Source organism: Sphingomonas hengshuiensis, assembly GCF_000935025.1.
In the GTDB taxonomy this organism is placed as follows: Bacteria; Pseudomonadota; Alphaproteobacteria; order Sphingomonadales; family Sphingomonadaceae; genus Sphingomonas; species Sphingomonas hengshuiensis.
On sequence record NZ_CP010836.1, the window covers coordinates 4,749,785 to 4,861,013 of the forward strand.

The 111,229-nt window shown below is 66.3% G+C and carries 112 protein-coding genes (2 of these 112 cut by a window edge); 55 read left to right on the forward strand and 57 right to left on the reverse strand.

The window, feature by feature from the left end; genetic code table 11:
• A protein-coding gene (glpK, locus tag TS85_RS21715) for a glycerol kinase GlpK (protein WP_044335010.1) crosses the window boundary here: on the forward strand, positions 1 to 1,359 show its 3' portion. The gene continues 129 nt to the left of window position 1, outside the view; only the last 1,359 of its 1,488 coding nucleotides appear in the window; its start codon lies off the left edge, out of view; the stop codon is at positions 1,357 to 1,359.
• A gap of 15 nt (positions 1,360 to 1,374) precedes the next feature.
• On the opposite strand, the gene TS85_RS21720 is transcribed toward glpK, so the two are convergent.
• Positions 1,375 to 2,874: a glycerol-3-phosphate dehydrogenase gene (locus TS85_RS21720; protein ID WP_044335012.1), complete on the reverse strand. Its 1,500-nt coding sequence runs from the start codon at positions 2,872 to 2,874 to the stop codon at positions 1,375 to 1,377.
• Positions 2,875 to 2,985: 111 nt separating this feature from the next.
• Between TS85_RS21720 and TS85_RS21725 the strand changes: the two genes are divergently transcribed.
• Positions 2,986 to 3,708, forward strand: a complete 723-nt coding sequence (locus TS85_RS21725) for a phosphatase PAP2 family protein (protein WP_227698569.1) — start codon at positions 2,986 to 2,988, stop codon at positions 3,706 to 3,708.
• Here the strand turns inward: TS85_RS21725 and galE are convergent.
• A complete protein-coding gene (gene galE, locus TS85_RS21730; RefSeq protein WP_044336798.1) occupies positions 3,705 to 4,706 on the reverse strand; it encodes a UDP-glucose 4-epimerase GalE in 1,002 nt (333 codons plus the stop codon). The two genes, TS85_RS21725 and galE, sit on opposite strands and share 4 nt — an antisense overlap.
• A gap of 69 nt (positions 4,707 to 4,775) precedes the next feature.
• Here galE and msrA point away from each other — a divergent pair, with 69 nt between their 5' ends.
• The gene (gene msrA / locus TS85_RS21735) at positions 4,776 to 5,321 is read left to right on the forward strand and encodes a peptide-methionine (S)-S-oxide reductase MsrA (protein ID WP_044335014.1); all 546 of its coding nucleotides are present in this window, start codon (positions 4,776 to 4,778) and stop codon (positions 5,319 to 5,321) included.
• A 43-nt stretch (positions 5,322 to 5,364) separates the two neighbouring features.
• Here the strand turns inward: msrA and TS85_RS21740 are convergent, their stop codons facing one another.
• Positions 5,365 to 6,066 carry a VIT1/CCC1 transporter family protein gene (locus tag TS85_RS21740; RefSeq protein WP_044335016.1) on the reverse strand — a complete coding sequence of 234 codons (702 nt, stop codon included), beginning with the start codon at positions 6,064 to 6,066 and terminating at the stop codon, positions 5,365 to 5,367.
• A gap of 116 nt (positions 6,067 to 6,182) precedes the next feature.
• On the opposite strand from TS85_RS21740, the gene TS85_RS21745 reads away from it, so the two are divergent.
• On the forward strand, positions 6,183 to 6,482 hold the full coding sequence (locus TS85_RS21745; RefSeq protein WP_044335018.1) for a hypothetical protein: 300 nt from the start codon (positions 6,183 to 6,185) through the stop codon (positions 6,480 to 6,482).
• Here the strand turns inward: TS85_RS21745 and aguB are convergent.
• A complete protein-coding gene (aguB, locus tag TS85_RS21750) occupies positions 6,479 to 7,330 on the reverse strand; it encodes an N-carbamoylputrescine amidase (RefSeq protein WP_044335019.1) in 852 nt (283 codons plus the stop codon). The genes TS85_RS21745 and aguB overlap by 4 nt on opposite strands.
• Before the next feature lie 65 nt (positions 7,331 to 7,395).
• Between aguB and TS85_RS24330 the strand changes: the two genes are divergently transcribed.
• A complete protein-coding gene (locus tag TS85_RS24330; RefSeq protein ID WP_155006518.1) occupies positions 7,396 to 7,941 on the forward strand; it encodes a hypothetical protein in 546 nt (181 codons plus the stop codon).
• Here the strand turns inward: TS85_RS24330 and TS85_RS21760 are convergent.
• A complete protein-coding gene (locus tag TS85_RS21760) occupies positions 7,933 to 8,907 on the reverse strand; it encodes an agmatine deiminase family protein (RefSeq protein WP_044335020.1) in 975 nt (324 codons plus the stop codon). The two genes, TS85_RS24330 and TS85_RS21760, sit on opposite strands and share 9 nt — an antisense overlap.
• 10 nt (positions 8,908 to 8,917) lie before the next feature.
• The gene (locus TS85_RS21765; RefSeq protein WP_044335022.1) at positions 8,918 to 10,546 is read right to left on the reverse strand and encodes a M28 family metallopeptidase; all 1,629 of its coding nucleotides are present in this window, start codon (positions 10,544 to 10,546) and stop codon (positions 8,918 to 8,920) included.
• A gap of 127 nt (positions 10,547 to 10,673) precedes the next feature.
• Between TS85_RS21765 and TS85_RS21770 the strand changes: the two genes are divergently transcribed.
• The gene (locus TS85_RS21770) at positions 10,674 to 12,653 is read left to right on the forward strand and encodes an alpha/beta hydrolase family protein (RefSeq protein ID WP_044335024.1); all 1,980 of its coding nucleotides are present in this window, start codon (positions 10,674 to 10,676) and stop codon (positions 12,651 to 12,653) included.
• Positions 12,654 to 12,934: 281 nt separating this feature from the next.
• Positions 12,935 to 13,936: an IS30 family transposase gene (locus tag TS85_RS24910; protein WP_077228416.1), complete on the forward strand. Its 1,002-nt coding sequence runs from the start codon at positions 12,935 to 12,937 to the stop codon at positions 13,934 to 13,936.
• 179 nt (positions 13,937 to 14,115) lie between these two features.
• On the opposite strand, the gene rpsD is transcribed toward TS85_RS24910, so the two are convergent.
• The 5 genes from rpsD to rpiB all read right to left on the reverse strand — a co-directional run bounded on the left by rpsD (position 14,116) and on the right by rpiB (position 17,969).
• Positions 14,116 to 14,730 (reverse strand): 30S ribosomal protein S4, encoded by a 615-nt coding sequence (gene rpsD / locus TS85_RS21780; protein WP_044335026.1) that lies wholly within the window; start codon positions 14,728 to 14,730, stop codon positions 14,116 to 14,118.
• A 155-nt stretch (positions 14,731 to 14,885) separates the two neighbouring features.
• The gene (locus tag TS85_RS21785; RefSeq protein ID WP_044335029.1) at positions 14,886 to 15,635 is read right to left on the reverse strand and encodes an RNA methyltransferase; all 750 of its coding nucleotides are present in this window, start codon (positions 15,633 to 15,635) and stop codon (positions 14,886 to 14,888) included.
• Positions 15,632 to 16,108, reverse strand: coding sequence for a transcriptional regulator NrdR (gene nrdR, locus TS85_RS21790; RefSeq protein ID WP_044335030.1), 477 nt, complete (start codon positions 16,106 to 16,108; stop codon positions 15,632 to 15,634). Before nrdR ends, TS85_RS21785 begins: the two co-directional genes overlap by 4 nt.
• Positions 16,109 to 16,212: 104 nt before the next feature.
• Complete coding sequence (gene glyA, locus TS85_RS21795) at positions 16,213 to 17,520, reverse strand: serine hydroxymethyltransferase (RefSeq protein ID WP_044335032.1); 1,308 nt, start codon at positions 17,518 to 17,520, stop codon at positions 16,213 to 16,215.
• The gene (rpiB, locus tag TS85_RS21800; RefSeq protein WP_044335034.1) at positions 17,517 to 17,969 is read right to left on the reverse strand and encodes a ribose 5-phosphate isomerase B; all 453 of its coding nucleotides are present in this window, start codon (positions 17,967 to 17,969) and stop codon (positions 17,517 to 17,519) included. Before rpiB ends, glyA begins: the two co-directional genes overlap by 4 nt.
• A 65-nt stretch (positions 17,970 to 18,034) precedes the next feature.
• On the opposite strand from rpiB, the gene TS85_RS21805 reads away from it, so the two are divergent.
• The 3 genes from TS85_RS21805 (at position 18,035) to TS85_RS21815 (ending at position 20,371) form a co-directional block, all read left to right on the forward strand.
• Positions 18,035 to 18,304, forward strand: a complete 270-nt coding sequence (locus TS85_RS21805) for a hypothetical protein (RefSeq protein WP_044335036.1) — start codon at positions 18,035 to 18,037, stop codon at positions 18,302 to 18,304.
• 163 nt (positions 18,305 to 18,467) lie between these two features.
• Positions 18,468 to 19,712 (forward strand): DUF3419 family protein, encoded by a 1,245-nt coding sequence (locus TS85_RS21810; RefSeq protein WP_044335037.1) that lies wholly within the window; start codon positions 18,468 to 18,470, stop codon positions 19,710 to 19,712.
• On the forward strand, positions 19,709 to 20,371 hold the full coding sequence (locus tag TS85_RS21815) for a class I SAM-dependent methyltransferase (protein WP_044335038.1): 663 nt from the start codon (positions 19,709 to 19,711) through the stop codon (positions 20,369 to 20,371). Before TS85_RS21810 ends, TS85_RS21815 begins: the two co-directional genes overlap by 4 nt.
• Positions 20,372 to 20,651: 280 nt before the next feature.
• Here the strand turns inward: TS85_RS21815 and hemA are convergent, their stop codons facing one another.
• Positions 20,652 to 21,872: a 5-aminolevulinate synthase gene (gene hemA / locus TS85_RS21820; protein WP_155006616.1), complete on the reverse strand. Its 1,221-nt coding sequence runs from the start codon at positions 21,870 to 21,872 to the stop codon at positions 20,652 to 20,654.
• Between the two features lie 333 nt (positions 21,873 to 22,205).
• On the opposite strand from hemA, the gene TS85_RS25645 reads away from it, so the two are divergent.
• Positions 22,206 to 22,373, forward strand: a complete 168-nt coding sequence (locus tag TS85_RS25645; protein WP_155006519.1) for a hypothetical protein — start codon at positions 22,206 to 22,208, stop codon at positions 22,371 to 22,373.
• Here TS85_RS25645 and murI read toward each other — a convergent pair.
• Positions 22,370 to 23,194 carry a glutamate racemase gene (gene murI / locus TS85_RS21825; protein ID WP_044335040.1) on the reverse strand — a complete coding sequence of 275 codons (825 nt, stop codon included), beginning with the start codon at positions 23,192 to 23,194 and terminating at the stop codon, positions 22,370 to 22,372. The two genes, TS85_RS25645 and murI, sit on opposite strands and share 4 nt — an antisense overlap.
• Positions 23,195 to 23,247: 53 nt before the next feature.
• Between murI and plsY the strand changes: the two genes are divergently transcribed.
• A complete protein-coding gene (gene plsY / locus TS85_RS21830; protein ID WP_227698570.1) occupies positions 23,248 to 23,850 on the forward strand; it encodes a glycerol-3-phosphate 1-O-acyltransferase PlsY in 603 nt (200 codons plus the stop codon).
• Positions 23,843 to 24,922 (forward strand): DNA-processing protein DprA, encoded by a 1,080-nt coding sequence (gene dprA, locus TS85_RS21835; protein WP_044335043.1) that lies wholly within the window; start codon positions 23,843 to 23,845, stop codon positions 24,920 to 24,922. The genes plsY and dprA overlap by 8 nt, the downstream gene beginning before the upstream one ends.
• 68 nt (positions 24,923 to 24,990) lie before the next feature.
• Here dprA and TS85_RS21840 read toward each other — a convergent pair whose 3' ends face one another.
• On the reverse strand, positions 24,991 to 25,290 hold the full coding sequence (locus TS85_RS21840) for a GIY-YIG nuclease family protein (protein ID WP_044335045.1): 300 nt from the start codon (positions 25,288 to 25,290) through the stop codon (positions 24,991 to 24,993).
• 188 nt (positions 25,291 to 25,478) lie between these two features.
• Between TS85_RS21840 and yghU the strand changes: the two genes are divergently transcribed.
• The 4 genes from yghU to TS85_RS21860 all read left to right on the forward strand — a co-directional run bounded on the left by yghU (position 25,479) and on the right by TS85_RS21860 (position 29,908).
• Complete coding sequence (gene yghU / locus TS85_RS21845) at positions 25,479 to 26,378, forward strand: glutathione-dependent disulfide-bond oxidoreductase (protein ID WP_044335047.1); 900 nt, start codon at positions 25,479 to 25,481, stop codon at positions 26,376 to 26,378.
• Between the two features lie 101 nt (positions 26,379 to 26,479).
• Positions 26,480 to 29,050: a type I DNA topoisomerase gene (gene topA, locus TS85_RS21850; RefSeq protein ID WP_044335050.1), complete on the forward strand. Its 2,571-nt coding sequence runs from the start codon at positions 26,480 to 26,482 to the stop codon at positions 29,048 to 29,050.
• A gap of 82 nt (positions 29,051 to 29,132) precedes the next feature.
• A complete protein-coding gene (locus TS85_RS21855) occupies positions 29,133 to 29,585 on the forward strand; it encodes a hypothetical protein (RefSeq protein WP_155006520.1) in 453 nt (150 codons plus the stop codon).
• On the forward strand, positions 29,582 to 29,908 hold the full coding sequence (locus TS85_RS21860; RefSeq protein WP_155006521.1) for a hypothetical protein: 327 nt from the start codon (positions 29,582 to 29,584) through the stop codon (positions 29,906 to 29,908). Before TS85_RS21855 ends, TS85_RS21860 begins: the two co-directional genes overlap by 4 nt.
• A gap of 5 nt (positions 29,909 to 29,913) precedes the next feature.
• Here the strand turns inward: TS85_RS21860 and TS85_RS21865 are convergent, their stop codons facing one another.
• Positions 29,914 to 30,210, reverse strand: coding sequence for an SEL1-like repeat protein (locus tag TS85_RS21865; RefSeq protein WP_044335055.1), 297 nt, complete (start codon positions 30,208 to 30,210; stop codon positions 29,914 to 29,916).
• Between the two features lie 72 nt (positions 30,211 to 30,282).
• Positions 30,283 to 31,131, reverse strand: coding sequence for a pantoate--beta-alanine ligase (gene panC / locus TS85_RS21870; protein ID WP_044335058.1), 849 nt, complete (start codon positions 31,129 to 31,131; stop codon positions 30,283 to 30,285).
• Between the two features lie 80 nt (positions 31,132 to 31,211).
• On the opposite strand from panC, the gene TS85_RS21875 reads away from it, so the two are divergent.
• From TS85_RS21875 to TS85_RS21890, 5 genes are all read left to right on the forward strand, one after another.
• Positions 31,212 to 32,006 carry a division plane positioning ATPase MipZ gene (locus TS85_RS21875; RefSeq protein ID WP_044335060.1) on the forward strand — a complete coding sequence of 265 codons (795 nt, stop codon included), beginning with the start codon at positions 31,212 to 31,214 and terminating at the stop codon, positions 32,004 to 32,006.
• Positions 32,006 to 32,293, forward strand: coding sequence for a DnaJ domain-containing protein (locus tag TS85_RS21880; protein WP_044335062.1), 288 nt, complete (start codon positions 32,006 to 32,008; stop codon positions 32,291 to 32,293). Before TS85_RS21875 ends, TS85_RS21880 begins: the two co-directional genes overlap by 1 nt.
• Positions 32,294 to 32,343: 50 nt before the next feature.
• Positions 32,344 to 33,726, forward strand: a complete 1,383-nt coding sequence (gene pgmG / locus TS85_RS21885; RefSeq protein WP_044335064.1) for a phosphoglucomutase/phosphomannomutase PgmG — start codon at positions 32,344 to 32,346, stop codon at positions 33,724 to 33,726.
• A 97-nt stretch (positions 33,727 to 33,823) separates the two neighbouring features.
• Positions 33,824 to 34,240 (forward strand): hypothetical protein, encoded by a 417-nt coding sequence (locus TS85_RS25650; RefSeq protein WP_155006522.1) that lies wholly within the window; start codon positions 33,824 to 33,826, stop codon positions 34,238 to 34,240.
• 151 nt (positions 34,241 to 34,391) lie between these two features.
• A complete protein-coding gene (locus TS85_RS21890) occupies positions 34,392 to 35,153 on the forward strand; it encodes an exonuclease domain-containing protein (RefSeq protein ID WP_044335066.1) in 762 nt (253 codons plus the stop codon).
• Here the strand turns inward: TS85_RS21890 and TS85_RS21895 are convergent.
• The 5 genes from TS85_RS21895 to TS85_RS21915 are packed head-to-tail and all read right to left on the reverse strand — an operon-like array spanning position 35,150 to position 38,928.
• On the reverse strand, positions 35,150 to 35,629 hold the full coding sequence (locus TS85_RS21895; RefSeq protein ID WP_044335068.1) for a DUF1440 domain-containing protein: 480 nt from the start codon (positions 35,627 to 35,629) through the stop codon (positions 35,150 to 35,152). The genes TS85_RS21890 and TS85_RS21895 overlap by 4 nt on opposite strands.
• Before the next feature lie 37 nt (positions 35,630 to 35,666).
• A complete protein-coding gene (locus tag TS85_RS21900) occupies positions 35,667 to 36,572 on the reverse strand; it encodes a TraB/GumN family protein (protein WP_227698571.1) in 906 nt (301 codons plus the stop codon).
• Positions 36,569 to 37,405: an S-formylglutathione hydrolase gene (gene fghA, locus TS85_RS21905; protein WP_044335069.1), complete on the reverse strand. Its 837-nt coding sequence runs from the start codon at positions 37,403 to 37,405 to the stop codon at positions 36,569 to 36,571. The genes TS85_RS21900 and fghA overlap by 4 nt, the downstream gene beginning before the upstream one ends.
• Complete coding sequence (locus TS85_RS21910; protein ID WP_044335071.1) at positions 37,402 to 37,785, reverse strand: VOC family protein; 384 nt, start codon at positions 37,783 to 37,785, stop codon at positions 37,402 to 37,404. Before TS85_RS21910 ends, fghA begins: the two co-directional genes overlap by 4 nt.
• A gap of 30 nt (positions 37,786 to 37,815) precedes the next feature.
• Positions 37,816 to 38,928 carry an S-(hydroxymethyl)glutathione dehydrogenase/class III alcohol dehydrogenase gene (locus TS85_RS21915; protein ID WP_044335073.1) on the reverse strand — a complete coding sequence of 371 codons (1,113 nt, stop codon included), beginning with the start codon at positions 38,926 to 38,928 and terminating at the stop codon, positions 37,816 to 37,818.
• 289 nt (positions 38,929 to 39,217) lie between these two features.
• Here TS85_RS21915 and TS85_RS21920 point away from each other — a divergent pair, with 289 nt between their 5' ends.
• The 6 genes from TS85_RS21920 to TS85_RS21945 all read left to right on the forward strand — a co-directional run bounded on the left by TS85_RS21920 (position 39,218) and on the right by TS85_RS21945 (position 43,779).
• Positions 39,218 to 39,667, forward strand: a complete 450-nt coding sequence (locus TS85_RS21920; RefSeq protein ID WP_320407133.1) for an ArsI/CadI family heavy metal resistance metalloenzyme — start codon at positions 39,218 to 39,220, stop codon at positions 39,665 to 39,667.
• Positions 39,667 to 40,020, forward strand: a complete 354-nt coding sequence (locus tag TS85_RS21925) for an ArsR/SmtB family transcription factor (RefSeq protein WP_044336806.1) — start codon at positions 39,667 to 39,669, stop codon at positions 40,018 to 40,020. Before TS85_RS21920 ends, TS85_RS21925 begins: the two co-directional genes overlap by 1 nt.
• Positions 40,017 to 41,087, forward strand: coding sequence for an ACR3 family arsenite efflux transporter (arsB, locus tag TS85_RS21930; protein WP_227698572.1), 1,071 nt, complete (start codon positions 40,017 to 40,019; stop codon positions 41,085 to 41,087). Before TS85_RS21925 ends, arsB begins: the two co-directional genes overlap by 4 nt.
• Positions 41,084 to 41,497, forward strand: coding sequence for an arsenate reductase (glutaredoxin) (arsC, locus tag TS85_RS21935; protein ID WP_044335075.1), 414 nt, complete (start codon positions 41,084 to 41,086; stop codon positions 41,495 to 41,497). The genes arsB and arsC overlap by 4 nt, the downstream gene beginning before the upstream one ends.
• A gap of 130 nt (positions 41,498 to 41,627) precedes the next feature.
• Positions 41,628 to 42,638, forward strand: coding sequence for a zinc-binding alcohol dehydrogenase family protein (locus tag TS85_RS21940; protein WP_044335078.1), 1,011 nt, complete (start codon positions 41,628 to 41,630; stop codon positions 42,636 to 42,638).
• 82 nt (positions 42,639 to 42,720) lie between these two features.
• A complete protein-coding gene (locus tag TS85_RS21945) occupies positions 42,721 to 43,779 on the forward strand; it encodes a mechanosensitive ion channel family protein (RefSeq protein WP_044335080.1) in 1,059 nt (352 codons plus the stop codon).
• Here the strand turns inward: TS85_RS21945 and TS85_RS21950 are convergent.
• Both TS85_RS21950 and TS85_RS21955 read right to left on the reverse strand, forming a co-directional pair.
• Complete coding sequence (locus tag TS85_RS21950) at positions 43,776 to 44,366, reverse strand: helix-turn-helix transcriptional regulator (protein ID WP_044335082.1); 591 nt, start codon at positions 44,364 to 44,366, stop codon at positions 43,776 to 43,778. The two genes, TS85_RS21945 and TS85_RS21950, sit on opposite strands and share 4 nt — an antisense overlap.
• 747 nt (positions 44,367 to 45,113) lie before the next feature.
• The gene (locus TS85_RS21955; RefSeq protein WP_044335084.1) at positions 45,114 to 45,395 is read right to left on the reverse strand and encodes a hypothetical protein; all 282 of its coding nucleotides are present in this window, start codon (positions 45,393 to 45,395) and stop codon (positions 45,114 to 45,116) included.
• 741 nt (positions 45,396 to 46,136) lie between these two features.
• On the opposite strand from TS85_RS21955, the gene TS85_RS21960 reads away from it, so the two are divergent.
• The 5 genes from TS85_RS21960 to TS85_RS21975 are packed head-to-tail and all read left to right on the forward strand — an operon-like array spanning position 46,137 to position 50,959.
• Positions 46,137 to 46,790: a polysaccharide biosynthesis/export family protein gene (locus TS85_RS21960; protein WP_077228746.1), complete on the forward strand. Its 654-nt coding sequence runs from the start codon at positions 46,137 to 46,139 to the stop codon at positions 46,788 to 46,790.
• A gap of 17 nt (positions 46,791 to 46,807) precedes the next feature.
• Complete coding sequence (locus TS85_RS21965) at positions 46,808 to 49,051, forward strand: GumC family protein (protein WP_044335089.1); 2,244 nt, start codon at positions 46,808 to 46,810, stop codon at positions 49,049 to 49,051.
• Positions 49,052 to 49,092: 41 nt separating this feature from the next.
• On the forward strand, positions 49,093 to 49,791 hold the full coding sequence (locus tag TS85_RS21970) for a hypothetical protein (RefSeq protein WP_155006523.1): 699 nt from the start codon (positions 49,093 to 49,095) through the stop codon (positions 49,789 to 49,791).
• Entirely contained in the window at positions 49,788 to 49,937 is a 150-nt protein-coding gene (locus tag TS85_RS25655; RefSeq protein WP_227698573.1) for a hypothetical protein, read from the forward strand. Before TS85_RS21970 ends, TS85_RS25655 begins: the two co-directional genes overlap by 4 nt.
• Positions 49,934 to 50,959 carry an NAD-dependent epimerase/dehydratase family protein gene (locus TS85_RS21975; protein WP_044335091.1) on the forward strand — a complete coding sequence of 342 codons (1,026 nt, stop codon included), beginning with the start codon at positions 49,934 to 49,936 and terminating at the stop codon, positions 50,957 to 50,959. Before TS85_RS25655 ends, TS85_RS21975 begins: the two co-directional genes overlap by 4 nt.
• A gap of 33 nt (positions 50,960 to 50,992) precedes the next feature.
• Here the strand turns inward: TS85_RS21975 and TS85_RS21980 are convergent, their stop codons facing one another.
• From TS85_RS21980 to TS85_RS22030, 11 genes are read right to left on the reverse strand one after another with little or no spacing between them, the layout of a single operon-like run.
• Complete coding sequence (locus tag TS85_RS21980; RefSeq protein ID WP_044335093.1) at positions 50,993 to 51,718, reverse strand: glycosyltransferase domain-containing protein; 726 nt, start codon at positions 51,716 to 51,718, stop codon at positions 50,993 to 50,995.
• On the reverse strand, positions 51,715 to 52,320 hold the full coding sequence (locus TS85_RS26195) for an acyltransferase (protein ID WP_227698574.1): 606 nt from the start codon (positions 52,318 to 52,320) through the stop codon (positions 51,715 to 51,717). Before TS85_RS26195 ends, TS85_RS21980 begins: the two co-directional genes overlap by 4 nt.
• A gap of 13 nt (positions 52,321 to 52,333) precedes the next feature.
• Positions 52,334 to 53,164: an FkbM family methyltransferase gene (locus TS85_RS21990; protein ID WP_044335094.1), complete on the reverse strand. Its 831-nt coding sequence runs from the start codon at positions 53,162 to 53,164 to the stop codon at positions 52,334 to 52,336.
• Positions 53,161 to 54,633, reverse strand: a complete 1,473-nt coding sequence (locus tag TS85_RS21995; protein WP_052508059.1) for a flippase — start codon at positions 54,631 to 54,633, stop codon at positions 53,161 to 53,163. Before TS85_RS21995 ends, TS85_RS21990 begins: the two co-directional genes overlap by 4 nt.
• Positions 54,630 to 55,202, reverse strand: coding sequence for an acyltransferase family protein (locus TS85_RS22000; protein WP_044335095.1), 573 nt, complete (start codon positions 55,200 to 55,202; stop codon positions 54,630 to 54,632). The genes TS85_RS21995 and TS85_RS22000 overlap by 4 nt, the downstream gene beginning before the upstream one ends.
• Positions 55,199 to 56,065 carry a glycosyltransferase gene (locus tag TS85_RS22005; RefSeq protein WP_044336814.1) on the reverse strand — a complete coding sequence of 289 codons (867 nt, stop codon included), beginning with the start codon at positions 56,063 to 56,065 and terminating at the stop codon, positions 55,199 to 55,201. Before TS85_RS22005 ends, TS85_RS22000 begins: the two co-directional genes overlap by 4 nt.
• 23 nt (positions 56,066 to 56,088) lie before the next feature.
• Positions 56,089 to 57,096, reverse strand: coding sequence for a glycosyltransferase family 2 protein (locus TS85_RS22010; RefSeq protein WP_044335097.1), 1,008 nt, complete (start codon positions 57,094 to 57,096; stop codon positions 56,089 to 56,091).
• The gene (locus TS85_RS26340) at positions 57,093 to 57,614 is read right to left on the reverse strand and encodes an acyltransferase (RefSeq protein ID WP_044335099.1); all 522 of its coding nucleotides are present in this window, start codon (positions 57,612 to 57,614) and stop codon (positions 57,093 to 57,095) included. The genes TS85_RS22010 and TS85_RS26340 overlap by 4 nt, the downstream gene beginning before the upstream one ends.
• A complete protein-coding gene (locus TS85_RS22020; RefSeq protein WP_077228749.1) occupies positions 57,614 to 58,972 on the reverse strand; it encodes an O-antigen ligase family protein in 1,359 nt (452 codons plus the stop codon). Before TS85_RS22020 ends, TS85_RS26340 begins: the two co-directional genes overlap by 1 nt.
• A gap of 39 nt (positions 58,973 to 59,011) precedes the next feature.
• Positions 59,012 to 60,307, reverse strand: coding sequence for a glycosyltransferase family 4 protein (locus TS85_RS22025; RefSeq protein WP_077228750.1), 1,296 nt, complete (start codon positions 60,305 to 60,307; stop codon positions 59,012 to 59,014).
• On the reverse strand, positions 60,304 to 61,572 hold the full coding sequence (locus TS85_RS22030) for a nucleotide sugar dehydrogenase (RefSeq protein WP_044335104.1): 1,269 nt from the start codon (positions 61,570 to 61,572) through the stop codon (positions 60,304 to 60,306). The genes TS85_RS22025 and TS85_RS22030 overlap by 4 nt, the downstream gene beginning before the upstream one ends.
• Positions 61,573 to 61,802: 230 nt before the next feature.
• On the opposite strand from TS85_RS22030, the gene TS85_RS22035 reads away from it, so the two are divergent.
• On the forward strand, positions 61,803 to 62,711 hold the full coding sequence (locus TS85_RS22035) for an endonuclease/exonuclease/phosphatase family protein (RefSeq protein WP_162184754.1): 909 nt from the start codon (positions 61,803 to 61,805) through the stop codon (positions 62,709 to 62,711).
• Here TS85_RS22035 and rfbA read toward each other — a convergent pair.
• The 4 genes from rfbA to rfbC are packed head-to-tail and all read right to left on the reverse strand — an operon-like array spanning position 62,675 to position 66,101.
• Positions 62,675 to 63,550 carry a glucose-1-phosphate thymidylyltransferase RfbA gene (gene rfbA, locus TS85_RS22040; RefSeq protein WP_044335109.1) on the reverse strand — a complete coding sequence of 292 codons (876 nt, stop codon included), beginning with the start codon at positions 63,548 to 63,550 and terminating at the stop codon, positions 62,675 to 62,677. The two genes, TS85_RS22035 and rfbA, sit on opposite strands and share 37 nt — an antisense overlap.
• The gene (gene rfbD / locus TS85_RS22045) at positions 63,547 to 64,461 is read right to left on the reverse strand and encodes a dTDP-4-dehydrorhamnose reductase (protein WP_044335111.1); all 915 of its coding nucleotides are present in this window, start codon (positions 64,459 to 64,461) and stop codon (positions 63,547 to 63,549) included. Before rfbD ends, rfbA begins: the two co-directional genes overlap by 4 nt.
• A gap of 3 nt (positions 64,462 to 64,464) precedes the next feature.
• Positions 64,465 to 65,523, reverse strand: a complete 1,059-nt coding sequence (rfbB, locus tag TS85_RS22050; protein WP_044335113.1) for a dTDP-glucose 4,6-dehydratase — start codon at positions 65,521 to 65,523, stop codon at positions 64,465 to 64,467.
• Entirely contained in the window at positions 65,520 to 66,101 is a 582-nt protein-coding gene (rfbC, locus tag TS85_RS22055) for a dTDP-4-dehydrorhamnose 3,5-epimerase (protein WP_044335115.1), read from the reverse strand. The genes rfbB and rfbC overlap by 4 nt, the downstream gene beginning before the upstream one ends.
• A gap of 400 nt (positions 66,102 to 66,501) precedes the next feature.
• Here rfbC and TS85_RS22060 point away from each other — a divergent pair, with 400 nt between their 5' ends.
• The 3 genes from TS85_RS22060 to TS85_RS22070 are packed head-to-tail and all read left to right on the forward strand — an operon-like array spanning position 66,502 to position 69,808.
• Complete coding sequence (locus tag TS85_RS22060) at positions 66,502 to 67,950, forward strand: exopolysaccharide biosynthesis polyprenyl glycosylphosphotransferase (RefSeq protein ID WP_162184755.1); 1,449 nt, start codon at positions 66,502 to 66,504, stop codon at positions 67,948 to 67,950.
• Positions 67,951 to 67,953: 3 nt separating this feature from the next.
• The gene (locus tag TS85_RS22065; protein ID WP_044335119.1) at positions 67,954 to 69,366 is read left to right on the forward strand and encodes an O-antigen ligase family protein; all 1,413 of its coding nucleotides are present in this window, start codon (positions 67,954 to 67,956) and stop codon (positions 69,364 to 69,366) included.
• Positions 69,367 to 69,391: 25 nt separating this feature from the next.
• Positions 69,392 to 69,808, forward strand: a complete 417-nt coding sequence (locus TS85_RS22070) for a MucR family transcriptional regulator (RefSeq protein WP_162184756.1) — start codon at positions 69,392 to 69,394, stop codon at positions 69,806 to 69,808.
• An 81-nt stretch (positions 69,809 to 69,889) separates the two neighbouring features.
• Here the strand turns inward: TS85_RS22070 and TS85_RS22075 are convergent, their stop codons facing one another.
• Positions 69,890 to 70,108, reverse strand: a complete 219-nt coding sequence (locus TS85_RS22075) for a hypothetical protein (protein ID WP_044335124.1) — start codon at positions 70,106 to 70,108, stop codon at positions 69,890 to 69,892.
• 590 nt (positions 70,109 to 70,698) lie between these two features.
• Here TS85_RS22075 and TS85_RS22085 point away from each other — a divergent pair.
• Positions 70,699 to 71,961 carry a hypothetical protein gene (locus TS85_RS22085; protein WP_044335128.1) on the forward strand — a complete coding sequence of 421 codons (1,263 nt, stop codon included), beginning with the start codon at positions 70,699 to 70,701 and terminating at the stop codon, positions 71,959 to 71,961.
• Positions 71,962 to 71,982: 21 nt separating this feature from the next.
• Here TS85_RS22085 and TS85_RS25660 read toward each other — a convergent pair whose 3' ends face one another.
• Genes TS85_RS25660 through TS85_RS22095 form a run of 3 tightly spaced genes read right to left on the reverse strand, consistent with a single transcriptional unit; the run spans position 71,983 to position 73,827 of the window.
• Positions 71,983 to 72,147, reverse strand: coding sequence for a hypothetical protein (locus TS85_RS25660; protein ID WP_155006526.1), 165 nt, complete (start codon positions 72,145 to 72,147; stop codon positions 71,983 to 71,985).
• 43 nt (positions 72,148 to 72,190) lie between these two features.
• Positions 72,191 to 72,616, reverse strand: coding sequence for an acyl-CoA thioesterase (locus TS85_RS22090; protein ID WP_044335129.1), 426 nt, complete (start codon positions 72,614 to 72,616; stop codon positions 72,191 to 72,193).
• 2 nt (positions 72,617 to 72,618) lie between these two features.
• Positions 72,619 to 73,827 carry an LL-diaminopimelate aminotransferase gene (locus tag TS85_RS22095; RefSeq protein ID WP_044335131.1) on the reverse strand — a complete coding sequence of 403 codons (1,209 nt, stop codon included), beginning with the start codon at positions 73,825 to 73,827 and terminating at the stop codon, positions 72,619 to 72,621.
• Positions 73,828 to 73,954: 127 nt separating this feature from the next.
• Between TS85_RS22095 and phaC the strand changes: the two genes are divergently transcribed.
• The 4 genes from phaC (at position 73,955) to TS85_RS22115 (ending at position 78,412) form a co-directional block, all read left to right on the forward strand.
• Positions 73,955 to 75,706 carry a class I poly(R)-hydroxyalkanoic acid synthase gene (gene phaC, locus TS85_RS22100; protein WP_044335133.1) on the forward strand — a complete coding sequence of 584 codons (1,752 nt, stop codon included), beginning with the start codon at positions 73,955 to 73,957 and terminating at the stop codon, positions 75,704 to 75,706.
• A 53-nt stretch (positions 75,707 to 75,759) separates the two neighbouring features.
• Entirely contained in the window at positions 75,760 to 76,578 is an 819-nt protein-coding gene (locus tag TS85_RS26290) for a phasin family protein (protein WP_265102103.1), read from the forward strand.
• Positions 76,579 to 76,711: 133 nt separating this feature from the next.
• Positions 76,712 to 77,074 (forward strand): ATP-dependent Clp protease adapter ClpS, encoded by a 363-nt coding sequence (gene clpS, locus TS85_RS22110; protein WP_044335137.1) that lies wholly within the window; start codon positions 76,712 to 76,714, stop codon positions 77,072 to 77,074.
• Positions 77,075 to 77,482: 408 nt separating this feature from the next.
• Positions 77,483 to 78,412: an IS110 family RNA-guided transposase gene (locus tag TS85_RS22115; RefSeq protein WP_044335139.1), complete on the forward strand. Its 930-nt coding sequence runs from the start codon at positions 77,483 to 77,485 to the stop codon at positions 78,410 to 78,412.
• A 339-nt stretch (positions 78,413 to 78,751) separates the two neighbouring features.
• Here the strand turns inward: TS85_RS22115 and TS85_RS22120 are convergent, their stop codons facing one another.
• From TS85_RS22120 to lgt, 6 genes are all read right to left on the reverse strand, one after another.
• Positions 78,752 to 79,777: an IS110 family RNA-guided transposase gene (locus TS85_RS22120; RefSeq protein ID WP_044329648.1), complete on the reverse strand. Its 1,026-nt coding sequence runs from the start codon at positions 79,775 to 79,777 to the stop codon at positions 78,752 to 78,754.
• Between the two features lie 514 nt (positions 79,778 to 80,291).
• On the reverse strand, positions 80,292 to 80,486 hold the full coding sequence (locus tag TS85_RS25665; RefSeq protein ID WP_044335143.1) for a hypothetical protein: 195 nt from the start codon (positions 80,484 to 80,486) through the stop codon (positions 80,292 to 80,294).
• A 72-nt stretch (positions 80,487 to 80,558) separates the two neighbouring features.
• On the reverse strand, positions 80,559 to 81,329 hold the full coding sequence (gene pgeF, locus TS85_RS22135) for a peptidoglycan editing factor PgeF (RefSeq protein ID WP_044335145.1): 771 nt from the start codon (positions 81,327 to 81,329) through the stop codon (positions 80,559 to 80,561).
• On the reverse strand, positions 81,326 to 81,832 hold the full coding sequence (locus TS85_RS22140; protein ID WP_044335147.1) for a GNAT family N-acetyltransferase: 507 nt from the start codon (positions 81,830 to 81,832) through the stop codon (positions 81,326 to 81,328). Before TS85_RS22140 ends, pgeF begins: the two co-directional genes overlap by 4 nt.
• The gene (locus TS85_RS22145; RefSeq protein ID WP_044335149.1) at positions 81,829 to 82,905 is read right to left on the reverse strand and encodes a class I SAM-dependent methyltransferase; all 1,077 of its coding nucleotides are present in this window, start codon (positions 82,903 to 82,905) and stop codon (positions 81,829 to 81,831) included. Before TS85_RS22145 ends, TS85_RS22140 begins: the two co-directional genes overlap by 4 nt.
• Before the next feature lie 52 nt (positions 82,906 to 82,957).
• Entirely contained in the window at positions 82,958 to 83,836 is an 879-nt protein-coding gene (gene lgt / locus TS85_RS22150; protein ID WP_044335152.1) for a prolipoprotein diacylglyceryl transferase, read from the reverse strand.
• A gap of 118 nt (positions 83,837 to 83,954) precedes the next feature.
• Between lgt and TS85_RS22155 the strand changes: the two genes are divergently transcribed.
• The 4 genes from TS85_RS22155 (at position 83,955) to TS85_RS22170 (ending at position 89,124) form a co-directional block, all read left to right on the forward strand.
• Positions 83,955 to 86,198: a xanthine dehydrogenase family protein molybdopterin-binding subunit gene (locus TS85_RS22155; protein ID WP_044335153.1), complete on the forward strand. Its 2,244-nt coding sequence runs from the start codon at positions 83,955 to 83,957 to the stop codon at positions 86,196 to 86,198.
• A complete protein-coding gene (hemH, locus tag TS85_RS22160) occupies positions 86,195 to 87,202 on the forward strand; it encodes a ferrochelatase (protein ID WP_044335154.1) in 1,008 nt (335 codons plus the stop codon). The genes TS85_RS22155 and hemH overlap by 4 nt, the downstream gene beginning before the upstream one ends.
• A 30-nt stretch (positions 87,203 to 87,232) precedes the next feature.
• Positions 87,233 to 87,955, forward strand: a complete 723-nt coding sequence (gene phbB, locus TS85_RS22165; RefSeq protein ID WP_044335155.1) for an acetoacetyl-CoA reductase — start codon at positions 87,233 to 87,235, stop codon at positions 87,953 to 87,955.
• Positions 87,956 to 88,140: 185 nt separating this feature from the next.
• Positions 88,141 to 89,124 carry an esterase-like activity of phytase family protein gene (locus tag TS85_RS22170; RefSeq protein ID WP_052508145.1) on the forward strand — a complete coding sequence of 328 codons (984 nt, stop codon included), beginning with the start codon at positions 88,141 to 88,143 and terminating at the stop codon, positions 89,122 to 89,124.
• Between the two features lie 130 nt (positions 89,125 to 89,254).
• Here TS85_RS22170 and rpmB read toward each other — a convergent pair whose 3' ends face one another.
• On the reverse strand, positions 89,255 to 89,554 hold the full coding sequence (gene rpmB / locus TS85_RS22175; RefSeq protein ID WP_044335157.1) for a 50S ribosomal protein L28: 300 nt from the start codon (positions 89,552 to 89,554) through the stop codon (positions 89,255 to 89,257).
• 166 nt (positions 89,555 to 89,720) lie between these two features.
• Between rpmB and TS85_RS22180 the strand changes: the two genes are divergently transcribed.
• Genes TS85_RS22180 through TS85_RS22190 form a run of 3 tightly spaced genes read left to right on the forward strand, consistent with a single transcriptional unit; the run spans position 89,721 to position 90,687 of the window.
• Positions 89,721 to 90,014 (forward strand): hypothetical protein, encoded by a 294-nt coding sequence (locus tag TS85_RS22180; protein WP_044335159.1) that lies wholly within the window; start codon positions 89,721 to 89,723, stop codon positions 90,012 to 90,014.
• Entirely contained in the window at positions 90,014 to 90,202 is a 189-nt protein-coding gene (locus TS85_RS22185; protein ID WP_044335160.1) for a YqaE/Pmp3 family membrane protein, read from the forward strand. Before TS85_RS22180 ends, TS85_RS22185 begins: the two co-directional genes overlap by 1 nt.
• Positions 90,203 to 90,255: 53 nt before the next feature.
• Positions 90,256 to 90,687, forward strand: a complete 432-nt coding sequence (locus TS85_RS22190) for a nucleoside deaminase (RefSeq protein ID WP_044335161.1) — start codon at positions 90,256 to 90,258, stop codon at positions 90,685 to 90,687.
• A gap of 4 nt (positions 90,688 to 90,691) precedes the next feature.
• Here the strand turns inward: TS85_RS22190 and TS85_RS22195 are convergent, their stop codons facing one another.
• Entirely contained in the window at positions 90,692 to 91,357 is a 666-nt protein-coding gene (locus TS85_RS22195) for an OmpA family protein (protein ID WP_044335163.1), read from the reverse strand.
• Positions 91,358 to 91,487: 130 nt separating this feature from the next.
• Here TS85_RS22195 and TS85_RS22200 point away from each other — a divergent pair, with 130 nt between their 5' ends.
• The 3 genes from TS85_RS22200 to TS85_RS22210 all read left to right on the forward strand — a co-directional run bounded on the left by TS85_RS22200 (position 91,488) and on the right by TS85_RS22210 (position 94,626).
• The gene (locus TS85_RS22200; RefSeq protein ID WP_044335166.1) at positions 91,488 to 92,795 is read left to right on the forward strand and encodes a hemolysin family protein; all 1,308 of its coding nucleotides are present in this window, start codon (positions 91,488 to 91,490) and stop codon (positions 92,793 to 92,795) included.
• Positions 92,796 to 93,070: 275 nt separating this feature from the next.
• Positions 93,071 to 93,556 (forward strand): 5-(carboxyamino)imidazole ribonucleotide mutase, encoded by a 486-nt coding sequence (gene purE / locus TS85_RS22205; protein ID WP_044335167.1) that lies wholly within the window; start codon positions 93,071 to 93,073, stop codon positions 93,554 to 93,556.
• A complete protein-coding gene (locus TS85_RS22210) occupies positions 93,553 to 94,626 on the forward strand; it encodes a 5-(carboxyamino)imidazole ribonucleotide synthase (protein WP_044335169.1) in 1,074 nt (357 codons plus the stop codon). The genes purE and TS85_RS22210 overlap by 4 nt, the downstream gene beginning before the upstream one ends.
• Positions 94,627 to 94,769: 143 nt before the next feature.
• Here TS85_RS22210 and TS85_RS22215 read toward each other — a convergent pair whose 3' ends face one another.
• Together TS85_RS22215 and TS85_RS22220 are read right to left on the reverse strand one after the other, a co-directional pair.
• Entirely contained in the window at positions 94,770 to 95,069 is a 300-nt protein-coding gene (locus TS85_RS22215) for a hypothetical protein (RefSeq protein ID WP_044335171.1), read from the reverse strand.
• Between the two features lie 15 nt (positions 95,070 to 95,084).
• Positions 95,085 to 97,961 (reverse strand): M16 family metallopeptidase, encoded by a 2,877-nt coding sequence (locus tag TS85_RS22220; protein WP_044335172.1) that lies wholly within the window; start codon positions 97,959 to 97,961, stop codon positions 95,085 to 95,087.
• A gap of 132 nt (positions 97,962 to 98,093) precedes the next feature.
• Here TS85_RS22220 and TS85_RS22225 point away from each other — a divergent pair, with 132 nt between their 5' ends.
• Together TS85_RS22225 and TS85_RS24920 are read left to right on the forward strand one after the other, a co-directional pair.
• Complete coding sequence (locus TS85_RS22225) at positions 98,094 to 99,155, forward strand: M20/M25/M40 family metallo-hydrolase (RefSeq protein ID WP_052508061.1); 1,062 nt, start codon at positions 98,094 to 98,096, stop codon at positions 99,153 to 99,155.
• A 92-nt stretch (positions 99,156 to 99,247) separates the two neighbouring features.
• Entirely contained in the window at positions 99,248 to 100,528 is a 1,281-nt protein-coding gene (locus TS85_RS24920; protein WP_227698576.1) for an eCIS core domain-containing protein, read from the forward strand.
• A 60-nt stretch (positions 100,529 to 100,588) separates the two neighbouring features.
• Here the strand turns inward: TS85_RS24920 and TS85_RS22235 are convergent, their stop codons facing one another.
• On the reverse strand, positions 100,589 to 102,895 hold the full coding sequence (locus TS85_RS22235; protein ID WP_044335173.1) for a TonB-dependent receptor domain-containing protein: 2,307 nt from the start codon (positions 102,893 to 102,895) through the stop codon (positions 100,589 to 100,591).
• A gap of 259 nt (positions 102,896 to 103,154) precedes the next feature.
• Between TS85_RS22235 and clpB the strand changes: the two genes are divergently transcribed.
• Complete coding sequence (gene clpB, locus TS85_RS22240; protein ID WP_044335175.1) at positions 103,155 to 105,734, forward strand: ATP-dependent chaperone ClpB; 2,580 nt, start codon at positions 103,155 to 103,157, stop codon at positions 105,732 to 105,734.
• A 147-nt stretch (positions 105,735 to 105,881) separates the two neighbouring features.
• Here clpB and TS85_RS22245 read toward each other — a convergent pair whose 3' ends face one another.
• The 4 genes from TS85_RS22245 to xseA all read right to left on the reverse strand — a co-directional run.
• Positions 105,882 to 108,944: a TonB-dependent receptor plug domain-containing protein gene (locus TS85_RS22245; protein WP_044335177.1), complete on the reverse strand. Its 3,063-nt coding sequence runs from the start codon at positions 108,942 to 108,944 to the stop codon at positions 105,882 to 105,884.
• Positions 108,945 to 109,210: 266 nt separating this feature from the next.
• Positions 109,211 to 110,122: a M23 family metallopeptidase gene (locus tag TS85_RS22250; RefSeq protein WP_044335179.1), complete on the reverse strand. Its 912-nt coding sequence runs from the start codon at positions 110,120 to 110,122 to the stop codon at positions 109,211 to 109,213.
• The gene (locus TS85_RS22255; RefSeq protein ID WP_044335181.1) at positions 110,119 to 110,331 is read right to left on the reverse strand and encodes a DUF2093 domain-containing protein; all 213 of its coding nucleotides are present in this window, start codon (positions 110,329 to 110,331) and stop codon (positions 110,119 to 110,121) included. The genes TS85_RS22250 and TS85_RS22255 overlap by 4 nt, the downstream gene beginning before the upstream one ends.
• Before the next feature lie 49 nt (positions 110,332 to 110,380).
• A protein-coding gene (gene xseA / locus TS85_RS22260) for an exodeoxyribonuclease VII large subunit (RefSeq protein ID WP_044335182.1) crosses the window boundary here: on the reverse strand, positions 110,381 to 111,229 show its 3' portion. It continues 531 nt past the right edge of the window; only the last 849 of its 1,380 coding nucleotides appear in the window; the start codon falls outside the window, past its right edge — the gene reads right to left on this strand; its stop codon occupies positions 110,381 to 110,383.

Genomic DNA, 111,229 nt, shown 5'->3' on the forward strand with positions numbered 1-111,229 from the left:
GGCTGGGTCGAGCATGATCCCGAGGATATCTGGCGCGATACCGTCGCGGTGCTGCGCGAAGTCGTGGCCAAGGCGGAGGTGCAGCTTGCCGACATCGCCGGGCTCGGCATCACCAACCAGCGCGAAACGGTGGTGGTATGGGAACGCGCGACCGGCCGCCCGATCTACAATGCGATCGTGTGGCAGGACCGCCGCACCGCCGACGCCTGTGCGCGGCTGAAGGAATCGGGCGCCGAGGCCATGGTCAGCGGCAAGACCGGCCTCCTGCTCGATCCCTATTTCTCGGGCACCAAGCTCGCCTGGATCCTCGACAATGTCGCAGGCGCGCGCGCCGCCGCCGATCTCGGCGAGCTGGCGTTCGGGACGATCGACAGCTTCCTCCTCTCGCGGCTGACGCGGGGCAAGGTCCATGCGACCGATCCCACCAATGCCGGGCGCACGCTGTTGTTCGACATTTTCGAACAACGCTGGGACGACGAACTGCTCCGCCTGTTCGACATCCCGGCATCGCTGCTGCCCGAGGTGTTCGACAACAGCCATGTCTTCGGCCATCTCGATCCCGACATATTGGGCGCGCCGATCCCGATCGCGGGGATGGCGGGCGACCAGCAGGCGGCGTTGTTCGGCCAGGGATGCGTCCGACCGGGCATGGCCAAATCGACCTATGGCACCGGCTGCTTCCTGCTGATGAACCTCGGCGAGACCCCGGTGCTGTCCACCAACCGGCTGCTCACCACCCCCGCCTGTCGCCTGAACGGCAAGACGCAATACGCGCTGGAGGGATCGATCTTCGTCGCGGGCGCTGCCGTCAAATGGCTGCGCGACGGGCTGAAGATCATCACCCGCGCGTCGGAAACGCACGACATGGCGACGCGCGTCCCCGACAGCCACGGCGTGTACATGGTGCCCGCATTCGTCGGCATGGGCGCGCCCTATTGGGACCCCGCCGCGCGTGGGCTGATCTGCGGGCTGACGCTCAACGCGACCGACGCGCATCTGGCGCGCGCGGCGCTCGAATCGGTGGCTTATCAGACGATGGACCTGATCGACGCGATGGCCGCCGATGCTGGCCCCGCCGCGACGGCGCTGCGCGTCGATGGCGGGATGGCGGCGAACGACTGGCTTTGCCAGTTCCTCGCCGACATGCTGGAGGCGCCGGTCGAGCGCCCCGCGATTGTCGAGACGACTGCATTGGGTGCAGCGTTCCTGGCGGGGATGGCGACGGGGGTATGGGACGGCGTCGGCGCGCTGGAGGGGCTCTGGTCGCTCGATCGGCGCTTCGAGCCCGCCATGGAAGCACCCAAGCGCGAGACGATGGTCGCGGGGTGGCGCAAGGCAGTGGCGCGCGCGCTGCTATAACCCCCCACCAGCGGATCAGCCCGCCGCCAGATACTCCGCCAGCCGCTCCGCAGTGCCGGGGGGTACGTGCAGCCCCAGCTTGCTGCGCCGGAACAAGATGTCCTCGGCGGTGCGCGCCCATTCGCGGTCGCGCAGATACGCGACCTCGGCGGTGGTCAGCCCGCCGCCCAGATCCTCGCCCACCGCCGCGATCGTCTGCGCATCGCCCAGAATGTCCGAAACACGGGTGCCATAGGCGCGCGCCAGCCGCCGCAGCAGCGCCGGGTCGAAACCCGGGCGCTCGGCGATCAGCCCCGCCAGAAAGTCCTCGAAATCGGCCATGTCGCCACCGGGAAGCACCGCGCCCGCGGTCCAGGCGCCGCTCGCTTCGGGAAAGAACGGCGCCAGATGCTCGAGCGCATGCTCCGCCAGCTTGCGATAGGTTGTGATCTTTCCCCCGAATATGTTGAGCAACGGCGCGCCGCCGTCCTCGCCGGATTCGAGATCGAGCACATAGTCGCGCGTCACCGCCGAGGCGCTTCCCGCCTTGTCGTCGTACAGCGGGCGGATGCCGGCATAGCTCCACGCGACGTCGGCCGCGTCGCTCTGCCGCGTGAAGTAGCGGTTCACCGTGTCGAGCAGGTAGCGTGTCTCGCCTGCGCTGATCTCCGCCTTGGCCGGTGCGCCCTGCCATGGCTCGTCGGTGGTGCCGACCAGCGTGAAGTGCCCCTCATAGGGGATGGCGAACACGATCCGCCGATCCGGGTTCTGGAGCATGAAGCAATGATCGCCCTCGTACAGCCGCGGCAGGACGATGTGGCTGCCCTTGACCAGCCGCACGCCGCGGGTCGCATTGGCGCCGGTGACGCGGGCGATCACCTCCTCCACCCAGGGCCCCGCCGCATTGACGAGCGCGCGCGCTTTCACGCTGCGGCTGCCCTCCGCATCTGCGATCGTCGCGATCCAGCCCGGGCTTTCGCGCCGCGCGTCGAGCAGCCGCGTGCGCGTCGCGATCGTCGCGCCGCGATCGGCGGCATCGCGTGCGTTGAGCACCACCAGCCGGCTGTCCTCGACCCAGCAGTCCGAATAGACGAAGCCCTTGCCGCGCCGATCGGAAAGCCCCGCGCCATATGCGGACCGGTCGAGCCGGATCGTCTCGGTCCCCGGCAGCGCCTTTCGCCCGCCGAGATGGTCGTAGAGAAACAGCCCGAGCCGCACCATCCAGGCGGGGCGCGGCGATTGCGTCTGCGGCAGCACGAAGCGCAGCGGCCAGATGATGTGCGGTGCCATGCCCCATAGCCGCTCGCGCTCGATCAGCGCCTCGCGCACCAGCCGGAATTCGCCATATTCGAGGTAGCGCAGCCCGCCATGGATCAGCTTGGTCGACGCCGAGGAGGTGTGCCCCGCCAGATCGTCCTGCTCGACCAGCAGCACCGAAAGCCCGCGCCCGGCGGCATCGCGCGCGATTCCCGCGCCGTTGATTCCGCCGCCGACCACCAATAGATCGAAGCTGGCACCCGTCCCGTCGCTGCCCATGCGTCGTCCACCTGTTCCTGGCTGCCATTCCCCCTTACCCTTTCAAGCGAAACGCGAAAGCACGGAAGCGAGACCGATGAACATTGTGGCGATGGCCCCGCGCGGGGCAGCATGAGCGCCGTGCCCCCCATGGTGCCCGAATCCGAACTGCTGGCGCCGCTCGCGCCCGAGGGTGCGGCGTCACGCCGCATCCCCTGGCTGATGGTTGCGGCAGCAGGCGTCGCGCTGTTGCTCGCGCTGCTCGTCTGGCTGGGGCACGAACTCAACGAAGGCGACGGCGCGGCGTTCGATCGCGCGGTGATGCTGGCGATGCGCGTGCCGGGGGACCCCGGACAGCCGATCGGCCCCGAATGGCTGCCGAGCGCGGTGCGCGACATCACGGCGCTTGGCAGTTCGATCGTGCTGACTTTGGTGGTTGCCGCCACCGCGACGTTCCTCGCACTGCGCCGCCGGATGCGCAGCGCGCTGCTGGTGCTGGCCGCGACGATCCTTGGCGGATGCGGGGTAACGCTGATCAAGGCGCTGGTCGGCCGCGCCCGCCCCGATCTGGTCGACCGGCTGATGACCGAGGCGTCGAACAGCTTCCCCAGCGGGCACGCTGCGAACAGCGCGATCGTCTATCTCACGCTCGCGACGCTGCTGTTCCCCGTGGTGCGCGAGGCCCGGATGCGCGCCTTCGTGCTCGGCGCGGCGCTGGGGCTGACGCTGATGATCGGCGTCAGCCGCGTCTATCTGGGCGTCCATTGGCCCAGCGACGTGCTGGCGGGATGGGCGTTCGGATCGGCCTGGGCGCTGTTGTGGTGGCGGATCGAAGTCGCGGTGATCCGGCGTTAGGAGCCGTCCCGCTCGCCCAAAGCCCGCTCCCACGCCAGCGCATCGCGTACGATGCCGTCGAGATCGTCATGCTTCGGGCGCCACGGCAGCGCCGCCAGGATCGCGCTGTTGTCGGCGACCAGCGCATCGGGATCGCCCGCGCGGCGCCCCTCCAGCCGCCGCTCGATCTTCAGGTTGGTGACGCGATCGACGGCGTCGAGCACCTGGAGCACCGAGAAGCCCTTGCCATAGCCCGCGTTGAGCGTGTGGTTCTCCTCCGGCCGCGCGATCAGCAGGTCGAGCGCGTCGACATGCGCGGCGGCAAGGTCGCTGACATGGATATAGTCGCGCACCCCGGTCCCGTCGGGCGTCGCAAAATCGGTGCCGAACACCGATACATGTCCGCGCTTGCCGGTCGCGGCCTCGGCGGCGATCTTGATCAGATGCGTCGCGCCCGCAGTCGACTGGCCGGACCGGCCCTGCGGATCGGCGCCCGCGACGTTGAAATAGCGTAGCGCGCAGTAATTGATCGGATGCGCCGCCGCGACGTCGCGCAGCATGTGCTCGGTCATCAGCTTGGACATGCCATAGGGATTGATCGGCGATTTCGGACTGTCCTCGCGCACCGGAACCACTTCGGGAATGCCATAGGTCGCGGCGGTGGAGGAGAAGAGGAAGTGCTTCACGCCCTCGGCCACCGCGCTTTCGATCAGCGATCGGCTGGCGGCGGTGTTGTTGCGGTAATATTTGAGCGGATTGGCGACCGATTCGGGCACCACTACCGAACCGGCGAAATGCATCACCGCGGTGACGCCGTGCTCGCGCATCGCCGCGCGCACATTCGCCTCGTCCTCGATATTGGCGACCACCAGCGAGGCGCGCTTGTCCACCGCCCAGTCGAACCCGGTGACGAGATTGTCGACCACCACTACGCGCCAGCCCGCGTCGAGCAGCGCAAGCACTGCATGGCTCCCGATATACCCCGCACCGCCCGTGACCAGCACTGCACCCGAACGCATCGCCATTCCCTCAATCATTGCCGTTTTGCGCCTCAATCCTATCTTTGCGTGACAAGCAAGGAGTTAGGCATGACGATAGAAACGGCCACGCTGGCGGGCGGTTGCTTCTGGTGCACCGAAGCGGTGTTCAACGACGTGATCGGGGTGCAGTCGGTCGAGAGCGGCTATATCGGCGGACATGTCCCCAACCCGACCTATAAACAGGTCTGCGGCGGCGACACCGGCCATGCCGAGGCGATTCGGGTCAGCTTCGATACCGACCAGATCAGCTATGGCGAGATCCTCGATATCTTTCTCGCGACGCACGACCCGACCCAGCTCAATCGCCAGGGCAACGATATCGGCACCCAATATCGCTCGGCGATCTTCCCGCATTCGGCGGAGCAGGAGCGGGAGGCGCTCGACGCAATCGACCGCGCGCGTCCCGACTGGCCCGCGCCGATCGTGACCAGCATCGAAACGCTGGGCGAATGGTATTCCGCCGAGGACTATCACCAGGAATATTGGGAGGGCGAGGGGAAGAGCAATCCCTACTGTCTCGCCGTGATCCCGCCCAAGCTGCGCAAATTGCGCAAAAGCTTCGCCGCGCGCAGCAAGGAGGGCGCCGCGGCGTAAGCAGCGAGGTCGCGTGAAGACGCTAAGGCGCAGGCCTTATTGTCTACGCCGCAACCCCGAACAACGCGCCGACTCCGGCAGTCACTGCCATCGCGACCACGCCCCAGAAGCCGACGCGCAGCACCGCGCGCATCGGCGGGGCGCCACCTGCGCGCGCGCCGATCCAGCCGAGGAGGACGAGGCAGAGCAGCGACACTGCGAACACGCTGGCGATGATCGCGTCTGCGGGAACGAGCAAGGCGATCAGCAGCGGCGCGGCTGCCCCCGCGGAGAAGGTCAGCGCGGAGGCGAAAGCCGCCTGGAGCGGACGCGCGCTGGTCGTGTCGGACAGGCCTAGCTCGTCGCGGGCATGCGCGCCCAGCGCGTCCGCCGCCATCATCTGGTCGGCGACCTGCCGCGCCAGCGCGCGCTCCACGCCGCGCCCGACATAGATTGCCGCCAGTTCGTCGCGCTCGAACGCCGGGTCGGTACGGATTTCCTCAGCCTCGCGCGCCAGGTCGGCGCGCTCGGTATCGGCCTGCGAACTGACCGAGACGAACTCGCCCGCCGCCATCGACAGCGCCCCCGCCAACAGCCCCGCAACCCCCGCGACGAGGATCGCCTGCCGCTCCGGCCCCGCCGCGGCGACGCCGACGATCAGGCTGGCGGTGGAGACGATCCCGTCATTGGCACCAAGCACCGCCGCGCGCAGCCACCCGATCCGGCTGGCGAGGTGGCGTTCGCTGTGTACGGTCGTGCTGCGCATGGTGAGTCCCCTTTGGGGGGCCTTCTGCGCTGCGCCGACGGGGCCGCCAAGCCGGGATTGTCCCAGGGGGCGGAACGCGATAGCTTCGTCGCCACGTTCAGTGTGGGAGACTGCCGATGCGCTTCCTTCTGCTTGCCCTCGCGATGGTCCCCGCGAGCGCCCTCGCCGACGAAACCACGCCCGCAGAGCCGGCGCCCAAACCGCAGGTAGTCGCCAGGGTTGCGCCGTGCCCCGCCGCTCGGGTCCATTATGCGGACAAGGACGCGGCGGCGAATCCCCGCGCGCGGCGGATGGATCGCGAACCTCGCGCCTTTAGCTATCTGCTCGTCGAGCGCGGAATCGTTGGATGCGCGCATCCGGGGATGATCCGTGCCACCATCAATCGCGCACCGACTACGGGGCAACCCGCGCCCTAAATGTCCTGCACCAGCCGCCCGTACAGCTCCGGGCGGCGGTCGCGGAAGAAGCCGAAGGCGGCGCGGTGGCGCTTTACGCGGTCGAGGTCGAGCGTCGCGGTGATGACGCCGGTCTCCGTCCGATCCAGCTCGGCCAGGATGTCGCCGCGCTCGTCGGTGATGAAGCTGGTGCCGTAGAAAGTCTGGCCGTGTTCGGTCCCGACGCGATTTGCCGCGATCACGGGGACGACGTTGGACACCGCATGCCCCACCATCGCTCGGCGCCACAGCCGCGCGGTATCGAGGCTGTCGTCATGCGGCTCGTTGCCGATCGCGGTCGGGTAAAACAGCAGTTCCGCGCCCATCAGCATCATCGCGCGCGCGGTTTCGGGATACCATTGGTCCCAGCACACTCCGACGCCCAATGTGGTCGCGGCGGGGCCTTCCCACACCTTGAACCCGGTATTGCCGGGGCGGAAATAGAATTTCTCCTCATAGCCGGGGCCATCGGGGATGTGGCTCTTGCGATAGACGCCCGCGACCTTGCCGTCGGGGCCGATCATCGCGAGGCTGTTATAATGATGCGGGCCGTCCGCCTCGAAAAAGCTGGTCGGGATGTGGATGCGCAGTTCGGCGGCGAGCGCCTGCATCGCCAGCACCGCCTTGTGCTGGCCGACCGGCTTCGCATTGGCGAACAGCCCCTCATCCTCGACTCGGCAGAAATATTCGCCCTCGAACAATTCGGGGGGCAGCACGACCTGTGCGCCGCGGCCCGCGGCCTCGCGGACGAGTTCGGTGACGGCCGCGATATTCGCATCGATATCGCTGGTGAAGGCGAGCTGGAGCGCTCCGACGGTGATTTCAGTCATGCCGCGCCATGTAGTGCGGAACGCGCTTGTGCGCACCCCCCGGCTGCGCGAAAGCCACCTCCAGCATGACCAGCTTCGAATTCGCCTTTTCGCTCTTCGGGCTGGTGCTCGGGCTGTCGGTCGCCGAAGTGATGAGCGGGTTTGCGCGGGTGATGCGCGCGCGGCGATCGATGCGGCTGGGGTGGCTGACGCCGTTGCTCGGCATCCTGCTGATGGTCGATCTTGTCACCTTCTGGTCCAACGCGTGGGACATGCGCGCGGCGATCCCGCCCAGCTTCTGGGCGTTGCTGTACGGGACGGGGATCGCGGCGGTGTATTTCCTGTCGGCGTCGCTGGTCTTCCCCAATCCGCTGTCCGAATGGCCCGATCTCGACGCCTATTTCCTGCGCCACAAGGGGCAGGTGATGATCGGCGTGCTGATCGCCAACCTGTTGGTGCTGACCGCGCGGGTGCTGCTGTACGGCAACATCTTCACCAGTTGGACGCGAATCGCCGTACCAGTCGTTTATACGGCGATCGGCCTGTGGCTGGTGCGGACGCAGGACAAACGGCTAAGCATCGTGCTGCTGTGTGTCCTGCTCGCGATGTACGCCCGCTTCCGGCTACTTTGACGGGATCTGCTGGCTGATGCAGTGAAAGCTGCCGCCGCCGGTCAGGATATGGTCCGCACGCTGGCCGATAATCGCGCGACCGGGGAAGAGCGCCTCCAGCGCCGTGACCGCCCCATCGTCATTGGGCTGGCCATAAAGCGGAACGACCACTGCCGCGTTGCCGATGTAGAAGTTCATATAGCTGGCGGGGATGATCTCCCCATCCTCGTTCAGCACGCGGCCCGGCGACGGGAAGCGCACCACCTCCACACCGAATCGCGCGGCGCGATCTGCTGCGTCCTGATACACCCGCCAATTGGGATCATTGTCGGTCGCCTCCGGGATCAGCAGCCGGTTGGGGCCTATAAAGCGCGCCAGATTGTCGACATGGCCGTCGGTATGGTCGTTGGCCAGCCCATCGCCCAGCCACAGCACGCGGCCATAGCCAAGGTCCGCCGCCAGCCGCGTCTCGACATCGGCCTTGCTCAAGCCGGGGTTGCGATTGGGGTTGAGCAGGCATTGCTCGGTCGTCACCGCCAGCCCGGTGCCGTCGCCGTCTATCGCGCCGCCTTCGAGCACCCAGTCATGGCTCTCGACCGAAAGCCCGCGCCGCCGCGCCAGCCGGACGCCGATGGTGTCGTCGCCGGGCAAATCATATTTGCCGCCCCAGCCGTTGAACCCGAAATCCTGCCCGGCGCCTGCGCCGTCCACGATCGCGGCAGTGTCGCGCAGCCAGATGTCGCCGAACGGCTCGACCACCACCTCCGCGGTATCGCCCGCGATCGCGCGTGCCGCTTGTGCCGCTGCGTCGTCGGCGGCGACCAGGATCACGCGCTCGCCGCGCCCGCCGGCATGCACCGCCGCCGCGAACGCCGCGACTTCGGCACGCGCGGGCTCAAGGTCCTCCAGCCACAATTCGGGGTGGCTGGGAAAGCCGATCCAGACGGCATCGTGGCGAGCCCATTCGGGCGGGGGGGGCAGAGTCATGCGCGCGCCTTTACTGCGCCGCGCGGCTCTTGTCTCGCACGGCGCGGAATTCGGCGTCGGGATACCAATTGGGCCAGCCCGCGCCGTCGGCCAGCGTGCGGCCGAGTTGATAATAGACCGTCAGGTCCTGCACCGCGCCCGACCAGTCCCAGCGTTCGTCAAATTCGTCCTGCGGCTTGTGATAGCGATGGGCGATATAGTCGTCCGCGGCCTTTTTCCCTGCCGCGGTGCCGCCGGCGACCAGGTCCTGCCCGGCCTTGCCATAGAACATCGGCACGCCGAGCTTGGCGAAGCTGAAATGGTCCGAGCGGTAATAGCTGCCCTTTTCGGGGCTGGGCTCGGCGGCGATCACGCGGCCCTGGGCCTCGACCAGGGGCTTGACCAATACCTCCAGCTCGGACTTGCCCGCGCCGACCACGACGAGGTCACGCGCGGGGCCGAGGACGTTGAGCCCGTCCATATTCACGCCGCCCACGGTCTTGCCGAGCGGATAGACCGGGTTCTCGGCATAATATTTGGAGCCGAGCAGCCCCGATTCCTCTGCAGTGAGCCCGAGGAAGACGATGCTGCGCTTCGCCGGTCCCGCCTTGGCCTGCGCCTCGGCCAGCGCGATGAGCCCGGCAACGCCCGAGGCATTGTCCAGCGCGCCGTTGCAGATATCGTCGCCGTTCACGGCGTCGCACCGGCCGAGATGGTCCCAATGCGCCGAATAAAGGACGATCTCGTCCGGGCGTTCGGTGCCGGGGAGGATGCCGACGACGTTCTTCGATGCCTGGCGGCGGATCGTGTTGGTCCAGCGTGCCGACGCCTTGACGCCCAGCGGTACGGCCTTGAAGCCCTTGTGCTTTGCGGCCTCGACCAGCGCCGCATAGTCCTTGCCCGCGCGGGCGAACAACGCCTGCGCCGCGGACTGCTGGAGCCAGCCGACTGCCTTGGACTGGTCCATATGATCGCCCGGCGTGTCCTGTTGCAGCACGGGCCCGGTCCAGCTCGACTGGACGACGCCCCAGCCATAGGCGGCGGGTTCGGTGTCATGGATGATGATCGCCGCCGCCGCACCCTGTCGCGCCGCTTCCTCGAACTTATACGGCCAGCGCCCGTAATAGGTCATTGCGCGGCCGCCGAAGGGGCCGTCCAGCGTCATGGTCTGCCAATCGGGGTCGTTGATCAGGATGACGACGGTCTTCCCCTTCACATCGACCCCGGCATAGTCGTTCCAGCCGCGTTCGGGTGCATGGATGCCATAGCCGACGAATACCATCTCGCTGTCCTGGATCACGGTGCGCGGCACGACCTGATAGGTGCCGATGACCAGATCCTTGCGGTATTCGAACGCCAGCGGCGTCTTGCCCCCCGTGATCGTCAGCGGCGACACGTCGGTGGCGGTCAGTTCGACCAGCGGTACGTCCTGGTACCAGCTCCCTTTGTTGCCCGGTTTCAGCCCCGCCTGCGCCATGCGCGCGACGATGTAGGCGAGCGTCTTGGTCTCGGCGGGGGTAGTGGGGGCGCGGCCTTCATAGTCGTCGGACGCCAGTGTGCGGGTGACGTCCTTTAGCGTGTCGACCGAGAGCGCGGGGGCAGTCTGCGCAGCGGCGGCGCCACTCGCGAGCAGCAGCAGGGCGGGAAGCAGGATGCGCAAGAAAGAACTCCCGGAATCGAATGATCCGGCAAGTCTGGCAGCGGCGCCGGTTCGCGGCAAGGCAGGATGGAAATCGTTGCTAGCGCACCGAAACGGGATAGGATGTCGGTCCGTACAGGGGGGAATCATGAAGGGCATTATTGCAGCGTTGCTGGCGTCGGTGTGCGTCGCTGGGGTCGCACAGGCGCAGAGCGTCGAGGCGAAACGATTTGGCGCGCGCGAGATCGTGCGCGAAGTCAGCATCTCACCCGATGGCCAGCGGATCGCGATGATCGTCACCAGCGGGACGCGGGGCACGGGACTGGTTGTGGCGACCACCGCCGGCGACATGAAGCCGCTGATGAATTACCCAGGCAGCGACGCGCGGCTGGCAAGCTGTGCTTGGTCGACGAATTCGCGCCTCGTGTGCACGGTGTTCGGAATCGCTGAGCGGAACGCGCATCTCGTCGGAATTTCGCGGATGATCGCGCTCAACGCCGATGGTTCGGGCAGCAAGGAGCTGAGCGCGGCCCAGGCTTCGAGCCAGCTCTATGAGCGCTATTATGGCGGCGGCGTCCTGGACTGGCTGCCCGACGATAGCGGCAGCGCGGTGCTGATGCTGCGCGAGTTCGTGCCCGAATATGGCACCGGCACGCTGGTCGCCCAAACGCGCAAGGGGCTTGGCGTCGAGCGCGTCGACACGATCACGTTGAAGCGCACCACAGTGGAGGCACCCCGCGCGACGGGCGCCGATTTCATCACGGATGGCCATGGGCTGACTCGCGTGATGGCGACGCAGCCGCGGCTGGGCTCCGGCTATTCCAGCAGTGATCTCGTCTACAAATACCGCCGTAAAGACAGCAAGGAATGGGAGCCGCTCAGCACGGTCACGTACACCGGCTATCTGTCGAGCGGGTTCATTCCCTATGCCGTCGATCGCGATCTGGATGTCGTTTACGGGTTCGACAATGCCGATGGCCGCACGGCGCTGTTCAAGATCGCGCTGGACGGCAGCCTGAAGCGCGAGCTGGTGCTGGCGAATCCAGAGGTGGATGTCGATGCTCTCATCCGGATCGGTCGCCAGCAGCGCGTGGTGGGCGCCAGCTTCTCGACCGAGCGGCGGCAGGTCAGCTATTTCGATCCGCAGATCAGGGCGCTGGCGGCGTCGCTGGGCAAGGCGCTGCCCGGACTGCCGATCGTCGGTGTCGGCGATGCCAGCCTCGACGAAAAGAAGCTGGTGATCTTTGCCGGAAGCGACGTCGATCCCGGCCATTATTATCTGCTCGACCGCACCACGAAGAAGATGGCCGAAATCTCCCCGGTCCGGCCGGACCTTGCCGGGGTGCCGCTCGCGACCGTCAAGGCCATCCGCTACAAGGCGGCGGACGGCACGGAGGTCCCGGCCTATCTGACGCTGCCGCCGGGCAGCGACGGCAAGAATATTCCCGCGATCGTGATGCCGCATGGCGGCCCCAGTGCGCGGGACGAATGGGGTTTCGACTGGCTGTCGCAATTCTTCGCGAGCCGCGGCTATGCGGTGCTCCAGCCCAATTATCGCGGGTCGAGCGGCTATGGCGAGGGCTGGTTCAAGCAGAACGGCTTTCGCTCGTGGAAGCTGGCGATGGGCGACGTCAACGATGCCGGACGCTGGATGGTGGCGCAGGGGATTACCTCTGCCGACAAGCTGGCGATCGTCGGCTGGTCCTATGGCGGCTATGCGGCGCTGCAATCGAGCGTACTCGATCCCACGGTGTTCAAGGCGATCGCCGCGGTCGCGCCGGTCACCGACCTGGGCCAGTTGCGCGACGAGCTGAAGCGGTCCTCCAGCGACCAGCAGGTGCAGGACATTATCGGCGACCCGAAACTGTGGGAGGAGGCGTCCCCGGCGCAACATGCCGATCGGATCGCCGCGCCCGTGCTGCTGTTCCACGGCGACCGCGACCTGAACGTGGCGATCGGTCAGTCGCGCACCATGGCGTCCAAGCTGCGCGGCGCGGGGCGCAGCGTCGAGTTCACCGAGTATAAGGGGCTCGACCACCAGCTGGACGACAGCGCAGTCCGCACCGCGATGCTCGACCGGATCGACCAGTTCCTGCGCACCACGATGAAGCTGCCGGCCAAGCCCTGAGAGACGGGATGCAGTGGCGTCTGGACGGAAGTCGGGACCGATCCGGCGCTCTCCAGCGCCGGGCTCTTTGTCGGGGTCTGCACGCGAAGGCGCGAAGAAGAAAGAGGTTCGCGCAGAGGCGCTGAGGCGCGGAGAAGAAGATTGGATGTCGGGCCGGGAGGCCTGCGCTCGCGCGTGCCGGGTCCGTTCCTGCTGCTGTTTATACTCTTGCTGTCGCCGAGCAGCGAATGGGTCCCCCGGACTCACGGAACAAGTGCACCACCTGCTAAGGTGATTGCGCGATGGGACGACATTACAGGCAGCTCAGCCTCGACGAGCGGATCGAGATATGCCGCCTTCATGAAGGCGGTATATCTTGCCGACAGATTGCCACCGCGATCGGGCGTGATCACACGACGGTCGGTCGGGAACTCAGGCGCAATAGCAAGCCGACCAAGGTCTGGCCCGGCGGCTATGCGCCCGGGCGTGCCCATAGGCTCGCGATCAGACGACGACGATGGGACTGCCGTTTCAAGCTGGCGCGCCAGCCGGACCTGCGAGATATCGTGAAGAACGGCCTTGCGATGGGATGCTCTCCCGAACAGATCGCCGGCCGACTGGCGCTTGAGCACGGTCGCACCATGGTCAGCCACGAGTCAATCTATCGATACGTCTATCATCGCTCGGCCCAGAAGGACTACTGGCACCGCCTTCTGCCCCGCTGCAAGGCAAGGCGCGGCCGCTATGGCCGCCAGGGCGGAAGCCCGGCCAGCTTCATCAAACAGCGCAGGCCGATCGGCGAACGCCCCCTCGAAGCCCGGGATCGCGCACAGCCGGGCCATTGGGAAGCCGACTATATGCTGTTCGCCCGATATGGGCACAATGTCCTCGTCCTGCACGAGCGCCACACACGCTACACCATCCTCGACAAGCCACCCCACCGCAGAGCCGAGCTGACCGCACGCCGGATCACCCGCAGACTGCGCCATATCCCCCAGGATCTGCGCAGGACCATCAGCTTCGACAACGGCACCGAGTTCGCCGAACATCACCGCCTTCACGACAGCCTCGGCATCCAGACCTTCTTCTGCGATGTCCGAGCCCCATGGCAAAAGGGCGGTGTCGAAAACACCATCGGCCGACTGCGCCGAAGCCTGCCTCGCAAAACCGACCTCGACACCGTCAGCCACAGACAACTCCGTGCCTGTGCCGACCGGCTCAACAACATCCCCAGAAAATGCCTTGGCTTCCTCACACCCGCCGAGGCATTCTCCAAAATCTCAACCGGTGCACTTCAACCGTGAGTCCACATCCCGGCCTTCGCCGGGATGACGACCGAGAGGGGCTGGGGGCGTCGTCCCAGGCCGTCTCTGCGCCTCCGCGCCTCTGCGCGAACCCCCTTTCTTCTTTTTATTCGTGAACCAAAACGAAAAAGGGCGGCCCCGAAGGACCGCCCCTGCTTCGTTTCCCGAAGGAAGCCGGATCAGCGCGAGTAGAACTCGACGACCAGGTTCGGCTCCATCTTCACCGGATAGGGGACTTCGTCGAGCTGGGGAACGCGCGTGAAGGTGATCTTCGACGCGCCGTCCGGCACCACGTAATCGGGGATGTCGCGCTCGGACAGGCTCTGCGCTTCCATCACCAGCGCCATTTCCTGCGCCTTGGTGCTCAGCGATACTTCCTCGCCAACCTTGATCCGGCGCGAGCCGATGTTGCACTTCTCGCCGTTGACGCGGACATGGCCGTGGTTGACGAGCTGGCGCGCGGCGAAGATCGTCGGGGCGAACTTGGCGCGATAGACGATCATGTCGAGGCGCATTTCGAGCAGGCCGATCAGGTTCTGGCCGGTATCGCCCTTCATCCGCGACGCATCTTCATAGCTGCGCTTGAACTGCTTCTCGGTGATGTCGCCGTAATAGCCCTTGAGCTTCTGCTTCGCGCGAAGCTGGATGCCGAAGTCCGACATCTTGCCCTTGCGGCGCTGGCCGTGCTGGCCCGGGCCGTATTCGCGCTTGTTCACCGGGGACTTCGGACGGCCCCAGATGTTTTCGCCCATCCGGCGATCGAGCTTATGCTTGGCGCTATGGCGCTTCGACATTCAAAATTCCTTGCACTTGCTGACAACGTTATTCCCGGTATCCGCCTGCTGGTTCCTTTATGGGGAGGGCAGGGCCACCGCTTCACCGGGGTGCGGGGCCAATGCGAAGGCGCGCGGTTAGCGGGGGTGGGCGCGCGAGTCAAGCCGGCGGGCGGTCAGGCCTCTTCCGCCCGATGCTGCTTGCGCCCCGCCAGCGCCGACAGCACACCGCGCACGGTGCGGACTTCCTGCGAGGTCCAGGCGGGCTTGGTCAGCAGCGTGCGCAGCGTGCGGCGGCTGGTGGGCGCGCGCTCGGGGGGGAAATAATAGCCGGCGCCGTCGAGCATGCCCTCCAGTTGCTCGATCATCCCCTCCAGCTCCTCCTGCGGGGCGGGCGAGCCGAGGTCGGTGGTCGGCGGGCTGGCGAGCGCGGCGTGCCCGTCTGCATCGCTCGGGGCGTGTTTCGACCATTCATAGGCGACCAGGATCACGGCCTGCGCCAGATTGAGCGACCCGAATTCGGGGTTGATCGGCACCGTCAGGATCGTGCGGGCCAGCGCGACATCGTCGGTGTCGAGCCCCGAACGCTCCGGCCCGAACAGGATCGCCGAACGCTCCGCCCGCGCGCGCACCTCCGCAGCTGCAGCCTCGGGGGTGACCACCGGCTTGGTGACGCCGCGCTTGCGCACCGTGGTCGCATAGACATGCGCGCAGTCGGCGACGGCATCGGCGACGCTGTCGAACAGCTGCGCCCGTTCGAGCACGATGTCCGCGCCGCTTGCCGCCGGGCCCGCGCCCGGATTAGGCCAGCCGTCGCGCGGCGACACCAGTCGCAGCTCGGTCAGCCCGAAATTGAGCATTGCGCGCGCGGCCTTGCCGATATTCTCGCCGAGCTGCGGGCGGACCAGGACGATGACGGGGTTCATGCCTTCCCCGCGTCGCTCACATTGCCGGCGAACTCCTCAAAGTCCTTGGCTTCGCGGAAGTCCTTATAGACGCTGGCAAAGCGGATATAGGCGACCGAATCGAGGCCCTTGAGGCCCTCCATCACCAGCTCGCCGATGCGCTGCGACGGGATTTCGGCGTCGCCCAGCGTCTCCAGCTGGCGCTGGATACCCGACACCATCCGCTCGATCTGTGCCGAGGTCACCGGGCGCTTGCGTGCGGCGAGGGTGACCGATCGGACCAGCTTGTCGCGCTCGAACGGCTCGCGGCGCAGTTCGGAGGAATTGGCCTGGCTCTTGACGACGGTCAGGTCGCGAAGCTGGATGCGCTCGAACGTCGTGAAGCGCGCCGCGCATGCTTCGCACTGGCGGCGGCGACGGATCGCCGCGCCGTCTTCGGTCGGGCGGCTATCCTTGACCTGGCTGTCTTCGTTTCCGCAGAAGGGGCAGCGCATTTTACGACGCCCAGAAGTGGGTTGCCCTCACCCTTCCGCTCCCTCTCCCGTTGGGAGAGGGAAAGAGGCGCGAAGCGCCGAAAGGGTGAGGGTGCGCGGCCCGTTCAGCCGCCATAGATCGGGAACCGCTCGCACAGCGCGCGGACGCGGGCGCCCACTGCCGCTTCGACCTGCGGATCGCCTGCCTCGCCCTTGGCGCGCAAGCCGTCGAGCACGTCTGCGATCATGTTGCCGATCTCGCGGAACTCGCCCGAGCCGAAGCCGCGAGTCGTGCCTGCCGGCGAGCCGACGCGGATGCCGCTGGTCTTCATCGGCGGCAGCGGGTCGTTGGGGATGCCGTTCTTGTTGCAGGTGATGCCGGCACGCTCGAGCGCTTCGTCGGCATCCTTGCCGGTCACGCCCAGCGGGGTGAGGTCGACCAGCGCCAGATGCGTGTCGGTGCCGCCCGACACCAGGTTCGCGCCGCGCTCGTTCAGCGTCGCGGCGAGCACCTTGGCGTTCTCCACCACTGCGGCGATATAGCGTTTGTAATCCGGCTGGAGCGCTTCGCCGAACGCGACCGCCTTGGCGGCGATCACGTGCATCAGCGGCCCGCCCTGGAGCCCGGGGAACACCGCGCTGTTGATCTTCTTGGCGATCGCTTCGTCATTGGTCATCACCATGCCGCCGCGCGGGCCGCGCAGCGTCTTGTGCGTGGTGGTGGTCACGACATGCGCATGCTCGAACGGCGAGGGATGCGCGCCGCCCGCGACGAGCCCGGCGAAATGCGCCATGTCGACCATGAACAGCGCGCCGACTTCATCCGCGATCGCGCGGAACTGGGCGAAATCGATGATGCGCGGATAGGCCGAGCCCCCCGCGATGATCAGCCGCGGGCTGTTGGCCTTGGCCAGCGCGCGGACCTGGTCGAAATCGATCAGATGGGTGTCGGGGTCGACGCCATATTGCACCGCGTTGAACCATTTGCCGCTCATCGCCGCCTTCGCGCCGTGGGTAAGATGGCCGCCGGCATCGAGGCTCAGCCCCATGATCGTGTCGCCCGGCTTGGTCAGCGCGAGCATCACCGCGCCGTTCGCCTGCGCGCCCGAATGCGGCTGGACGTTGGCGAAGCCGCAGCCGAACAACTGCTTGGCCCGCTCGATCGCCAGCGTCTCGACTTCGTCGGAGGGGTGGCAGCCCTGGTAATAGCGCTTGCCGGGATAGCCCTCGGCATATTTGTTGGTGAAGACCGAGCCCTGCGCCTCCAGCACCGCCTTCGACACGATATTCTCGCTCGCGATCAGCTCGATCTGGTGCTGCTCGCGGTCCAGTTCATGGGCGATACCGGCGGCGATCGCAGGATCGGTTTCGGCAAGGCCGCGCGTGAAGAAGCCGTCGGGCTGAAGCCCTGCGCTCTGCGGATTGGTGCTCATACCGGGGTCCTTTGCGTCTGGCTCAGCTTGTCGACGCGACCCGCGTGGCGACCGCCGAGGAAGGGGGTTTCGAGGAAAGCGGTGATGCACGCCTTGGCCATTTCGGTGCCGATCAGCCGCGCGCCGAGCGCGATGACATTGGCATCGTTATGCTGGCGCGCAAGGCTGGCCGAAAGCGGTTCGGACACCAGCGCGCAGCGGGCGGCGGGAATGCGATTGACTGCGATCGAAATGCCGATCCCCGATCCGCATAGCGCGACGCCGATTTCGGCCTCGCCCTGGGCGATCGCGGTGCCGAGTTTATAGCCATAATCGGGGTAATCGACGCTGTCGGGACCATTGGTGCCCAGATCGAGCACGTCATGGCCGAGTCCACGCAACCATTCGGCGAGTTCGGCCTTCATGGCGTAGGCGGCATGATCGGAGGCGAGGGCGATGCGGCGTGACATGGCGCGTCCCCTACGCCGGTCCGGGCGTGCTGGCTAGACCATGAGAACTGTGTGTGGAGACTGAAATGCGCAAAACGACCTTCGCCCTGATGCCTGCGCTTGCCCTCGGCATCGCGCTCGCCGCCTGTTCGGAGAGCAGCCAGGACAATCTGAGCGACTCGCTCGATCGTGCCGGTTCGTCGATCGAGAATGTCGCCGATGGTGCCGGCGAGCGGATCGAAGCGGGGGCCGATCGCGCGGGCAATGCCCTGTCGAACACTGCGGACGATGTTGGCGACGCGCTGTCGGATGGCGCCGACCGCACGGGCGAGGCGATCGATAACACCACGCGTTAAGGTGCCGCGACCGGGGCCGGCGGCGGGCGCAATCCGTGCCGCCGCCCGCCCCGCTGTGCCTGCGAGGGACGGTCCCCTGACAGGATGACAAGAATCTGTCACAACCCCGGACTATTCGCGGTCAACTCCCGCATGTCGTGGGCGTCTTGTCCAGGAGTCTCCCATGCCTAGTATCGCCAAGACGCCGAAAAATGGCGCCGTGCGTGGCGCAGTGCATCGCCACGAGCATCTGACCAAGCAGGGGCTGTTGGAGCGCGCCTTCACCTTTGCGTTCCGCGGGCTGGTCTATGCCCAGATCTGGGAAGACCCCGAGATCGACATGGAGGCGCTGGAGATCACGCCGGACAGCCACGTCGTCACGATCGCGTCGGGCGGATGCAACGTCTATTCGTACCTGACCGCAAACCCGCGCAAGATTACCGCGGTCGACCTCAATCCCGCGCATATCGCGCTCAACAACCTCAAGCAGCAGGCGGCGCTGCACCTTCCCGATTATGCCGCGTTCCGGCGCTTCTTCGGCGAAGCCGACAGCGCGGAGAATATCGCGGCCTACAAGGCGTATATCCGCCCGCATCTCGACGCGACGTCGCGCGCCTATTGGGAGTCGCGCGACCTTACGGGCCGCCGCCGGATCACGGGCTTTGCGCGGGGATTTTATCGCGAGGGGTTGCTGGGCAAGCTGATCGGGTTCGTCCATTTCATGGGGCGGCTGTACCGGATCGACCCGACGCAGATACTGAAGGCGCAGTCGATCGAGGAACAGCGCCAGATCTTCGAGACCAACTATGCGCCGTTCTTCGACAAGAAGGCGCTGCGCTGGCTGGTCGACCAGCCCGCCGCCTTGTTCGGCTTCGGCATCCCGCCTGCGCAATATGACCTGCTCAAGGCCGATGACAGCGCCGGGATCACCGGCGCGCTCAAGAGCCGGCTTCGCAAGCTGTCGTGCGATTTCGACATAAGGGACAATTTCTACGCCTGGCAGGCGTTCGGGCGCGGCTATGGCAAGCATGAGGATGCGCCGCTGCCGCCCTATCTCCAGCGCCGGCATTACGAGACGGTGCGCGCGCGCGCCGATCGCGTCGAGATCCGGCATACCAACTATGCCGATTATCTGGAGAGCATGCCCGCCCAGTCGCTCGACCGCTATATCCTGCTCGATGCGCAGGATTGGATGACCGACGAGCAGCTGACGCGCATTTGGAGCGAGATCACCCGCACCGCAAAGCCCGGCGCGCGCGTGCTATATCGCACCGCGGCGATGCCGGACGTCGTCAAGGGGCACATACCCGCGACGCTGATGGACCAGTGGGACTATGCCCCGCAGGACAAGCTCGACGACTGGACGCGGCGCGATCGGTCGTCGGTGTACGGCGCGACGCACGTCTGGACGCTGAAGCCGCACGCATGAGCATCGCTGCGCAGGCGGGCGACCAGAAATCGCTGATGGACGATGTCTATGCGCTGCATCGGCATTTCTACGACTTCACGCGCAAATTCTATTTGCTGGGCCGAGACCGGCTGATCGGCGAACTGGCGCCGCCGCCGGGGGGAACCGTGCTCGAAGTGGGATGCGGCACGGCGCGCAACCTGATCGTCGCGGCGAAGCGCTGGCCCGAGGCGCGCTTCTATGGCTTCGACATCAGCGAGGCGATGCTCGACACCGCGCGCAAATCGGTGGCGAAGGCGGGGCTGGGCGACCGGATCACGCTGGCGCAGGGCGATGCGGGGGCGTTCGACGTGCGGGCATTGTTCGGGCTGGCACAGGTCGACCGCGTGTTCATGAGCTATACGCTGTCGATGATCCCGCCCTGGATCGAGGCGATCGAGCAGGGCGCGCGGGTGCTGGCGCCGGGCGGGAGCCTGCACATCATCGATTTCGGGCAATATGAGCGGCTGCCCGCGCTGGCCAAGCGGCTGCACTTCAAGTCGCTCAACGACTTCCACGTATTCCCGCGGCGCGAGCTGCCTGCGGTGCTGAAGCGCGTGGCGGAGGCAGAAGGGCTGGCGATGGACTTCACGCCGCTGTGGCGCGGCTATGCGTGGAGCGGGGGGCTGCGGCGCGGGTAGGGGTAGCCTTTACCCGAACCGTTTGCCCTGCTCCGGCCGCTCCGCCGACCCTGCGGGTGACGAGGGGATCGGCGTGGGGGCGGGGACGGCTGCGCCATCCTCTCCGCCCGGCCGCCTGGGCATCCAGGAGGGGCGCGGACTCAGTCCTTCCTGATCCTGCCACGAGGGCGAATCCTGTTTCGGCTTGCGAAGCCGATCCACCGGGGGTGCAGGGTCATGGGCAGGCATTGCGCAGACTCTCCCTATACCGTGAGCGGATCGCGGCAGGCCAGTCGCCGCCTTACGCCGCCAGCCGCAATTCCAGCTCCAACCGGCCCCAGATCTCCACCAGCGCGTCCACCAGCTCGCGCATCATCGCTTCGCTATGCGCAGGGCCGGGGGTGAAGCGCAGGCGTTCGGTGCCGCGCGGGACGGTGGGGTAGTTGATCGGCTGGACGTACACGCCGTACTCGGCGAGCAGCACGTCGCTGATCTTCTTTGCCTTGACCGGATCGCCGACCATCAGCGGGACGATATGCGTCGTCGAGGGCAGCACCGGCAGCCCGGCATCGGCCATCAACGCTTTCAGCGTCGCCGCCGCCGCCTGCTGGCCCTCGCGCTCGACGTTCGAGCTCTTGAGGTGGCGCACGCTCGCCAGCACGCCCGCGACGAGCACCGGCGACAGCGAGGTGGTGAAGATGAAGCCGGGCGCATAGCTGCGGATCACGTCAATGATGACCTGGTCCGCGGCGATATAGCCGCCCATCACCCCGAACGCCTTGCCCAGCGTGCCTTCGATGATGTTGATGCGATCGGCGACGCCGTCGCGCTCCGAAATGCCGCCGCCGCGCGCGCCGTACATGCCGACGGCATGGACTTCGTCGAGATAGGTCAGCGCGTTATACTGGTCGGCCAGGTCGCAGATTTCGGCGATCGGGGCGATGTCTGCGTCCATCGAATAGACGCTTTCGAACGCGATCAGCTTTGGCGCGGCGGGATCGTCGGCGGCGAGCAGCTCTTCGAGATGCGCGAGGTCGTTGTGGCGGAACACGCGCTTCTCGCAGCCGGCATTGCGGATGCCCGCAATCATCGATGCGTGGTTCAACTCGTCCGAATAGACGATGCAGCCCGGCATCAGCTTGCCCAACGTCGCCAGCGTCGCTTCGTTCGACACATAGCCCGAGGTGAAGAGCAGCGCGCCTTCCTTGCCGTGCAGGTCGGCCAGTTCGGCCTCCAGCTCGATATGGTAATGCGTGTTGCCGCCGATATTGCGCGTGCCGCCCGAGCCCGCGCCGACATCGTGCAGCGCCTCTTCCATCGCGGCGATCACCTTGGGATGCTGGCCCATGGCGAGATAGTCGTTCGAGCACCACACCGTGATCGGCTTCGGCCCGTTATGCCCGGCGAAGCAGCGCGCATTGGGATAGGCACCCTTGTTGCGCAGCACGTCGATGAACACGCGGTATCGGCCTTCGGCGTGGAGCCGGTCGATCGCCTGGTTGAAAACCCGCGCATAGTCCATGGCGGGCGCCGCAATGTCCTTCGTATTCATGGGCCTCCCCTACGCGCATCCGGCGAGTAATTCCAGACGGAGCCGCTAAGCAATTATCCCAATAGCATCGTGGCGGCACGCCAAAGCTGCTCCAGTCCGGGCGAAGCAGCGCGAGGACGACGCACCGGTTCGGTGAATCCGTGGCAAAGTCGCGCCAAATGGCGCGCGGACACCGTGGAATATGATCTGGATTAGGGCTTTGTCGGAAAAATGTGGTATGAAGTCAATATCGTAGGCGACTCAGGTTCAAGCGTGCCTGCGGCTGAGAGACCGCGTTCTCCCGCTTGTGGAACGGAGCGGCATATGACCAACCGAGACCTTGAATATTATCAGCGGCGCGAAGTGCAGGAGCGTTCGAACGCGGAACAAGCCGATGATAGCACGGCGCGCCGGGTGCACCAGGAAATGGCCGAACGCTATTCGGCGAAGCTGCGCGACATGGCGCAGTCGATTCCCGAGGCCCGCGCCTAAAGCGACTCCACGCTGGCCAGCCCGTAGCGCGCAAGAGCGGGCGCGAGCGTGGCGGTGCGGGCATCCAGCGCCGTGAACACCGCGCGCCCCGCCGGGCGCACTGCCGGCCAGACCTGGCCCGTCGTGAGATGGGCGATTCGCCGCGCAATCCCGGCCCCGCCATCGACGAACGTCAACGCGCGCGGCGCCGCAGCGGCGAGTTCGGCCTCCAGCAGCGGGAAATGGGTGCAGGCATTGACGACCACGTCGAGCCGCTCACCGCCCTCCTGCCCCAGCAAACCATCGAGTACCGCCGCCAGCCGCCCCGGATCGGGCGCGACGCCGCCGAGCGACGCCTCTGCCAGCGCGACCAGTTCCGCCGAGCCGTGGCGCAGCACGCGGCAGTCGCCCGCAAAGCGCGCTGCCAGATCGTCGACATAAGGCTGGCGCACCGTCGCCTCCGTGCCGAGTACACCAATGACTCGCGTCCGGCTGAGCAGCGCGGCGGGCTTGATCGCGGGCACGGTGCCGACGATCGGAATGTCGAGCGCGGCGCGGACATGCTGGAGCGCGATCGTCGAGGCAGTGTTGCACGCGATGACGATGAGCCGCGGCGCGAATCGCTCGGCCAGCCGCCCGAGCAGCGCGGGCACGCGCGCGGCAATCTCCGCCTCGCTGCGCGTGCCATAGGGAAAACCCGCCGAATCGGCGACATAGACCAAAGGCGCCTGGGGCAGCAGCCGCGCGGTCGGCGCGAGCACCGACAGCCCGCCCATGCCCGAATCGAAAAACAGGATCGGGCGGGCATCGGATGCCGGGGCGGTGGTTTCGGGGATCGGCATTGTTGCACCCGCCTAATCGAGTCCCTAGCTTGCGCGCAACAGGGGGACGGAGCGTGGGCGACATCATCTGGGCCGGGCCGGTAGCGGCGCTTGTCCTGGGCTATCTTTTGGGTTCGATCCCGTTTGGCGTGCTGCTGACCCGCGCCGCCGGGGCGGGCGACCTGCGCCAGATCGGCTCGGGCAATATCGGCGCGACCAATGTGCTGCGCACCGGGCGCAAGGGGCTGGCGGCGGCGACGCTGCTGCTCGACATGGCCAAGGGCGCGGCGGCGGTGCTGATCGCCGAGGCGCTGTTCCCTGGAACTGCCGTGCTGGCCGGGCTCGGGGCGTTTTTCGGCCATTGCTATCCGGTGTGGTTGAAGTTTCGCGGGGGCAAGGGCGTCGCGACGCTGATGGGGATCGTCGTCGCGCTGCACTGGCCGTCGGGGCTGGTCTATGCCGCGGTCTGGCTGGGGGTGCTGGCCGGTCTGCGCATTTCGTCGCTCGCGGGCATGACCGCCGCGATCAGTGCGCCGGTGAGCGCCGCGTTCTTCGGGAAGATCGGGCTGGTGCCGCTGTTGCTCGCGCTCGCGCTGGTCGTGATCTGGAAGCATCGCGAGAATATCGAGCGGCTGCTGAGCGGGACCGAACCGCGCATCGGCAAGAAGCGTGGATGACGCGCGTACGGCGCGGCTGCGGCTGCTCCGTTCGGCCAATGTCGGACCCGTCACCTATGCCCAGCTGATCGCGCGCTTCGGCACGGCGGAGGCGGCGCTGGAGGCCTTGCCGATGCTGGCGGCGCGCGGCGGCGGGCGGGCGCCGCGGATCGCCGATGCGGGCGCGGTCGCGCGCGAGATCGCGGCGGTCGAACGGCTGGGCGCGCGCTATCTGTTCAGCGACGATGCCGATTATCCCGCGTTGCTCGCCGAGACGGAGACTGCGCCGCCGGCGCTGATCGTGCGCGGGCTGATCGACCTGCTGGCGCGCAGTACGGTGGCGATCGTCGGCGCACGCAACGCCTCCGCCGCCGCCTGCCGCTTCGCGCGCCAGCTTGCACTGGGGCTCGGCGATGCGGGGGTGACGGTGGTGTCGGGCCTCGCACGCGGGATCGATACGGCGGCGCATGTCGGATCGCTGGGCAGCGGCACGGTGGGGGTGATCGCGAGCGGGATCGATATCGCTTTCCCGCCGGAAAATGCCGAATTGCAGGAGCGCGTGGCACGCGAGGGGCTGCTGCTCGCCGAACAGCCGCCGGGCACCGAGCCGCTGGCGCGCTTCTTCCCCTCGCGCAACCGGATCATCGCCGGGGTCGCGCTGGGGACCGTGGTGGTCGAGGCGGCACCGCGATCGGGCAGCCTGATCACCGCACGCATCGCCGCCGAGGCGGGGCGCGATGTGATGGCCGTCCCCGGATCGCCGCTCGATCCGCGCGCGCAGGGATGCAATTTGCTGATCCGCGAAGGCGCGACGCTGGTGCAGAATGCCGACGACGTGCTGGAGATGATCCGCCCGCTCGATCCGCGCGCGGTCCGCGCGCCCGGCGCGCGATGGGGCGGCCCCCCGCCGGAGGACGCCAGCGACGCCGATCGCCGCATCGTGACCGGGCTGCTGGGTCCGGTGCCGGTGGGCGTGGACGAGCTGATCCGCCAGTCGCGGCTGGCGCCTGCGGTGGTGCAGACGGTGCTGCTCGAGCTGGAACTGGGCGGGCGGCTGGAGCGGCATGCGGGGGGGCGGGTGAGTTTGGGGTGAGGTGAAAAGCTCGGGCCCCTCCATCGTCACCCCGGGCTTGACCCGGGGCCCCGCTTACCTGCCCGACGTCACCGGATTTGGTCGTACAGGTCGCACCACTCCGGGTTGGCGCGCTCGATCAGCGCGAATTTCCATTCCCGCCGCCAGCGTTTCAGGCGTTTCTCCTGGGCGATGCAGTCTGTGATCGACGGCGCGTGCTCGGCCCAGACAAGGCGGTTCAGGCCATATTGTTTGCAGAATTCGGAACCTTCGTCGCTGCGGTGCTGGTGCATCCGTTCTGCAAGATGCGCGGTGACGCCGGCATACATCGTCCCCCGGTAGCGATTGGCCATGATGTAGACCCAGCCGCCTTGTTCCCCGTTTTCCATGAGCGTCGAGGATGAAGAAGCTGGGCCCCGGGTCAAGCCCGGGGTGACGTTAAAGGCTGTCGTCACCCCGGGCTTGACCCGGGGCCCAGCTTTCTTCTTCGGTGGGCGCCGTCGCCCAATCGTAACCTCCCACTGGCAACGCGCCCCCGGCCCCCTACATCGCGCCGACAGCTTCCCAGGAGACTCCCATGGCCGACGCCCCCGATCCCGCGAACAATCAGCCCGCCGGCTATGTGCCGCCGAAGGTCTGGACCTGGGAGCCCGGCAATGGCGGTCAGTTCGCCAATATCAACCGCCCGACCTCCGGCGCGACGCATGACAAGCCGCTTCCGGTCGGCACGCACCCGCTGCAACTCTATTCGCTGGGCACGCCCAACGGGGTGAAGGTCACCATCCTGCTGGAAGAGCTGCTCGCCGCCGGCCATGCGGGGGCCGAATATGATGCATGGAAGATCAACATCGGCGAGGGCGACCAGTTCGGCAGCGGCTTTGTCGCAATCAATCCGAACTCGAAGATCCCGGCGCTGGTCGATCGCTCGGTCGATCCCGTCCAGCCGGTGTTCGAAAGCGGTGCGATCCTGATCTACCTCGCCGAGAAGTTCGGCGCCTTCCTGCCCACATCCGGGCCGCAGCGCGCTGCGACGCTGAGCTGGCTGATGTGGCAGATGGGCTCGGCGCCGTTCCTGGGCGGCGGCTTCGGCCATTTCTTCGCCTATGCCCCGATCAAGATCCAGTACGCGATCGATCGCTATGCGATGGAAGTGAAGCGCCAGCTCCATGTCCTCGACACGCATCTGGCTGGACACGAATATATGGCGGGCGACACCTACACCATCGCCGACATCGCGATCTGGCCCTGGTATGGCGCAATCGCGCGGGGTGAGGCCTATCCGGGGTCCACCGAGTTCCTGAGTGTCCACGAATACACCCACTTCAATCGCTGGGTCGCGCAGGTCGGCGATCGCGAGGCGGTGCAGCGCGGGCGGCTTGTCAATCGCGGCATGGGGCCGGAGGACCAGCGCGTGCCCGAACGCCATGCGGCGAGCGACATCGATGCGGTGCGGGATCGGATGCGCGCTTCCGCCTGATTGCCCTTTCCCGCTCGTGCTGCCATCCCGCCGCCGCTTGACTAGGGGCGGCGGCGCTCCCCATCCTCGCACGCGTACACGTGAAGGACGATTTTACTTCCATGCAGCTTGTCATCGTCGAATCGCCTGCCAAGGCGAAGACCATCGAGAAATATCTGGGCAAGGATTACCGCGTTCTCGCGTCCTATGGCCATGTCCGCGACCTTCCGGCGCGCGACGGATCGGTGAACCCCGACGAGGGGTTCGCGATGGAGTGGGAGGCCTATGCCGACAAGTCGAAGCAGCTCAAGGCGATCACCGATCTCGCCAAGACCGCCGACCGCCTGATCCTCGCGACCGACCCTGATCGCGAGGGCGAGGCGATCAGTTGGCATGTCCAGGAAGTGCTGCGCAACAAGAAGGCGCTGCCCAAGGAAGTCGAGCGCGTCACCTTCAACGCGATCACCAAGCCCGCGGTGCTGACCGCGATGGCGAACCCGCGCGAGCTCGATACCGACCTGATCGACGCATATCGGGCGCGGCGTGCTCTGGATTATCTGGTGGGGTTCACCCTTTCGCCGGTGCTGTGGCGCAAGCTGCCCGGCGCCAAGTCGGCGGGGCGCGTTCAGTCGGTCGCGCTGCGGATTATCGTCGATCGCGAGCGCGAGATCGAAGGCTTCACCGCGCAGGAATATTGGTCGGTCACCGCCGACATGGAACAGGACGGCACGCCGTTCCAGGCGCGGCTGGTCAAGTATAAGGGCGACAAGATCGATCGCCTGACGATCGGCGACGGCAAGACCGCCGAGGCCGCGAAAAAGGCCGTCGAGGAGGGCCGCTTCTCGGTCGCGTCGGTCGAGACCAAGCCCGCGACGCGCAATCCGCCGCCGCCCTTCACCACTTCGACGCTGCAACAGGAAGCGGCGCGCAAGCTGGGCTTCTCGGCCAGCCACACGATGCGGATCGCGCAGGGGCTCTACGAGGACGGCGCGATCACCTATATGCGGACCGACGGCGTCCAGATGGACCCGGACGCGATCCAGGAAGCGCGCAAGGCCGTCGTGACGCGCTATGACGGCGGCTATGTGCCGGATAAGCCGCGCATCTACACCACCAAGGCGAAGAATGCGCAGGAAGCGCATGAGGCGATCCGCCCCACCGATTTCTCGAAGGATCGCGCAGGCTCTGGCGACCATGGCCGGCTGTACGAGCTGATCTGGAAGCGCGCGCTGGCCAGCCAGATGGCGTCGGCGCGGATGGAGCGCACCACGATCGACCTGGAGGATGGCAGCGGCCAGCACGGGCTGCGCGCCAGCGGGCAAGTGGTGTTGTTTCCCGGCTATCTCGCGCTCTACGAAGAAGGCAAGGATGACGAGGGCGACGAGGATAGCCGCCGCCTGCCGCGCATGTCGGCCGGCGACGCACCCGCCAAGAAGGCGGTCCATGCCGAGCAGCATTTCACCCAGCCGCCGCCGCGCTTCTCCGAAGCGTCGCTGGTCAAGCGGCTGGAGGAACTGGGGATCGGGCGTCCGTCGACCTATGCCTCGATCATTCAGGTGCTCAAGGATCGCGCCTATGTCCGCGTCGAGAAGAACCGCTTCTTCGCCGAGGAGAGCGGGCGGCTGCTGACGGCGTTCCTCGAACGCTTCTTCGAGAAATATGTCAGCTACGATTTTACCGCCGGGCTGGAAGAAGAGCTGGACGACGTCTCGGGCGGGCGTGCCGCGTGGCAGGCGGTGCTCGAGGCATTCTGGAGGGACTTCAAGCCGCGCACGTCCGAAGTGATGGAGCAGAAGCCGTCGGACATTACGGCGGCGCTCGATGTCTTCCTCGAATCCTACCTGTTCCCGGCCAAGGCGGACGGCACCGATCCGCGGCTATGCCCCAATTGCGGCACCGGGCGGCTGGCGCTGCGCGGTGGGCGGTTCGGCGCGTTCGTGGCGTGCTCCAACTATCCCGAATGCAAGTTCACCCGCCGCTTCGCGCAGCCGGGTGGCGAGGGCGAGGAGTCGACCGGCCCCGAGATGCTGGGCAATGATCCCGAGAGCGGGCTGCCGGTCGAGCGCAAATCGGGGCGGTTCGGCCCCTATATCCAGTTGGGCGAGGGCAAGGAGGCGGCGCGCGCCTCGATCCCCAAGGATGTCGAGCTGGACCTCGAAATGGCGCTCAAGCTGCTCAAGCTGCCGCGCACGGTGGGGACGCATCCGGAGACGGGCAACCCGATCACCGCGTCGATCGGCCGCTATGGCCCCTATCTGGCGCATGACGGCAAATATGCGCGGCTCCAGTCGACGATGGAGGTGTTCGAGACGGGGATGAACGCCGCCGTGGTCAAGCTGGCCGAGGCGGCGGCGGGTGGCGGGCGTCCGGCGCGCGGCGCTGCGCGCGAACCGCTCAAGATACTGGGCGCGCATCCGCGGACCGAGGCCGAGATCAAGCTGATGGAGGGCCGCTACGGCGCCTATGTCACCGATGGCGAGACCAATGCGACGCTGCCCAAGTCGATCGACAAGGATCAGTTGACGCTGGAGGAAGCCGCGCAACTGATCGACGCGCGCGCCGCGGCTGCACCCGCAAAGGGCAAGGGCAAGAAGAAGGCGGCTCCGAAAAAGGCGGCGGCGAAAAAGGCTCCCGCAAAGAAAGCGGCGCCCAAAAAGGCCGCGACCAAGAAGACGGCGGCAAGCGAGGCGTAGCCGCCCCGCGGAACCCGTTGGGGCGACACGCGATTATTCCTCCGGGCCGGGCTTGCGAGCCCGTGTCCGGAGGATAAGGCCGATGATTGCCAGACCACTCGCCCTGTTGTCCGCGCTGAGCCTCGCGCCGCTCGCCATGGCGCAGCATGCGGACAGTCTTTGGAGCTACAGCTACCAGAACGGGATCGGCGAATATGCCGCCGGCGAATGGGATCGCCCGACCGGGGCGGCGCTGCTGCTGTCGTGCCGCGCGGACGGGACGATCGCGCTGGGGACGCAGATCAAGGGGAAGGCGCCCCCGCCAGGAACCGCGCTGCAACTTGCCGCCTCGACGCGCGAAGAGACGCGCGAATCGGCCTTCGCGACCGACGACACCCGCCGCGCCACTGCCGCCGCCCAGAGCGCGGAGGTGCGCGCGCTGTGGACCAACCTGCGCTGGGGCGACGTCGTGACGCTGCGCTATGCCGACGGGCGCAGCGCGGTGCTGTCGCTCGCCGGCGCGGCGAAGACGCTGCCCGCGACGCCCTGCGCGTGACATTGGGGTTTCTGCTCGGATCGGTGCTCGCGGCGTTCGCGCTGACGACGCTCGCGGCGTGGCTCCTCGTGTCGCGCTGGCCGCGGGGCAGCGCGCACGCGCAGGCGATGGGGGCCGCACTCAGCTTTCCGGTGTGCGCCGTGGCGCTGTTCGCCGTGGCTACTGCCGTCACCCTGGGCGGTGGCGGCGATGCGGCGGCACGGCAGGGCGCCGGGATGGTCGTGTTCGCCCTGGTGTTCTTCCTGGTCTATGCTCTCGTCATCGGCGTCGTCGTGGGGCTGCCGACTGCATTCCTGATGGTGCGCCGGTTTCGCCGGGGTTGAGCCGGTCAGGCCGCGCGGAGTGTCGTAGCGCGCAGCCATGCGCGCGCCGCCTTTTGCGCCGCGATGATCTCTCGCGCAGTCATGTCCTCGGCGATTTCGGCGCGGCACATATGCGCGCTCTCGCTGCCCGATGCTGCGGCGATGTTGAACCATTTATGCGCTTCGATCAGGTCGACGCCGACGCCCTCGGCGCCGCTCGAATAGACGACGCCGAGATCGAAGCACGCATTGGCGTCGCCGCGTGCCGCTTGCCGAAGCCGGCTCTCGATCAGGAAAGGCGTGCTTCCAAGGCCGTTGGCCATATCATTACCCCTGTTCTTTTCCCTCGTGCCTGCCAGGCTAGGCGAGGAAATCAGAATAAAGGGTTAACAGCGTTAACCGTCTTCGTTCAGGTTTACCGGGATATTGTCGATAAGGCGCGTGCCGCCGATCCGCGCCGCGGCGAGCAGGCGGAGCGGGCGGCCTGGCTCCGGCGCGCCCAGCGTCTCGGCATCGGCCAGCGCGACATAGTCTACCTCGAACCCCGCCGCCGCCAGCGAATCGCGCGCCTGCGCCAGCGCCGAATCGGCATCGCCGCCACGGGCAATCGCGCGTTCGGCGACGCCCAGCGCGCGCGGCAGCGCGACGGCGCGCGTCCGTTCCTCGGGCAGCAGATAGGCGTTGCGCGACGACAGCGCGAGGCCGTCATCCCCGCGCTGCGTCGGCACGCCGAGCACGTCGATGGCGAGGTCGAGATCGATCGCCATGCGCCGAATCACCGCCAGTTGCTGCCAGTCCTTCTCGCCGAACAGCGCGACATCGGGGCGGACCTGGTTGAACAGCTTGAGCACCACCGTCGCGACCCCGGCGAAATGCGTCGGGCGCGAAGTCCCGTCGAGCACGTCGCTGACGCCGCCGACAGCGATGGTGGTCGCGAACCCCGCTGGATACATCGCCTCGACCGGGGGGAGCCACAACAGGTCGGCGCCGGCACCCGCCAGCATCCGCGAATCCTGAAGCTCCTTGCGGGGATAGCGGCTGAAATCCTCGCTCGGCGCGAACTGGGTCGGGTTGACGAAGATCGACACGACCACCCGGTCGGCCGCGCGCCGGGCGGCATCGACCAGCGCCATATGCCCGTCATGCAGCGCGCCCATGGTCGGCACCAGCGCCACGCGCTCGCCCGCCTTTCGAAACGCCGATACGGCTTCGCGAAGCGCTTCGAGGCTACGGACGGTTTGCACGCATTAACACTTTCGATAAGACGTCAGGGGCGGCCTTCTATGGGGGGCGTGCGAAACGATCAACAAAGGAAGTATGTGGCGTGAGCGATGGACCGAAGCGGCTGCACGTCCTCGTGTTCGCGAACGAGAAGGGCGGGACGGGCAAATCCACCACCGCGGTCCATGCGGCGATCGCGCTCGCCGCGCGCGGATCGAAGGTAGCGTGCTTCGACCTGGATCACCGCCAGCGCACGATGGGCCGCTATCTCGACAATCGCGCAGAGACGATGCGGCGCAAGGGCCGCCCGCTGCCCATGCCGGTCTATGAGACGCATGACGGCGAGAGCATGGATTTCTTTTCCGAAACGCTCGACCGGCTGGGCCAGGATGCCGATTTCCTCGTGATCGACACGCCGGGCCGCGACGACAAGTTCGCGCGCATTTCGGTCACCAATGCCGATACGCTGGTCACCCCGATGAACGACAGCTTCGTCGATTTCGACCTGATCGGGCAAGTCGATCCCGAGACGTTCCGGGTGCTGCGCCCCAGCTTCTATTCCGAGCTGATCTGGGAGTCGCGCAAGCGCCGGGCAAAGGCCGATGGCGAGACGATCGACTGGGTCGTCCTGCGCAACCGGATGCAGCATATCGAGGCGCGCAACATGCGCCGTGTCTCGGACGCGATCGACCAGCTTTCGAAGCGCGTCGGATTCCGCGTGATCTCCGGCCTGTCCGAGCGGGTGATCTATCGCGAGCTGTTCCCGCAGGGGCTGACGATGCTCGACGCGCGCGAATTCGGCGAGATGGGGCTCAGCCATGTCGCCGCGCGGCAGGAACTGCGCGAGATGATGGCGGGGCTCGCGCTGCCCGAGCACACGCCGCCGCTCTTCGCCTGATGTTCCAGTTCCTGCTGGCGGCAGCGGTCTTTGCCGCTGCCTGGATCTACTGGGGCAAGCCGCGGCGCAAGCCCGTGCGCCAGGCCCCGCCCGCGCCGCCGTCCCCGCCGCCGGCGGAGGACGAGGCGCGCGCGATCCTGGGGGTGGGCGCTGATGCCGATGCGGATGCGATCCGCGCCGCGCATCGCCGGCTGGTGCTCGCGCTGCATCCCGACAAGGGCGGATCGGTCGAGCTGACGCGCAGAATAAATGCGGCGCGAGACCTGTTGTTGCGCGTGCGCAATTGAACTTTCCGCCGGACTGGGGAATTAGGCTGGCATCATCTTCGGGAGGCTCCATGACGCATCGTTTCGACCCCACCTCGCTGCGCGAATACGATATTCGCGGTATCGTCGGCGAAGCGCTCGGCCCGGATGACGCCCGCGCCATCGGTCGCGGCTTCGCGACTTTGCTCCGCCGCGCGGGCGGGCACCGCGTCGCCGTGGGTCGCGACGGGCGGCTGTCGTCGCCGATGCTCGAGGAGGCGCTGGTCGCCGGGCTGACCGAATCGGGTTGCGACGTGGTGCGGATCGGCATGGGGCCGACGCCGATGCTCTATTACGCCGAGGCGACGTTAGAAGTGGATGGCGGCATCCAGATAACCGGCAGCCACAATCCCGGCAATTATAACGGCTTCAAGATGGTGTTCCAGCATCGCCCGTTTTTCGGCGAGGACATCCAGACGCTGGGCCGCATGGCGGCGGAAGGCGATTGGGAGGACGGCACGGGCACCGTCACTGATTACGAGATTCTCGACGCCTATGTCGGCCGGCTGATGGCGGGCTATGCGGGCGGTACGTTCCGGATCGGCTGGGACGCGGGCAATGGCGCCGCCGGCCCGGTGGTGGACAAGCTCGTCAAGCTGCTCCCGGGTGAGCATCACACGATCTTCACCGAAGTGGACGGCAATTTCCCCAACCATCATCCCGATCCTACCGAGGAAAAGAACCTCGCCGATCTGAAGCGCCTTGTCGCCGAGAAGAGCCTCGATTTCGGACTGGCATTCGATGGCGACGGCGACCGGCTGGGCGCGATCGACGGGCAGGGACGCGTGGTGTGGGGCGACCAGCTTCTGTCCGTTCTGGCCGAACCCGTGCTCCGCGTCGAGCCGGGTGCCACGATCATCGCCGATGTGAAGGCCAGCCAGGCGCTGTACGACCGCATCGCCGAACTGGGCGGCGTGCCCTTGATGTGGAAGACCGGGCACAGCCTGATCAAGACCAAGATGAAGGAAACCCATGCGCCGCTAGCCGGCGAGATGAGCGGCCACATCTTCTTCGCGCAGGATTACTACGGCTTCGACGACGCGCAATATGCGGCGGTGCGGCTGATCCAGGCGCTGCATGTGATCGGCAAGTCGCTGACCCAGCTCAAGGACGAGATGCCGGCGATGATCAACACGCCGGAAATGCGCTTCCAGGTCTCCGACACGCGCAAATTCGCAGTGATCGACGAGATCCTCGCGCGGCTGGAAGCCGAGGGCGCCGACGTCAACCGCACCGACGGCGCGCGGGTGAACACCCCCGATGGCTGGTGGCTGCTGCGCGCGTCGAACACCCAGGACGTGCTGGTCGCCCGCGCCGAGGCGAAGTCGCAGGAAGGGCTGGACCGCCTGATGGCGATGATCGACGCGCAGTTGGCGGCCAGCGGGCTGGAGCGCGGGCCGCAGGCGGCGCATTGATTTAGGGAAGGGCCTCTCCGGTGGAGGGGCCTTTTTTGCGGGCGATGGATGCGCTGGGTGAGTCGCCTTCTGTCTAATCGTCCTATACGCTAACCTCATGCTGACCGCTCTCATCTCCGCGATTGCTGCGATCATCGCATCGGCGGGTGCAATCTACCTGACGAAACAGAAGGAGCGCGAAGCTGTTTGGCGAGCGAAAAAGCTCGCTTACTATGAAGAGTTTTTTGGCGCTGCCAGCGGTATAGTCGGCAAAAATTCGCCACGAGATACGCAAGTTCGATTTGCGACCGCGGTGAACAATTTGCATTTGATAGCATCGAATTCGGTGATCGAAGCTCTTCACGCTTTTACGAACGAGATAGCGGTATCGAACGCCGCTAACATGAAGATCGAGCAGCACGACAGGCTATGGTCGCTGCTGGTTTGGCATATTCGAAACGATCTTGATGATCCTCCTTCGAAAGATCCAAACAAGTTTAGTGCGCGGCTTTGGGCATCTGGCGTCGGTCATTGAGCACGAAAGTCGGTCGCGCTTGATGCAAAGCGCATCACGTTCGCATTACGGTTAGACGCTCGCAAACCCGCCGCGTCCCCTGATGCACCTCCGCCCACGCCCCCCCAGTTTCGACTCGCAATCCCACCGCCGAACCGCCACATCGCCGGGCATGGCTCTGCCCCCCCGCTCCATCATCCGCGTCATCGATCTTGAGACCACCGGCCAGGCGCCGCCCGCGCACGGGGTGTGCGAGATCGGGTGGCAGGATGTCGCGCTCCAGCCCGACGGTCGTTGGGAACTGGAGGGTGAAGGGGGCAGTCGGCTCGTCAATCCGGGGCGGCCGATCCCTCCGCTGACCATGGCGATCCACCATATTCGCGACGAGGATGTCGCCGACGCGCCGGGGTGGCACGATGTCGCGCGCCCGATCCTCGATCCCTGGCCCCGCCGCGTGGCGCTTGCGGCGCATCGGGCGAGTTTCGAGGAGCAGTTCTGCACGTCCTCTCTCACTCGGGGCGCGGATTGGATCTGCACCTATAAATGCGCGCTGCGGCTATGGCCGGGGACGCCGGGCTTTTCGAACCAGTTCCTGCGCTATTTCCGCAAGCCCGAGGGTATGGAGCATGAGCGCGGGCTGCCCGCGCACCGCGCCTTTCCCGATGCCTATGTCACTGCATTCCACCTGCGCGACATGCTGAACGAGGCGAGCGTCGCCCAGCTTATCGCCTGGTCGAAGGAGCCCGCGCTCGAGCCGCGCGTCCGCTATGGCCCCGATCGCGGCAAGGAGTGGTGCGAGATCGACGACGATGCGCTCGCCGGGTTCCTCGACGATCGCGACGCCGATATCCGCTTTTCCGCCGAGCATGAGCTGGCCCGCCGCCGGGGTGGGGGCGCGGTGGGGCGCAGCTCGAGCATGGATTTGCTGCTTTAGCGCTTGCCCGCGAGCAGCCGGCGGACGCCCTCCAGCACCCAGCCGTACACCAGGTGCGAGGCGGCGCCATAGGCGTGGAAGGGCAGCGAGGTATCCTGCGGAGCCGAGCCCAACCCCGCGGCGGGGACTGCGCCCTCGTCGAGCAGCGCGGAGGTGGCGATGCCATAGGCGCTGCCGAACCCCGATCGCGCCTCGGGCCGGTACTCGGCGACCACGCCATAGATGCCGCCGAGCACGGCGCCGACGATATAGTGCACCGCCTGCCCCGCGGGCTCGCGATAGGGCTCGGGCACCGGATCGCCGATCACCGCCTTGCTGGCCGCATCGGCGGCCTTGACCGTCGCGGGGTCCTCGCCGCCCTCGTCGGGGAGCAGCTTTGCCGCCTGGGACTGGAAGGCCGCCATTGCCGCCGATGCGACGAGCCCGGCGGCGATGCCGGCTGCCAGTCCGAGAAAGGGTCGAGGTGCCTGTGCCATGCGCTACTCCTGTCGGGAAGGGTCGAACGCGCGAACCTCAGTAAGCGATGCGCACGGCCCGCAACTTGTGTTTTGCGAGCTGCGCCTGGACGCTGTCCCTGCCCGCCAGGTGGCCGGCGCCGACTGCGATGAACACGGTGCCGGGCTGCGCCAAGCGCTGCTCGATCCACTTCGCCCAGCGGGCGTTGCGGTCGGTGAGCAGGACCTTGCCCAGCTCGGGCGTCTCGCGCATGCCTTCGTTCATCGTCACGGCGAGCGTGTCGGGATCGCCCTTGGCCCAGCTCGTCACCATCTTGTCGAGCTCGGCGCCCATTTTGGGCATTTCGTCGAGCGTGGAGACGAGGAACCTGACCTGCACCGGCTCGGGCAGGCCGTCGAGATAGCCGAGCTGCTGCTCGAAGGTCTCGAGCCCGCGCACGGGCTTGCCCGCTGCCTTGGCCGCGGCCTGGAGCACCTGTTCGGCGCCGCTTTCGGGATCATAGCCAAGCCGCGGCAGCCCTGCCATCGTCAGCGTGATCGCGGCGAACCAGGGATCGAAGCGGTCGAGCACCGCCAGCGGAAAGCGCAGATCGCCCGCCGCCTTTGCGATGGCCGGGCGCTTGTCCGCGGGCAGCTTCTCGGTCAGCGTCGGGCCCGATGCGTTCATCGCGAGGGGGAGCAGGGTCGCCTGCGCGGTCGCGGCGTCGGGCTGGATCATCTCGATCACCAGCTCGCCGCTCTTGTCGAAGGCATCCCGGACGGCCTCGTCGAACCAGCTCAGCCCGGGCTTGAGGACATGGATCGTCCCGAACAGGTAGATCGTCGTGTCTTCGTCCCTGACCACCCATAGCGCCGGATCAGCGTCCTGCGCGGCCTGTGCCTGGGCCGTGGGGGCGAACAGCAGCGCCAGCGCGGGGGCCAGCGTGCGGGACATGCGGACGATCCGCGCAGAGAGCCAAGTCATCGCGCGAGCCGCTCGGCGTGCCAGCCGACATGCTCGGCCATGAAGGTCGAAATGAAGTAATAGCTGTGGTCGTAGCCCGGCTGGCGGCGCAGCGTCAGGGCGATCCCGGCGGTGGCGCAGGCTGCCTCGAGCAGGTCGGGACGCAATTGCTCTAGGAACGGATCGGCGTCGCCCACATCGACCAGCAGCTCGGGCAGCCGCGCGCCGTCCTCGATCAGCGCGACGGCGTCATGCGCGCGCCAAAGGTGACGATCATCGCCCAGATAGCCACTCAGCGCCTTCTCGCCCCAGGGGACCTGTCCCGGTGCCGCGATCGGTGCGAAAGCCGATACGCATGCGTAACGATCGGGGTTGCGCAGCGCGATCGTGAGCGCGCCGTGGCCGCCCATCGAATGGCCGGTGATCCCTTGTCGGGCCATGTCCGCCGGGAAATGCGCCGCGATCAGCGCGGGAAGTTCGTCCTCGATATAGGAGCGCATCGCGAAGTGCGGTGCCCAGGGCGCCTCCGTCGCATCGACATAGAAGCCCGCGCCCTGGCCGAAATCATAGGCGGGATCGTCGGCCACGCCCTCGCCGCGGGGCGAGGTGTCGGGGGCGATGAAGATCACTCCGGCTTCGGCGCAGGCGCGGCGAAACTCGCCCTTTTCGGTGACGTTGGCATGGGTGCAGGTCAGCCCCGACAGGTACCATAGTACCGGCAACGACGCTCCCGCCGCGTGCGGGGGGACATAGACCGAGAAGGTCATGTCGGTGCCCGTCGCCGCCGATGCGTGCCGGTACACGCCCTGCACGCCGCCGAACGCGCGGTTTTCCGAGACTGTCGTGAGTGTCATGCGTCGGCGGGGAGCTGGCAGAAGGCGCAGATCTTGTTGCCGTCGGGATCGCGCAGATAGGCGCCATAGGCGTTGCCCGGCGCGTTGGCGCGCTTGCCCGGCGCGCCTTCGCAGGTTCCGCCCTGTGCCAACCCGGCGGCGTGGAAGGCATCGACCGCCGCCTTGTCCGGTGCGGCAAAGCCGATCGTCCCGCCATTCGCCGCGCTCGCAGGCGCGCCATCGGCGGGCAGGCCGACTCCGAACGCGCCCTGCGCACTGCGATAATAGACGCGCGTGCCCGCATCGAACCCCGCCCCGATCCCCAGCGCGCCCAGTGCCGCATCGTAGAAGCCGCGCGCGCGGGCCACGTCGTTGGTGCCGACCATCATGTGCGTAAACATTGCAGTCTCTCCCGAATTTAGCGTTTCAGATCAATACACCACGACGCTGCGGATACTCTCGCCCGCATGCATCAGGTCGAAGCCTTTGTTGATCTCTTCCAGCGTCAGGACATGGGTGATCATCGGATCGATCTCGATCTTGCCGTTCATGTACCAGTCGACGATCTTCGGCACATCGGTGCGGCCCTTGGCGCCGCCGAACGCAGTGCCGCGCCAGTTGCGCCCGGTGACGAGCTGGAAGGGGCGGGTGCTGATTTCCTTGCCCGCCTCGGCCACGCCGATCACGATGCTGGTGCCCCAGCCGCGATGGCACGCCTCCAGCGCGGTACGCATCACTTCGGTATTGCCGGTGCAGTCAAAGGTGAAGTCGGCGCCGCCATCGGTAAGCGCCAGGATTTCGGCGATCGTCTCTTCGCGCGACTTGCCGCGGCCGTCGACGAAATCGGTCATGCCGAAGCGGCGGCCCCATTCCTCGCGGTCAGGGTTGATGTCGACGCCGATGATCCGGTTCGCGCCCGCCAGCCGTGCGCCCTGGAGCACGTTCAGCCCGATTCCGCCCAGCCCGAACACGACGATATTGTCGCCGACCTGGACCTTCGCGGTGTTTACCACGGCGCCCACCCCGGTGGTGACGCCGCAGCCGATATAGCAGCTTGTCTTGAACGGCGCGTCCTCGCGGATCTTCGCCAGCGCGATTTCGGGCAGCACGGTGAAGTTCGAGAAAGTCGAGCAGCCCATATAATGGAAGATCGGCTGCCCCTTATAGCTGAAACGCGTCGTGCCGTCGGGCATCAGCCCCTTGCCCTGCGTCGCGCGGATCGCGGTGCAGAGGTTGGTCTTGCCGCTGAGGCACGACTTACACTGGCGGCATTCGGGGGTGTAGAGCGGGATGACATGGTCGCCCGGCGCCACGCTGGTCACCCCCGCGCCGACTTCGCGCACGATGCCCGCGCCTTCATGCCCGAGCACCGAGGGGAACAGCCCCTCGCTGTCGAGCCCGTCAAGCGTATAGGCGTCGGTGTGGCAGATGCCGGTCGCCATGATCTCGACCAGCACTTCGCCCGCCTTTGGCCCTTCAAGGTCGAGTTCGACGATCTCCAGCGGCTTCTTCGCTTCGAACGCGACGGCGGCACGAGTCTTCATATCGGGGCTCCAAAGTCTGCGCGGGTCTGATCATCGAAACCGCCGCCGGATGCAAGCGTCAGCCCGGCTGCGGGGCGATCGAAGCCGGGGCAGCTAGCCATCCGTGCTGGCGAAGGGGGTCACGTCCACTATCGTCCCCCTCACCCTTCCGCGCCTTCGGCGCTCCCTCCCTCTCCCAATGGGAGAGGGAAAAGGCGCAGGCACGCGATGGCCAATGCCGTATCGGCGAAGGGCTTGGCGATTCGATAGTTCGGGTGTATTCGAAATATCGAATCGACAGGAGCCCATCATGCGCCTTCACCTGCACGTGAGCGTACCCGACATCCGCCAGGCGGTGTCCTTCTACACCAGCCTGTTCAACGCCGCGCCGAGCGTGACCAAGGACGATTACGCCAAGTGGATGCTCGACGACCCGCGCGTCAATTTCGCGATATCGTCGCGGGCGCGCGCTACCGGCGTCGACCATGTCGGCATCCAGACCGACAGCCCCGCCGAGCTGGCGGAGATCGCGGCGCGGTTGAAGGCGGCGGGGGCCGCGACCTTCGACCAGGAAGCGACGACCTGTTGCTATGCGCAGTCGGACAAGTCCTGGGTCACCGATCCGGCGGGAGTGCGGTGGGAGAGCTTCTTCACGCATGGCGAGGCCACGGCCTATGGCGAGGACGAAGTGCTTCCTGAAGCCGCGGCGGGTGGTGCGTGCTGCGCGCCGCAGCCGGTCGCCAAGCCGGCGTGCTGCTGATGCAATTGCCCGTCGCCGTCGAGGCGCTGTCGGCGCTGGCGCATGCCAGCCGGCTCGCGGTGTTCCGCCTGCTCGTCCGGGCCGGGGAGCCCGGCATGGCGGCGGGGGAGATCGCGCGCGAAGTGGGGGTGCGGCCCAACACGCTGTCCACTCATTTGACCATCCTGGGCCATGCCGGGCTGGTCCGGTCGCGGCGTGACGGGCGATCGATCGTCTATTCGGCGGATTATGCGGCGATGGGCGAGCTGATGGGGTTCCTGGTCGCCGATTGCTGCGCGGGGCGTCCGGAGATTTGCGGGGCGTTGCCCGAGATCGCCGAGCAGGCCGCCTGTTGCGCCGGGCACGCGAAATGAGCGCGGCGGCGCGACCCGTAATGGGCCTGTTCGAACGCTATCTGACGCTCTGGGTCGCGCTGTGCATCGTCGTCGGGGTCGCGGCGGGGCATTTCCTGTCGCCGCTCTTCGCCGCGATCGGGCGCGCCGAGGTCGCCAGCGTCAACCTGCCCGTGGCGGCTTTGGTCTGGCTGATGATCGTGCCGATGCTGCTCAAGATCGATTTCGGCGCGCTGGCCAGTGTGCGGCGGCATTGGCGTGGGGTGGGCGTCACGCTGTTCGTCAATTGGGCGATCAAGCCCTTTTCGATGGCGGTGCTGGGTGCTGTGTTCATCGGATGGCTGTTCGCGCCGCTGCTGCCTGCGGGGCAGGGGCCGTCCTATATCGCCGGGCTGATCCTGCTTGCCGCCGCGCCGTGCACGGCGATGGTGTTCGTCTGGTCGAACCTGTGCGACGGCGATCCGGCGTTCACTTTGAGCCAGGTCGCGCTGAACGACGCGCTGATGGTGGTGCTGTTCGCGCCGATCGTCGGGCTGTTGCTCGGCGTCGCCGCGGTCACCGTGCCCTGGGCGACGTTGCTCCTGTCGGTCGCGCTGTACATCGTCGCGCCGGTGATACTGGCGCAGATCGTCCGTCGCGTCGTGCTGGCGCGCGGCGGGGAGACGGCGCTGGCGCGGCTGCTCGCCCGGCTGGGGCCGGTGTCGCTGGTCGCGCTGCTCGCGACTCTGGTGCTGCTGTTCGGGTTTCAGGGCGACGCGATCGTCGCGCAGCCGCTGGTGATTGCGCTGCTCGCGGTGCCGATCCTGATCCAGGTCTATTGCAATGCCGGGATAGCCTATCTGCTCAATCGCGCCACGGGCGAGGCGCATTGCGTCGCGGGGCCGTCCGCGCTGATCGGCGCGAGCAATTTCTTCGAACTGGCGGTTGCGGCGGCGATCGGGCTGTTCGGGCTGAAATCTGGGGCCGCCCTGGCGACGGTGGTGGGCGTGCTGGTCGAAGTGCCGGTGATGCTGTCGGTGGTTGCGATCGTGAACCGGTCGAAGGGCTGGTATGAGCGCGGCGCCGCCGTGAGAAAGGGTAAGGCATGAGCGATTTCCCGATCACCCTCTATCACAACCCCGATTGCGGCACGTCGCGCAACACGCTCGCGATGATCGAGGCTGCGGGATATGCGCCGACCGTGATCGAGTATCGCAAGACGGGGTGGACGCGCGCGACGCTGGAGGGGCTGCTCGCCGCGATGGGCGCAGCGCCGCGCGATCTGTTGCGCGAGAAGGGCACGCCCGCTGCCGAACTGGGGCTGCTCGATCCTGGCACGTCGGATGCGGCGATCCTGGAGGCGATGCTCGCCCACCCGATCCTGGTCAACCGCCCGATCGTCGTGACGCCCAGGGGCACGCGGCTGTGTCGCCCGTCCGAGGCGGTGCTGCCGCTGCTCGACCGGGTGCCCGACACCTTCACCAAGGAAGATGGCGAGATCGTTCGACCGGCGCGATAGCGCGCGAACAGGCCGAGTTCCGGCGAGGGCCAGCCCGACCGCGACCAATCTTGTCTTTGCAATTATGATAGCGTGATTGCATATACGCTAGCAGTCGGCGAAATGCCGCGCAGGACAAGGTGAGAACGCCGTGAAAGTCGTCATATGCAACGCGCCGTTCAGCCTCGGTATCGAGGAACGCGCAGCGCCCGAGGTCGGTGCGGGCGAAGTGCTGGTGCGCATCCGCCGCATCGGGCTGTGCGGGACCGATTATCACATCTTCTCGGGGCGCCATCCGTTCCTGAACTATCCGCGCGTGATCGGGCATGAACTGGGCGGCGAGGTCGAGAGCGTGCCGCCGGGATCGGCCTTCACCCCCGGCCAGACCGTGGCGATCAATCCCTATCTCGCCTGTGGCACCTGCATCGCGTGCCGCAAAGGCAAGCCCAATGCCTGTACGCAGATCCAGGTGCTGGGCGTGCATGCCGATGGCGGGATGTGCGAGCTGCTCGCGGTGCCCGAGCGCGCGGTGGTGGACGCCACCGGGCTGACGCTCGACCAGGCGGCGATGATCGAGTTCCTGGCGATCGGTGCGCATGCCGTGGCGCGCGCCGGGGCGATCGACGGCGAGCGCGTGCTGGTGGTGGGGGCGGGGCCGATCGGGGTTGCCGCGGCATTGTTCGCCCGGCTTTCGGGGGGCGTGGTGACGTTGGTCGACACGCGCGCGGCGCGGCTGGACTATGCCCGGCGCGCATTGGGATTCGAAGACGTCGCGCTGGCCGATGCGGGGCTGGCCGACGCGCTGCGCGCGCGGACCGGGGGCGAGATGTTCGATGTGGTGTTCGACGCGACCGGCGCGCTGGCGGCGATGGCGGCGAGCCTTGGCTATGTCGCGCATGGCGGGCGGCTGGTGTATGTCGGCGTCGCGCCGGGCGACCTCGTGCTGCCCGACCCCGAATTCCACAAGCGCGAGGCGACGTTGTTCGCCAGCCGCAATGCGCTCACCGCCGATTTCGAGCGGGTGATCGCCGCGATCAAGGCCGGCGATATTCCGACTGCGGCGCTCCACACCCACAGTTTCTCGGCGCTCGACACGCCGACGCGGGTGCCCGAGCTGATCGCCGATGCCGACCATGTGCTGAAGGCGATCGCTTCGTTCTGAGCGCGCGGGCGCCGGCGGGTTGGAACCCTCGGCGGACCTCCATTGTTGCACTGCGGAATAGCGACAATCGAAGGAGTTTCGCATGGAGCGGTTCGCCGCGGCCATTCCCGCATGGCTATGGAGCCTGGGCCTCGCAGCGCTTGCCGTCGTCGTCGCGCTCGTCTTGCACTGGCTCCTGCTTCAGGTCAGCCACCGTGCGGCGGCGCGGACCTCGACGGGTCTCGACGACATTCTGATCCGCCGGCTGCACGGGCCTGCGCGGTGGCTGCTGGTCGCATTCGCGCTGTCGTCGATCCATTCGGGGCTGGCGCTGGGCGAGCAGGGCGTTCGCGTCTGGACCCAGCTGGCCGGGCTGATCTTTCCGGCGCTGCTCGGCTGGACCGCAGTGGCGGTGCTCGGGGTGATGACCGACACGGTGCTGGCGCGCGCCGATATCAGCGTTGCCGACAATCTCCGCGCCCGTCGGCGCCGGACCCGCGCCGGCATCCTGTACCGCATCGCCGTGTTCGTGGTGCTGCTCATCACCTTCTGCCTGATGCTGATGAGCATCCCGAGCGTGCGGAGCATCGGCGTGACGCTGATCGCATCGGCGGGTCTTGCCGCGCTGGCGGTCGGCGCCGCGGCACAGCCTGCGCTCAAGAACCTGATCGGCGGATTGCAGATGGCGTTCACCGAGCCGATCCGGCTCGACGACGTCGTCATCATCGATGGCGAATGGGGCCGGATCGAGGAAATCCGGCTGACCTATGTCGTGGTCAGGATCTGGGACGAGCGCCGGCTGGTGGTGCCGGTGTCCAAGTTCCTCGAGGAGAGCTTCCAGAACTGGACGCGCCAGACCAGCCAGCTCCTGGGCAGCGTGTTCTGGTATCTCGACCCGGCATGCGACGTGCCCCGGCTGCGCGCGCGACTCGAGCAGGTGGTCAAGGCCAGCGCGCGCTGGGATGGGCGATTCTATAACCTCCAGGTGACCGACACCAAGCCCGAGGCGATCGAAGTCCGCGCGCTGATGACCGCCGCCGACGCCTCGACTGCATTCGACCTGCGCTGCGAAGTGCGCGAGGCGATGCTCGACTTCATCCGCACCGAAATGCCCGAGGCGATCGTGCGCCGCCGCGGCGAGCTCGCGTTCCTGCAGCCCTAAAGCTGATACGGCCCGACGACGCGGAACAGCGCTTCGCGCGACGTTACATTAAGCTTTTCATAGATATGGCGAATATGAGTGCGCACCGTGCCAATTGCGATTCCCTCGAGCGCGGCGATTTCATCCGCAGTCTGTCCGCGCATCAATTGCATGATCATGCGGTGTTCGGCCTGGGTGAGCCCGAATGCCGCAGACAGATCGACATATTCGGGTTGATATTGCGACGTTCGCGAAAGCTGGACCCCGAAGAAATGTCGTTCGCCCTCGCGGCCTAAAAGCTGAGACCGGAGAATCAGGTGTCCGCCCTTTTTACTTGGCAGCAATAGTATCGAAACAGTGCTTCCACAGTTCTGGATGAAGTCGACCAATTTGTCGTAAGTCGCGGCTGAATCGGCTTTCAGACGCCCGGCGTGCAGCGCAAGAACGAACCCGTCCTCAAGTAACGTCTGGGCCCCGGAATTGGCCCATAATAGACGCATGTGGTCATCGATCAAAATTCTCGCGCGCGCCTCTCGCGAAATCCACTTCAACGCCAATACCTGCGCCGCGGGCTCGGAGAAATAATCTGTGGCGAGGGGCGTAAGCAAGCAAGTCTCCGGGTGCTCTACGTTCAGTTACGCGAACAGAAATTGCAAAGTGCGCTTCGATAAGGCGCCAGCTGAAAGCGGTTCATCACAAAAGAAGCTGCCTAAATTCTTCGTTGTGGGAGACGGCATTCCATCCCCAACTTCTGCCTGTCGCAGCATCTTCCCAGTCGTTGATAATTTTGTTCCAATCGGTCGCTTAATCCGAAACCGACATATCTGTCTAGTGCCCAAGTAACCCGGGGGTCAGACCAGTGTGTCTATAGACTCGCCGGTAAGGCATTGGCAACCGGGGATGTTTACAAAAAGCTGAGTGTGCTTAGCAATTGCTATGGCCAGTCGCTAGCTCGATCGCGACTGGGCGCGCGACGCGCCATAGTACAAGTGCCGATGCCGATTCCGGGTTTCACAGCGCCGCTCTAGCGCCGGATTTCCGCCGAAATATTGCGAGGTCGTGCGGCCGGCAAAAATAACTCGGAAACCGTCCCCCCATTGGGGCCCGATATTTAAATCAATTATATCAACATCTTCGAGACGAATCTGCGCTGCCCTATGCCGCAGGGCATCTCGAGCGTCCCGCCCGGGCCTCGCGATGTTTGGCAAAGGCGCCGTTCATTGGCGCGCTGTTGCGTACCCACGCGTTGCCGTGGGCAAGCCATACGGACCCGTAAAAGGGCCGCGACGCCTCGTTGACAGGCCCGGCCCTTACCAAAGCGGATAAGCGGATATGGCTAAACGATTGGGGTCGCTTCAGAAGCTGTTGCTCTGCGAGGTCTGACGCAATGCCGCCTGGTCGTTGGATTCGCTCGCGGCCGGGGCCAGGGGGAGTGCCATCCAGTGGGTTGGCCAAGGCAGCAGGTCGTCGTTGCGCGCGTCCATGAACACCCGCCACCGTTTCCCTGCGTCAACCCCTTCTACCAGGCTGGCGACGACGCAACGGCCATCGCTCCAGATCAGCACGGCGTCGAACGAAGGCAATCTGCTGATCGGAACCCATCCCTGCGACGATGTCCCTTCCTGTGGTGCGTTCATGGCTGCCGTCCGGACATTATAGAGCAATGCGCGACCCGCGCCGCCGGCCGGCAACGCGAAAAGCGGGAGTTGCGGGCTTTGGCCTCGCGGTACGGGGAACGCTTGGACGCAAGTGATGAATCTCCGCTCATCGGGGCTGCCTAATCAAATATGAAGACGACCAGCCGGCAATATTAGGCTTGGTTAATTGCAAGAAGAACAGTGCCTTGGAGGCAGCCCAGCGGTGGAACTGAAAATGCGTCTCACAAGTCAATTTCACCACCTCCTTACGCGACACTCCGTCACCGCCTCGACCGAACAGGCCCAGCCGCTGACCCACCTCACGTGCATCCTGCTCGGCCATCGACCGGACGAGCATGGCGCCGACAGCAGGGGCGGCGCCAGATGCATGCACTGTCGCGCTGGCTTGGACAGCGCGGTCGCCGCAAAACGCGACGAGCGGGGAGTGGTTCCACAGCAGTTACGACTAGCTACTCTTGCTGCCGATGGCTTGGCTACCAGGCTCAGCGGCGATCATTACGCGTAGATGGCTAATTAAGTGTTAATGATTGGCCCCTGGATCGATCTTTAATGACTCATATCAAGTTGACACCCTGCCCGCGTGACCCTGCGCAAACTAACACCGACATCTCTCAGTTCACAAGCCATTCCGGTCGAGGAGGGGCCCCGCGCCGGGGCTCCGCCGCCGACCGATGCGCAATTTAGGGGCCGAATTTGCGTAACTTGCTCGTGGTACTATCGATGGCTCTAGTGCTGTCCGGCTGCTCCAAGCCGCTGGCGTTGGCGGGCGGGGAGGAGGCCTATGGCTATTTCCCCCCGAGTTCGACTGCGCCTGATCTTCAGAAGTATCGCTTCCAAACCTTTGACCGGGTATCCGTTTCTGTTTTGCGGGAACCGGACCTGTCGCGCGCCGACGTCGAAATCGGCAGCGACGGCACCGTCGCCATGCCCTTGCTGGGCTCGGTCGTCTTTGCGGGCAAGACTGCCGACGAGCTGCGCCGCGAGATCGGCGACCAGCTTTCGCTCCGTGCCCTGTTGCGTCCCGATGTCGTCGTCTCGCTGACTGCCAGTCCGTCGCGAACGGTTACCGTCGAAGGATCGGTCAATCAGCCGGGCGTCTATCCGATCGCCGGGTCCTCGGACCTTCTGTCGATGGTGTCGATGGCCCGCGGCACCGACCGGACCGCGCATCTCCGCGAAGTGGCGGTGTTCCGCCGAATCGACGGGGTGCAGATGGGCGCGAAATTCGACCTCCAGTCGATCCGGCGCGGCGACGCCGCCAACCCCGAAATCCTGCCGGGCGACATCGTGGTCGTCGGCCTCTCCAATGTGAAGTCCATCTGGCGCGATGTGCTTCAGGCTAGCCCCATCTTCGCGCTGTTCACGCGCCTGTAGTGTTCTGAGGATTAATCGTGACAGGCTATCGCCCGACAGATGACGCCGTTGGTTATCCGCTCACCGGCGGCCATGGCCGCGACGTGCTCGAAAACGTGCTGCTCGACGACTCCGAGGGCAGCAGCCGGCTGTCGATGAAGCTCACCGAAATGCTGTGGGTCCTGTCCCGCAATCGCTGGCTCGCCGGGGCTGTCGTGGTCATCGGGCTGGCATTGTCGATCGTGGCGACGGTGCTGTCTACGCCGCTCTACCGGGCGACCGCGAGCGTCCAGATCAACCAGCAGATGCCGACGATCCTGGAAGGCGCCGATGTCGAGCCGGCGGTGGCGATGTCCGATGCCAACCGTTTCATCGAGGGCCAGCGGCGCGTGCTGACGAGCCGGACGCTGGCGCGGCGTGTCGTCGACGAACTCGGTCTTGCCCGCACCACTGCCTTTGCGAAGACGATGGGCGCGCGCCGGGTCGACGGCGGCAGCTCGAAGGCGGCGTTGGAGGCGCGTCGCGAGCAGGCGATCGATCTGATGCTGGCGAATCTGGACGCAAAGCTGCCGATCAGTTCGCGCGTCGCCGATATCAGCTTCGACAGCCCCGATCCGGCGCTCGCGGCGCGCGTGGCGAACCGCTATGCCGACAGCTTCATCTCGATGAGCCTGGAGACCAAGGTCGGCGCGTCGGACTATGCGCGCGATTTCCTGGCCGACCAGCTCGAGGAATCGCGACGGCGGCTCGAAGAGTCCCAGCAGAAGCTGATCGACTATTCGCGTGCAGAGGGCGTTATCGATTCCTCGCAGTCCGGCGGGGGCAGCGCGGAGACTGCGGAAGCGCCGCCGTCGCTGTCTGCCTCGAACCTCGTCGCCTTGAACACGGCCTATACCGAAGCGCGGACCCGGCGCGTGCTGGCCGAACAGGAATTGCGCGGCATGGCGGGCGCGTCCGCAAGGTCGCTGCCACAGGCGCTCGCCAATCCGACCATCCAGGCGCTCCAGCAACTGCGCGCCGAACGCAAGGCCGCGCTCGACGATCTGAGCCAGCGCTATATCGCGACCTATCCGGCCGTTCGGCAGGCGGCGGCGCAAGTCACCGACCTGGACCGCTCGATCAACGCCCAATTGTCCGAGATCCGCGCGTCGATCAATCATAGCTATACCGTCGCACGAGACCAGGAAGCCGCACTGGCAAGCGCCGTCGCAAATGCACAGCAATTGGCGCTGGCCGATCAGGGAAAGCGGATTCAGTATAATATCCTGAAGAACGAAGTCGATTCGAACCGCTCGTTCCGCAACACGCTGCTTCAGCGGTCGCGTGAGATCGGCGCCGCCGCGGCCCTCACGCTCAACAACATCTCGATCATCGACCGCGCGGAGGTGCCGGTCCGCTCGATCTATCCGAAGCCGCTGCAGAATCTCGCAATCGGTCTTGCGCTGAGCTTTGCGCTGGCGGTGGTCCTGATCCTTGGCCGCGAGGCGTTCCAGGATGTCATCCGCACGCCGGAGGATGTCCGCGCCAAGCTCGGCCTGCCGGTCATCGGCATCGTACCGCTGGCCACCAAGGGGATGGACGTCCTGCCCCAGCTCAAGATGCCGAAATCGCCGCTGACCGAAGCGTATAACGCGGCGCGCACCAGCCTGGAGTTCGCAACCGCGACCGGTCTGCCGCGATCGCTGCTGCTGATCAGCACCTTGCCGGGCGAAGGCAAGACCACCAGCGCGATCGCGATCGCCCGCAGCATGGCCGCGGTCGGGCAGAACGTGCTCCTCGTCGATGGCGACATGCGCGTGCCGTCGCTGCACCGGGTGCTCGATCTTGATAACGCCGTCGGGCTGTCGAGTATCCTGACCAACCAGAGCGCGATCCAGGGCGCAGTTCAGGGTTCGGAACTGTTGGGCTTCGACATCCTGACCTCGGGCCCGATCCCGCCCAATCCCGTCCAGTTGCTCTCCGGGGAAGCGCTGGGGCAGGCGATGACGGAGTTCGCGGCCTACGACAATGTCGTGATCGATGGCGTTCCGGTATCCGGTTTTGCCGATGCGCTGCTCTACGCCAACACCGTCGACGGCGTCGTGTTCCTGGTCGAATCGGGCCGGGCGAAGACGGCGCAGATCAAGGCAACGCTGCGCCGCATCATGAGCGTCGGGGTTACCCCGATCGGCGTACTGCTGACCAAGTTCGACCCGCGCCACGCCGGCTATTCCTACGCCTATGACAGCTATTATCACAAGAACGAGCCTGCGACGATAGATGCCAACCGGGAAGCGGCCTAGCCGTGGGCCGGGCGGCGGGGGGCCGTTACCTCAGGATCATCATGTTCGCGGTGGCCGCGACGATCGGCATCTGGATCGTCATGCGGATCACGATGCCGGGCATTCTTGTGGCGAAGCAGCGTCCCGAACTCGCCTTTGCGGTGCGCCCGGCATCGACGCTGGCCAGCACCAGCCTGGCGATGGTCCAGCTTTCTCGCGGGAATATCGCGGCGGCGGAGGGGCTTGCGCGATCCTCGGTCGCGCGGGCGCCCTATGACCAGCGCGCATTGGCGACGCTCGCGGCGGCGGCGGAACGGCGCGGCAAGCGCGCCGAAGCAGCGCAGCGTTACACGCTGGCAGCGGGGCTGGGCTGGCGAAACGGCGCCGTCGCCACCTGGCTGTTCGGCTATGGGCTGGAGACGCGATCCTATCGCCTCGCTGCGGCCCATGGCGACGCGCTGGTTCGGCGGGGCCGCGAACGCACGCGGGTCTTTGCGGGATTCCGCGAGATGCTGGAGACCCCCGAGGGCGCGGCCGCGCTGGCCGAACGGTTCCGCGACGACCCGCCCTGGCGCGCGCTTTTCTTTCGCGACGTCGGACGGCTGACACCGGGGCAGCGGCGTGGTCTCGAGGGTCTGCTGGTCGATCTCGCACGGATGGGGAAGCCGGCGAGCGAGGCCGAACGCGCCCCGCTGGGCGCGAGGCCGGCAAATGCGGCGCAACCCGCGTCCGCTCCTTCACAACAACGGAGCATTTCATGATGATGCGCATCGCGATGATCGGATCGGGGCATGTCGGAATGGTTTCCGGCGCCTGTTTCGCCGATGTCGGCCCTGTGGCCGGCGTCGAAATGGCCTGCGTCGACAGCGACGCCGCAACGCTCGACGCGCGGGGGTGCGCGCTATGAGCCGCTTCCTCGTCACCGGGTCCGCCGGTTTCATCGGCTTCCATTTGGCACGCCGCCTGCTCGCAGAGGGGCATGACGTCGTCGGCTATGACGGCATGACCGACTATTATGATGTGCGCCTCAAGCATGCGCGCGTGGCGATGTTGCGCGATTATCCGCGCTATCGCCATGTCACGGCAATGCTCGAGGATGCGCGGGCGCTCGCCGCGGCGGTCGGGGAGGCGCCGCTCGACGTCATCGTCCATCTCGCCGCGCAGGCCGGGGTGCGCTATTCGCTGGAGGCGCCCCGAACCTATATCGACAGCAACCTGCTCGGCTCGTGGAACGTCCTGGAACTGGCGCGTCGGCTCCAGCCGGGGCACCTGATGATGGCATCGACATCGTCGGTCTATGGCGCCAACCGCGTCATCCCGTTCGCGGAGTCGCACCGCGCCGACGAACCGCTCAGCCTCTATGCTGCCACCAAGAAGGCAATGGAGGCGATGGCACACAGCTATAGCCATTTGTTCGGAATCCCGACGACCATGTTCCGGTTCTTCACGGTCTATGGGCCGTGGGGGCGTCCGGACATGGCGCTGTTCAAATTCACCGATGCGATGCTCGCCGGGCGGCCCAGCGACGTCTACGGCCATGGCGAGCAGGCGCGGGATTTCACCTATGTCGACGATCTGGTCGAGGCGGTCGTGCGGCTTGCGGAAATCCCGCCGAACGAGAGCAATCGCGTCGGCTCCCGCGACGTCACCGATACGCTGTCGGCCAGCGCGCCCTATCGTGTCGTGAACATCGCGGGCGGTTCGCCGACGCCGCTGATGGCGTTCATTCGCACCATCGAAAAGGCGATCGGGACCACCGCCAAACTCAACATGATGGACATGCAGCCCGGCGATGTCCCGCAAACCTTTGCCGACCCCAAGCTGCTCGAAGCGCTGACGGGCTATGTCCCCGCCACGACGGTCGAGGTCGGGGTATCCGCATTCGTCGATTGGTATCGCGCATATCACGCGATGGAGAAAGCCGCCTGAACGGCCCGGCCGCCCGCTCGGGCGGCCGGGGGGTTAGCCGAACATTCTGCGGAGCCGCTTGCGAATTCGGGCAAGCAGCGGCGGCCGGTGCCAGATCACGCTGACCAGTGCCGGATCGACCCCCCCGTCGCCGTCGAGCGGCTGCCACGGGACGCTGCGCTGCGCCAGCGCGTGCAGCAGGCTGATCTGGTCGCGCTTGCTGAATTCGAACAGATGCGACCACCACAGGCTCATCGCGTCGGCAAGGCCCGGGAAGGCGTGATCGCGCACCAGCAGGTTGTTGGTGGGAATCGGCGCGTCCAGCCTCGCGCCATCGCCGACGTACAGCGCGATCTGGCGATCGACGCATGCCGTGTCGCGGGCGTCGAACTTGAGGCGGCGACACGCCTCGATCTCCTGCGCCAGGCTGTGCCCCTCCGGATGCCAGAAGGCGCCCAGACCAGCACCCGCCGCGGCCACCCGATCGACCAGCGCGCGCCAGTCGCCTGCGTAGCGCAGGTTCCCGTCGAGATAGATCGACCATCGCGCATCGGGGAACAGCCGGTGCGGAAAGAATTTGTGGTAGCGATTAATGTCATGGCCGCTCTGGAGGCGCTCGGGACTTTCGACCGCACGCACCTCCCATCCCGGCGCGCGCAGATAGGCCGGGCTGTCGGTAAAGCAGACGAAGCGCACCGCGTCGCTTGCCGGCACGGGCATCAGCGCGCGGTCGTAATTCTTGGACACGCAGGTATAGACGATGATGCGGTCGTCGGTCACGGTGCTTCCTCTGGCTTGATACGCGAGCCGATGCGCCGCGCGGGCACGCCGCCATAGATTCCCATCGGCTCGGTCCGCAGGCTCGGCAGCACGACCGCCCCGGCGGCGAGCACGCAGCCGGGCACGATCTCGGCACCGTCGAGGATGCGCACGCCGGCACCGATCCACACGTCGGCGCCGATGCGGATGCCCCGGGTGATCATCGGCTGCACGCGGATCGGCGCATCGGGCTCGATACCGTGATTCGCCGGCACGACCACGACATGCGCCGCGATCCGCGTGCCTTCGCCCACGTCCAGCCCGCCATGGCCATAGAGCACGGAATAGGGATTCACGCTGACATGGTCCTCGATCCGGATCGCGCCGCCATAGGTGGCCAGCAGCGCTCCCGGCAGGATTTCGCAATGCCGCCCGATCCGGATGGTGCCGCCGCCGATCCGGCTGAGCCGCGCCCCGGGATAGATCAGGGTTCCCCGGCCGGCGTGCACGCCACGGACCGCCGCAAACGCGATGGTGTGGAGGCGCAACAGGCCGAACCGCAGGTCGCGCAAGCCGCGACGGAGGATACGGTGCGACAGCGAGGGGGCGGCGACTTGCTTCACATGAAGATCCGCATCAGACGTTTCGGCTAAGGATCAGGAACCGGCCGCGCTGATAGCTCTTGCTCACTGCGAAGCCATGCGCCGCAAGCGCATCCAGCAGCTCCTGCATCCGCGCTTCGCCGATCACCCAGGGGTGCGCCTCCATCAGGATGGTGCGGAGCTGGTGGAAGGCACGCGCCTTGGTGAACAGTTCATATTCGCCGCCCTCGATATCGAGGACGAGGACCGTCGAACCCTCGCGTTCGAGCACATCCTCGAACCGCAGGGCGGGCACCTGCTCAAGGACCTCGGTGCCGTCGCGCTGAAAGCTCGATGACGAGCTCGGATTCTCGTTGGACGCGAAGGGCACATTCTGCAGCGCGTCCTCGCCCCCGACGAGAAAGCCATATTCGATCCGCACGTCCTTGCCGTTCAGGTCGAACATGTGGCGGCTCAGCTCGAAATTGCGCGCGTCGGCCTCGACGACCAGATGGTTTTCGCGGCCGACCATGTCGTAGAGCAGGAGCGAGGTCGCCCCCATGCACGCGCCCAGTTCGAGCACCTTGTCGTCGGGCCGCACGTTGCGGCGGATCAGGTCGATCTCGCGCGCTTCATAGGTGCCCTTGACGATCGCCGCGCCGATCTGGGCCGATGCCCGCGGATGCGCCAGGTCGAACTTGTTGCCATGATAGGAGACGATCGGACCCGCCCGTGCAACCACATCCTCGTCGGTCATCCGCGAGGCCAGGCCGAGCGCGCGGGCCAGCTTCGCACGCCAGCGCTGCGCGACGAATCGCGGGCTGTGGGTGAAATCCGCCTCGCCGATCACGCGCCTCACGCGCGAACCCAATGTTGCCTCGGTCATGTGTTCTTCCTCGTGATGAAATTTGCTGCCCGGATGTTGAACTGGCGCGCCAGCGGAGCCAGCATCTGGCGGGACGTGAAGGCGGCCCAGACCGTGGCGGCGCCGATCAGCGCAAGCGCAAGCACGATCCCGCGCGGCGTTATCGCGGGTTGGATCTGCGCGGCGGCAATGCTGCCGATCATCAGCGCGAACGGGACCACCGCAAGCCGCGTTGTCGAACGCAGCAGGCCCGTGCGATGGGTGAGCATCGCCACATCGACCACCGAGCGGAAGTTGCGGGCGAGCGCCGCGCCGGCGATTCCCCACCACAGGATTCCGGGCACGGCGAGCGCCACGAACGGCACCGTCTGGATCATCATGATCGTCGTGGTGGCCCTGGGCCGGCCTTGCGCCTGGAGCAGGTTGAACGGCACGAGCGCGATCGCGTTCAGCCACAGCGAGAGCGCGATCAGCTGTCCGACCAGCGCGGCCTTCTCGGCGAAGCCCTGGTTGATCCACAACGACAGAAAGGGTTGCATGATCAGGATGCCGGCGACGCACAGCACCGTCATCAGCGCGGCATTGGCGCGGACGGCGCGTTCGGCCAGCCGGCGCGCTTCTTCGGGTTCCATTCGCGCAAGCCTGGGGAAGAGCGCGGTCGCCAGCGCATTGGAAAAGACGACGCCGCGCGTCACCAACTGGAATGGCACCGTATAAAAGGCGATCGCCGAGGCAGGCATGAACGCGGCGATCAGGAAGCGGTCGAGATTGGCGATGATCGGATTGAGCGCGCTGGCCAGGCTGACCCAGCCGCCATAGCCCAGCAGTTCGCGCGCGAGCGCATGGCCGCCATAGTTCGGGCGGATGCCGGCAGGAACCGCGCGAAACGCGATCGCCGCCAGCAACGCGACGCTGATCGCGCGTGCGAACAATGTCGCCGGGATCGCGACGGTAAGCGTCGGGGCCAGATACCAGACGAAGAACAGGGGCAGGATTTGCGTGATGGCCGTACCGATGGTGGTGCGCATATTGAGCAGCAGGAACCGCTCGCGCCCGGTCAGCGCACCGGTGAACACGCCCTCGAGCGTCAGAAGCGGGACCGAAAGCGCCAGCCAGGGCAGCACCGGCATAAGCTCGGCCCGCACTTCCGGCGGGGTGTTGAAGACGTGCAGGAACAAGGGCCCGGCAAGCGCCAGCAGAATCGCGGCGCCGATCAGCCCGAACAGGCTGTTGACGATCAGCGCCGTCCAGAAGGTCTTGGCCCGGACGTCGTCCGATGCGCCCTTGTGGCGCGCGATCGCAAACGCAGTCGCCCGGCCGAGGCCGAAGTCGAAGAAGTTGAAATAGCCGGTCAGCAGCCAGACGATGGCGAGGATGCCATAGCGAACCTCGCCGAGCGCGTGCAGGTACAGCGGCACCGTGACCAGCATGAGCAGAATCGGCGCGATCGCGCCGATCAGATTATAGCCTGTGTGGCGGCGGGTGCTCATCGGGATCCTCGTGGTACGGCGCGCGCCAGTTTGCGGACCCATTCCGCGGGCGCGCCCTTGTGCCGCAGAGCCGGCGCCTCGAGCCAGAACCACGAAGCCAGCGCGATCGGAATCGTGATGGCGATCGCGAGCAGGAACAGGGTGACGAACGATTCGGGGCGGTAATATGCCAGGATCAGCACGATCACCGGCCCGTGGAGCAGATAGATGCCAAACGACGCGTCCGCGCGGGCGAGCGGCCGGCTCCACGGCCAGCGGACCAGCCCAGGCGCCACCAGATAACCGCTGAGACTGAAAAAGACGCTCACGTCAAGAAAGCCCTGCGTGGTGTAGCCATGGCTGAACGTACGCAGATAATCGTCGCGCACGATATCGTGCTGGAGCGCCATCGCGTGGTGGAAGACCACCGCGCCCGCCGCCGCGATGCGCAGCGTGTCGAAGCCGGGGGCGTGGTTGCCCGCCGCGGTATAGGCTGCGCCCAGCGACTGGACGCGCGGGCGGCGGACAGCCGCGTCGAGCGCGGGCGATGCGGGATGGGCCGGCAGCACGGGCCGATCGGACGCGCTCATGCGGTACGCGAACTCGTATCGCGCAGCCAGCGGCCCTGCTGGCCGAGAATCCGGGTCCATTGGAAGCGAAGCCGTCCGGCAGTCTTTATCGCCAGATAGGCGCACACGGCGAAGGGCTGGCGCGCGAATTCCGCGCGCAGCGCGTGGCCGGTCGTCGCCGGGCGCGCCTCCGGGGTCGGATACAGGCGGCGCAACTCGGCGTCGCCGGCGCGGCGGCGGCCCTCGATGCGGACCAGGCTGGCGACATCCCTCGGCGGAAACATGGTGAAGCACACCGGGGCGCCGTCCGGCCCAAGTGCAACGCGCCGCCGCTGGGCAGCGGCGAAGCGCGAGCGGACGAAGCCATCGTCGCTGATGATCGCGGGAAAGGTGCCGACAGCTGCCAGCCCAGCCTCGGAAAGGCCGAAGATGCCGGACCCGACCATGGCATCGGTGATATAGGGCAGCCGGCACCAGACGCGGTAATAGGCGCGAACCAGGCGGCTGCAATCGGTCACGTCGACGCGGATCGCCGGCGCGGCGGCCATTGCGCCCGGTTGCGCAAGCGCGGCGGCGGTGGCCATCAGCGCGCGGTGGTCGACGACGATGTCCGCGTCCAGGAAGAAGCGGGGAAGCGCAGTCGCGGCGCCGCTGCCGGCGTTGAGCGCCGCGGTCTTCGATCCCTTGGCGAGTTCCAGCACGACGACACCGGCAAAGCCCCGCGCTATCTCGGCGGTGCGGTCGCTGCACCCGTTGGGCACGACGATGATCTCCGGCATTTCACCCGCCGGGACGTCACGGATGAGCGCGGCGAGGCAACGGCGGATCACCGCCTCCTCGTCATGCGCCGGTATCACCACCGAATAGGGTGGCGGCACCGTCATTCTGGTCCCCCGCGCGTCCATCGCTATTTCAGCGCCCGCGCAACCGGGCCGTTCTTCCAGAGCGCCCGGCGGCGCCACGCCTCGCCCCATTCGCGGGCAGAATCGACATGGCGCTGGTTGCGGCTGACGCGCGCGATCGCGCCATAGGCGCCGGCCCGCCACGCGGCCCCCGCCATGGTGACGGCGCGCCCGAAACCGCGCCATCCGGGTGAAAACTGCCGCTGGATCAGTCCGATCCGCGCCCCGAAGACATAGCAGATCCGATCCGCGAACTGCCGCGCGCTCGCGCCGCCATAATGGACGATCGTGGTGTCGGGGGTGATCGCCGGCCTGGCGCCCGCCGCACGCGCCCGCGCGCACAGATCGGCCTCTTCGCCATACATGAAGAAGGTCTCGTCAAACCCCTTCAGCTGGCGCCACAGGTCGCGCTCGATCAGCAGCAGGCAGCCGGTGACGATATCGACTTCGCGCACCGTGTCGCGGCGCCAGCCCCCATAGGCCTCCGGGTTGAACAGCGCCGAGCTCTTGAACGCCGCCGCCAGTCCGGACGCCATGCAAAACGCGCTCCACGGCGTAATGCGCGCGAAGCACGAAGCCTTGTTGAGCGACCTGTCGCCAAACACGGTCCGCCCGCCCCACATGCGCGCCGCCGGTCTTGCCGCGGCAAAGGCAACCAGCTTGTCGATGGCGCGATCGAGGACCACGGTATCGGTGTTCAGAAGCAGGAACAACGCGCCCTGCGCGAGATCGGCGGCCATGTTGGTGGCCTTCGCAAACCCGTGATTGGTGCCGCTGCGTACCAGCCTGACCTGGGGGAACTCCGCCGCGATCGCATCGGCGGAACCGTCGTGCGAAGCGTTATCGATCAGGATCACTTCGATCCGGGTCTCGCGGGTTTCGGCGTAGAGCGATCGCAGGCAGGCGAGCGTCATGTCGCGCGTGTTCCAGTTCACCATCAGGATGGAAAGCTGGGGAGCCGCCTCTGCGGGCGAAACCGCCCCTGCCGCGGGGTAAGTGTCCGCGCCGCTCATAATTTCCGTCCCCGTCCTGCTTGTCTGAATGCTTTGGAAGGCAGCGCCGCGACGCTGTCGTCGCTGTCGCGAAGCTGGGCCTCGGTGCTGTCCGCTGCCGCCAGCCGCCCGAATTTCCCGGTCTCGATACCGCTTTTGATGACGCGCGCGGGATTGCCGGCGACGATGCAGCGCGGCGGCACGTCGCGCGTGACGACGCTGCCCGCGCCGACGATCGACCCGTCGCCGATCGTGACCCCGGGCAGGATCATGCTGCGCCCGCCGAGGAAGCAGTTCCGCCCGATCCGGGTGTGCAGATACAGGCCGCGCACGCGATCATGGGTGAGGATTCGCGCCTCGAACGCGACATAGCTGTCGGGGCCGATGTGCACGCCGCGCGGAAAGGTACGGTCGAGCTTTGCGCTCAGCGACAATTGCGCGCTGGGATCGATATCCATTCCGAACAGGCGCGTGAAATAGAAATGGCGCGCCCGGCCGAAGATCCGGCGCAGCGGATCGAGATGGTTGAGACTGAGCATCAGCGCGCCTTGTTCGAAGGGAGAGTGGCGGGCGGCGGCGCTGCGGTTCGCCGGGCGCGCGACTGCACCGCTGCGATTTCGGAAATCACCGTCGCGCTCATGCCAACCGTGACCCCGAGCAGCAAGTAGAACCAGGACAGGACATTGTCCCACAGCGCAACCGTCCAGACCAGGAGCCAGAAGCAGAACAGTGATATGATGAGGCCGACAAAAACATCGGCGCGCGCGGGATCGAACGGAAGCAGGGCGCGCCGCGCCCGATTGGCGAGGGCGATGGTGCAAAATACCGCCGCGGTCGCCGCGAGCGCCGCAGGCATCCCGAACCGCATCGCGAGAAACAGCCAGTAATTGTCGATGCTGTCGGTGAGCATCCAAACCGGCCGCTCATAAGATTCATTGCCGATCCCGAGCCACGGATGGGCGAGCGCCGAGGCCGAGCCGAAATCCCAGATCAGAATGCGAAAATAGCCGGTCTGCGGGTCCAGTGTGAGATTGCGCACGATCCAGCGCATTGCACCGCCGTCGGCGCCGAACTGCAGCGCCAGCAGCGCCAGGATTCCCAATATTACGATGGGGCGCCAGTCCAGCCGCTTGAGCGTGAGGCGAGAGACGAACACGTATATCGCGAGCGCCAGCGCGACGAGAAACGAGAGAATCGCCGCCGAACTCACCGCAAATAGTGCGAACAACCCCACCGTCGCGCGGTGCCCGTTTCCCTTCGTTCCCCGGAACGCGAAGTAATATAGGGGAAAGAGCGACGCGAAGAACATGCCCGCGAGGATCTGATGCGGGAACACCGAAAGCCCGCGCATCAGCCCCATGCGCAATTGTTGGTCGGGAACGAAATGGAGCGGAAACAGCGCAGTCACGATGAAGCGATGGGTGACGCTTTCGATTAATAAAATCGCGCCGACGACGCAGATCGGCAGGAACGACACGCTCAGAAAGCGGCGCCACTGATCGGGATGCGCAAAATAGACGCGACCGATGAAGTAGCTGACCAGAATGTCGAGCGCGGTTCGTCCGCCGTCCTCGATCCCGGGCAGAATGCCCGAATTGGCCATCATCGAAACGATCGTCCATCCGCCCAGGAACAGGATGAGCCAATCCACGGCGTTGAACCGCGTGCCGCGACGAACCATCTGCAGGAGCAGGAAGGGCAGCAGCACGATCAGCGCGACGCGATAGGGGAACAGCAGCAGCCCCCCGACCTGGGCCTGCAGGCCCGTCGGCGTAAGGATACCGGCCAGCAGGATCAGCGGCGGGGCGATCTTTTCCAGCCGCAGGCCGGGCAGTTGCCTCGGCAGCATGCGGGTAAGGATCGGCGGGCGCGCACCGGCTGCGGGAGCGCTGGTCATCCCGTGATCTTCCTGCCTGGCGTGGGAGCGTGCGCGGGATCAGCGTGCGAACAGCGCATCATATGCCGCAAGCAGTTTCGGGCGCTCATGCTCCCAGGAGAGTTGGTCATGGACGCGCTGGAGGCCGGATGCGCCCATCTGCGCCCGTCGATCGGGATCGTCGAGCAGCGCCACGATGTTCGCGGCGAAATCCAGCGAATCGTTGGCGCGCGCGTACAGCGACGCGTCCTGCGCCGAAAACCGCCCCTCGGTCACGTCGAACTGAACGATCGGCTTTCCCAGCGCCATATATTCCATGATCTTGTTCATGGTGCTGAGGTCGTTCATCGCATCGACTCGGTCCGGATTGACGCAGACATCGGCGGTATTGAGCATCGCCATCATCAGTTCGTCGGGCGCGCGGCCGGTGAAGGTGAAGATGTCGCTCACTCCGCGCTCCGCGGCATAGGCTTTGATCGCCTCGAGTTCGGGGCCCCCGCCGACGATGCCATAATGGATGTCGTCGCGCCCCTGGCTGCGGATCAAGGCGGCGGCATCGACCAGCAGGTCGAGCCCCTCCTGCCGCCCGATCACGCCGACATATCCGATCAGATAGCGGCGCCCCTGCTTGAGCTCCGGCTGCGCCGGACCAGGATGGATCTTCGCCAGATTCGGGCCCGAACGCACGACGAACACCCGATCGGGCCGCATCTTGCCGCGCTCGATCGCTATCCGCCGATAGCTCTCATTGGTGGCGATCGAGACCGAGGCGAGCGCGAACGTCATCCGTTCGGCAAGCACCATCGCGCGATATTGCAGGCCCCGCTTGGCGAATTTGGTCTCGAACAATTCGGGACAGAGATCGTGATGGTCGAACAGAAAGCGCTTGCCGAGCGGTCGGAAGAGCATCGCGACCAGGAAGATCAGGTCGGGCGGATTGCATGCGTGAATCACGTCGAAGCCGCGCGTGAACAACACGCGCAGCGTCAGCGTCAACTCGCTCCAGAGCGCGGCGCCATATTCGCGAATATAGCCGGCGAGCCCGTTTCCCTCGGCCGGAAGGTCGTGGCGGTAGACATGGATGCCGGAAACCAGCTCATATCCTTTCGGATAGTCCATGCCCGTCGGGCAGATCACGCTCACTTCATAGCCGGCGTCGCGCAACGTTGTCGCTTCCAGCCAGACCCGCCGGTCGAACGGCACCGGGAGGTTTTCGACGATGATCAGAACCCGGCGCGGGCGCGCGCGCGCGCCCGGCCGCGCTGCGCCTCTTGCCGGTGCAGCCTCGGTCGGGCCGGGAGCGGGCGCCAAGGGATGCTCGCCGTCGACCCGGGGAAGGGACGCGGTGTGGTTCATGGGATGACGTTGACCGAAACCACCGGCACGTCGCGCAGCGGCAGCGCGTGCGCATCGCCGCGCGCGTCGAGGATCGCCGCGATGTCCAGCGATTCGAGCATGTCGATGTCGCGCACCAACAGTCCGTTGAGCTCGGGCAGATGGGCGAAGGAATAGCCCAGATTATGGCCGAGCAGCGCGCTCGGCTCGATCTGGGGGTCCCAGATGTACAGGTCGAATCCGCCGTTGAGGACGCGCCGCGCCAGGTCGACATAGGGGCTTTCGCGCAGGTCGTCGCTGTTGGCCTTGAATGCGAGGCCGTTGAGCAGCACGCGGGCACCGGGCTTCAGACCCAGCGTGGCAAGTTCGAAGACGAAGCGCTTATGGGCCTCGTTCGAGCGCAGGATCGAATCGATCAGGAAGGTCTCCGCACCGGTCTCGTTGGCGAGAAACGTCAATGCGCGCACGTCCTTGGGCAGGCACGATCCCCCAAAGGCGCCACCGGGACGAAGGTAATAAGGCGAGATGTTGAGCTTCGTATCCGAAACAAAGATCTCGTGCACCGTCCGCGCCGAGACCTGTTCGCGCAGGCAGATCCGGCCGATCTCGTTGGCGAACGCGACTTTCAGCGCATGAAAGCTGTTGTCGACGAACTTCGTAATCTCGGCTTCGCGATAGCCGACGTTGAAGCGCGGCGCGTCGATCCCCGCATACATCTGGTCGAGCGCAGCCGAGGGCCGTCCGTCGCGGGTGCCGGCCACGATCTTGGGAGGCGCCCAATAGTCCTTCAGCGCAGTCGCTTCGCGAAGGAACTCGGGATTATAGACAAGCTCGATCACGTCGGCGAGGTTTTCATGGTACCGCCGGAAGATCGGCTCGATCAGGCGTTCGACCGACCCGGGACGCATCGTCGAGCGATAGACGACGGTCAGCGGCTTCGCGCGCGGCGTCGTCGAGATCGCGGCACGGGCGATGTGATGCGAAACCTCCGCAATATAGCGCATGTCGTGCGAGCCATCGATGCCGCTGGGCGTGCCCACGCAGACGATCGCGACATCCACGTCGCTCAGATCGTGCAATTCGGTCTGCGCGCTCAACCGGCCGGCGAGTACCCCCGCCGACAGCAGATCCTCCACCCCCGGCTCGTAGATCGGGCTTCGACCGGCGTTGATCAGTTCGACCTTTCGCTCGCTGATGTCCACCCCGATCACGTCGTGGCCGTCGCGAACCAGGCAGGCAGCCGAAGTAATTCCGACGTACCCAACGCCGTAGATCGCAATTCTCATAGATAATTCCCCGAGGTCACGAAATGCCCCCAAATATATGTTTAGTTACTGTGGAACGACGCGGCTATCTACAAATATGAAGACGCGGACATGCTGCAACATGCTGTAGAAATCTCGCGGATGCTTTGCGCAAAATTTCCGTAAAAACGGAAGTTGACATTATGGGTCTGCGGGAAATAAATATCATTTCTACGGCACGTTGGAGCGGCGCGGCGCTCTTTTGCATGATATTGGCTTGGTATCTCGCCTTCACGGCGTTTGGCGACCGACCCCCGTATCTGGGCTATGTGAACGCCTTTGGTTTCTGGCTTGGGCTCGGCGCGCTGCTTGCCGGCGTCGCGCTGGCAATCGCGCGTGCCTGGCTCGCGGCTGCGGGTGCCGTTGCGCTCGCGCTGGTCGTCCTCAGCCATGGCGGGGTGGCATTGCACCGCGGGCGCGATGCGCCGCCGGCGTCCGGCACGGCCCGGGTCCGTCTGGTGACGGCCTCGCTTCGCTCGCTGAACGACGACATGGAGGACGCAGCACGGATGCTCCTGTCCTTCCGGCCCGACATCATCGCAGTCCAGGAAGCCGATCCCGGGCCGCTTCTCGCCGCACTCGATCGCCGGAGCGGCGGGCGCTGGCAGATGGCGCGGCTTCGCAACGAGGCGGTGCTGTGCCGCTGCCCGGTCGAGGGCGCCGCCGGCGACGCGAAAGTGCTTCGCGCGACCGCGCGGCTCGCATCCGGTCCGCTCACCATCTGGAGCGTCCATGCGCCGAAAAGCTATGGCCGACCGCTCGAGCTGTTGCGCTTTTCCGACGCACTGCGCGCGGACATGCTCGCGCATCAGCCCGGAATCGTCGCGGGCGATCTCAACGCCACGCCGTGGAACGACGGCTATCGTGCGCTCGCCGACAGCTATTCCGATGCGTGGCTGAAGGCGGGTTCGGGCCCGGGTTTCACATTCCCTTCGCGAGCCCGCCGCGCCGGCTGGCTCTTTCCCTATCTGCGGCTTGATTACGTCCTCGCGTCGCCGACCCTCGATCCCGTGCGGGCGTCGACGGGCGTGGCGAGCCACGGCGCCGATCATTTGCCGCTCGTGGTCGAGTTCGCGGTGCCGCATCACGCCGCGACCGAAGCCGCGATGTTGAGCAGGTAGCGGCCGTAATCGGTCTTGCTGAGCAATGCGCCGCGCCGACGCAGCTGCGCCTGATCGATATAGCCCGCATCGAATGCGATCTCCTCGAGACAGGCGATCAGCACGCCCTGGCGCTTCTGGATCGCCCGGACATATTCCGATGCTTCGATCAGGCTTTCATGGGTACCGGTGTCGAGCCAGGCGAAGCCGCGCGAGAGCGATTCGACATACAGCTCGCCGCGCTCGAGATAGAGGCGGTTGAGATCGGTGATCTCGAGCTCGCCGCGCGCCGAGGGGCGGAGCTGTTTCGCAAATTCCACGGCGCGCGAGTCATAGAAATAGAGCCCGGTGACCGCGGCGTTCGATTTCGGCTCGAGCGGCTTCTCCTCGATCGAGAGTGCACGCCCGTTGGCATCCAGTTCGACCACGCCATAGGCGCGCGGATCGTCGACCCGATAGGAAAAGACCGTCGCGCCTTCGGTGCGCGTACGCGCGGACGCCAGGCGCGCGTCTAGGCCCGCGCCGAAGAAGATATTGTCCCCGAGGATGAGCGCAACGGGGTCGCCGGCGATGAAGTCCTCGCCGATCAGGAACGCCTGTGCCAGCCCGCCGGGCTCCGGCTGCATCGCATAGCGGATCGACAGCCCGAATTCTGCACCGTCACCGAACAGCTTCTCGTAATTGCCGAGATATTCCGGGGACGAAATCAGCAGGATATCCCGGATGCCCGCCAGCATCAGCACCGACAGCGGGTAGTAAATCATCGGCTTGTCGTAAACCGGCAGCAATTGCTTGTTCACGGCCATGGTCGCGGGGAACAAACGCGTCCCCGATCCGCCGGCAAGGATAATCCCCTTCACGATATGGTTTCCCTGTTTGGTGCAGATTGGACCGGGGACGGCGTGACGAGGGTCGCGACGATTTCCGCGATCGCGACCTGCCAGGGGCGGGTTTGCAGGCCCCAGGTCTCCATCGTCAGCGCGGTAGCCAGGCGCGAATTGGCCGGCCGGCGGGCGGGCGTCGGATATTCGCTGGTGGGGATCGAGACGACATCGGCGAATGGTCCGCCGCGCAGCCGGCTCTCGGCGAATATATGGCGCGCGTACGCATCCCAACTCGCTTCGCCGCTATTGACGAAGTGCCACGTGCCCGATGGCGTTTCCGGCTCCGCCATCATCCGGCGCGCCATGGCGAGCAACGCGTTTGCCAGATCCGTCGCACTCGTCGGCGAACCATGCTGATCGCCGACGACGCGGACGGTATCGCGGGTTTCGGCGAGGCGCAGCATGGTCGTCACGAAATTGTTGCCGTGCGCGCTTGCCAGCCAGGCGGTACGGACGATCGCATGGCGCGGGGCTCCGGCCCGCACTGCCTGCTCGCCGCCCTCCTTGGACGCGCCGTACACGCCCAGCGGGCGCACCGGATCGGTCTCGCGATAGCAATCGCCCTGATCGCCGGAAAACACGTAATCGGTCGAAACGTGCAGCAGTGGGACGTCGCGTTTCGCAGCGTGGGACGCCAGGATGGCGGGGCCGAGCGCGTTGGCCGCCCATGCGTCGATCGGTTCGCCTTCGGCGCGATCCACTGCGGTATATGCGGCGGCGTTGATGATCGCCCCGAACGAATGCCGGGCCAGCACGCGGCTAACCGAATCCGCATTGGCGAGATCGAGGATCGGGCCGCAGCCGCGCACGTCGTCGCCGCCCAGGCGCACAAGCTCGCGCCCGAGCTGGCCGGTTTCACCGATGATCAGGATGGGAGCCGCCCCCATGGCTCAGGCGACCTTCAGCCCGAGCCGTTCGCCGGAATAGCCGTGCGCCGAAACGGCGCTCCACCAGCGTGCGTTGTCGCAATACCAGCGAACGGTCTGTTCGATGCCCTGCTCGAAATCATAGTGCGGCGCCCAGCCGAGTTCGCGCTCGATCTTGCTGCAATCGACGGCATAGCGCTGATCGTGGCCGGGCCTGTCGGGGACGAACCGGATCTGGTCCCGATAGCTGCGGCCATCGGGTCGCGGTCGCAGCCGGTCCAGCGTGTCGCAGATCGTCTGAACGACCGACAGGTTCGAACGCTCGGAGCGACCGCCGATGATGTAGCTCTCGCCCGGCGTGCCACGCTCGAAGACCCGCTCCAGCGCGCGCACGTGATCGTCGACGTGCAACCAGTCGCGGACATTCGCACCCGTGCCGTAGACCGGCAGCGGCTCGCCGCGCAGGCATTTGAGAATCACCAGCGGGATCAGCTTCTCGGGAAGCTGGTAGGGTCCATAATTGTTCGAGCAGTTGGTGATCAGCGTGGGCAGGCCATAGGTGTGGTGCCAGGCCCGGACCAGCATGTCGGACGCGGCCTTGGACGCCGAATAAGGCGACCGCGGATCATAGGGCGTGCTCTCGACGAAATGCCCTTCCGAACCCAGCGAGCCGAAAACTTCGTCGGTCGAAATATGGTGCAGCCGAAACCGCGTCTTTCCCTCCGCCGACAGACCGCGCCAATAGCAAAGCACCGCCTCGAGGACGCCGAAAGTCCCGACTACGTTGGTCGTCACAAAGGCGCCGGGGCCATCGATCGATCGATCGACGTGCGACTCCGCCGCGAGGTGGGTGACGATGTCGGGCGCGAAATCGGCGACCAAGCGGGTCATTGCCGCGGTATCGCGGACGTCGGCGTGCGCGAACGCATATTGGGAACTGTCCGCAGCCCCAGCCACCGACGACAGATTGCCGGCATAGGTCAGGGCATCGACGTTCAGCACCTGGTGCGAACTCTGCGACACCAGATGGCGCACGAGCGCCGATCCGATGAAACCGGCGCCACCGGTAACGAGAATCCTCACTGGATGCCTTCGACCATGACCCGCGCGCCCCGCGCTTCCTCGCCATAGACGAACGGACTTTCGAACTCGGCCAGCGTGGGCAGGTCCCAGTCCTGTCTGGAAATAATCGGATCAACCGTCAGCGGCCATTCGATCGCGAGGGTAGGGTCGTCCCAACGGATTCCGTTTTCGAATTCACGGGAATACTTATTCGATATCTTGTAGAGTACTTCAGTATCCGGCTCGAGCGTCATGAACCCATGCCCGAAACCAATCGGGATATAGAATTGCGCAGGATCGTCGTCGCTCAATTCGACGACGACCGGCCTGGCGAAGGCAGGAGAACCGCGCCGAAGGTCGACAGCCACATTCAAGATGCTGCCCCGAACGCACCGAACAAGCTTTGCCTGGGCGAATGGCGGCATTTGAAAATGTATCCCACGAATCGTGCCGACCGATTTGAAATATGAATGATGGTCTTGGTGGAAATGATCATGAATGCCGTTCGCGCCAAACCACTCCTCGCTATATATTTCCATGAACCATCCGCGGTCATCGAAATAACGAGTTGGTTCTAGCAATTTAGCTTGGCTGATCATGACATACTCCAACTCGGCTAAGGGCGGTTCTTGATTTCGTGATATTGCCCCGGGACAGCGCGGTGAGGTCGAGGCCATTCACAGGACGTGATTCGAACCTTTGCTGCGGCGCATTATCTGGACAGAATTGGGCCGCTAGGCATCTACAGAATTGCTTATTCCACCGCGGCCGAAATGAAATATGTTGCGACGCGTCAAATGCGACGGTCCTTACCTCCCCCAGGGGCGCCGAGACGGTGTACCGAGGGGAAGCGCGTGACAACTGTGAGACTGTTGTTCGCGTCGCGAGGGGGAAGCATAGGAATTATATTGTTCTGTAAGTTTGAAGATGGGTCTGCCTTTATTTAGGACAGATTTCCATTATTTGCGTGTCCGCTTCCGGGGGAGCGAAATGCTTAAGGTGTCCGACGTAGATTTTGGCGATTTTTCAAGTAATCATGGAAATGGCCCTGACGCGCGCGACGACGCGCCTTCGCCGGCGCTTGCAATGGAAGCGCGGCGTGCGCCGCTGGCGCTTCGCTCGAAAGAGCATTTGCGCCTTTGGGCCGCAGCGGGCCTGATTGCTCTTGACGTGATCGGCTTGCTGGGTGCTGGCATCGCCGCGAATCTCCTCGCCGGAACCTCGCTGGGCGACCCAGGTCCCTCACGATACCTGTTCGTATTCGGTCTGCTTGTGCTGATCGTGTCAGGCGCGCGCGGGACCTATTCGGTCAATGCGGTGCCCGACCGCCGCAGCGCCGCCGGGGACGTGCTTGTGAACATCCTCGTGGCTTCGGTGCTGCTGCCGACCACGCTATTCCTGGTGGGCGACGCCGATCGGATCCCGCGGACCCTGTTTTTGACGCAGATCCTGTTTTCGCTGGCATTGCTGGGAGTGGCGCGGCCGCAATTTGCATTGGCGGCGCGTCGGCTCGCGGGTGGCAGCTTCACGAGCCAGGTGCTGCTCCTCGATGGGGTGGAGGTCACCCCCGAACGCCACACGATCGCAATCCACGCGGATTACAGCCACCTGAAAGCGCACGCGCTCGACCCGGTGCTTCTCGACCGAATCGGCCAGGCGCTCAAGAATTGCGATCGCGTGCTGCTTGCATGCAGGCCCATGCTGCGACCGCAATGGGTCGAACTGCTCAAGGGCTTCGACATCGATCTCGAAGTTCTGTATCCGGAATTGAAGGAGATCAGGCCGCTCCAGCTCGGCTCCTATGCGGGTCATCCTACGCTCCAGATCCGGTGCAAGGCGCTGAGCCTGCACGACAGGATATTGAAGCGCGCGCTCGATCTCGTGATCGCCGGTTCGGCCGTGATCCTGCTTAGTCCGCTGCTGTTGGTGACGGCGGTTGCAATCAAGCTGGACTCGCCGGGCCCGGTGCTGTTTCGCCAGCCGCGCATCGGGCGGAGCAACCGCCTCTTCGAGATCCTCAAGTTTCGCAGCATGCATACCGCTCAGGAGGATCGCAGCGGCGCTCAGTCGACGCAGCGCGTGGACCGCCGCGTGACGCGGGTGGGTGCTATCATCCGGCGGCTGAGCATCGACGAGTTGCCCCAATTGTTCAACGTCATCCGCGGCGAGATGAGCATCGCCGGCCCGCGGCCCCATGCGATCGGATCGACCGCGGAGGACCTGCTCTTCTGGGAAATCGAAGCCGCGTATTTCGAGCGCCACTCGGTCAAGCCCGGAATGACCGGCCTTGCCCAGATTCGCGGGTATCGCGGCGCCACGGAGCGCAGATCGGATCTGTCGCAGCGGCTGCAGGCGGACCTCGAATATCTTTCGGGATGGTCGATCTGGCGCGACGTCTGGATCATTGCGCGAACCGCGGGCGTGTTTGTGCAGAAGAACGCATTTTGAACGATGCGTAAGTCGTCGCAGCATTTCGACAGTCCGCTGATCGCAAGCGCGGGTGTGGCGACCCGCGCCGGCTCGCGCAGCGGCAGGTCCGGCGTGGGCGCGGAGGATGCCGCGCGCCGCGATACCGCGCCGCTCGTCGCCGCGACTGCGCTGCTGGCGACCGCCTTCTTTTTCGGCGGGACCGCTGCATTCTATCCGCTCGGCGAATTTGTCATGGGCGTAGCCGGCGTCGTGGCGCTGCTGGTCTATGCGCTTTCGGCTCGCGAACGCCCGGCGCCCTTGCTCGTGGCGGGGCTGGCCGTGATCCTTTTGCTGCCGATCGTGCAGCTGGTCCCGCTCCCGCCCGCGCTTTGGCAGGCGCTGCCGGGCAGCGCGCTGGCGCTTGCAAACCGAAGCGCAGTCGGCGCGGCGTCGCTGTGGTGGCCGGCCAGCGTTGATCCCGAAGCAACGATGCGGTGCGCGGTCGCCACGCTCGCGCCCGTCGCGATGTTTCTGCTCACGCTATGCCTTTCGGAGGTGTCGCGGCGTCGGCTCGTGCTGGTGTTGATCTGCCTGGCGCTGGCGTCGTTTGCGCTGGGCCTCGTACAGGTCGCCACGCGTGATCCCTCGGCGTATTTCTTCGTCAACGATCATTTCGGCCTCCCGCTCGGGTTGTTCGCCAACCGCAACCATCAGGCACTGTTCCTGGCCGTGGGCGCCGTCGCGGCGGCGGGGTTCGCCCGGTACCCCGCGCCGCGTGCCGCGCCGCTTGGGCGCGTGGCGGCGATCGCTGCCGCGCTGCTTCTGGCCGGGGGCGTCGTTGCCACGGGTTCGCGGGCGGGCGCGGCATTGCTGGTGCTCAGCGCAGTGCTCGCCGCGGCGATAGCGGGGCGCGGTCGCTGGACCGCGGGCGCCGCGCTCATGGGGTTTGCTGCGCTGGGCTTGGTGGCGGTGGTGGCGCTGCAAACCGACGCGGGGAGCCGGCTTGCCGGGCGGCTGACGGGTACGGACGAACATGCGCGCGCCGACAATTGGGGATCGGCGATCGCGGCGCTGCGCATGCATATGCCGTTGGGGACGGGAATGGGAACATTCGTGCCGGTCAACGCGGCGGTCGAACCGCTATCCGCAGTGAGCAGTCACTACGCCAACCATGCCCATAACGACTATCTCGAACTGGCGATCGAGGCAGGCTTGCCGGGTCTGGCGATCGCTTTGCTGGCCTGGGTCGCCTATGGATTCGCCGTATCGCGATTGTTGCGCGTTCGCCGGCCTCCGGCAGCGATCGATGCCGTCGCCGCGCTGGGCGTGGGCGCGATGCTGCTCCACGCTATCGTGGATTATCCGCTGCGAGTGCCGATGCTGTCGCTGGAGTTCGCGATATTCGCGGCCCTTTTGGCAAGCGCCGGGACCAACACCGCGAACCCATCCAAATGAGACTTTACAGTGACGAGGAATGTGCGTGAAGAACGATCCACCGCAACGGGATTTCGCGGCCCTTACGGTTACGCTGCTGTCTTCCTTTCTGTCGCACAATCGGGTGAGCACCGGGGATTTGCCGCAATTGATCGTCGCGACTCATGGCGCTTTGCGTTCGATCATGAACAAGCCGCGCGCGGTGCCGAGCGATGACCAACAGGAGCAGTTGCTGCGCGCCCGCGTGATCCAGCTGAGCCTCGCGTCGCCATCGCACATTATTTCCATGGTCGACGGCAGGCCGTATCGTACGCTGAAACTGCACATCGCCACGCATGGGTTGACGCCCGACGAATATCGCAAGCGCTATAACCTGCCCAGCGATTACCCCATGGTTGCCCCGGAATATTCGGAAGCGCGGCGGCAAATCGCCAAGCGTCATCGGCTAGGGCATAAGAAATAAAAGGAAACGACGCCGCCCGATGCTTATCACATGAGGCGGCGTCGCTATTTTTCGTAGAGTTAGGACTTGTCCGGCTAACCTTCAGGGGCTGTCAGGGGTGTCATCGACGATGTTGATGACTTTGGCCGATTCCAATATCGTGGCGGTCGCCACGAGTAATGCGGCCAATTCGGCGGTGCCCATCCCGAGGAAGCCTGCCGTGACGCCCGGGACGACGACAGCCGCGCGCGCCGGTGCAACGGAAAGCGTCGCCGACGCCAGCAACAGAGGCGCCATCATGGCCCATTTCTTCAACATCATTCGCCTCCTAAAATCGCCTGGAGCATAAGGCAAAACTATGGGCGCGCACAATGCGGCGGCCATCTCGATCTACGCAATCTTGAGTAGGCGCCCCGCCGAGCTAGTCGCGTTCGGAGAGGCGATGCGCATCGCGACCGAGCGCGGCGAACACCCGGTGGGACTGGCGGCCGTGGAACGGATCACGCTGACCGGCTTCCGGTTGATGGAGCACAGGGTCTGCATCGGGCCTGGGTCGATGCCGAGCAGCGATCCGTGCAATTCCCGGATACCAAGTCGGACGCGCAGGTTCGTGCGATCGGCGCGCCTGCGGTGCACCTGCTTTGCTCGCAGCCCATCGCCTCGATCCGCTCTCGCATAGCGACTTTCTGTTCGCGGTACGGGACTGGATCGCAGCGCGAGCGGGAGCACGGGCAAAAGGAGCAGCTGATTGGTCTCATTAAAGCCTAACGACCTGAGAGCGGCAACATCCCCTGAAGTGCTTACTCAATAATGGAAAGCACTGTCCGCTGTATTCCCGTGTCCGCGATCGCGCTTTCAAAGTACTGAACTCTATTATAGCTTCTTCGCATGTTGGAACGGAGTGTTGGCTCATGATGCTACGCATATTGGCGACGATGCTGTTGCCGCTCGGTGTGAGCGCCTGTTCGGGACAGCATGTGATGTTCGCCCATCCGAACACCATTCCCGATGCGCCAGGCGAGGCGCGAGTCTTCCTAGATGCCAGAGGGGATCTGTATCCGAAGTCTGGCCTGCCGGCGGTGTACGTTCTGCCCGAGCGGGCGAATGGCAGCCTCTTCGAAGCCGCCCGGGGCGCCGACCCTCAGCTTTGCCGAGACGTTGGCTTCGATACTGAGATGGCTGAATTGTGTGCGGCTGTCGCGCCCGCCTGCAGCGGCACTTCGACCGAGGCTTGCTTCGAGCGATGGGAGGGGGTGCAAGCAAGTATCTGGAAGCGGCGAGGTGAAGCCATTGCAGCACGCTTCTCGCAAAGTCGCGAGCCGACAATCGGCGTTCTAATACACGGCTTTAACAATTGGTACCGGGAGAGCCAGGCAAACTACGCGACCGCGGAAAAGCAGTTTCGCCGGTTCCAGCCTGACGGGCGAGATGTGTTTTTTGTCGAGGTCTACTGGGACGGCTGTCGGGGCAACGACAAGGGGATCGGGTGCTGGGGCAAGGCGCAGTCAACCGGGCCGCTGGCCGGCTTCGCGCTGCGGCAGCTGTTCAATTCAGTCACGGAGGCGCGGCCACCGGTTGCCCCTCAACTGCACTGGCGCGTTCTCACCCATAGCTCGGGCGCGTTCGTTGCCGGGGCGATTTTCGGGGACCCTATCGCTGCGCTTCCGCAACTCCAGGATCCGACTACCAATCGCTGGTATGCACGGTTCGCCAAGCATCGGACGAGTGATGCCGGTCCGACACGGATTCCACAGCTTGCGAACGTCAAGCTCGGCATGTTCGCACCGGCGACACCCGGCATCACATTCAGCGGCACGCAGGCGCACCGCGGCGGCATTCTCACGCGAGGGCTGACAGTGATGACTGTCGTGCAGCGTGACGACAGCGCGGTGAACAAGCTCTTCATCGGATGCCAACGGTTCGGCGCGTCTTGCCTTGGAGCCAAGCGAGAGCAGGTGTGCGCCCTTCAAAGCGCAGTCGCTTCGAGCGGCACGGATGCCACAGTGATAGGGTATGACTTCACGCGCCCCAAAACGCTGTGGGGGAACGAGACGGACCTGCACGATTACTCCGTTTACGTGCGGCAGGCGGCCGACAAGTCCACGTTCTTCCGAGATTTCATGCTGACCGGACCGCTACCGGAAGACGCCGGACTCCTGCTTGTGTGTCCGTAACGTCCGCCTCTGCAGGGACCGTCACGAGAAGTCGGCGATGTCGGCGGGCTGCATTGGGAGAAGAGAGGCCGGCGCGATGTCCTGCGCGACCAGTCCTGCAGCCCGGACGATCACCTGGCGCTGCCCGGAAACGGCGGCACCATCGACTTTACCCTGGACACGCCTGAGCGGCTCGATGCCTGGCATGCCGCCGGGGTCGCCAATAGCGGGCGGGCGATCAAGGATCCGTCTAGAGCTTCGTCTCCAGCGCCAGCAGCCGCGCCCGCACTTCCTCCGGGATCGGTACCGCCCGCCGCGCGTCCAGATCGACATGGACGCTCACCAGCTCGACCTGCGCGTGCAGCGCGCCGGTGTCGGCGTGGCACAGGTCCACGCGCATCGTCATGCTCGAATTGCCGACGCGGTCCACCCGCACCCACGCCTCGACCATGTCGTCGAAGCGTAGCGCCGCCTTGAACTCGACGGTGGCGCGGACGACGTTGAATTCGGCCTGCGTCCATATCGGGCCGAGATCGCCAAGGTCGGCCCAGCGCCAGAATTCGGTGATCCCGGCGTCCGCATATTCGAGATAGCGCGAGTTGAAGACGATCTTCTGCCCGTCGATCTCGGAATAGCGGACGCGGAATCGGGTGGAGAACCGGAACCCTTCGCGCAAGCTCAGCCTGCCTTTGCGCTCGGCGTGTTGACGCCCATCGACTGGAGGTATTTGCGGACGTTGCGCGCGGCCTGGCGGAGGCGCTGTTCGTTCTCGACCATCGCGATGCGCACGAACCCCTCGCCATTTTCGCCATAGCCGACGCCGGGGGCGACCGCGACCTTGGCCTCGGTCAGCAATTGCTTCGAGAATTCGAGGCTGCCGAGATGCGCGAGCGCAGGCGGCAGCGGCGCCCAGGCGAACATGCTGGCGGGCGGGGCGGGGATGTCCCACCCAGCGCGGGCGAAGCTTTCGACCAGCACGTCGCGGCGCTTGTGGTAGAGCTGGCGGTTGCGCTCGACAATGTCCTGCGGGCCGTTGAGCGCGGCGCAGGCGGCGGCCTGGATCGGGGTGAAGGCGCCGTAATCGAGGTACGACTTCACCCGCGTCATCGCCGCGATCAGCTTGGCATTGCCGACTGCGAAGCCCATCCGCCATCCGGCCATCGAATAGGTCTTGGACAGCGACGTGAATTCGATCGCGACGTCCTTCGCGCCCTTGACCTGGAGGATCGAGACGGTCGGCTTGCCGTCGAAATACAGCTCCGAATAAGCGAGGTCGGAGAGGATCCACACCTTGTTCTCACGCGCCCACGCCACCAGCCGCTCGTAAAAGGCGAGGTCCACCGTCTCCGCCGTCGGGTTCGACGGGTAGTTGACCACCAGCACGCTGGGGCGCGGCACGGTGAAGTTCATCGCGCGCTCGAGGCTCTCGAAATAATGCTCGTCGGGCGTGGTCGGCACTGCGCGGATCGTCGCGCCCGCGATGATGAAGCCGAAGGTGTGGATCGGATAGCTGGGGTTGGGCGCGAGCACGACGTCGCCGGGCGCAGTGATCGCGGTGGCGAGGCTGGCCAGCCCCTCCTTCGATCCCATCGTCACGACGACTTCGGTCTCGGGATCGACATCGACGCCGAAGCGACGGCCATAATAATTGGCCTGGGCGCGGCGCAGCCCGGGAATCCCCTTGGACTGCGAATAGCCATGGGCATCGGGCTTGCGCGCGACTTCGCACAGTTTCTCGATCACATGGTCGGGCGGCGGCAGGTCGGGATTGCCCATGCCGAGGTCGATAATGTCCTCACCCGCCGCGCGCGCCGCTGCCCGCATCGCATTGACTTCGGCGATGATATAGGGGGGCAAGCGCTTGATGCGGTAGAAGTCTTCGGACATTTCCTCGGCTTTCGGGGGTTTGAATGCGGCACCAGGCGTGCCGTGCGCGGGTTTCTACGCGATAAGTGCGGCTGCGGGAATGACGAGTTGCACAGGGCGCGCTAAAGCGGTGCCTGGAGAGGGACACATGGCCGAAACCGCGACGCCGACAATGGAAACCCCGGCACTGCCCAGCCTGGAGGATCTCCAGCACTGGACCTGGGTATTGGGCCGTGCGCAGCAGCTGATGCTCGAGCACGGGATGGACGTCGTCGAGCACGTTCCCGCCGCGCCGCCGTTCGGCGCGATGCTCGATCCGACCGCCGCGATGCGCGCGACTGCGGGCTTCTGGGCCGACACGATGCAGCTGTGGCAGCGCTTCGTCGACCCCGCGCATGCCGCACCGTTCGAGGAAACCCCCGAACAGGCGCGCGATAAGCGCTTCAAGGCGCCGCAATGGCGCGAACAGCCGCTGTTCGACTTTATCCGCCAGAGCTATTTCGTGATCGCGGACCATATGCTGAAGGGCGTCGACGCGCTCGAAGGCGTCGATCCGCGGCAGAAGGAGCAGATCCGCTTTGCGACCCAGGGCGTGATCGACGCGATCAGCCCGACCAATTTCCCCGCGACCAACCCGGTGGTGCTCGAACGCATCATCGAGACCAAGGGCGAGAGCCTGATCAAGGGGCTCCAGCACATGCTGGCCGATATGCAAAAGGGCCAGATGACGCAGACCGCCGAGGGCGCGTTCGAGCTGGGCCGCAATCTGGCGATGACGCCGGGGAAGGTCGTCAAGCGTACGCCGCTGTATGAGCTGATCCAGTACGCCCCGGCGACCGAGAGCGTGTACAAGACGCCGCTGGTGATTTTCCCGCCCTGGATCAATCGCTTCTACATCCTCGACCTGACCCCCGAGAAAAGCTTCATCCGCTGGGCGGTGGCGCAGGGGATGACGGTGTTCGTGGTGTCGTGGAAATCGGCCGACGCGTCGATGAAGGACGTGGTGTGGGACGATTATGTCGAGCGCGGCCAGATCGACGCGATCGATACCGTACGCGAGTTGCTGGATGTGGAGAGCGTCCACGCCATCGGCTATTGCGTCGCGGGGACGACGCTGGCGGCGACGCTGGCGGTGCTCGCGGCGGGGGGGCAGGCCGATCGGGTGAAGAGCGCGACCTTCTTCACCGCGCAGGTCGATTTCTCCGAAGCCGGGGACCTGCGCGTCTTCATCGACGACGACCAGCTTGCGATGATCCGCAGCCTGGGGGCGGAGGGGTTCCTCGACGGGCGCTATATGGCGGCGACGTTCAACCTGCTGCGCGGGCGCGACCTGATCTGGAACTATGTCACCCAGAATTACCTGATGGGGCAGGATTATGCGCCGTTCGACTTGCTCCACTGGAATTCGGACGTCACCAACTTGCCCTCGGCATGGCATCTCAGCTACCTGACCGACCTGTACCGCGACAACAAGCTGATCGTGCCCGGCGCGCTGGCGATCGGGGGCACGCCGATCGACCTGACCAAGGTCGCGACGCCGGTGTATATCCAGGCGGGGCGCGAGGACCATATCGCGCCGCCGAACAGCGTGTGGAAGATCACGCACTATTTCCAGGGGCCGCTCAAATTCGTGCTCGCGGGATCAGGGCATATTGCGGGCGTCGTCAATCCGCCTGCCTCCGGGAAATACCAGTATTGGACCAACGGCGAAAAGGTGGGAACGCTGGCGGAGTTCATCGCCGGCGCGACCGAGACCAAGGGAAGCTGGTGGCCCGACTGGGCTGCGTGGATCGACTCGATCGACGCGGAAAAGGTGGATGCAAAAGATGCACGCGTCCCCGGTAAGGGGCGGCTGAAACCGATTGCGGATGCGCCTGGAACCTATGTAACTACAAGGTAATCCAAGGGAATTTCCCCCACACTGTAATTTTTTGTGCACTGCACAAAAAGCACTTGCGTCCGACGCAATGGCCTCTTAGATGCTGCATTGCAGCAACTAGTCAGGGGACCGAGTACATGGCCACCAACGGACCGAAGACCGGCGCGCCCAAGCCCGCCGCTCCGAAGCCTGCGGCGCGCGCCACGAAGCCGGCCGCGCCCAAGGCGAAAGCTGTTGCCGCCGAGGTTGAGAAGCCCGCGCCGAAGCCGAAGGTCGAGGCAATCGCCCCGGCCCCGGTCGTCGAGCCGGTCCCGGCCCTGGAGGCAGCGTCGCAGGAAGCAGTGAAAACCGTCAAAGCCGTGGCCGAGCCCGTCGTCAGCGCCGCCGCGGAAATCGCACCCATGCCCGCCGCCGCCGTCGAAGCGGTTGCCGAGCCCGTCCTGAAGGAGACCCGGATCATGGAAACCATCGAAAACACCACCGCCAAGGCGCAGGCTTTCTTCGCCGATTTCAACGACCGCACCAAGGCTGCCGTCGAAAAGTCGACCAAGCTGGTCGAAGAAGCCAATGAGTTCGCCAAGGGCAATCTCGAAGCCGTCGTCGAATCGGGCCGCATCACTGCCAAGGGCCTCGAAGCATTCGGCCAGGAAGCTGCCGAGTATAGCCGCAAGCAGTTCGAGCACGCCACCGCCGTCATGAAGACGCTCGCGACCGTCAAGTCGCCGACCGAATTCTTCAAGCTCCAGAGCGACTTCGTTCGCGGCGCGTTCGACTCCTATGTCGCCGAAGCGTCGAAGAACACCGAAGCGATGATGAAGCTTGCCGGCGACGCCGCGCAGCCGCTGTCGAACCGCATCGCGATCGCCGCCGAAAAGGCAAAGATCGCCGCCTGAGTATTCAGGCGCGAACATCGAAGGGGCGGCCGCTCGCGTGGCCGCCCCTTTTTGCATGCCGGGCCGCTCTACACGTTTTGGACGCGTCGCCGCCCTTGCCTCCAGGCCGCGGACGCCATATTTTCAGGACGTGATGGCCGACACCCCCAATCCGATGACCCGCATGGCCGACAAGCGCGAAGGCGACGACGACGGGCGCGACCCCTCGGTCGGCCTGGCGACGCGCACCCGCACGCGCACGAAGAAGCCGACGCCGTATCGCGTGCTGATGCTCAACGACGATTACACGCCGATGGAATTCGTCGTGCTCGTCCTCCAGCGCTTCTTCCGGATGAACATGGAGGAGGCGACTCGCGTGATGCTCGCGGTGCACCAGCGTGGCGTAGGGGTGTGCGGGGTGTTCAGCTATGAGGTTGCCGAGACCAAGGTGGGGCAGGTGATCGAGTTCGCGCGGCAGAACCAGCACCCGCTGCAATGTACGCTGGAGAAGGCTTGAGGGCGGTTGTTGGGTTGTGGACCGGTAGCGCCTTCCGGAAGACGGTCCGCAAGCGGTCTTTCCGATCCTCACCCGCCAGGGAGCGGCAGGTTGGATTGCCCCCGGCAATCCAAGATCATGCCGGGGGCATGATCGACCTGTCGCTGTTGTAGGCGCAGCCTGACGGTGGGGGCGGAAGCGCATCGCTCCGTGCCAGCGTCCTCCCCCTTGTATCTGGACGAGCACGGCTCGTTTCTGCTGGAAGCGACTGAGCGCCGGTGTGGGTGGCCACCCACACCGGCGTGGCGGCGATGTCGCCCGTTCCCCCTCAGGTGCTCACCCGCGTCGGAGCCAGGGATCATCGCCGTTGTCACGCACGACCGAACAGTCGGTTGATTCTCAATCGCACAGACAAGTCAGGTTACCGTGATGCGCAACCTTTGTGGAGTGGATGTTTCCAAAGCCTGGCTCGATAGCTGGTCCGCCGGACGATATCAGCGTTTCGCCAACACGGCAGAAGGCGTCGCGCAACTGCTCGCCTTCTGCCGCGAACACAGTGTCGAACTGGTCGTGATGGAGGCGTCGGGAGGTGTTGAGCAAGCGGCCTTCCTGGCGCTGTGGAAGCAGGGTCAGCCCTGCGCCATCGCCAACCCCAGGGCCGTTCGCAGCTTCGCCGACGCCATGGGTAATCTGGAGAAGACAGATCGCATCGATGCCGAGATGATCGCCGGTTATGCCGATGCCAGACAGCTGGTCGCCACGCCTCCGCCGTCTGAGGATCAGCGCCGGCTGACGGCACTTACGGCCAGATTGCGCCAGGTTACCGCCGATCTCTCGGTCCAGAAGCAGCGGCTGCACAGCACCAGTGAGCCCACCGCATTGGCGAGCCTGAAGGAGGCGATTGCCTTTTTCAACCGCCAGACCAAGGCGCTTGCGGCCGAGATCGCGGCGCTGATCACCGCCGATCCGCTCTGGGCCGAACTCGACAAGACCATTCGTTCGATCAAGGGCCTTGCCGACAGAACCGTTGCCGTCCTGCTCGCCGACCTGCCGGAACTCGGCACCCTCTCGAACAAGGCAATCGCCAAGCTCGCGGGCCTTGCTCCCCTCGCCAACGACAGCGGACAGCGCAATGGCCGGCGCCGCGTTCGGGGCGGAAGGCCTTCCGTCCGATCGATCCTCTACCTCGTCGCCGACGTCGCCAGAAAATACGACGACGATCTCGCCAGCTTCCGCGACCGGCTGCTCGCACAGGGCAAGGCGAAGATGGTCGTCCGCATCGCTCTCGCACGAAAATTACTCGTCAGGCTCAACGCAAAAGCCCGCGATGCACGCGAGCAAATGGCCCATGCCCTTTGACAAACCAGATAGTCGCTCCGACGCCTTCGGCGCCACCTCCCCCTGGCGGGTGAGGATCACGTAACGGCAACTTCCGCCCCATGTGTGGACGGCTCTCCGTTGGCAAGGGTTTGCGAGCGGATGCACTTGGTGGTCGGTGCGGCCATGTGTCCGGCCTTTGATGCGGCTGTCGTTGCCGCTGGCCATAATGCCTTCCGCGGACCGGATCCCTGATCAATTGCTCGCACTCGGGGTGCGGGGGCGTAGTAGGGTGGTCTGATCCGGCGGTGTCGACCGGCTTTCGTGCAATAGCTCCTTTGCCCTTTCCAACCTCGCAGCGCAGCCTTCAGCCGCGCAGTCTCATGCGGCGACGGCCATCGGCTCGCGATAGCGTTCTCCGTGCATCATCATGGCCCATGCAATCCGGGCGTTCTTGTTCGCCAGTGCGATAGCAGCAACCTTTGGCTTGCGGCGCTCGATCAGGCGGACGAGCCAGGTCCGGCGCGTGCTCTGCATTGCGCGTCGGATCACGGCCATGGCGCCTGCGAACAGCATCTGCCGCAGATAGCGATTGCCGGCCTTGGTGATGGACCCCAGCCGCTCCTTGCCGCCGGATGAGTTTTGCCGTGGCACCAAGCCCATCCACGCTGCCATGTTGCGGCCGCACCGGAAGACCGACGGGTCGGGCACGCATGCTATCAGTGCTGACGCCACCAGCGGCCCGATGCCGGGTACTTCCATGAGACGACGACCAAGCTCCGTCGAACGGGCCAGGCCGAGGACCTGGCGATCATTCTCGAGGATCTGCTGCTTCACCAGCTTCCATTGGGCAACGAGCATCTGCAGACACTGACGCGCTGCTGCAGGGAGACGCGCATCGGCCGCATCGTCGATGACCTCGAGCAGCCGGTCGACGCCACGGCGCCCAACCGGTGCGACGATCCCGAACTCCGCCATGTGCGCACGAATGGCATTGGTGAGCATCACCAGCTGACGGTTGAGCATCAGGCGCACCTTGTGCAGCATCATCGCGCTTTGCTCCTCGGGCGCTTTCGGCGCAACGAAACGCATGGTGGGGCGAGTCACTGCCTCTGCGATCGCCTCGGCATCGGCCATGTCGTTCTTCTGGCGCTTCACATAGGGCTTCACATATTGGGCAGGCATCAGCCGCACCTCATGGCCAAATTTGGCGATCTCGCGAGCCCAATAATGTGACGTCGCGCAGGCCTCGATCCCGACCAGACAGGGCGGCAGCTTTTCGAAGAACGGCAGCAACCGCGCCCGCGTCAGCCGCTTCTGCAGAATGGTTGTGCCGGCTTCATCCAGCCCATGCAGCTGGAAGACCGACTTCGCGATGTCCAATCCGATCACATGTACGTTCGCCATGGCACTTCTCCTCCATTCGACCGGAGCAGATTAGATCGACTCCGCGGTGATGGAGAGCCGTCCACGGCATCAATTGCAGTCTCTTTCCGCATCTTGCAACTTTCCCGAAAGCGGATGATGACGGTCGTATGTGGTGGAAACTCACATTCCTCGGGATTGTCACGGCGGGGCTGATCTTCTCGTTGATCCCAATCCGCACTCATGCGGTTATGATCGATCCAGCTAGTCCACCGCCCCCGACAAGGTGGACCTTGCGGTTCATCGTGTCGAATATGTACCTGACCCCCGGCACGTTGATCGTGATTTGTCTGGTGCTCGCGGCGGCAGGCTACATCACGCTTAGGATCGTCCGCAGCGCGTAAACGCCGATTGTAATGCGTCCGCTCACTCCCGTCACTTTTCGGGAAGCAGGCGGACCGCTTCCCACCAACGCTCGCTGTCCAGCCTCCAAGTTTAAAGCGGCCTTTTACGGGTTCCTGCCCCGGCCTCGCTTTCCCTTCGCTGAAGGGCCTCGCTACCCCAGCGTCGACACCGCGCGCTCCACTAATTGCGTCTGGCGGTGGCAGTGGTGGCAGAAGGCGAAGTCGAACAGCGCGCTGATCACCCAGGCTTGCTGCGCCACGTCCCACTCCACCCACGCGTCGCGCGTCACTGCGGTCCCGCCGCAATGGGTGCAGCAATGCTCGACGGGGGTAGGGGGCGACTCCATGGCGACGACCGTAGCGGCGTCAGGCTCCGTATCGGAGAAGAGCGCCTCCGAAATGGATCAACTTGTCGGCGGCTATGCGCCCAGTCCGATGATCGAGACCTGCCGCCCGTAATCGGGTTCGCCGCGATGCGTGGCCCGGCGGAAGCTGTAGAAGCGGCTCTCGTCGGCATAGGTGTCGAGCCCGAGCATCTCGACCGTGCGCAGCCCCGCCGCTGCCAGCCGATGCGCGACATAGGCTTCGAGGTCGAACTGGTGGTGCCCCGCGCGGCCACCATCGGCGAAAAAGCGCTCGTTGGCGGGATCGTGCTCGGCGAAGCGGCGGAAGAAGCCGTCATCGACTTCATAGCTGGCGCGCGCGATGCACGGGCCGATCGCGGCCGCGATGCGCTCGCGGCGCGCGCCGAGCGCTTCCATCGCGGCGATCGTCGAATCGGTGACCCCGCCGATCGCACCCTTCCACCCGGCATGCGCCGCGCCGACCACGCCGGCCTCGCGGTCGGCGAACAGCACCGGCGCGCAATCGGCGGTGAGGATGCCGAGCAGCAGCCCTGGGCGATCGGTGACGAGCGCGTCGGCGCGGGGGCGCAGCCGCTCCTCGAACGGTTCGAGCACGGTGACTGCGTCGGGCGAATGGACCTGGTACAGCGTCACCAGCCGCGCGCCGGGCAGGATCGCGTCGGCGGCGCGGCGGCGGTTCTCGGCTATCGCGGCGGGATCGTCCTGCGATCCGGTGCCGACGTTGAGCCCGGCGACAAGTCCCGTCGACACGCCCCCGCGCCGCCCGAGAAAGCCATGTGCCACGCCCTCCAGCGCCCGCGCGCGGTTTACCTCGACGGCGCTCATAGATCGCACGCCCAGAGCCGGTCGTCGTCGACATGGTCGCCGACGCGAAATTCGTAACGCCCGATCTCGGCAAAGCCGTAGCGGGTGTAGAAGCGCTGGGCGCGGATATTGTCGACGAACACACTGAGCACCATCCGCGCATAGCCCTGCGTCCGCGCGGTGGCGAGCGCCCAGTCCATCAATTGCGGCGCGACGCCCGCGCCCTGCCACGGGGCGAGGACATAGAGCTGGTGCAGCTCGATCGTGCCCGCGTCCCAGTCGCCGGGGAAATCTACCGGCCCCAGCTTGGCGAAACCGATGATCGCGCCGTCGACCTCGGCGATGCGCACGGTGAAGGCGGGGTTGCAGAGCTGGGCGGGGAGCCCGTGCGGCCCGAACGCATTGTCGAGGAAGGTGGCGAGATCGGCGGGCTTGTACAGCGTCCCGAACGTCTCGGTGAACGACGCGCGCGCCATCGCTGCCAGCGCGGGGCCGTCGGCGGGGGTGGCGGGGCGCAGGATCATGCGAAGCCCGCCGGCACCGGCCAGCCCGGCGCGGTGAAGGCGATCACCTTGAACAGATCGCCCATCGCTTCGTCGCCGGTCAGCCGGTCGCGGTCGCCCGCCAGTCCCTCGGCGCGGTCGGGCGCGGCGGCGGCGAGCGCTTGCGTCCGCGCGTCGATGCCCAGTGCGCGCAGGAACGTCCCTTGCGTCACCGGACCATGCACCACCAGCCCCTCGGCCCGTGCCGCCTCGGCGAGCGTCGCGAAATCGACATGCGCGGTCAGGTCGGCCTCACCCGGTTCCTCGAACGGATTGGCATAGGCATGGCCGCGCACCGCCTGGAGCGTGTCGCCGAATGCCGGGCCCTGATAGCCATAGTCGATTACCAGCGCCGCGCCGCCCTGTGCCAACAGCCGCGCCGCGAGATTGCGCAGGATCGCGACGCTGGCGGGGGAGGTCTCCAGCACCGACCCGAACGGCGCGTCGCGCAGGGGCGGGGGGATGATCGCATCGAAGCTGCGGTCGCCCGCGATCGGCAGGAACAATGTGTCCTGGCACGCGACCAGCCGCTCGCGCCAGCCGTCATTGGTCGCGACGAGCTGGCGGATCGGGAGGGCGTCGAAAAACTCGTTGGCGACGACGATCAGCGGCGCGTCCTCGGGCAGCCCGACCAGGTCGAGATGCCATTCGGCGTGCGGCACGCGCTCGGCCTGTGCGGTGCGGAGCACGGGGCTGGTCTCGACGAAATCGACCGGGGGGACGAGCCCCACCTTTGCCATTGCGCGCAATGCGTCGGCGGCGAGCGTGCCGCGACCGGGGCCGAATTCGACATAGCGCGCGTGCGGGCGCCCGGCGCGGTCCCAGAGGTCGGCGATCCACAGCCCGATCAGCTCGCCGAACATCTGGCTCACCTCGGGCGCAGTGGTGAAATCGCCGCGCGCGCCCAGCGGATCGCGGGTGCCGTAATAGTGCGCGTTGGCGGCGGCCATGAACTGCGACAGCGGGATCGGCCCCGCCAGCGTGATCGCGCGGGCGAGCCGTTCGGGGAGAGCGACGCCGGTTGCGGCGTGCGGCGGGGAAGGCGTGTCGGTCATCGGTGCGGCCCTTGCCCTCCCCCGACCCCTCCCGCAAGCGGGAGGGGAGACGTTACGCCACGCTCTCGCCGACGATCGGCTCGACGCGGTGGCGGCGGCCCTTGGCGGTGGCGATGAGGTAGGCTCCGGCGACGATCATCGGGATGCACAGCCATTGCCCCATGTGCAGCCCGGTCATGTCCACCAGCCAGACGAGCTGCGCATCGGGTTCGCGGAAGAATTCGACGAAGAAGCGGCACAGGCCATAGCCGAGCAGCAAAATGCCCGCGAGCTTGCCCGGCTGGTAGCGCGCATCGGTCCGCCAGAAGAAGAACGCCATCACCGCGAACAACAGGACACCCTCCAGCCCCGCTTCATAGAGCTGGCTGGGATGGCGCGCGGGCTCGGGGCCGAAGGCCACGGTGTTGCGGAACACGATGCCCCAGGCGACGTCGGTCGGCCGGCCCCACAATTCACCGTTCACGAAATTGGCCACTCGCCCGAAAAACAGCCCGAACGGCACGACGCACATCACATAATCGAAGATGCGCAGCCAATCGAGCTTGTGCGCCCGCGCCAGTAGGAAGATCGAGAGCGCAAGACCGATGCCGCCGCCATGGAACGACATGCCGCCGTCCCACAGCCGGATGATCTGGAGCGGCGTCTCGATGATCATCTTGGGCGCGTAGAAGAGCACATAGCCCAGCCGCCCGCCCAGGATGATGCCCAGCGTCGCATAGAAGACCAGGTCGTCGGCATGGCGCCGCGCCATCGGTGCGCCCGGCTGCGCAAGCAGCTTGAGCATATACCACCAGCCGATCAGGATGCCGGCGATATAGGCGAGCGAATACCATTTGATCTGGAAGAAGCCGAGATCGAGCGCGACCGGGTCGAGCCCCAGATCCTTGAACTGGATATGGTCGCCGGCGACGGCTAGGATTGTGGTAAGCACGGTCGATCGATCCCCGGCGGTTGGTCGCGGTCGCGTGATAGAGCAGGCGCGTGACAAACCCAAGCGCGCTGTCGCGCCGCCGCTGGCGCGGCGCGGTGGAGCGCGATAGAGCGTGCCGATGGCGTTGGATCTCGGCAGGCTCAGGAAACCCGATCGGCGCACGCTGCTGATCGGTGGCGGCGTCGGCGCCGGGCTGCTGGTCGCCTGGGGGTTGTGGCCGCGCACCTATCTCCCCAACCTCACCGCGGCGCCGGGCGAGAGCCTGTTCGGCGCGTGGCTCAAGATCGGCACCGACGGTCATGTGTCGGTCGCGGTGCCGCAATGCGAGGAGGGGCAGGGGGTGTATACCGCCTTTGCCCAGATTATCGCCGACGAACTGGGCGCCGACTGGCAGCAGGTGGGCGTCGAGCCTGCGCCGCTCAATCCGCTCTACGCCAATGTCCTGGGGGCCGACGCGCTGTTCGGGACGGCCTTTGCCGGGGTCCCCGACGCGCTGCGCCGTGGCCATGCGGTGCGCGTCGGGCTGATGCTCACCGGCGCCTCCACCTCGATCCGCGCGTTCGAGGGCGATCTGCGCCGCGCCGGGGCGACCGCGCGCGCGCTGTTGTGCAAGGCTGCGGCGCGGCGATGGGGCGTCGACTGGCAGGCGTGCAGCACCGCAAAGGGACTGGTGGTCGAGGGCAACCGCAAGCTGGGGTTCGGCGAACTCGCCGCCGACGCCGCGGACGAGACCGCGCCGCGCGACGTGGCGCTGCGCACCGGCGAGGCCGACCGGCTCACCGGCCAGCCACTGCCCCGGATCGACGTGCCGGCGAAGACCGATGGCAGCGTCAACTATGCCGCCGATATCCGGCTGCCCGACATGGTGTTCGCATCGATCCGCCAGGGGCCGACCGGCGATACCGAGCTGGTCAAGCTGGATCGCGCCGCCGCGGACAAGGTGCCGGGGATGCTCGCGGTGGTGACGCGGCGCGCCTGGGTGGCGGCGGTCGGGAACAACTGGTGGGCGGCGGATCGCGCGCTGGATGCTATGCGCCCGCGCTTCCGCACCCCCGATCCGGTGGTGAACAGCGACACGATCGCGGAGGCCTTGCAGGCGGCGCTGAACGGCGACGGGGTGCGCGTTTCGGAAGCGGGCGATCTCGCCGCGGATTTCCGGGGCGCGCGGGTGGTTTCCGCCGAATATGGCACCGATCTGGGGCTGCACGCGACGATCGAGCCGATGACCTGTACCGCTGCGTTTGCCGACGGGCGGCTGACGCTGTGGCTGCCGACCCAGGCGCCGGGGCTGGCGCGTGCGGCGGCGGCGCGCGCGGTTGGCATTGGCGAGGGGCGCGTGACGATCCACCCGACGATGGCGGGCGGATCGTTCGGCGCGAAGCTCGAGCATGACGTCGCGGTGCAGGCGGCGCTGCTGGCGCAGGCAGTCGGGCGCCCGGTCCAGCTCACCTGGCCGCGCGGCGAGGATTTCCGCCGCGATCGCTTTCGCCCGCCCGCCGTCGCCCGGATGACGGCGCGGTTGAACGAGCAGGGCCATGTCACCGGATGGCTGGCCAAGATCGCCGCACCCGATACCGGGCGCGAGATGGGCGCGCGGTTGCTGGCGGGCGATGCGCTGTCGGCGGCGGCGCGCGCGCTGGGCGGAGCGGGCGATCCGTCGGCGGTCGCGGGTGCGACCCCGGTCTATGGCATCCCCAATTATGCCGTCGATCATCACCCTGCGGCGATCGGGGTGCCGACCGGATACTGGCGATCGGGCGCGCATGCCGCGACGTGCTTCTTCACCGAAAGCTTCCTCGACGAACTCGCGCATGTCGCGGGGCAGGACGCGCTGACCTTTCGGATGGCGATGCTCGGCAACGAGCCGCGGCTCGCCCGCTGCCTGCAAACCGTGGCGCAGCTCGGCGGGTGGCAGGGCGGCCAGCCCGGCAGCGGGCAGGGGATCGCCTGCCACGCGTTTCGCGGATCCTATATCGCGGTGATGGCCGAGGCGCAGCTTACCAGCGACCGGCGGGTGAAGGTCGACCGGCTGGTCGCCGCGGTCGATTGCGGGCGCGTCATCAACCCCGATCTCGTCACCCAGCAGATCGAAGGCGGGCTGATCTTCGGGCTGGCCGGGGCGATCGGCTGTTCGACGGGCTTTTCGGAGAATGTCGCCGACATTCGCGAGATTTCGGAGCTGATGCTGCCCACGCTCGCCGATGCGCCCGACGTGTCGGTGGAGATCATCCGCAGCACCGCCGATCCCGGCGGCGCCAGCGAACTTGCGGTGCCGCCAGTGGCCGCCGCCATCGCCAATGCGCTCCAGTCCGCGACAGGCACGCGCTTTCGCCGGATTCCTCTGCTATCGGACCTCGAATGACTCTCCCCCCCGATCATCCCCCGGTGCCCCGCCCCCGGATCGGCGTGCTGCTCACCAATCTCGGCACCCCCGACGCGCCCGATACTGCGTCGGTGAAGCGCTATCTGGGCGAATTCCTGTCGGATCGCCGCGTCGTCGAAATCCCGCCTTTGCTGTGGCAACCGATCCTGCGCGGGATCATCCTGCGCACCCGCCCGGCCAAGTCGGCGCACGCCTATCAACAGGTGTGGAGCGAGGACGGATCGCCGCTGGCCGCGATCACCAAGGCACAGTCGCGCGCGCTGGAGGGGGCGTTCGGGCCGGGCGTGCTGGTCGATTGGGCGATGCGCTATGGCAATCCGTCGATCGCCGATCGGCTGGCGGCGATGAAGGCTGCGGGGTGCGAGCGCATCCTGGTCGCGCCGCTCTACCCGCAATATTGCGCAGCGACGACGGCGACGGCCAACGACGCCGCCTTTGCCGCGCTCGCGAAGATGCGCTGGCAGCCCGCCTTGCGCACGCTGCCGCCCTATCACGACGACGCTCTGTACATCGCTGCGCTGAAGGACTCGGTCGAGGCCGGGATCGCGGCACTCGATTTCGAACCCGACGCCGTGATCACCAGCTTCCACGGCATGCCCGAGCGGACGCTGGTGCTGGGCGACCCCTATCATTGCCATTGCCAGAAGACCGGGCGGCTGCTGGGCGAGGCGCTGGGGCGCAAACTGGTCGTGACCTTCCAGTCGCGCTTCGGACGCGCCAAATGGCTCGAGCCGGCGACCGACACGACGCTGGAGGCATTGCCGGGGCAGGGGGTCAAGCGCGTCGCGATCCTGGCCCCCGGCTTCTCCGCCGATTGCCTCGAGACGCTCGAAGAACTCGCGATCCGCGGGCGCGAAAGCTTTATCGCGGCGGGCGGAACCGATTTCGCCTATCTGCCTTGTCTCAACGCAAGTGCGCCCGGCATCGAAATGTTACGGTCGATTCTGGCGCGGGAACTTGCGGGATGGGTCGACGCTGCCTAGCGTGAAACCGAACAAGAGGAGAGGAAGTACATGGCACGCGTAGCGATCGTGACCGGCGGCACGCGCGGGATCGGCAAGGCCATCAGCCTCGCACTGCAGGATGCAGGGATGACCGTCGCCGCCAATTATGCCGGCAACGACGAAAAGGCCGCGGCCTTTACCGAACGGACCGGGATCAAGGCGTATAAATGGGACGTCGGCGATTTCGAGGCCTGCGCGGCGGGCGTCGCACAGGTCGAGGCCGAACTGGGCCCGGTCGATGTCGTGGTGAATAATGCCGGGGTGACGCGCGACGGCACCATCCTGAAGATGAGCCGCGACATGTGGGAGGATGTGATCCGCATCAACCTGGGCGGATGCTTCAACATGGCGCATGCGGTGTTCCCGGGGATGCGCAACCGCAAATGGGGCCGGATCGTCAATATCGGATCGATCAACGGCCAGGCCGGGCAATATGGCCAGGTCAATTATGCCGCCGCGAAATCGGGTATCCACGGCTTCACCAAGGCGCTGGCACAGGAAGGCGCGCGCGTCGGCGTGACCGTCAACGCGATCGCGCCGGGCTATATCGATACCGACATGGTCGCCGCGGTGCCGCCCGAAGTGCTGGAAAAGATCGTCGCCAAAATCCCTGTCGGCCGGCTGGGCCAGGCGAGCGAAATCGCGCGCGGCGTGGCGTTCCTGTGCTCGGACGAGGCGGGGTTCGTCACCGGATCGACGCTGTCGATCAATGGCGGGCAGCACATGTACTGAAAATAACGGGGGCCGATCCTGCAGGACCGGCCCCCGACCCTCGATACGCTACGCGAGGGGTACTGGTACGCGATGACCCTCGTCTAGGACGCCGCGCGTGATCGCTTGCTGAACGGCGTCGTTATCCGAGGTTCAGCTTCGCGGTACGGCTGGCGGCGAGCGTGCGAGTCGCTATGAGGCGCGGCATGCGTCCGCTGCTGGCACTGGCCATTCTGTTCCTGATCAACATCGACTCGACCACGGCGCTGATGCGCCAGGTGCTGGGCGAGCATGCCGTGATCGACGCGCGGCGCGTGCCGCTCGATGCCGGCGATGCGGCGCGGGTGCGGGTGGGGGGGCTGACCTATCTGGGCGGTGTCGTGCTCGACAGCCCCGACCCGGCCTTTGGCGGCTTTTCGGCGATGCAGCTGGCCGGCGACCGGTTCACGCTTGTCAGCGACAATGGCAATGTCGTGCGGTTCCGCATGGGGCCCGACTGGCGCATTCGCGAGCCCGCGTTCGGCGACCTGCCCGGCGGGCCGGGGACGGGGTGGAAGAAGGAGCAGCGCGATTCCGAATCGCTCGCCTGGGACCCGGTCAGCGGACGGATCTGGATTGGGTTCGAGCGGTATAATGCGATCTATCGCTACGATGCGGCGCTGTCGCGGGTCGAGGCGTCGGCACAGCCCCCGGCGATGGCCGATTGGTCGAAGGCGGGCGGCCCCGAATCGATGACGCGGCTGCGCAACGGCCATTTCCTCGTGATCAGCGAGACCTCGCGGCCCGATGGTGCGCCCGACGCGCGGATCGGGCTGCGCTTCGCGGGCGACCCCACAGCGCCAGGCGCCCGTCCGGTGCGGTTCGGCTATGTGCCGCCCCCGGGCTACGACCCGACCGACATCGCCGAGCTGCCCGATGGCCGGCTGCTGGTGCTCAACCGCCGACTGTCGCTGCCCGGCCTGTTCACGGCCAAGCTGACGGTGATCGACCTGCACGGGGTGCGCGTCGGCGGCGTGGTACGCGGCGTCGAGATCGCGACGCTCGAGGCGCCGCTGCTCCACGACAATTTCGAAGCGCTGGCCGTGACGCGCGAAGGCGATGCGACGATCGTCTGGATCGCCTCCGACGACAATCTGGAGGTGTGGGAGCGTTCGCTGCTGCTCAAGTTCCGGCTCGATCGCCTGCCCTGAGCCGTGCGCCGCGCCGCAAACGCACGCAGGCGCGCAGATACCAGGACGTTCCCTTGCGGAAACGCTCCCGGATCAGCGCGCGGTGCATGACAAGGCGCGCCCCGGCATGGGGCACGCCGAAAGCAAAGGGTTAGGCGGCCGCTTCTGCGGGAGCGCCAGCCTTGCGCACTTCGCGCTTAAGGCGGCGTGCGCGCAGCGACAGATCCTCGTCGCTGGTCTTGAGCAGCCAGTTGTCGAGACCGCCGACATGCTCGACCGAACGCAGGCCGTGCGTCGAGACGCGCAGGCGCACGCTCTTGCCGAGGGTGTCCGACATCAGCGTGACATTCTGCAGATTCGGCAGGAAGGTACGCTTGGTCTTGTTGTTGGCGTGGGATACATTGTGGCCCACCTGCCGGCCCTTGCCGGTCAGCTCGCAAATGCGCGACATCGCTGTTAATCCTGATTTTGGCCTAAGCCGGAAAGGCCGCGCCGATACCCGCTATGGGACGGCACGTCAACCGATTCGCCCATCAAAGCCCTTGTGACGATGCAACCTGCGTGGTTGGTGGTGCGTTAATTACGCAAGCGATTCAAACACTGGGGAGCTGAAGACGATGCGTGGAATATTGGTATTGGTAGGGCTGGCCGCGATAGCGGTCGTCGTCCTTATGTCGCTCGGCATGCTCTCTGTCGAGCAGCAACAGGGGATGTCGCTGCCGCGAGTCTCGTTCGACGCGCAGGGCGGCCAGTTGCCCAAGTTCAAGGCCGAGACGGGCAGTGTCGGCATCGGCACCTCCAACAAGACCGTCGATGTGCCTACGGTGGAGATGAAGAGCACGACGGTGAGCATCCCCACTATCGAAGTGAAGCAGGCGCCGGGCGCATCGCCTACGCCTGCCGCGCGGTAATGCGTGCGTCCCCGGGGCGCGTCGTGGCAGCGGCGCTGTTGCCGCCGCTCGGCGTGTATCTTGCGCGCGGTCCGGGGCGCGATTTCGGGATTGCGTGCGGGCTCACGGTGCTGGGGTATCTCCCCGGCGCCGCGTTCGCGCTCTGGTCGGTGCTGCGGCAAGACCGTGCCCCGCCCGCAATGGCGTGACGGGGGCGCGGCGGACCGCTAAGCCGCCGCACATGTTTCCTCTTCCCGAACCGATGCGCGCGGCCCTCGACGCGGCGGCGCGCGCTGCGGACTCGGGCGAAGTGCCCGTCGGCGCGGTGATCGTGCGCAACGGCGAAATCATCGCGACCGCGGCCAATGCCCCGCGGTCGCTGCACGATCCCACCGCGCATGCCGAAATGCTGGCGATCCGCGCCGCCGCCGCGTTGCTCGGGCGCGAACGGCTGGAGGAGTGCGACCTGTGGGTGACGCTGGAGCCCTGTGCGATGTGCGCAGGCGCCATCGCCCATGCCCGGATCGCGCGGCTATACTATGGCGCGCCCGATCCCAAGGGCGGCGCGGTCGAGCATGGCCCCAGGCTCTTCACCCAGCCGACCTGTCACCACCGCCCCGAGCTCTATCCCGGAATCGGGGAAGCCGAGGCGGCGGCGCTGCTGCGCGACTTCTTCCGCGCGCGGCGGGGCTGAGCGATCAGGCCTGGATGGGCACGATCTTGATCTCGACCCGGCGATTCTCGGCGCGGCCCTGTTCGGTGTCGTTGGGCGCGATCGGCTGGGTCTCGCCAAAGCCGCGCGTGCCGAGGCGCACGCTCTGGACGCCGCGACTCACCAGATAGTCGCGCACCGAATTGGCGCGGCGCTCGGACAGGCCAAGGTTATAGCTGTCCGACCCCACCGAATCGGTGTGGCCGTACACGTCGACATAGGTCTGCTCGTAATTGCGCAGCACGTCGGCGACCTGATCGAGCGTCGAGCGGAACTCCGGCTGCACCGCCGACTGGTCGGTCGCGAAGGTGACATTGGAGGGCATGCGCAGCACCAGCTCGTCGCCCTGGCGAATCACCTGCACGTCGGTGCCGGCGGTGCGGCGGCGCAGCTCCTGCTCCTGGCGATCGATGTACGAGCCCACCGCCACGCCCGCGAGCCCGCCGATGCCTGCGCCCAGGATCTTCTCGGTCCGGTCGTTGCGCCCGCCGACGAGGTCGCCGAGCAGATAGCCGCCCAGCGCGCCCACGCCGCCGCCGATCGCAGCGCGCGATACGCGCTTCTCGCCGGTCACCGGATCGGTGACGCACGCGCCGGTCAGCGCGGTCGCCGACAAGGCGGCGAGCGTCAGCAGCTTGCGAACAGGGGTCATACTGTGTCTCCTTTGTGTCTGATACCCCCGGAAACCCGTATCGGGCCCGGCTTGTTCCGCCTGCGCAACCGAATGTCACGTACAGCCGGTTGTGAAGCGCTGCGGAGTGCCTGTATGGAGGGCGTACATCATGAACGACCCTTTCCCCTGGATCGACGTGGCGATCATCCTGGTGCTGATCGCCGTAAACGGCATCTTTTCGATGTCGGAACTAGCCATTGTCTCTTCGCGCCCCGCGCGGCTGGAGGCGTTGGCGAAAGCCGGAAGCCGGGGCGCGGCCACCGCGATCCGGCTGTCGCAGGACCCCGGCAAGTTCCTGTCGACTGTCCAGATCGGCATCACGCTGATCGGGATCGTCTCGGGCGCCTATTCGGGTGCCAGCCTGGGCGGGCCGGTGGCGCAGCGGCTGGCGCCGCTGGGGCTGAGCCCCGAATTCTCGACCACGCTGGCGCTGATGCTGGTGCTGGCGGTGACGACCTTTGCCACGCTCGTCGTCGGCGAACTGGTGCCCAAGCAGTTCGCGCTGCGCTCGCCCGAGCCGATTGCCGCGATCATGGCGCTGCCGATGCTGTGGCTGTCGTGGATCACCGCCCCTTTCGTCTGGCTGCTCGATTCGGCGAGCGGTCTGATCTTTCGCCTGCTGCGGATGAACCGCGAATCGGAGAACCGCGTGACGGCGGAGGAACTCCATCTGATCGTCGCCGAGGCGCGCAATTCGGGCGTGATCGAGGAACATGAGCGCTCGATCATCTCGGGCGTGGTGCGGCTGGCCGATCGCCCGGTGCGCGAAGTGATGACGCCGCGCACCGATGTCGACTGGCTCGACATCGACCTGGACGGCGACGGCATCCGCGACGCGCTGCTCGCGACGCAGCACACAAGGCTGCCGGTGGCCGAGGGGTCGGTCGATTCGGTTGTCGGGGTGGTGCAGGCGCGCGACATCGCCGCCGCGCTGTTCCGCGGCGAACCGCTCAACCTGCGCACGCTGATGCGCCCCGCGCCGATCCTGCCCGACCAGGTCGATGCGATGGACGCACTGGGCGCGCTGCGCCGCGCCGAGGTGCCGATGGGGCTCGTCCATGACGAATATGGCCATTTCGAAGGCATTGTGACGCCCGCCAACCTGCTGGCGGCGATCGCCGGCGACTTCGCATCGGATGCCGAGCCGGGCGAGAGCCCGAACGTCGTGCAGCGCGAGGACGGCTCGCTGCTCGTCTCGGGCCAGATGCCCGCCGACGCGCTCGCCGACCGGCTGGGGCTCGACCTGCCCGAGGACCGCGATTACGCGACCGTGGCGGGGCTGGCGCTCGCGGTGCTCAAGCACCTCCCCGACGAAGGCGAGATTTTCGAGGAACAGGGCTGGCAGTTCGAGATCGTCGACATGGACGGCCGCAAGATCGACAAGCTGCTGGTGAGCAAGGTGGGGCATAAGGGATAGGTTCGGCGGCGTTCGGCGATGGCGCGGCTTTCGCGCGCTCCCCTCCCTGGAGGGTGCGCCTTATCCTACGCCGAACTTGTTTCAGCATCCGTCGCGCCACAGGCTGCGGCATTGCCCGTGGAGGGTTGGACCCCGAAACAGGTACAGGCTCATGATGGGGAGGAAAGCGGGGCTCTGCATCGGGTTCGAACGCCCTCGCCATTCCAAGGGGAGGATTTTATTGCCCTCCTCTCCCTCCGCCACTAACAACCCACGCTTCGCAACACGGGGCAGGCATGTCGGACGCACCTTTAGTCGGCATCATCATGGGCAGCACGTCCGATTGGGACACGATGCGCCACGCCGCGCGCATCCTCGACGAGCTGGGCGTGCCGCATGAGACCAAAGTGGTGTCCGCGCACCGCACCCCCCAGCGGCTCTACGACTATGCCGCCGCCGCCGCCGGGCGCGGGCTGAAGGTCGTGATCGCGGGCGCGGGCGGCGCGGCGCATCTGCCGGGCATGGCGGCTGCGATGACGCATCTGCCGGTGCTGGGCGTGCCGGTGGAATCCAAGGCGCTGAAGGGCGTCGACAGCCTCTATTCGATCGTCCAGATGCCCGGCGGCATTCCCGTCGGCACGCTGGCGATCGGCAAGCCGGGGGCGATCAACGCCGGGCTGCTCGCCGCCGCGATCCTCGCCACCTCGGACGAGGCGCTGTCGCAGCGGCTCCAGGCATGGCGCGCGGCGCAGACCGCAGGCGTTGCGACCGACCCCGAATGAGCACGCTCCCCCCCGGCTCCACGATCGGCATATTGGGCGGCGGCCAGCTTGGGCGGATGCTCGCGGTGGCGGCGGCGCAGCTCGGCTATCGCACGCATATCCTGGCCCCCGACGAGGAAAGCGTTGCGGCGCAGACGGCGTCGAGCTTCACCCGCGCCGATTATCACAGCCGCATCGTCCTCGACGAACTGGCGGCGCAGTGTGACGTCGTGACCTATGAGTTCGAGAATATCGCACTCGGCCCCGTCGAGCACCTCGCGAGCAAGACCCCCGTGCGCCCCGGCGCGCAGAGCCTGTCGATCGCGCAGGACCGCGCGCGCGAAAAGGCATTCGTCGCCGCGCTGGGCGGGCGTACCGCGCCCTGGGCGCCGGTGACGACGGCGGAGGAATTGCAGGCCGCGATCGACGCGATCGGCGCCCCCGCGATCCTGAAGACGCTGCGGCTGGGCTATGACGGCAAGGGGCAGGTGCGCATCCATAACGCCGCCGACGCCGCCACCGCCTGGGCGGAAATCGGCGAGCGGCCCGCGATTCTCGAGGGCTTTGTGCGTTTCAGCCACGAATTCTCGATCATCACCGTGCGTGGGCTCGACGGCACGCTGGCGAGCTACCCGCCGCCGTGGAACGAGCATAAGGACGGCATCCTCGATCGCTCCACCTTGCCCGCGCCCGCCGAGATCGCGCGCCATTGGGGCGAGGCGGCGACGCTGGCCGGGCGGGTGGCGGACGCGCTCGACCATGTCGGGGTGCTGACGCTCGAATTCTTCGCGACCGACGATGGCCCGGTGTTCAACGAAATGGCGCCGCGCGTCCATAATTCGGGGCATTGGAGCATCGAGGGCGCCGAATGCTCGCAGTTCGAGAACCATATCCGCGCGATCTGCGGCCTGCCGCTGGGTTCGACGGCGCTGACCGGGGTGCAGGTGGAGATGCAAAACCTGATCGGCGCCGATGCCGATCGCTGGGCCGACTATATGGCCGAGCCGGGCGCACACCTGCATCTGTACGGCAAGGGCGCAGCGAGGCCCGGGCGCAAGATGGGGCATGTCACGCGGGTTAAGCGGGGCTGAGGCGGGTTCCCCGCGAAAGCGGGGGTCCAGAGCCCGGAGCGCACCGCCTGTAACCCTGGGCTCCTGCCTTCGCAGGAGAGCATATGAAGAAAAGGCCCGCATCCTTCCGGAAGCAGGCCCCTTCTCCTGACGCTACGCCGCGTTCAGGCGCGCGTGCCGGTCATCGGGAAGCTGCCGAATGCGCCCGCGGTCACGGTGCCGGTCATCGCGTCGCCGTCGACGGTCGCCTCGCAGGTAAGCGTCATCGGCATCGGGACCGTGATGTCGAGCGTCCAGGTCAGCGTGTCGCCAGCGACCCGGCCGTCCTTGATCTCGGTCGTGCCCATCGCGCCCGAATAGGCGCCGGTGAAGCTGTCGCCTTCGCTGGTGATCGTCAGGGTCGCCTGCTGGTCGCCCATCGGCGACCGTGTCACGGTATCCCAGCTGCCATCCACATTCGCCATGTCATTCTCTCCTGATCATTTCGCCGGCGCGGGGCGCGCCAGCGCCGCTGCCGGCACCACCTCGACAGGCAGGCCGATGCTGTCAAGCTGGGGCCTAACCTTCGCAGCGTCGCCCACCACAACCCACAGGAACCGGTTCGGGTCCAGAGCCGCGCGTGCCGCAGCGTCAAGCTCGGCTGCGGTCATCGCGCGATATTTTTGCGCGACGGTGCTGTAGAAATCGTCCGGGCGGCGGCGCAGGTCGTTCTGCTGCATCGCCGACAGAACTGCGCCCGATGTTTCATACTTGCCCGCCAGCTCGCGCACCGCGCCGTTGACGGTCAGCGTCAGTTCCTTCTCGGTCACGCCGTTGGTCGTCAGGAAGTCGCGGACATCGCCGATCAGCGCACGGATCGAATCGCCGGTCTTGTCGGCCTGGACGGGCGCGCTGATCGTGTAGGGCACGGCATGTTCGAGCCAGCTGAACCCGCCGCGCACGCCATAGGACCAATGCTTCGCCTCGCGCAGATCCATGTTGATCCGCGACAGGAAGCCCGAGCCGAGCACTTCGTTCGCGGTGATTTCGGTCAGCAGCTCCTGGTCGGGCTTGAGCGGCGTCATCTGCGCGGCGAGGATCAGCGATTGCGGCGAATTGGGTCGATCGACCAGCAGGATGCGCGGCGATGCCGGCGTGGGTGCGGCGGCGAACGACTTGACGCCCGCGGGCCCCTCACCCCGCCAGTCGCCGAAGCGCGCCTCGAGCGCAGCCTTGACCTCCGCCAGCGGGCGATCGCTGACGACGAAGACCTTCGCCTTGTCCGGGCGGATCCAGGCGCGGTGGAACGCGACCAGATCGTCGCGGGTCAGCGCCTTGACCACCTCGGGATCGCCGCTGCCCGCCGCCAGCTTGCCATAGGGATTGGCGGTTCCGTAGAGCAGGGGCGGCAGCGCGCGCCCGCCCAGACCCTCGGCGCTGGTCAGTTCGGACGCGATGCCGGTGAGCAGCGTCGCGCGCAGCCGCTCGACTTCGGCGGGGGCGAACGCCGGGTGCCGCACGACATCGGCGAACAGGTCGAGCGCGCCCGCCAGGTTCGGGCTGGGGGCGCTGACCGACAGAATCGTGCGATCGGTGCCGGTGCCGCCGCCGATCGAGGCGCCCAGCCGTTCGCGCGCCTCGGCAATCGCTGTCGAATCGAGCGTCGTGGTGCCTTCGTCCATAAGCGACGCCGCCAGGCTCTGGGTGCCCAGCTTGCCGTCGGGATCGGCGGCGACGCCCGCGTCGAAGCTCATCACCACCTGCGTCACCGGAACCGCGGTGCGATGGGCGTAGACCAGCTCGATCCCGTTCGAGAGCTTGGTCCGCTCGACCTTGGGGAAGACGAGATCGCCGATCGCGGCGACGTCGGGCATCTTGCCGCGGGTGCCCTTGACCGGCTCGGCCTTGGGCGCGTTCGGATCGGGCTTGGCGGCGGCGACTGGCGCCGATTCCTGATAGGCTTCGCGCTCGCCGGGCTCGACCATCACGGTGAGCGACGGGCGCTTGAGCCATTTGTTCGCGGCGGCGGTGACTTCAGCGGGGGTGATCGCCGCGGTCTTGGCCAGCTCTTTCTTGTAGAAGGCCGGATCGCCCGAATAGAGCGCTCCGGACGCCAGCGCGACGGCCTTGCCGCCGAACCCGCCGACCGATTCGAGACCGGAGATGCGGCTGGAGACGCTGGTGGTCGCCACGCGCATCACTTCGTCCGCGGTCGGCCCCTTGGCGAGCAATTCGGCCATCACTTCGTCGAGCCGCTTGCTGACCAGCGCGGGATCGACGCCCGGCTTGACGATCGCCTGGATCGTGAACAGCCCGATCTGGGTCATCGACTGGTTGCCCGCCGAGACCTGCACCGCAATCTTGTCGCCACGAACCAGCGCATTGTCGAGCCGCGAGCTGGCGAGCCCGCCCAGCACTTCGCCGAACACGTCGAGTGCGACGGCATCGGGATCGTTGATCCCGGGCACGGCCCAGCTGCGCACGATCATCGTCGCGGCGACGCGGTCCTTCAGCACCACAGTCTTGTTCTGGGGCAGGGTCGGGATGGTGACGGCTGGCGGAGTGCTCTCCGGGCCGCGGGGGATCGCGCCGAAATATTTCTGGACCAGCGGGCGCGCGGTCTTTGCATCGATATCGCCCGCAAGGACGAGCACGGCATTGTTCGGGCCATAATGGCTGCGGAACCAGTTCTTGACGTCGTCGACGCTGGCCGCGTCGAGATCGGCCATCGAACCGATCACATTGTGGCCATAGGGCGTGCTGCCCAGCAGTTCCTCGAGGATCGTGTAATAGACCAGCCCATAGGGGCGGTTATCGCCCTGGCGCTTTTCGTTCTGGACGACGCCGCGCTGCTCGTCGAGCACCTCCTGCGTGATCGCGCCGGTGAGCCAGCCCATCCGATCGCTTTCGAGGAACAGCGCGCGATCCAGCGCCGGGGTCGGAACCGTCTCGAAATAATTGGTGCGGTCGAAACTGGTGGTGCCGTTGAAATCGGTGGCGCCGACCTGTTTGAGCGGCTCGAAGAAATCGCCGGGGGCGTTTTCCGAGCCGTTGAACATCAGATGCTCGAACAGATGCGCGAAGCCGGTCTTGCCCGCGGGCTCATGCTTCGATCCGACATCATACCAGGTCGATACCGCGACGATCGGCGCCTTGCGATCGGTGTGGACGATGACGCGCAGCCCGTTGGACAGCGTGAATTCCTGGTACGGAATGTCGACGCGCTTGACGAGTTCGGCGACCGGCACCGGCTTCGCCACCGGCGCCGCGGCGGGCGCAGCCGCGGGGGCGGGCGCCTGTTGCGCGGCGGCGGGGACGATCGTGGCGGTTGCCAGCGCGCAGGTCGCGGCGCTGCAGAGCATCAGGAAGGATTTCATGGGGAGGGTTTTTCCGGAACTGGTTGCGGATGCGACAATAGCGCGGCGCGGGCCGCCCGCAAAGCGCGCTTGTGGGGTGGCGATTTTGGTCTAGCTTCGGGGGATCGCCTCTCCCGTTTTCGAGGACTTCCAATGCGCCTGCCCGTCCTCGCCGCCGCGGCGATGCTCGCCCTGTTTCCGCTCTCCGCCGCGCAGGCGCAGGCCCCCGACACGCCCCAGACCAGCGCCGAGCGTATCCGCGCCGATGTGACCTATCTGGCCGATGACGCGCTCGAGGGGCGGTTCGCAGTGAGCAAGGGCTATCTAACTGCCGCCGCCTATGTCGCCGAGACCTTCCAGAAGCTGGGGCTGCAATCGGGGGGTGTCGAATATCCGTGGTTCCAGCTCGTCCCGGTCTCGATCCCGGTCGGCAAGGCGAGCCGCACCTTCCGGGTGCCCAATGTGATCGGCATCCTGCCCGGATCGGACCCGGTGCTGAAAGACGAATATGTCGTGCTGAGCGCGCATCTCGACCATATCGGGATGGACAATAAGCCGGGGGACAAGGTGTTCAACGGCGCGATGGACAATGCCGCCGGCGTCGCGACGATGCTGGAGGCCGCACGCACCTTCGTCGCGAGCGGGACGCGACCGAAGCGATCGATCCTGTTCGTCGCGCTGACGGCCGAGGAACTGGGCCTCGTCGGCTCCGAATATCTGGCGAAGCACCCGGTGGTCGGCAAGGGCCGCGTGGTCGCCGACGTCAATCTCGACATGCCGATCCTCCTCTATGATTTCCAGGACGTGGTGGCGTTCGGCGCCGAGCGTTCGACGCTGGGGCCGATGGTCGAGCGCGCGGCGGCGTCGATGGGGGTCGCGCTGTCGCCCGACCCCATGCCGCAGGAGCAATTGTTCGTGCGATCGGACCATTACAGCTTCGTCAAGGCAGGGGTGCCGTCGGTGTTCCTCGTCACCGGGTTCAAGAATGGCGGCGAAAAGGCGTTTCGCGGCTTCCTCAAGACGCACTACCATTCGGTATCCGACCAGATCGACTTGCCGTTCGATTGGAATGCGGGCGCCAAGTTCGCGCAGATCAACTATCTGATTGCGCGCGAGATCGCCGACGCCGCCGAAGCGCCGCGCTGGTACGAAGGCGACACCTATGGCGACCGCTATGCCAAGAACGCGGCCAAGGCGCCCAAGCCGGCGCGCTGAGCGGCGCGATCGGCCCATTTCGGCGCCAACGCTTCGCCCGGCACGCCCGCGCATGCGCTATGCTGCCCGCGCCAAGGCAAGGGAGCCCGACGATGCAGCACGCGCAGAGGATGCCGGCGGCACCACTGGAGGATCAGCATAAGCGGGCCGCCGCGATCCAGCGCGCGCCCGCGCCGATCGACGCGGCACCCCGCGTCGCCGCGCTCATGGCGCTGTCGGCCCGGCTCAACGCCCCCGCCGCGCCGCCGCTGCAGCGCGCGGCGACCGCGCCCAACCGCACCGGTATGCCCGACGCACTGAAGGCGGGGATCGAGCAACTGTCGGGGCTGGCAATGGACGATGTCCGCGTCCACCGCGATTCCCCCCGCCCCGCCCAGCTACAGGCGCACGCCTTCGCCCAAGGGGCCGACATCCATCTGGCACCGGGACAAGAACAGCATTTGCCGCACGAGGCGTGGCATGTCGTCCAGCAGAAGCAGGGGCGGGTGGCCCCCACGCTGCAATTGGCTGGCGGCGTGCCGGTGAACGACGATGCCGCGCTGGAACGCGAAGCCGATGCGATGGGCGCGCGGGCGCTGGCCGACTCCGGCACTGAACTCCGCCGGAGTCCACAGGAGCAGGCTGCGGGAGGTTCCGCCGTGCAGCTTTCGCCGACCGCGGCACTGGTCCAGCGGGTACTGAACATTGGCGGCCAACCGGTCGCGGCCCCTGTTGCGGGCCAGACCCCCGAGGTGACCGCAATCATCGAGGGTTGGATCAATGGAGGCGTGCACGCCTTCGTCGACTGGGATGCCGCGGTCCACGCCGCGCGGGTGTCGCTCGCCGTCAACTGGCTCGCTGCCCGGGGTTGGGCGGTTCCCGCGGTAGACATCGTCAATCCGGCGTTGACACCTCAAAACTGCCATGGGCTCACCTTTGGCGTGGCCTGGGCCGAGTTCAGCACGATCAGCGAGTTCCTAGAACGTTGGCAAGCGGCGCACGAACCGCCTGTGATGCTGTGCCTGTTAAACGGCGAGGTCGCCCATTCGGCCACCCTCGTCGACGGCATGTGGCAGCAGACGCTCCCGGGGGGGCCGGTCTTCCGAACCGACAGGGCGGCATTGGCGGCGCGTTACGAGTGTTTCAATCTGTCTGACGCAGGCGAGTTGGAGGCTGCGCACGCCAGAGAGGACGACATTGAAGCCACCTTTCAGAACGAACGCGCCGCATTCCTTGAGCAGTGTTTTCCGGCGACGCAAGTGCCTGAAAACGAGCGGAGCGACCGCCAGCACTATGAAGCGGAGCGGTTCAATCTGGTGACGGCAATGGTCGACTATTCGCCGGACAACCAGAGATACCTCCGCATTTGGGCGGGCCAGTTCGAAAACTGGTAGCCATTGCGCGAAACCATGCCGGGCGGACGAGGCCCCCGCCCCGCCCGCCCGGCATGCACCTTACATCCCGACCTTCAGCGTCAGGAAGAACTGCTGCGGCGCGCCGACCATCAGCGTCTGGTTGTCGCCCGAATTGCCGAAGCCGTTCGTGCCGATCGTCGACACATAGTCCTTGTCGAACAGGTTCGTGACGTTGCCCTGGATTTCCAGCGCGCGCCCGCCCAGGTCGAACTTGTAGCCGAGCGTCGCGTCCACCACCACGCGGCCCTCGACCGACTGGTCGTTGGTGTAGGTGAAGTACCGCTTGCTCATATAATTGGCGCCGACCCGCGCCGAGAAGCCGGCATAGTCATAGGTCGCCTCGCCCTTCAGCATATGCTTGGGCGCGTCGACCACGGTCTTGCCCGAAGTCTGGATCTGGATCGGGAACACCACGCCGCCGATCGTCGTCGTCGTGCTCACATTGTCGCGATAGGTCGAGTCGTTATAGCTGTACGACGCGAACAGCCCAAAGCCGTTGCCGAGCCGCAGGTCGCCCGTCGCCTCGACGCCGATCGAGCGGACGCCGCCGACATTCTGGAGGATCGCGGGGTTGCCGACGATGCCAGCACCCGTGGTGACGCCGAGCAGCCGGTTGCGGAACGCGACATAATAGCCCGCGAGCGACCCGGTGAACGGCCCCTGGTGGAAGCGGCCGCCCAGCTCATAGGTATCCGACTGCTCGGGCTTGAGCTTGGTCGAGCCGCTGAGCAGCGCGTCGAACCCCGATTGCGTCGTCGCGAACGGGCCGCTGGTCGCCGACGCGACAAAGGCGCGCGTCACCTGGGTAAAGCCGCCGAACACTTCCGCGCCGGGCATCACCGCATAGGCGAAGCCGGCATGCGGCTGGAACCAGTCGGTGACCTTGATCTCGCCGCCGGCCAGCCCGCCCGAGACGATCGGCGACGCGGTGTTGGTGACGCTGAACCCCTTCCACCCCAGGTTCACGGTCAGCGCGCCGAACGACAGCTTGTCCTCGACATGATACTGGAAGGTCTCGGTATTATACTTCCAATACCATTGCGTGTAGAACGGATCGCTCTGGAAGCTCAGGCTGTCGCGGCCCGGATTGGTGCGGCTGGTGAGCCCGTAATAGCGGCGGGCCTGGCGGAAATCATTGTCCTCGTACCAGGCGCCGACCGTGACGTCGTTGAAGCCGATCGCAGTGCCGATGTCGCCGAACACCCCCTTGCGGCGAATGTCATATTCGGTGGTGCGCAGCGATTGCGGCACGCCGGAGGGCGAGGCGACATAGGGCGTGAACCACAGGCCCTGGCCGTGGTTCGAGTGATAATAGCCCTTGAGCTTGCCGTGAACGTCGCCGGTCTTCTCGATGCCGAGCGAGGCGAGATAGTCCTGGCGCAGGCCCGCCGCGTCGAAATAGGCGTCGTCGGGGTTGGCGAAGGGCGTCGGATAGGTCGTGCCCGCCGCCGCATTGGTCGGGGTGACGCCGGTATAGCCGGTGTTCGCGCCGACATCCGCCACGCGGATCGCAAGCGCGTAATTGTTCGAGATATTGTCCCAGTCATAGCCGAGACGCTTGATCATGCCGAGCGACATGTCCTGATAGTCGTTCTCGCGGCGGTCGGAGAAGCTGAACGTGCCGACTGCGCGCAGTTCCGCCGTCAGCGGCGCCACAGCCTTCGCATTGACCTGGTTGACGCGCTGCGAGCCCCAGCCCTTCCACTTGTCGGTGTCCGAATGGACATAGGAGACCGACGCGCTGGGGCCGCCATCGCCCAAAGCGCCGGTGTCGAGCCGGATAAAGGTGCGCCAGAACTGGTCGCTGCCGCCGGTCGCGTTGGCGTCGAGCCCGAAATCGCCTGACGGATCGCGCGACAGGAATTCTATCGTGCCACCCAGATTGTTGGTCGCCTGGGTCGCGATCGAGCCCGATCCCTGCGACACCAAAGTCTGCCCGATATTCTCGCTGATGATCGCGCGGCTGATGTGCAGGCCGTTGACATTGCCATAGCTCGCGTCGCCGAGCGGAATGCCGTCGAGCGTGAAGCCGAGCTGGTTCTGGTTGAACCCGCGGATCGACACGCGCTGTGCCCACTCATAGGAACCGAACGGATCGGCCGCCTGGAAATTGACGCCGGGCAGCTTCTCAATCGCCTTCAACGGGCTGGTGCCGGGGGTGAGCACCGCGAGATCGGCCTGGCCGAGCGCCTGGACCTGGCGCGTCTGGCCCTGGCCGATGACGACGATCTCGTCCTGGCCTTCGTCCGCGGCGGTTGCGGCCGCCTGCCCGGTGTCCTGCGCGAAGGCGGCGCCCGGAATCAGAATCGACGTACCGGCCAGCAGGCAGGCTGCGAACATACGCATTTGGGTTGTCCCTTTGTTGCGCGGCCCCTTGCCGCTGCTGCGGCGGCGCTAGCCCTTGTGCATTGCAGCATTTGGCCGTTGCGGTGGCAGTTCGGCGTCGCGGTCGTGACGCAGCCGTGACAAACCCGCCGAAACCACGGGAAAGCCCGCATTCCTTTCGCATCGCGACGCGCCGAGGTAGAAGCAGGAAGCGCAATCCGGGGACTTGTGTTGCCGATATGCAACACTATCTGCTGGACATCAGCGAACAGGGATCCTCATGAACCTCGAAAAATTCACCGATCGCGCCAAGGGCTTCCTCCAGTCGGCGCAAACCGTTGCGATCCGCAACAGCCATCAGCGCATCGCGCCCGAGCATCTGCTCAAGGCGCTGCTGGAGGACGAGCAGGGCCTCGCATCGGGGCTGATCGCCGCCGCCGGGGGCGATGCGCGGCGCGCGCTGGCCGATACCGACGCGGCGCTCGCCAAAATCCCGGCGGTGTCGGGCAGCGGCGCGCAGCAATCGCCGGGAATCGACAATGATCTGGTCCGCGTGCTCGACCAGGCCGAACAGGTTGCGGCCAAGGCCAGCGACAGCTTCGTCACGGTGGAACGCATGCTGCTCGCGCTGACGCTGGCGACGACGACCGCGGCGGGCAAGGCGCTGGCGGCGGCGGGGCTGACTGCGAACGGGCTCAACGCCGCGATCGACAAGCTGCGCGGCGGGCGCACCGCCGATACCGCGGGCGCCGAGGATCGCTATGACGCGCTCAAGAAATTCGCCCGCGACCTGACGCAGGCGGCGCGCGACGGCAAGCTCGATCCCGTCATCGGCCGCGACGAGGAAATCCGCCGCACGATCCAGATCCTCGCGCGCCGCACCAAGAACAACCCCGTGCTGATCGGCGAACCCGGCGTCGGCAAGACCGCGATCGCCGAAGGCCTCGCGCTGCGCATCGTCAATGGCGACGTGCCCGACGGGATCAAGGACCGCACGCTGATGGCGCTCGACATGGGGTCGCTGATCGCGGGCGCGAAATATCGCGGCGAATTCGAAGAGCGGCTGAAGGGCGTGCTCGACGAGGTCAAGGCCGGCGAGGGCCAGATCATCCTGTTCATCGACGAGATGCACCAGCTGATCGGCGCGGGCAAAGGCGAAGGCGCGATGGATGCGGGCAATCTGCTCAAGCCCGCGCTGGCCCGCGGCGAGCTGCATTGCATCGGCGCGACGACGCTCGACGAATATCGCAAATATGTCGAAAAGGACGCGGCGCTCCAGCGGCGCTTCCAGCCGGTGTTCGTGGGCGAGCCGACCGTGCCCGACACGATTTCGATCTTGCGCGGGCTCAAGGAGAAGTACGAGCTGCACCATGGCGTGCGGATCACCGACGCGGCGATCGTGGCGGCGGCGACTTTGTCCAATCGCTACATCACCGATCGCTTCCTGCCCGACAAGGCGATCGACCTGATGGACGAGGCCGCGAGCCGCATCCGCATGGAAGTGGAGAGCAAGCCCGAGGAGATCGAAAATCTCGACCGCCGGATCATCCAGTTGAAGATCGAGCGCGAGGCACTGCGCAAGGAAACCGATGCCGCGTCGAAGGACCGGCTGGCGACGCTGGAGGGCGAGCTCGCCAATCTCGAGCAGCAATCGACCGAGCTGACCAGCCGTTGGCAGGGCGAGAAGGACAAGATCGCGTCCGAAGCGGTGCTCAAGGGCAAGCTCGAGGCGGCGCGCACCGAGCTGGAACAGGCGCAGCGCGCGGGCGACCTCGCCAAGATGAGCGAGCTGTCCTACGGCACCATCCCGGCGCTGACCAAGCAGCTCGACGAGGCGGCGGGCGCGACCAAGGGCGCGATGCTGCGCGAGGAAGTGACCGCCGACGACATTGCCGGCGTGGTCGCGCGCTGGACCGGCATCCCGATGGAGCGGATGCTGGAGGGCGAGCGCGAGAAGCTGCTCCATATGGAGGAGGCGCTGGGCAAGCGCGTGATCGGCCAGGCCGACGCCGTGAAGGCCGTGGCGACCGCGGTGCGGCGCAGTCGCGCCGGATTGCAGGACCCGAACCGGCCGCTGGGCAGCTTCCTGTTCCTGGGGCCGACCGGCGTGGGCAAGACCGAGCTTACCAAGGCGCTTGCCGAGTTCCTGTTCGACGATCCCAGCGCAATGGTGCGGATCGACATGAGCGAGTTCATGGAGAAGCATTCGGTCGCGCGGATGATCGGCGCCCCTCCGGGCTATGTCGGTTACGAGGAAGGCGGCGTTTTGACCGAAGCGGTTCGGCGGCGACCCTATCAGGTGGTGCTGTTCGACGAAGTCGAGAAGGCGCATGGCGATGTGTTCAACATCCTGCTCCAGGTGCTCGACGACGGGCGGCTGACCGACGGGCAGGGGCGGACGGTCGATTTCTCGAACACGATCATCATCCTGACCTCGAACCTGGGCAGCCAGTACCTCACCAACCTGGCCGACGGGCAGAAGGTCGAGGAAGTCGAGCCGCAGGTGATGGACCTCGTCCGCGCGCATTTCCGCCCGGAGTTCCTCAACCGGCTGGACGAGATCATCCTGTTCCACCGTCTGGCAGCGGACCACATGGCGCCGATCGTCGACATCCAGGTCGGTCGGGTCAGCAAACTGCTCGCGGACCGCAAGATCCGCATCGAACTGAGCGATGCGGCACGGGGCTGGCTGGGCCGCGTGGGGTATGACCCGGTGTACGGCGCGCGGCCCTTGAAGCGCGCGGTGCAGCGGTATCTCCAGGACCCGCTGGCGGACATGATCCTGCGCGGCGACGTGCGGGATGGGTCGGTGGTCTCGGTGGATGAGGGGGATGGGGCGCTGGCGTTGGGGGTGCGGTAGAGCGCCAAGGCCCGGCTTACGCGAAGGGCGGCCACCGGGTATCCGGTGACCGCCCTTTTTCTTTGTGCGCACCGCCGCAGAGCGAGCGGGCAGAAAAAAGGGGCAGCTCCTCGCGAAGCCGCCCCCGGTAGTCAAGACACTGTGCGCTTAGAAATCGATGCGCGCACCGACGCGGAAGTAACGACCGATGAAGAGACGGTCGCTCCAAGCCGGGTTGAACTGATACAGGCCATATGCCGCGTTCGGCTCGTAGCTCGGCTTGCCGTTCAGGATGTTCAGCACGTCGGTATAGAGCGTGAAGTTGTCCTGAACCTTAACTTCGGCATGCCCATCCATGTAGAACACCGACTTGGCGGTGCACTGGACTGCTTCGCCGTTATCCCAGCCGAGGATCTGACCGTGGTCAACGCTGGCCTGGCAATCGCCGTACACGCCACCCGAGTCGGTCGCGACTTCCGAATAGCCGCTGGTGTAGTAGCTGGTCAGGCTGATGCTGCCGCGGCCATCGAAGTCGAGCGAGTTCTGCCACGTCAGGCGCCATTTCGGAGCACCCGAGCACGACGTGATGTTGCAGGGGCCGAGCGTGCCATCATAACGCTGGATCGAGCCATCCTCCAACGTCTGTTCCAGACGCAGCAGGAACGAAGCGTTGGCCGTGCTCCGCAGGCTGATGCCGTCGCCCAGCGGGAAGCGCGCGCTACCCGAGAAGTCGAGACCCTTCGCAAGGAACGAGTCGGCATTCTTATACGAACCGACTATCGTCCCGAGGAGCGGAAGCGCGCTCGTATTCAGCGGATCGGCAACGCCCTGGGTGACCGTGATGCCGGGCAGGTTAACGACGCCGTTATTGGCGTAGTATTGCGCTACTGCGTCCCCGCCCGAAACCGGGATGATCACGTTAGCGATCTTCGTCGACCAGTAATCGATCGTGAAGGTGAGACGCGGGGTCGGCTGGAACACCACGCCCGCCGTGAACGAGGTCGACTTTTCCGGATCCAGATCCGCGTTGCCCGCGGAGGTCAGACCATAGGAATAGCCGCCCGAATAGTAGCTCGTGTTGCTCGCATGGGCCGCGCAGAATGCCGCATAGGTCGGATTGGGCTGACCGTTGGAGAGCGTGCAGCTAATCTGTCCGGTCACATAGCCCGTGGTCGGCAACGCGAAGGATTCGCTGAAGCTGGGGATACGGAAGCCCTTCGAATAGGTGCTCCGCAGCTTCAGCTGCTCGATCGGCTTGAACACGCCTTCGAACTTTGGCGAGAACCGCGCCTGGCCGGTCGAATAGCTGTCGTACGATCCCATCGCCTTGAGCTGCAGCTCGTCGAACACGGGTGCCGCCACTTCGTACCCGGCCGACCACACGGTGCGCTTGCCGTCCACGCCCACGGCGTTGATGCCGAAGTAACGCTGCGTCGGATTGACGTCGTCGGGGGCGTTGGCGCTCGGGTTGTGGATCGCTTCATAGCGATACTGGCCGGTCACGCCGACGCGGAGTGGGCCGCCCGGCAGATTGAAGAACTCCTTGTTCAGCGACGCCTGGATCTGCGTCAGCTTCGAGTTCGACCGGTTATAGTTGGTGGGGAACACCGCCTGGGTCTGCGCCTCGGTGTTCAGGCTCTGATCGACGAAGTTGTACGTGCCCTTCGCGATCGCGTCCATCAGCCCAGCAAGGTAAATATAGCCGTTATTCTCGGTCTTGAGCACCACCTTCGAAGCGGTCGCCGCAACGTTGAAATTCCAGCCATCGCCGAACGTCCCGTCGATGCCACCGCTGATCCGGTAGGTGCGGGTGTCGGTGTTGGTCTGACGGGTAACCTGCGGAAGCGCGACGAGACGCGCCAGCTGGCCCGACGCCGCGAACGGGTTGTTCGGGTTCAGCCTGCCGTTCGACGCATTACAACCGCTTGCCACGATCGTGTTAGTGAGCGCGCCGGCAGTGGTAACCGCCGAAGTGCCCTGCGAACACACGTAAGTCGGCAGCAGAATGTTGCTGACCGTCACCACGGTGCCGCCTGCGGCGGTCGCGCCGGTGAAGCCCTGCGGCCCGGCGTTGTTGCCCGTCGTGGAAACATTATAATAGTTCGCCATGACATAGGCTTCGGCGAAATCGCCGATCTTGGCGGTCGCGCGGAAATTGGCACCCTTGCGCTCGATGCTCGAATTATATGCGCGATATTCGTTGACCAGATCTTCCTGGCAGACCGTCGCCGGGGTGATCGTGCCATTGCGCTGCGCAGCAGTCAGCGTCGCGGAGGCAAGCCCCTGGCAGCCGGCTGCCGGGTTCAGCAGCTGATAGCCGCCCTGCGATGCATAGGTCGTATCACTGTACGGACGAACGAACGGCACGCGCGTCGACTGGAAGCCGTTATACGCACCGTCATATTGGATGCCGTTGCGGATACCGTTGGCCAGGCAGCCCTGCTCATCGGTGCCGCAGATCTTGCTCTGGTCCGCGGTGTTGTAGGGGTAGCCGCGTGCCGACAGCAGCAGAGGATCGCTCTTCTGATACTCGGCATTCACATAGACGTTGAAGCCCTGACGATCCAGATCGCCATAGCCGGCCGTCGCGCTCAGGCGGCGCTCGCCCGCGTCGCCCTTTTCGGAAATGCCGGCCGACGCGTTGAGGTGCACTCCGGTGACCTGGCGCTTCACGATCACATTGACCACGCCCGCGATCGCGTCCGAACCGTAGGTTGCAGATGCGCCGTCGAGAAGGACGTCGATCCGGTCGACCATCGAGCCCGGGATCGAGTTGATATCGACGAAATTGCGATAGCCGTCATCGCCCAGCGGGAACGGCGCAGTGCGCAGGCCGTTGAAAAGCGTGAGCGTGTAGGCGTTGTTGAGGCCGCGCAGCGACGGCGAGCTGGCGCCCGTCGCAAAGCCGAACGACGACCAGCTCGGCGGAGCCGTACCGGCGTTGTTCGCGGTCAGCAGCTGGAGCTGGTCTGCGACGGTGGTGATACCACGATTGGCCATGTCTTCAGCGGTGATCGATACGATCGGCGACGCGGTTGCGGCGGAAGGATCGCGGAACAGCGAGCCCGTGACGACGATGTCTTCGCCTGCGCTCTCTTGGTCTTGCGCTGCCGGCACCGTCGCGTCGGTGCTCTGCGCCATTGCCGGTGCAGCGAACAGCATGCCCGCACCGATCAGCGCGAGCGCGGACAATGCCGTGCTGCCGCGCAAAGTGATTTGCGTCTTTTTCATGAATTTCCCTCGCTTGGCCCGGCCGTTCCGCAGTGCGGTTCAGGTCCGGGGTGTCTCCCCGCTTCGCCGCAACGCATTAAAACATGCGTCGGGAGAAGCTTGGGTTGAGAGTGCAGGCGCCCCCTGAGCCTGTAAAGCGTGCATTCAGGTTACAGTGCTGCCTTTTGGCCCACCTGTATCCGAAATGCCACATAGGCATGCATTTTGTTGCGTGCGCGCGGCGGAAACTGTTCAATTATGTTGCAGCGCAAATGTGCGCCGCTGCGTCACTCGGCGACGGGCATCGGTCCGGCGACGAGCAGCGGGTCGATCCGCGCGTCGCGCCACTTCATTCCCCAATGCAGATGCGGCCCGGTGGCGCGCCCGGTCATCCCGACCGTGCCGATCGGCTGGCCGCGGCGAACCTGTGCGCCGACCTTCACGTCGATGCGGGCGAGGTGCATGAACGCGCTGTTCAATCCCATGCCGTGGTCGATCATCAGCAAATTGCCCTCCAGTGTGAAGGGCTTGGCCGTCGCCAGCGTCACCACCCCGTCGGCGGGCGCCAGCACCGGGGTGCCGGTGGGGCGCGCAATGTCGATCCCCGAATGATAGGCCCCGGGTTCGCCGGCATAGATGCGCTGCGACCCGAACAGCGTCGAGATGCGCCCGACAACCGGCCACAGGAACACCTGTCCCCACCCTTGCGAGTCGCTCTGCATGCTGCGCGCGGCGTTGATCTGGGCGAGCTCGGCGGGGCGCACCCGCTCGAACTCGGGGCGCGGCACCGGATATTTGGGCAGCGTCTTCAGCCGCGAAATATCCCAGGCGCGCGGCGCCACCGCCAGCGGGCGGCGAATCTCGGCACCGGTCCCCAACCGCGCAACCAGCGTCGCGGCGGGGCCGGCGTCGCGATCGAAACCAATGATGAAGCGCCCGTCGCGCGCGAGCGGCACGGCGGCGCCGTCGAGCGTCAGCAGCGTCGTGCCGCGCGGCGCTGTGCCGATCGCCACCCCGCCCTGGACCATCGGGCCGCGAAAGCTGAACCCTGCGGCCTGGGGCGCGCCGGCATCGGCCAGTGGCGCGGCGGGACCCGGCACCACCCCCACCGCCGCCGGCGGGATCGCCGCAGTCCCGAGCACCGCCAGGACTCCCGCTAGCGCCAATCCGCCCAGCCGTCCCCGCGCAGCCCTGTTCATACCCTCGCTCCCACGCCGTGCATCGCCTGGGCCGCCTCTTCGGCGCTCGCATAAGGCTCCTGCCGCGCGACGCTCCAATAGCGCAGCGCATCCACCGCGATCCGACCGCCGCTGACTGCGCAGATCACATGGTCGCCCGGCGCGATCACGCGAAACCCGTTGGCGAGATAATGGAGCCGCGCAGGACGGGCGGAATTGGACATCAGCATGGCGACGAGCGACCTTTTGGGGGGAGCTGAACCGAGATCTAGACTGCGCCTATAACAAGCTGGGCTGGTCGGACGCGGGGCCAGCATAGGATTTGGCGCCCGGACGCTCAACCCGGGCATCGACGGCGCCGTCGCGGAAATGCAGCGTCACTGCCTGCGCGCCCCGCGCCTCGGCCGCGGTCCCCACCACCTTGTGCGTGCCGCGGGCCTCGACCCAGGCATAGCCTTTTTCGAGCGGGCGATTGGGATGGACGAGGTCGAGGTGGCGCGACAGCCCCTCGATCCGCTGGCGCGCCGCCGCGAGGCGCTGGACGAGCATCGCGGGGCGCAGCGCCCCCGCATCGCGATCCAGCCGCGTCCGCGCCGCCGCCACGCGCCGCTCCAGTGCGCGATCCAGCCGCGCGCCGAGATCGTCGGCCTTTTGCCGCTGCGGCCCGAGCAGCGCGTCGCGACGCGGCAGCACGCGCACCAGCGCCGCGAGCTTCTCGCCCGCGCGCTCGTGATAGCGCCGCGCGCAGCGTTCGGTGCGCAGCGCCAGCGTGCTGACCGTGTGGCGGACATCGGCGAGCACCGGCACCGCGAACTCGGCCGCCGCAGTCGGCGTCGGCGCGCGCAGATCGGCGGCGAAATCCGCCAGGCTGGTGTCGGTCTCATGCCCCACCGCCGAGATGACGGGGATCGTGCAATCGGCGATCGCGCGGACCACCGGCTCTTCGTTGAACGCCCAGAGATCCTCGATCGACCCGCCGCCGCGCGCGACGATCAGCAGGTCGGGGCGCGGCACCGCACCGCCGGGCGCCAGCGCGTCGAACCCGCGGATCGCCCGCGCCACCTCCAGCGCCGCGCCCTCGCCCTGGACCTTGACCGGCCAGACCAGGACATGGCTGGGAAAGCGATC

Bases quoted from the DNA above. Each gene is read 5' to 3' on its own strand.
- TS85_RS21720 (WP_044335012.1), bottom strand. From the start codon at position 2,874: ATGGGCAGCGACGGGACGGGTGCCAGCTTCGATCTATTGGTGGTCGGC.
- TS85_RS21725 (WP_227698569.1), top strand. From the start codon at position 2,986: ATGAGCGCCGTGCCCCCCATGGTGCCCGAATCCGAACTGCTGGCGCCG.
- galE (WP_044336798.1), bottom strand. From the start codon at position 4,706: ATGCGTTCGGGTGCAGTGCTGGTCACGGGCGGTGCGGGGTATATCGGG.
- msrA (WP_044335014.1), top strand. From the start codon at position 4,776: ATGACGATAGAAACGGCCACGCTGGCGGGCGGTTGCTTCTGGTGCACC.
- TS85_RS21740 (WP_044335016.1), bottom strand. From the start codon at position 6,066: ATGCGCAGCACGACCGTACACAGCGAACGCCACCTCGCCAGCCGGATC.
- TS85_RS21745 (WP_044335018.1), top strand. From the start codon at position 6,183: ATGCGCTTCCTTCTGCTTGCCCTCGCGATGGTCCCCGCGAGCGCCCTC.
- aguB (WP_044335019.1), bottom strand. From the start codon at position 7,330: ATGACTGAAATCACCGTCGGAGCGCTCCAGCTCGCCTTCACCAGCGAT.
- TS85_RS24330 (WP_155006518.1), top strand. From the start codon at position 7,396: ATGACCAGCTTCGAATTCGCCTTTTCGCTCTTCGGGCTGGTGCTCGGG.
- TS85_RS21760 (WP_044335020.1), bottom strand. From the start codon at position 8,907: ATGACTCTGCCCCCCCCGCCCGAATGGGCTCGCCACGATGCCGTCTGG.
- TS85_RS21770 (WP_044335024.1), top strand. From the start codon at position 10,674: ATGAAGGGCATTATTGCAGCGTTGCTGGCGTCGGTGTGCGTCGCTGGG.
- TS85_RS24910 (WP_077228416.1), top strand. From the start codon at position 12,935: ATGGGACGACATTACAGGCAGCTCAGCCTCGACGAGCGGATCGAGATA.
- rpsD (WP_044335026.1), bottom strand. From the start codon at position 14,730: ATGTCGAAGCGCCATAGCGCCAAGCATAAGCTCGATCGCCGGATGGGC.
- TS85_RS21785 (WP_044335029.1), bottom strand. From the start codon at position 15,635: ATGAACCCCGTCATCGTCCTGGTCCGCCCGCAGCTCGGCGAGAATATC.
- nrdR (WP_044335030.1), bottom strand. From the start codon at position 16,108: ATGCGCTGCCCCTTCTGCGGAAACGAAGACAGCCAGGTCAAGGATAGC.
- glyA (WP_044335032.1), bottom strand. From the start codon at position 17,520: ATGAGCACCAATCCGCAGAGCGCAGGGCTTCAGCCCGACGGCTTCTTC.
- rpiB (WP_044335034.1), bottom strand. From the start codon at position 17,969: ATGTCACGCCGCATCGCCCTCGCCTCCGATCATGCCGCCTACGCCATG.
- TS85_RS21805 (WP_044335036.1), top strand. From the start codon at position 18,035: ATGCGCAAAACGACCTTCGCCCTGATGCCTGCGCTTGCCCTCGGCATC.
- TS85_RS21810 (WP_044335037.1), top strand. From the start codon at position 18,468: ATGCCTAGTATCGCCAAGACGCCGAAAAATGGCGCCGTGCGTGGCGCA.
- TS85_RS21815 (WP_044335038.1), top strand. From the start codon at position 19,709: ATGAGCATCGCTGCGCAGGCGGGCGACCAGAAATCGCTGATGGACGAT.
- hemA (WP_155006616.1), bottom strand. From the start codon at position 21,872: ATGGACTATGCGCGGGTTTTCAACCAGGCGATCGACCGGCTCCACGCC.
- TS85_RS25645 (WP_155006519.1), top strand. From the start codon at position 22,206: ATGACCAACCGAGACCTTGAATATTATCAGCGGCGCGAAGTGCAGGAG.
- murI (WP_044335040.1), bottom strand. From the start codon at position 23,194: ATGCCGATCCCCGAAACCACCGCCCCGGCATCCGATGCCCGCCCGATC.
- TS85_RS21840 (WP_044335045.1), bottom strand. From the start codon at position 25,290: ATGGAAAACGGGGAACAAGGCGGCTGGGTCTACATCATGGCCAATCGC.
- yghU (WP_044335047.1), top strand. From the start codon at position 25,479: ATGGCCGACGCCCCCGATCCCGCGAACAATCAGCCCGCCGGCTATGTG.
- topA (WP_044335050.1), top strand. From the start codon at position 26,480: ATGCAGCTTGTCATCGTCGAATCGCCTGCCAAGGCGAAGACCATCGAG.
- TS85_RS21855 (WP_155006520.1), top strand. From the start codon at position 29,133: ATGATTGCCAGACCACTCGCCCTGTTGTCCGCGCTGAGCCTCGCGCCG.
- TS85_RS21865 (WP_044335055.1), bottom strand. From the start codon at position 30,210: ATGGCCAACGGCCTTGGAAGCACGCCTTTCCTGATCGAGAGCCGGCTT.
- TS85_RS21880 (WP_044335062.1), top strand. From the start codon at position 32,006: ATGTTCCAGTTCCTGCTGGCGGCAGCGGTCTTTGCCGCTGCCTGGATC.
- pgmG (WP_044335064.1), top strand. From the start codon at position 32,344: ATGACGCATCGTTTCGACCCCACCTCGCTGCGCGAATACGATATTCGC.
- TS85_RS25650 (WP_155006522.1), top strand. From the start codon at position 33,824: ATGCTGACCGCTCTCATCTCCGCGATTGCTGCGATCATCGCATCGGCG.
- TS85_RS21890 (WP_044335066.1), top strand. From the start codon at position 34,392: ATGGCTCTGCCCCCCCGCTCCATCATCCGCGTCATCGATCTTGAGACC.
- TS85_RS21895 (WP_044335068.1), bottom strand. From the start codon at position 35,629: ATGGCACAGGCACCTCGACCCTTTCTCGGACTGGCAGCCGGCATCGCC.
- TS85_RS21900 (WP_227698571.1), bottom strand. From the start codon at position 36,572: ATGACTTGGCTCTCTGCGCGGATCGTCCGCATGTCCCGCACGCTGGCC.
- fghA (WP_044335069.1), bottom strand. From the start codon at position 37,405: ATGACACTCACGACAGTCTCGGAAAACCGCGCGTTCGGCGGCGTGCAG.
- TS85_RS21910 (WP_044335071.1), bottom strand. From the start codon at position 37,785: ATGTTTACGCACATGATGGTCGGCACCAACGACGTGGCCCGCGCGCGC.
- TS85_RS21915 (WP_044335073.1), bottom strand. From the start codon at position 38,928: ATGAAGACTCGTGCCGCCGTCGCGTTCGAAGCGAAGAAGCCGCTGGAG.
- TS85_RS21920 (WP_320407133.1), top strand. From the start codon at position 39,218: ATGCGCCTTCACCTGCACGTGAGCGTACCCGACATCCGCCAGGCGGTG.
- TS85_RS21925 (WP_044336806.1), top strand. From the start codon at position 39,667: ATGCAATTGCCCGTCGCCGTCGAGGCGCTGTCGGCGCTGGCGCATGCC.
- arsB (WP_227698572.1), top strand. From the start codon at position 40,017: ATGAGCGCGGCGGCGCGACCCGTAATGGGCCTGTTCGAACGCTATCTG.
- arsC (WP_044335075.1), top strand. From the start codon at position 41,084: ATGAGCGATTTCCCGATCACCCTCTATCACAACCCCGATTGCGGCACG.
- TS85_RS21945 (WP_044335080.1), top strand. From the start codon at position 42,721: ATGGAGCGGTTCGCCGCGGCCATTCCCGCATGGCTATGGAGCCTGGGC.
- TS85_RS21955 (WP_044335084.1), bottom strand. From the start codon at position 45,395: ATGAACGCACCACAGGAAGGGACATCGTCGCAGGGATGGGTTCCGATC.
- TS85_RS21960 (WP_077228746.1), top strand. From the start codon at position 46,137: ATGGCTCTAGTGCTGTCCGGCTGCTCCAAGCCGCTGGCGTTGGCGGGC.
- TS85_RS21970 (WP_155006523.1), top strand. From the start codon at position 49,093: ATGTTCGCGGTGGCCGCGACGATCGGCATCTGGATCGTCATGCGGATC.
- TS85_RS25655 (WP_227698573.1), top strand. From the start codon at position 49,788: ATGATGATGCGCATCGCGATGATCGGATCGGGGCATGTCGGAATGGTT.
- TS85_RS21975 (WP_044335091.1), top strand. From the start codon at position 49,934: ATGAGCCGCTTCCTCGTCACCGGGTCCGCCGGTTTCATCGGCTTCCAT.
- TS85_RS21990 (WP_044335094.1), bottom strand. From the start codon at position 53,164: ATGACCGAGGCAACATTGGGTTCGCGCGTGAGGCGCGTGATCGGCGAG.
- TS85_RS21995 (WP_052508059.1), bottom strand. From the start codon at position 54,633: ATGAGCACCCGCCGCCACACAGGCTATAATCTGATCGGCGCGATCGCG.
- TS85_RS22000 (WP_044335095.1), bottom strand. From the start codon at position 55,202: ATGAGCGCGTCCGATCGGCCCGTGCTGCCGGCCCATCCCGCATCGCCC.
- TS85_RS22005 (WP_044336814.1), bottom strand. From the start codon at position 56,065: ATGACGGTGCCGCCACCCTATTCGGTGGTGATACCGGCGCATGACGAG.
- TS85_RS22010 (WP_044335097.1), bottom strand. From the start codon at position 57,096: ATGAGCGGCGCGGACACTTACCCCGCGGCAGGGGCGGTTTCGCCCGCA.
- TS85_RS26340 (WP_044335099.1), bottom strand. From the start codon at position 57,614: ATGCTCAGTCTCAACCATCTCGATCCGCTGCGCCGGATCTTCGGCCGG.
- TS85_RS22020 (WP_077228749.1), bottom strand. From the start codon at position 58,972: ATGACCAGCGCTCCCGCAGCCGGTGCGCGCCCGCCGATCCTTACCCGC.
- TS85_RS22025 (WP_077228750.1), bottom strand. From the start codon at position 60,307: ATGAACCACACCGCGTCCCTTCCCCGGGTCGACGGCGAGCATCCCTTG.
- TS85_RS22030 (WP_044335104.1), bottom strand. From the start codon at position 61,572: ATGAGAATTGCGATCTACGGCGTTGGGTACGTCGGAATTACTTCGGCT.
- rfbD (WP_044335111.1), bottom strand. From the start codon at position 64,461: ATGGGGGCGGCTCCCATCCTGATCATCGGTGAAACCGGCCAGCTCGGG.
- rfbC (WP_044335115.1), bottom strand. From the start codon at position 66,101: ATGATCAGCCAAGCTAAATTGCTAGAACCAACTCGTTATTTCGATGAC.
- TS85_RS22065 (WP_044335119.1), top strand. From the start codon at position 67,954: ATGCGTAAGTCGTCGCAGCATTTCGACAGTCCGCTGATCGCAAGCGCG.
- TS85_RS22075 (WP_044335124.1), bottom strand. From the start codon at position 70,108: ATGATGTTGAAGAAATGGGCCATGATGGCGCCTCTGTTGCTGGCGTCG.
- TS85_RS22085 (WP_044335128.1), top strand. From the start codon at position 70,699: ATGATGCTACGCATATTGGCGACGATGCTGTTGCCGCTCGGTGTGAGC.
- TS85_RS25660 (WP_155006526.1), bottom strand. From the start codon at position 72,147: ATGCCAGGCATCGAGCCGCTCAGGCGTGTCCAGGGTAAAGTCGATGGT.
- TS85_RS22095 (WP_044335131.1), bottom strand. From the start codon at position 73,827: ATGTCCGAAGACTTCTACCGCATCAAGCGCTTGCCCCCCTATATCATC.
- phaC (WP_044335133.1), top strand. From the start codon at position 73,955: ATGGCCGAAACCGCGACGCCGACAATGGAAACCCCGGCACTGCCCAGC.
- clpS (WP_044335137.1), top strand. From the start codon at position 76,712: ATGGCCGACACCCCCAATCCGATGACCCGCATGGCCGACAAGCGCGAA.
- TS85_RS22115 (WP_044335139.1), top strand. From the start codon at position 77,483: ATGCGCAACCTTTGTGGAGTGGATGTTTCCAAAGCCTGGCTCGATAGC.
- TS85_RS22120 (WP_044329648.1), bottom strand. From the start codon at position 79,777: ATGGCGAACGTACATGTGATCGGATTGGACATCGCGAAGTCGGTCTTC.
- TS85_RS25665 (WP_044335143.1), bottom strand. From the start codon at position 80,486: ATGGAGTCGCCCCCTACCCCCGTCGAGCATTGCTGCACCCATTGCGGC.
- pgeF (WP_044335145.1), bottom strand. From the start codon at position 81,329: ATGAGCGCCGTCGAGGTAAACCGCGCGCGGGCGCTGGAGGGCGTGGCA.
- TS85_RS22140 (WP_044335147.1), bottom strand. From the start codon at position 81,832: ATGATCCTGCGCCCCGCCACCCCCGCCGACGGCCCCGCGCTGGCAGCG.
- TS85_RS22145 (WP_044335149.1), bottom strand. From the start codon at position 82,905: ATGACCGACACGCCTTCCCCGCCGCACGCCGCAACCGGCGTCGCTCTC.
- TS85_RS22155 (WP_044335153.1), top strand. From the start codon at position 83,955: ATGGCGTTGGATCTCGGCAGGCTCAGGAAACCCGATCGGCGCACGCTG.
- hemH (WP_044335154.1), top strand. From the start codon at position 86,195: ATGACTCTCCCCCCCGATCATCCCCCGGTGCCCCGCCCCCGGATCGGC.
- phbB (WP_044335155.1), top strand. From the start codon at position 87,233: ATGGCACGCGTAGCGATCGTGACCGGCGGCACGCGCGGGATCGGCAAG.
- TS85_RS22170 (WP_052508145.1), top strand. From the start codon at position 88,141: ATGCGTCCGCTGCTGGCACTGGCCATTCTGTTCCTGATCAACATCGAC.
- rpmB (WP_044335157.1), bottom strand. From the start codon at position 89,554: ATGTCGCGCATTTGCGAGCTGACCGGCAAGGGCCGGCAGGTGGGCCAC.
- TS85_RS22180 (WP_044335159.1), top strand. From the start codon at position 89,721: ATGCGTGGAATATTGGTATTGGTAGGGCTGGCCGCGATAGCGGTCGTC.
- TS85_RS22185 (WP_044335160.1), top strand. From the start codon at position 90,014: ATGCGTGCGTCCCCGGGGCGCGTCGTGGCAGCGGCGCTGTTGCCGCCG.
- TS85_RS22190 (WP_044335161.1), top strand. From the start codon at position 90,256: ATGCGCGCGGCCCTCGACGCGGCGGCGCGCGCTGCGGACTCGGGCGAA.
- TS85_RS22195 (WP_044335163.1), bottom strand. From the start codon at position 91,357: ATGACCCCTGTTCGCAAGCTGCTGACGCTCGCCGCCTTGTCGGCGACC.
- TS85_RS22200 (WP_044335166.1), top strand. From the start codon at position 91,488: ATGAACGACCCTTTCCCCTGGATCGACGTGGCGATCATCCTGGTGCTG.
- purE (WP_044335167.1), top strand. From the start codon at position 93,071: ATGTCGGACGCACCTTTAGTCGGCATCATCATGGGCAGCACGTCCGAT.
- TS85_RS22210 (WP_044335169.1), top strand. From the start codon at position 93,553: ATGAGCACGCTCCCCCCCGGCTCCACGATCGGCATATTGGGCGGCGGC.
- TS85_RS22215 (WP_044335171.1), bottom strand. From the start codon at position 95,069: ATGGCGAATGTGGATGGCAGCTGGGATACCGTGACACGGTCGCCGATG.
- TS85_RS22220 (WP_044335172.1), bottom strand. From the start codon at position 97,961: ATGAAATCCTTCCTGATGCTCTGCAGCGCCGCGACCTGCGCGCTGGCA.
- TS85_RS22225 (WP_052508061.1), top strand. From the start codon at position 98,094: ATGCGCCTGCCCGTCCTCGCCGCCGCGGCGATGCTCGCCCTGTTTCCG.
- TS85_RS24920 (WP_227698576.1), top strand. From the start codon at position 99,248: ATGCAGCACGCGCAGAGGATGCCGGCGGCACCACTGGAGGATCAGCAT.
- TS85_RS22235 (WP_044335173.1), bottom strand. From the start codon at position 102,895: ATGCGTATGTTCGCAGCCTGCCTGCTGGCCGGTACGTCGATTCTGATT.
- clpB (WP_044335175.1), top strand. From the start codon at position 103,155: ATGAACCTCGAAAAATTCACCGATCGCGCCAAGGGCTTCCTCCAGTCG.
- TS85_RS22245 (WP_044335177.1), bottom strand. From the start codon at position 108,944: ATGAAAAAGACGCAAATCACTTTGCGCGGCAGCACGGCATTGTCCGCG.
- TS85_RS22250 (WP_044335179.1), bottom strand. From the start codon at position 110,122: ATGAACAGGGCTGCGCGGGGACGGCTGGGCGGATTGGCGCTAGCGGGA.
- TS85_RS22255 (WP_044335181.1), bottom strand. From the start codon at position 110,331: ATGCTGATGTCCAATTCCGCCCGTCCTGCGCGGCTCCATTATCTCGCC.